This window comes from Selenomonas sp. oral taxon 920 (assembly GCF_001717585.1).
Lineage (GTDB): Bacteria > Bacillota > Negativicutes > Selenomonadales > Selenomonadaceae > Centipeda.
The window spans coordinates 749,963-865,305 of sequence record NZ_CP017042.1 but is presented as its reverse complement, the minus strand read 5'-3'; the positions used below and the strand labels follow the sequence as shown (position 1 = coordinate 865,305).

Annotated in this window: 104 protein-coding genes, 5 tRNA genes, 1 pseudogene and 2 riboswitches (2 of these 112 running past the window's edge); of the genes and pseudogenes, 17 read left to right on the top strand and 93 right to left on the bottom strand. The window is 56.7% G+C overall.

What is annotated here, in order from left to right:
- The 7 genes from BCS37_RS03995 to BCS37_RS03965 form a co-directional block, all read right to left on the bottom strand.
- Nucleotides 1–436, bottom strand: partial view of an HD domain-containing protein gene (locus BCS37_RS03995; protein WP_069180263.1) — the 5' portion only. 353 nt of this gene lie to the left of the window's left edge; only the first 436 of its 789 coding nucleotides appear in the window; it begins with the start codon at nt 434–436; its stop codon lies off the left edge, out of view.
- A gap of 106 nt (nt 437–542) precedes the next feature.
- Nucleotides 543–1,556, bottom strand: a complete 1,014-nt coding sequence (gene ftsZ / locus BCS37_RS03990; protein ID WP_069180262.1) for a cell division protein FtsZ — start codon at nt 1,554–1,556, stop codon at nt 543–545.
- Nucleotides 1,557–1,586: 30 nt separating this feature from the next.
- On the bottom strand, nt 1,587–2,471 hold the full coding sequence (locus BCS37_RS03985) for a DMT family transporter (RefSeq protein WP_069181540.1): 885 nt from the start codon (nt 2,469–2,471) through the stop codon (nt 1,587–1,589).
- Nucleotides 2,472–2,474: 3 nt separating this feature from the next.
- Nucleotides 2,475–3,194 (bottom strand): amino acid ABC transporter ATP-binding protein, encoded by a 720-nt coding sequence (locus BCS37_RS03980; RefSeq protein WP_069180261.1) that lies wholly within the window; start codon nt 3,192–3,194, stop codon nt 2,475–2,477.
- Nucleotides 3,187–3,846, bottom strand: coding sequence for an amino acid ABC transporter permease (locus tag BCS37_RS03975; protein WP_069180260.1), 660 nt, complete (start codon nt 3,844–3,846; stop codon nt 3,187–3,189). The genes BCS37_RS03980 and BCS37_RS03975 overlap by 8 nt, the downstream gene beginning before the upstream one ends.
- 351 nt (nt 3,847–4,197) lie before the next feature.
- Entirely contained in the window at nt 4,198–6,183 is a 1,986-nt protein-coding gene (locus BCS37_RS03970; protein ID WP_069180259.1) for a TonB-dependent receptor plug domain-containing protein, read from the bottom strand.
- A 120-nt stretch (nt 6,184–6,303) separates the two neighbouring features.
- The gene (locus BCS37_RS03965) at nt 6,304–7,248 is read right to left on the bottom strand and encodes an ABC transporter substrate-binding protein (protein WP_069181539.1); all 945 of its coding nucleotides are present in this window, start codon (nt 7,246–7,248) and stop codon (nt 6,304–6,306) included.
- Nucleotides 7,249–7,562: 314 nt separating this feature from the next.
- Between BCS37_RS03965 and BCS37_RS03960 the strand changes: the two genes are divergently transcribed.
- Together BCS37_RS03960 and BCS37_RS03955 are read left to right on the top strand one after the other, a co-directional pair.
- Nucleotides 7,563–7,931: a hypothetical protein gene (locus BCS37_RS03960; protein WP_006696607.1), complete on the top strand. Its 369-nt coding sequence runs from the start codon at nt 7,563–7,565 to the stop codon at nt 7,929–7,931.
- Nucleotides 7,895–8,803, top strand: a pseudogene (locus BCS37_RS03955) (IS3 family transposase); the annotation flags it as partial. The gene BCS37_RS03960 and the pseudogene BCS37_RS03955, both read left to right, overlap by 37 nt.
- Nucleotides 8,804–8,986: 183 nt before the next feature.
- A riboswitch (cobalamin riboswitch) is annotated at nt 8,987–9,165 on the bottom strand.
- 523 nt (nt 9,166–9,688) lie between these two features.
- Here the strand turns inward: BCS37_RS03955 and BCS37_RS03950 are convergent.
- The 61 genes from BCS37_RS03950 to map form a co-directional block, all read right to left on the bottom strand.
- On the bottom strand, nt 9,689–10,177 hold the full coding sequence (locus tag BCS37_RS03950; RefSeq protein WP_069180258.1) for a GNAT family N-acetyltransferase: 489 nt from the start codon (nt 10,175–10,177) through the stop codon (nt 9,689–9,691).
- A 113-nt stretch (nt 10,178–10,290) separates the two neighbouring features.
- On the bottom strand, nt 10,291–11,382 hold the full coding sequence (locus BCS37_RS03945; protein WP_069180257.1) for a methyl-accepting chemotaxis protein: 1,092 nt from the start codon (nt 11,380–11,382) through the stop codon (nt 10,291–10,293).
- Nucleotides 11,383–11,541: 159 nt separating this feature from the next.
- Complete coding sequence (locus BCS37_RS03940) at nt 11,542–12,510, bottom strand: TIM barrel protein (RefSeq protein ID WP_069180256.1); 969 nt, start codon at nt 12,508–12,510, stop codon at nt 11,542–11,544.
- Between the two features lie 8 nt (nt 12,511–12,518).
- Nucleotides 12,519–14,540 carry a TonB-dependent receptor plug domain-containing protein gene (locus BCS37_RS03935; RefSeq protein WP_107528585.1) on the bottom strand — a complete coding sequence of 674 codons (2,022 nt, stop codon included), beginning with the start codon at nt 14,538–14,540 and terminating at the stop codon, nt 12,519–12,521.
- Between the two features lie 19 nt (nt 14,541–14,559).
- Nucleotides 14,560–15,279 carry an energy transducer TonB gene (locus BCS37_RS03930; protein ID WP_083205766.1) on the bottom strand — a complete coding sequence of 240 codons (720 nt, stop codon included), beginning with the start codon at nt 15,277–15,279 and terminating at the stop codon, nt 14,560–14,562.
- Between the two features lies 1 nt (nt 15,280).
- The gene (locus BCS37_RS03925) at nt 15,281–16,315 is read right to left on the bottom strand and encodes a FecCD family ABC transporter permease (RefSeq protein ID WP_069180254.1); all 1,035 of its coding nucleotides are present in this window, start codon (nt 16,313–16,315) and stop codon (nt 15,281–15,283) included.
- Nucleotides 16,312–17,154, bottom strand: coding sequence for an ABC transporter ATP-binding protein (locus tag BCS37_RS03920; protein WP_173862608.1), 843 nt, complete (start codon nt 17,152–17,154; stop codon nt 16,312–16,314). Before BCS37_RS03920 ends, BCS37_RS03925 begins: the two co-directional genes overlap by 4 nt.
- Before the next feature lie 28 nt (nt 17,155–17,182).
- Entirely contained in the window at nt 17,183–18,172 is a 990-nt protein-coding gene (locus BCS37_RS03915; RefSeq protein WP_173862586.1) for an ABC transporter substrate-binding protein, read from the bottom strand.
- Between the two features lie 60 nt (nt 18,173–18,232).
- Nucleotides 18,233–19,510, bottom strand: a complete 1,278-nt coding sequence (locus BCS37_RS03910) for a nitrogenase component 1 (RefSeq protein WP_069180251.1) — start codon at nt 19,508–19,510, stop codon at nt 18,233–18,235.
- Nucleotides 19,503–20,807, bottom strand: coding sequence for a nitrogenase component 1 (locus tag BCS37_RS03905; protein ID WP_069180250.1), 1,305 nt, complete (start codon nt 20,805–20,807; stop codon nt 19,503–19,505). The genes BCS37_RS03910 and BCS37_RS03905 overlap by 8 nt, the downstream gene beginning before the upstream one ends.
- Nucleotides 20,797–21,609: a nucleotide-binding protein gene (locus BCS37_RS03900; protein WP_069180249.1), complete on the bottom strand. Its 813-nt coding sequence runs from the start codon at nt 21,607–21,609 to the stop codon at nt 20,797–20,799. The genes BCS37_RS03905 and BCS37_RS03900 overlap by 11 nt, the downstream gene beginning before the upstream one ends.
- A 9-nt stretch (nt 21,610–21,618) precedes the next feature.
- Nucleotides 21,619–22,605 carry an ABC transporter substrate-binding protein gene (locus BCS37_RS03895; protein ID WP_069180248.1) on the bottom strand — a complete coding sequence of 329 codons (987 nt, stop codon included), beginning with the start codon at nt 22,603–22,605 and terminating at the stop codon, nt 21,619–21,621.
- The gene (gene cobN, locus BCS37_RS03890) at nt 22,602–26,285 is read right to left on the bottom strand and encodes a cobaltochelatase subunit CobN (protein ID WP_069180247.1); all 3,684 of its coding nucleotides are present in this window, start codon (nt 26,283–26,285) and stop codon (nt 22,602–22,604) included. The genes BCS37_RS03895 and cobN overlap by 4 nt, the downstream gene beginning before the upstream one ends.
- A 28-nt stretch (nt 26,286–26,313) precedes the next feature.
- Complete coding sequence (locus BCS37_RS03885; RefSeq protein WP_069180246.1) at nt 26,314–28,221, bottom strand: VWA domain-containing protein; 1,908 nt, start codon at nt 28,219–28,221, stop codon at nt 26,314–26,316.
- 22 nt (nt 28,222–28,243) lie between these two features.
- Nucleotides 28,244–29,275 carry an ATP-binding protein gene (locus BCS37_RS03880; protein ID WP_069180245.1) on the bottom strand — a complete coding sequence of 344 codons (1,032 nt, stop codon included), beginning with the start codon at nt 29,273–29,275 and terminating at the stop codon, nt 28,244–28,246.
- 119 nt (nt 29,276–29,394) lie between these two features.
- Nucleotides 29,395–31,317 carry a TonB-dependent receptor plug domain-containing protein gene (locus BCS37_RS03875; protein WP_237142735.1) on the bottom strand — a complete coding sequence of 641 codons (1,923 nt, stop codon included), beginning with the start codon at nt 31,315–31,317 and terminating at the stop codon, nt 29,395–29,397.
- A 119-nt stretch (nt 31,318–31,436) separates the two neighbouring features.
- Entirely contained in the window at nt 31,437–32,462 is a 1,026-nt protein-coding gene (locus BCS37_RS03870; RefSeq protein ID WP_069180244.1) for a radical SAM/SPASM domain-containing protein, read from the bottom strand.
- A gap of 11 nt (nt 32,463–32,473) precedes the next feature.
- On the bottom strand, nt 32,474–33,439 hold the full coding sequence (locus tag BCS37_RS03865) for an ABC transporter substrate-binding protein (protein ID WP_069180243.1): 966 nt from the start codon (nt 33,437–33,439) through the stop codon (nt 32,474–32,476).
- Nucleotides 33,429–33,890: a TonB-dependent receptor gene (locus BCS37_RS12360; protein ID WP_069180242.1), complete on the bottom strand. Its 462-nt coding sequence runs from the start codon at nt 33,888–33,890 to the stop codon at nt 33,429–33,431. Before BCS37_RS12360 ends, BCS37_RS03865 begins: the two co-directional genes overlap by 11 nt.
- Before the next feature lie 168 nt (nt 33,891–34,058).
- Nucleotides 34,059–34,251, bottom strand: a riboswitch (cobalamin riboswitch).
- A gap of 91 nt (nt 34,252–34,342) precedes the next feature.
- Entirely contained in the window at nt 34,343–35,473 is a 1,131-nt protein-coding gene (msrB, locus tag BCS37_RS03855) for a peptide-methionine (R)-S-oxide reductase MsrB (RefSeq protein ID WP_069180241.1), read from the bottom strand.
- Nucleotides 35,474–35,502: 29 nt separating this feature from the next.
- Nucleotides 35,503–36,198, bottom strand: coding sequence for a uracil-DNA glycosylase (locus tag BCS37_RS03850; RefSeq protein ID WP_069180240.1), 696 nt, complete (start codon nt 36,196–36,198; stop codon nt 35,503–35,505).
- A 1-nt stretch (nt 36,199) separates the two neighbouring features.
- On the bottom strand, nt 36,200–37,165 hold the full coding sequence (folK, locus tag BCS37_RS03845) for a 2-amino-4-hydroxy-6-hydroxymethyldihydropteridine diphosphokinase (protein WP_069180239.1): 966 nt from the start codon (nt 37,163–37,165) through the stop codon (nt 36,200–36,202).
- Complete coding sequence (folB, locus tag BCS37_RS03840; protein ID WP_069180238.1) at nt 37,159–37,533, bottom strand: dihydroneopterin aldolase; 375 nt, start codon at nt 37,531–37,533, stop codon at nt 37,159–37,161. Before folB ends, folK begins: the two co-directional genes overlap by 7 nt.
- A 1-nt stretch (nt 37,534) precedes the next feature.
- Entirely contained in the window at nt 37,535–38,377 is an 843-nt protein-coding gene (gene folP, locus BCS37_RS03835; RefSeq protein ID WP_069180237.1) for a dihydropteroate synthase, read from the bottom strand.
- Nucleotides 38,352–38,960 carry a GTP cyclohydrolase I gene (folE, locus tag BCS37_RS03830; RefSeq protein WP_069180236.1) on the bottom strand — a complete coding sequence of 203 codons (609 nt, stop codon included), beginning with the start codon at nt 38,958–38,960 and terminating at the stop codon, nt 38,352–38,354. The genes folP and folE overlap by 26 nt, the downstream gene beginning before the upstream one ends.
- 10 nt (nt 38,961–38,970) lie before the next feature.
- Nucleotides 38,971–39,903 (bottom strand): homocysteine S-methyltransferase, encoded by a 933-nt coding sequence (mmuM, locus tag BCS37_RS03825; protein ID WP_069180235.1) that lies wholly within the window; start codon nt 39,901–39,903, stop codon nt 38,971–38,973.
- 86 nt (nt 39,904–39,989) lie between these two features.
- The gene (dapA, locus tag BCS37_RS03820; protein ID WP_069180234.1) at nt 39,990–40,877 is read right to left on the bottom strand and encodes a 4-hydroxy-tetrahydrodipicolinate synthase; all 888 of its coding nucleotides are present in this window, start codon (nt 40,875–40,877) and stop codon (nt 39,990–39,992) included.
- Nucleotides 40,878–40,953: 76 nt separating this feature from the next.
- A complete protein-coding gene (locus BCS37_RS03815) occupies nt 40,954–43,875 on the bottom strand; it encodes an insulinase family protein (RefSeq protein ID WP_069180233.1) in 2,922 nt (973 codons plus the stop codon).
- A 287-nt stretch (nt 43,876–44,162) separates the two neighbouring features.
- Nucleotides 44,163–45,038, bottom strand: a complete 876-nt coding sequence (gene truB / locus BCS37_RS03810) for a tRNA pseudouridine(55) synthase TruB (protein WP_069180232.1) — start codon at nt 45,036–45,038, stop codon at nt 44,163–44,165.
- 3 nt (nt 45,039–45,041) lie between these two features.
- A complete protein-coding gene (locus BCS37_RS03805) occupies nt 45,042–45,989 on the bottom strand; it encodes a DHH family phosphoesterase (protein ID WP_069180231.1) in 948 nt (315 codons plus the stop codon).
- Nucleotides 45,986–46,360 (bottom strand): 30S ribosome-binding factor RbfA, encoded by a 375-nt coding sequence (rbfA, locus tag BCS37_RS03800; RefSeq protein WP_069180230.1) that lies wholly within the window; start codon nt 46,358–46,360, stop codon nt 45,986–45,988. Before rbfA ends, BCS37_RS03805 begins: the two co-directional genes overlap by 4 nt.
- A gap of 78 nt (nt 46,361–46,438) precedes the next feature.
- Entirely contained in the window at nt 46,439–49,030 is a 2,592-nt protein-coding gene (infB, locus tag BCS37_RS03795; protein ID WP_069180229.1) for a translation initiation factor IF-2, read from the bottom strand.
- Nucleotides 49,030–49,362 (bottom strand): L7Ae/L30e/S12e/Gadd45 family ribosomal protein, encoded by a 333-nt coding sequence (locus tag BCS37_RS03790; RefSeq protein WP_069180228.1) that lies wholly within the window; start codon nt 49,360–49,362, stop codon nt 49,030–49,032. The genes infB and BCS37_RS03790 overlap by 1 nt, the downstream gene beginning before the upstream one ends.
- Nucleotides 49,359–49,640, bottom strand: coding sequence for an RNase P modulator RnpM (gene rnpM / locus BCS37_RS03785; RefSeq protein ID WP_069180227.1), 282 nt, complete (start codon nt 49,638–49,640; stop codon nt 49,359–49,361). The genes BCS37_RS03790 and rnpM overlap by 4 nt, the downstream gene beginning before the upstream one ends.
- Entirely contained in the window at nt 49,640–50,767 is a 1,128-nt protein-coding gene (nusA, locus tag BCS37_RS03780; protein WP_069180226.1) for a transcription termination factor NusA, read from the bottom strand. Before nusA ends, rnpM begins: the two co-directional genes overlap by 1 nt.
- Nucleotides 50,768–50,781: 14 nt before the next feature.
- Nucleotides 50,782–51,231 (bottom strand): ribosome maturation factor RimP, encoded by a 450-nt coding sequence (gene rimP, locus BCS37_RS03775; protein WP_069180225.1) that lies wholly within the window; start codon nt 51,229–51,231, stop codon nt 50,782–50,784.
- Nucleotides 51,232–51,354: 123 nt separating this feature from the next.
- A complete protein-coding gene (locus BCS37_RS03770) occupies nt 51,355–52,119 on the bottom strand; it encodes a zinc ribbon domain-containing protein (RefSeq protein ID WP_069180224.1) in 765 nt (254 codons plus the stop codon).
- A 15-nt stretch (nt 52,120–52,134) separates the two neighbouring features.
- On the bottom strand, nt 52,135–52,512 hold the full coding sequence (locus tag BCS37_RS03765; protein ID WP_069180223.1) for a peptidase M48: 378 nt from the start codon (nt 52,510–52,512) through the stop codon (nt 52,135–52,137).
- Between the two features lie 18 nt (nt 52,513–52,530).
- Nucleotides 52,531–54,081, bottom strand: coding sequence for a hypothetical protein (locus BCS37_RS03760; RefSeq protein ID WP_069181536.1), 1,551 nt, complete (start codon nt 54,079–54,081; stop codon nt 52,531–52,533).
- A gap of 128 nt (nt 54,082–54,209) precedes the next feature.
- Nucleotides 54,210–55,358, bottom strand: a complete 1,149-nt coding sequence (gene dnaJ / locus BCS37_RS03755; protein ID WP_069180222.1) for a molecular chaperone DnaJ — start codon at nt 55,356–55,358, stop codon at nt 54,210–54,212.
- Nucleotides 55,359–55,367: 9 nt separating this feature from the next.
- Nucleotides 55,368–57,227 (bottom strand): molecular chaperone DnaK, encoded by a 1,860-nt coding sequence (gene dnaK, locus BCS37_RS03750; RefSeq protein WP_069180221.1) that lies wholly within the window; start codon nt 57,225–57,227, stop codon nt 55,368–55,370.
- A 40-nt stretch (nt 57,228–57,267) separates the two neighbouring features.
- Nucleotides 57,268–57,840: a nucleotide exchange factor GrpE gene (gene grpE, locus BCS37_RS03745; RefSeq protein WP_069180220.1), complete on the bottom strand. Its 573-nt coding sequence runs from the start codon at nt 57,838–57,840 to the stop codon at nt 57,268–57,270.
- A complete protein-coding gene (hrcA, locus tag BCS37_RS03740) occupies nt 57,834–58,868 on the bottom strand; it encodes a heat-inducible transcriptional repressor HrcA (protein ID WP_069180219.1) in 1,035 nt (344 codons plus the stop codon). The genes grpE and hrcA overlap by 7 nt, the downstream gene beginning before the upstream one ends.
- Before the next feature lie 210 nt (nt 58,869–59,078).
- Nucleotides 59,079–68,534, bottom strand: a complete 9,456-nt coding sequence (locus BCS37_RS03735; RefSeq protein WP_069180218.1) for a two-partner secretion domain-containing protein — start codon at nt 68,532–68,534, stop codon at nt 59,079–59,081.
- A 41-nt stretch (nt 68,535–68,575) separates the two neighbouring features.
- Nucleotides 68,576–70,129, bottom strand: coding sequence for a ShlB/FhaC/HecB family hemolysin secretion/activation protein (locus BCS37_RS03730; protein WP_442984039.1), 1,554 nt, complete (start codon nt 70,127–70,129; stop codon nt 68,576–68,578).
- 302 nt (nt 70,130–70,431) lie between these two features.
- The gene (rplL, locus tag BCS37_RS03725; RefSeq protein WP_069180217.1) at nt 70,432–70,806 is read right to left on the bottom strand and encodes a 50S ribosomal protein L7/L12; all 375 of its coding nucleotides are present in this window, start codon (nt 70,804–70,806) and stop codon (nt 70,432–70,434) included.
- A gap of 45 nt (nt 70,807–70,851) precedes the next feature.
- Nucleotides 70,852–71,388 carry a 50S ribosomal protein L10 gene (gene rplJ, locus BCS37_RS03720; protein WP_069180216.1) on the bottom strand — a complete coding sequence of 179 codons (537 nt, stop codon included), beginning with the start codon at nt 71,386–71,388 and terminating at the stop codon, nt 70,852–70,854.
- A 188-nt stretch (nt 71,389–71,576) separates the two neighbouring features.
- The gene (gene rplA, locus BCS37_RS03715) at nt 71,577–72,260 is read right to left on the bottom strand and encodes a 50S ribosomal protein L1 (RefSeq protein WP_069180215.1); all 684 of its coding nucleotides are present in this window, start codon (nt 72,258–72,260) and stop codon (nt 71,577–71,579) included.
- A 54-nt stretch (nt 72,261–72,314) separates the two neighbouring features.
- Nucleotides 72,315–72,740 carry a 50S ribosomal protein L11 gene (gene rplK / locus BCS37_RS03710; protein WP_006693411.1) on the bottom strand — a complete coding sequence of 142 codons (426 nt, stop codon included), beginning with the start codon at nt 72,738–72,740 and terminating at the stop codon, nt 72,315–72,317.
- Nucleotides 72,741–72,780: 40 nt separating this feature from the next.
- Nucleotides 72,781–73,332, bottom strand: a complete 552-nt coding sequence (gene nusG, locus BCS37_RS03705) for a transcription termination/antitermination protein NusG (RefSeq protein WP_069180214.1) — start codon at nt 73,330–73,332, stop codon at nt 72,781–72,783.
- Nucleotides 73,333–73,346: 14 nt separating this feature from the next.
- A complete protein-coding gene (secE, locus tag BCS37_RS03700) occupies nt 73,347–73,532 on the bottom strand; it encodes a preprotein translocase subunit SecE (protein ID WP_069180213.1) in 186 nt (61 codons plus the stop codon).
- A 13-nt stretch (nt 73,533–73,545) separates the two neighbouring features.
- Nucleotides 73,546–73,695, bottom strand: a complete 150-nt coding sequence (rpmG, locus tag BCS37_RS03695) for a 50S ribosomal protein L33 (protein ID WP_006307107.1) — start codon at nt 73,693–73,695, stop codon at nt 73,546–73,548.
- Nucleotides 73,696–73,852: 157 nt separating this feature from the next.
- A tRNA-Met gene (locus BCS37_RS03690) sits at nt 73,853–73,929 on the bottom strand.
- 6 nt (nt 73,930–73,935) lie between these two features.
- Nucleotides 73,936–74,011, bottom strand: a tRNA-Thr gene (locus BCS37_RS03685).
- Nucleotides 74,012–74,020: 9 nt separating this feature from the next.
- A tRNA-Met gene (locus BCS37_RS03680) sits at nt 74,021–74,096 on the bottom strand.
- A gap of 4 nt (nt 74,097–74,100) precedes the next feature.
- Nucleotides 74,101–74,186: transfer RNA gene (locus BCS37_RS03675), tRNA-Tyr, on the bottom strand.
- A 15-nt stretch (nt 74,187–74,201) separates the two neighbouring features.
- Nucleotides 74,202–74,277: transfer RNA gene (locus BCS37_RS03670), tRNA-Met, on the bottom strand.
- Nucleotides 74,278–74,398: 121 nt separating this feature from the next.
- Nucleotides 74,399–75,661: a diphosphate--fructose-6-phosphate 1-phosphotransferase gene (gene pfp / locus BCS37_RS03665; RefSeq protein WP_069180212.1), complete on the bottom strand. Its 1,263-nt coding sequence runs from the start codon at nt 75,659–75,661 to the stop codon at nt 74,399–74,401.
- Between the two features lie 105 nt (nt 75,662–75,766).
- Entirely contained in the window at nt 75,767–76,534 is a 768-nt protein-coding gene (locus BCS37_RS03660; protein WP_237142734.1) for a nuclease-related domain-containing protein, read from the bottom strand.
- Nucleotides 76,535–77,800 carry a DEAD/DEAH box helicase gene (locus BCS37_RS03655; protein WP_069180211.1) on the bottom strand — a complete coding sequence of 422 codons (1,266 nt, stop codon included), beginning with the start codon at nt 77,798–77,800 and terminating at the stop codon, nt 76,535–76,537. It lies immediately after the preceding gene.
- Nucleotides 77,797–78,669, bottom strand: a complete 873-nt coding sequence (map, locus tag BCS37_RS03650) for a type I methionyl aminopeptidase (RefSeq protein WP_069180210.1) — start codon at nt 78,667–78,669, stop codon at nt 77,797–77,799. Before map ends, BCS37_RS03655 begins: the two co-directional genes overlap by 4 nt.
- Before the next feature lie 164 nt (nt 78,670–78,833).
- Between map and BCS37_RS03645 the strand changes: the two genes are divergently transcribed.
- Both BCS37_RS03645 and BCS37_RS03640 read left to right on the top strand, forming a co-directional pair.
- Entirely contained in the window at nt 78,834–79,679 is an 846-nt protein-coding gene (locus BCS37_RS03645; RefSeq protein ID WP_069180209.1) for a polysaccharide deacetylase family protein, read from the top strand.
- Between the two features lie 190 nt (nt 79,680–79,869).
- On the top strand, nt 79,870–80,070 hold the full coding sequence (locus BCS37_RS03640) for a hypothetical protein (protein WP_009441033.1): 201 nt from the start codon (nt 79,870–79,872) through the stop codon (nt 80,068–80,070).
- A gap of 105 nt (nt 80,071–80,175) precedes the next feature.
- On the opposite strand, the gene BCS37_RS03635 is transcribed toward BCS37_RS03640, so the two are convergent.
- Nucleotides 80,176–81,630, bottom strand: coding sequence for a sucrose-6-phosphate hydrolase (locus BCS37_RS03635; protein WP_069180208.1), 1,455 nt, complete (start codon nt 81,628–81,630; stop codon nt 80,176–80,178).
- A 5-nt stretch (nt 81,631–81,635) separates the two neighbouring features.
- A complete protein-coding gene (locus BCS37_RS03630; protein ID WP_069180207.1) occupies nt 81,636–83,495 on the bottom strand; it encodes a glucose PTS transporter subunit IIA in 1,860 nt (619 codons plus the stop codon).
- A 198-nt stretch (nt 83,496–83,693) separates the two neighbouring features.
- On the opposite strand from BCS37_RS03630, the gene BCS37_RS03625 reads away from it, so the two are divergent.
- From BCS37_RS03625 to BCS37_RS03615, 3 genes are all read left to right on the top strand, one after another.
- Nucleotides 83,694–84,056 (top strand): PTS glucitol/sorbitol transporter subunit IIA, encoded by a 363-nt coding sequence (locus tag BCS37_RS03625; protein ID WP_069180206.1) that lies wholly within the window; start codon nt 83,694–83,696, stop codon nt 84,054–84,056.
- Between the two features lie 114 nt (nt 84,057–84,170).
- Nucleotides 84,171–84,851: a flavodoxin gene (locus tag BCS37_RS03620; protein ID WP_069180205.1), complete on the top strand. Its 681-nt coding sequence runs from the start codon at nt 84,171–84,173 to the stop codon at nt 84,849–84,851.
- On the top strand, nt 84,821–85,087 hold the full coding sequence (locus tag BCS37_RS03615; protein WP_237142733.1) for a hypothetical protein: 267 nt from the start codon (nt 84,821–84,823) through the stop codon (nt 85,085–85,087). The genes BCS37_RS03620 and BCS37_RS03615 overlap by 31 nt, the downstream gene beginning before the upstream one ends.
- Before the next feature lie 75 nt (nt 85,088–85,162).
- Here BCS37_RS03615 and BCS37_RS03610 read toward each other — a convergent pair whose 3' ends face one another.
- The 5 genes from BCS37_RS03610 to BCS37_RS03590 are packed head-to-tail and all read right to left on the bottom strand — an operon-like array spanning nt 85,163 to nt 90,257.
- A complete protein-coding gene (locus BCS37_RS03610) occupies nt 85,163–86,374 on the bottom strand; it encodes a type II secretion system F family protein (protein WP_069180203.1) in 1,212 nt (403 codons plus the stop codon).
- The gene (locus BCS37_RS03605) at nt 86,371–87,366 is read right to left on the bottom strand and encodes a type IV pilus twitching motility protein PilT (RefSeq protein ID WP_069180202.1); all 996 of its coding nucleotides are present in this window, start codon (nt 87,364–87,366) and stop codon (nt 86,371–86,373) included. The genes BCS37_RS03610 and BCS37_RS03605 overlap by 4 nt, the downstream gene beginning before the upstream one ends.
- Nucleotides 87,359–88,603, bottom strand: a complete 1,245-nt coding sequence (locus tag BCS37_RS03600; RefSeq protein WP_069180201.1) for a GspE/PulE family protein — start codon at nt 88,601–88,603, stop codon at nt 87,359–87,361. Before BCS37_RS03600 ends, BCS37_RS03605 begins: the two co-directional genes overlap by 8 nt.
- Nucleotides 88,604–88,639: 36 nt before the next feature.
- Nucleotides 88,640–89,428 (bottom strand): tRNA pseudouridine(38-40) synthase TruA, encoded by a 789-nt coding sequence (gene truA / locus BCS37_RS03595; RefSeq protein WP_069181533.1) that lies wholly within the window; start codon nt 89,426–89,428, stop codon nt 88,640–88,642.
- Between the two features lie 13 nt (nt 89,429–89,441).
- Nucleotides 89,442–90,257, bottom strand: a complete 816-nt coding sequence (locus tag BCS37_RS03590) for an energy-coupling factor transporter transmembrane component T family protein (RefSeq protein ID WP_069180200.1) — start codon at nt 90,255–90,257, stop codon at nt 89,442–89,444.
- A 180-nt stretch (nt 90,258–90,437) separates the two neighbouring features.
- Here BCS37_RS03590 and BCS37_RS03585 point away from each other — a divergent pair, with 180 nt between their 5' ends.
- Nucleotides 90,438–91,661 carry an EAL and HDOD domain-containing protein gene (locus BCS37_RS03585; protein ID WP_069180199.1) on the top strand — a complete coding sequence of 408 codons (1,224 nt, stop codon included), beginning with the start codon at nt 90,438–90,440 and terminating at the stop codon, nt 91,659–91,661.
- A 51-nt stretch (nt 91,662–91,712) separates the two neighbouring features.
- Here the strand turns inward: BCS37_RS03585 and BCS37_RS03580 are convergent, their stop codons facing one another.
- Nucleotides 91,713–92,732: an HD-GYP domain-containing protein gene (locus BCS37_RS03580; RefSeq protein WP_069181532.1), complete on the bottom strand. Its 1,020-nt coding sequence runs from the start codon at nt 92,730–92,732 to the stop codon at nt 91,713–91,715.
- A 221-nt stretch (nt 92,733–92,953) separates the two neighbouring features.
- On the opposite strand from BCS37_RS03580, the gene BCS37_RS03575 reads away from it, so the two are divergent.
- The 3 genes from BCS37_RS03575 to BCS37_RS03565 all read left to right on the top strand — a co-directional run bounded on the left by BCS37_RS03575 (nt 92,954) and on the right by BCS37_RS03565 (nt 95,235).
- Nucleotides 92,954–93,763, top strand: coding sequence for an amino acid ABC transporter substrate-binding protein (locus BCS37_RS03575; protein WP_069180198.1), 810 nt, complete (start codon nt 92,954–92,956; stop codon nt 93,761–93,763).
- Nucleotides 93,764–93,827: 64 nt separating this feature from the next.
- Nucleotides 93,828–94,472 (top strand): amino acid ABC transporter permease, encoded by a 645-nt coding sequence (locus BCS37_RS03570; RefSeq protein ID WP_069180197.1) that lies wholly within the window; start codon nt 93,828–93,830, stop codon nt 94,470–94,472.
- On the top strand, nt 94,453–95,235 hold the full coding sequence (locus BCS37_RS03565; RefSeq protein WP_069180196.1) for an amino acid ABC transporter ATP-binding protein: 783 nt from the start codon (nt 94,453–94,455) through the stop codon (nt 95,233–95,235). The genes BCS37_RS03570 and BCS37_RS03565 overlap by 20 nt, the downstream gene beginning before the upstream one ends.
- A gap of 107 nt (nt 95,236–95,342) precedes the next feature.
- On the opposite strand, the gene BCS37_RS03560 is transcribed toward BCS37_RS03565, so the two are convergent.
- Nucleotides 95,343–96,689 carry an MATE family efflux transporter gene (locus BCS37_RS03560; RefSeq protein ID WP_069180195.1) on the bottom strand — a complete coding sequence of 449 codons (1,347 nt, stop codon included), beginning with the start codon at nt 96,687–96,689 and terminating at the stop codon, nt 95,343–95,345.
- A complete protein-coding gene (locus BCS37_RS03555; protein ID WP_069180194.1) occupies nt 96,686–97,444 on the bottom strand; it encodes a YdcF family protein in 759 nt (252 codons plus the stop codon). Before BCS37_RS03555 ends, BCS37_RS03560 begins: the two co-directional genes overlap by 4 nt.
- Before the next feature lie 122 nt (nt 97,445–97,566).
- Here BCS37_RS03555 and BCS37_RS03550 point away from each other — a divergent pair, with 122 nt between their 5' ends.
- Nucleotides 97,567–97,911, top strand: a complete 345-nt coding sequence (locus BCS37_RS03550) for a cupin domain-containing protein (protein WP_069180193.1) — start codon at nt 97,567–97,569, stop codon at nt 97,909–97,911.
- Nucleotides 97,912–97,974: 63 nt separating this feature from the next.
- Here the strand turns inward: BCS37_RS03550 and BCS37_RS03545 are convergent, their stop codons facing one another.
- The 8 genes from BCS37_RS03545 to ftsE all read right to left on the bottom strand — a co-directional run bounded on the left by BCS37_RS03545 (nt 97,975) and on the right by ftsE (nt 106,356).
- Nucleotides 97,975–99,189 (bottom strand): ABC transporter permease, encoded by a 1,215-nt coding sequence (locus BCS37_RS03545; protein WP_069180192.1) that lies wholly within the window; start codon nt 99,187–99,189, stop codon nt 97,975–97,977.
- Complete coding sequence (locus BCS37_RS03540; protein ID WP_069180191.1) at nt 99,179–99,898, bottom strand: ABC transporter ATP-binding protein; 720 nt, start codon at nt 99,896–99,898, stop codon at nt 99,179–99,181. Before BCS37_RS03540 ends, BCS37_RS03545 begins: the two co-directional genes overlap by 11 nt.
- Nucleotides 99,899–99,913: 15 nt before the next feature.
- Nucleotides 99,914–101,020, bottom strand: a complete 1,107-nt coding sequence (locus tag BCS37_RS03535; RefSeq protein ID WP_069180190.1) for an efflux RND transporter periplasmic adaptor subunit — start codon at nt 101,018–101,020, stop codon at nt 99,914–99,916.
- On the bottom strand, nt 101,021–102,412 hold the full coding sequence (locus tag BCS37_RS03530; RefSeq protein ID WP_069180189.1) for a TolC family protein: 1,392 nt from the start codon (nt 102,410–102,412) through the stop codon (nt 101,021–101,023).
- 95 nt (nt 102,413–102,507) lie between these two features.
- Nucleotides 102,508–103,653, bottom strand: a complete 1,146-nt coding sequence (locus BCS37_RS03525; RefSeq protein WP_069180188.1) for a S41 family peptidase — start codon at nt 103,651–103,653, stop codon at nt 102,508–102,510.
- Between the two features lie 16 nt (nt 103,654–103,669).
- Nucleotides 103,670–104,785 (bottom strand): murein hydrolase activator EnvC family protein, encoded by a 1,116-nt coding sequence (locus BCS37_RS03520; protein WP_069180187.1) that lies wholly within the window; start codon nt 104,783–104,785, stop codon nt 103,670–103,672.
- 7 nt (nt 104,786–104,792) lie between these two features.
- Nucleotides 104,793–105,680 carry a permease-like cell division protein FtsX gene (gene ftsX, locus BCS37_RS03515; RefSeq protein WP_069180186.1) on the bottom strand — a complete coding sequence of 296 codons (888 nt, stop codon included), beginning with the start codon at nt 105,678–105,680 and terminating at the stop codon, nt 104,793–104,795.
- Nucleotides 105,670–106,356, bottom strand: coding sequence for a cell division ATP-binding protein FtsE (ftsE, locus tag BCS37_RS03510; protein ID WP_069180185.1), 687 nt, complete (start codon nt 106,354–106,356; stop codon nt 105,670–105,672). Before ftsE ends, ftsX begins: the two co-directional genes overlap by 11 nt.
- Before the next feature lie 172 nt (nt 106,357–106,528).
- Here ftsE and BCS37_RS03505 point away from each other — a divergent pair, with 172 nt between their 5' ends.
- The 3 genes from BCS37_RS03505 (at nt 106,529) to BCS37_RS03495 (ending at nt 108,949) form a co-directional block, all read left to right on the top strand.
- On the top strand, nt 106,529–106,909 hold the full coding sequence (locus tag BCS37_RS03505) for a YbaN family protein (protein ID WP_069180184.1): 381 nt from the start codon (nt 106,529–106,531) through the stop codon (nt 106,907–106,909).
- 77 nt (nt 106,910–106,986) lie between these two features.
- Nucleotides 106,987–107,742: an esterase family protein gene (locus BCS37_RS03500; protein ID WP_069180183.1), complete on the top strand. Its 756-nt coding sequence runs from the start codon at nt 106,987–106,989 to the stop codon at nt 107,740–107,742.
- Nucleotides 107,743–107,755: 13 nt separating this feature from the next.
- Nucleotides 107,756–108,949 (top strand): ATP-grasp domain-containing protein, encoded by a 1,194-nt coding sequence (locus tag BCS37_RS03495; protein ID WP_069180182.1) that lies wholly within the window; start codon nt 107,756–107,758, stop codon nt 108,947–108,949.
- Nucleotides 108,950–109,006: 57 nt separating this feature from the next.
- Here BCS37_RS03495 and BCS37_RS03490 read toward each other — a convergent pair whose 3' ends face one another.
- Together BCS37_RS03490 and BCS37_RS03485 are read right to left on the bottom strand one after the other, a co-directional pair.
- Nucleotides 109,007–109,657: a class I SAM-dependent methyltransferase gene (locus BCS37_RS03490; RefSeq protein WP_069180181.1), complete on the bottom strand. Its 651-nt coding sequence runs from the start codon at nt 109,655–109,657 to the stop codon at nt 109,007–109,009.
- The gene (locus tag BCS37_RS03485) at nt 109,658–110,290 is read right to left on the bottom strand and encodes a hypothetical protein (RefSeq protein ID WP_069180180.1); all 633 of its coding nucleotides are present in this window, start codon (nt 110,288–110,290) and stop codon (nt 109,658–109,660) included.
- 239 nt (nt 110,291–110,529) lie between these two features.
- On the opposite strand from BCS37_RS03485, the gene BCS37_RS03480 reads away from it, so the two are divergent.
- Complete coding sequence (locus tag BCS37_RS03480) at nt 110,530–111,240, top strand: FadR/GntR family transcriptional regulator (protein WP_069180179.1); 711 nt, start codon at nt 110,530–110,532, stop codon at nt 111,238–111,240.
- A 103-nt stretch (nt 111,241–111,343) separates the two neighbouring features.
- On the opposite strand, the gene BCS37_RS03475 is transcribed toward BCS37_RS03480, so the two are convergent.
- From BCS37_RS03475 to BCS37_RS12140, 5 genes are read right to left on the bottom strand one after another with little or no spacing between them, the layout of a single operon-like run.
- Nucleotides 111,344–112,126, bottom strand: a complete 783-nt coding sequence (locus BCS37_RS03475) for a 5-deoxy-glucuronate isomerase (RefSeq protein ID WP_069180178.1) — start codon at nt 112,124–112,126, stop codon at nt 111,344–111,346.
- Nucleotides 112,127–112,153: 27 nt separating this feature from the next.
- Nucleotides 112,154–113,428 (bottom strand): TRAP transporter large permease, encoded by a 1,275-nt coding sequence (locus BCS37_RS03470; RefSeq protein ID WP_069180177.1) that lies wholly within the window; start codon nt 113,426–113,428, stop codon nt 112,154–112,156.
- A gap of 1 nt (nt 113,429) precedes the next feature.
- Nucleotides 113,430–113,927 (bottom strand): TRAP transporter small permease, encoded by a 498-nt coding sequence (locus BCS37_RS03465; protein WP_069180176.1) that lies wholly within the window; start codon nt 113,925–113,927, stop codon nt 113,430–113,432.
- Between the two features lie 12 nt (nt 113,928–113,939).
- Nucleotides 113,940–114,695 carry a TRAP transporter substrate-binding protein gene (locus BCS37_RS03460; RefSeq protein ID WP_216818861.1) on the bottom strand — a complete coding sequence of 252 codons (756 nt, stop codon included), beginning with the start codon at nt 114,693–114,695 and terminating at the stop codon, nt 113,940–113,942.
- A complete protein-coding gene (locus tag BCS37_RS12140; protein ID WP_216818859.1) occupies nt 114,653–114,958 on the bottom strand; it encodes a hypothetical protein in 306 nt (101 codons plus the stop codon). Before BCS37_RS12140 ends, BCS37_RS03460 begins: the two co-directional genes overlap by 43 nt.
- A 233-nt stretch (nt 114,959–115,191) precedes the next feature.
- Between BCS37_RS12140 and BCS37_RS03455 the strand changes: the two genes are divergently transcribed.
- Nucleotides 115,192–115,343, top strand: partial view of an SDR family NAD(P)-dependent oxidoreductase gene (locus BCS37_RS03455; RefSeq protein WP_069180175.1) — the start only. The gene runs 616 nt beyond the window's last position; 152 of the gene's 768 nt are visible here — the first part of the coding sequence; it begins with the start codon at nt 115,192–115,194; its stop codon lies off the right edge, out of view.

Here is a 115,343-nt window from a genome sequence, read left to right as displayed (position 1 = left end):
CGTCGCGAATGAGCTTCGCGAAAAACAGCTTTCGCTCATCGTCCGTCTCTGCGATTGCCTTTTTGTTATGGTATTTTATCGCAAAGCGCACAATGTCCGCATCCGCAGTCACGAGCCGCTCCAAAAAGTCGACTTCCTCCGCGAGCACCTTTAGCCCGAGCTCCGCATGATCCTCCGACGCCGCATCGTTGAACGTCTGATAGACAGCATATTGTCGGAACCGCCCCACATCGTGAAAGAGCCCGATGATCTCGGCGAGTGCCGTGTCGTGTTCGCTGCATCCGAGATGCTTTGCAAGTGCACGTGCATTCGCTGTAACATAACCTGTATGGATCTCTTTGAGACGAATCCCACGCATCACATCGGGATCGTCCGTGCGGAAGGAACGCATATAGTCGTTCATCCATGCGTGCATCTCATGCAGGAGCTCTTTCATCTGCGTTCCTCCTTTCACATACTGACATCTTTTCACTCTGCCTGTGTCGGCAAATCCCGCAGAGCTTCACTCTGCAATCGGTTTATTGCTCTGTCAGCGCAAAAATCTACACCAATCCGACAGGCTTCACTTGATCCGCTCCCCCCTCTGTTATCGGGGTGTAGCCGTCATCAAAATCCGTTGCAATCAGTGTTGCCTGCACCCTGCCCTCCATCTCCTGCTGCACGACCACACCAACAATGACATTGACCTCGGGATGTGCGCTCCTATGAATGTAGTGCACCGCCTCATCAATATCGCGCAGACTCATCCGAGGGTCGCCCGTAAAGTTGACCACAACGCCGCGCGCCCCTACGACATCGCGGTCGAGGAGCGGGCTTTCGATTGCCTTTCGCACTGCCTTCTGCGGACTCTCGTCCACGCCGATGGCGAGCAGCGCATCACTCGACGGGCTCTGACGAAAGATCGTTGTGACATCCGCAAAGTCAACATTGATGACTCCCGTCGTCAGGATTAGCTCTGCCACGCAGCCAACCGTCTGTCGCAGCACTTCATCCGCGAGAGCAAAGGCATCGACGAAGGACATCGTCCGATCCGGCGCAATTTTAAGGAGATTATCGTTGTGAATCGTAATAAATGCGTCCGTATGGTCCTGCATCTGCACAACACCTGCCTGTGCAGTCTGCATTTTGCGCGCCATCTCAAAGTGAAACGGCGTGGTGACGACACCGATGGAGAGAACCCCCATATCGCGAGCGATCTCCGCCACAACAGGCGCTGCCCCCGTCCCGAATCCACCGCCCATCGTGGCTGTGATGATAACGAGATCAGAGCCCTCGAGCATCGCACGGATCGCCTTCTCCTCCTCGCGTGCCGCCTGCTCCCCAATCTCGACGCGCCCGCCCGTGCCGCGTCCGTTCGTCAGCTTCTCTCCGATGGGCAGAACCACGATTCCCTGCTTGTGCAGGGTATTCAGCTGCCGCAGGTCGGAGTTGATGCCGACAAGCGTGATGTCGAGATCGTATTTCTCGCGTACGCAGCGCACGATATTATTGCCGCCGCCGCCCACGCCGACCACCTTGATCGTGATTTTCGGTTTGATAATTTCAGCTGCCGGCATATGTATACTCCCATCGAAGTAACGATTCCATCAGTTTTTCTGTGATTTTCCTGTCCCGCGCACCTGTGCCATAAGCGCACCGCCAAGGAGGAGCGCACAGCCCAGCAGCTGAACGCCGCTCATCGTCTCCCCGAGGATGAGCCGCCCCGCTGCTGCGGCAAAGATCGCCTCCGTCGACATGAGGATCGCCGCCTGTGTTGGCTCTACATACGCCTGTCCGAGAATCTGACAGGTATAGGCAACCCCGCAGGAGAACAGACCGGCGTAGAGGATCGGAATTGCCGCGCCCCAGATATCGATCCATGCGAAACTCTCATAGATCACAGCAAGGACAGCACTGCCAATTGTACAGACAATCATCTGCATAAAACAGAGCTCAATCGCATCGACAGCGCGCGCATAACGGTCAATGAGCAGAATCTGCGCCATCCAAAAGAAGGAGCAGATGAGAACGAGCAGATCGCCCGTGTTGATCGTGATCTCCCCATGCGCGGAGAGGAAGTAAACTCCCGCAAACGCAAGGATTGCACCACCCCACTGCACCGCGCGGACACGCTGTCCAAGCAGGACAGCGGCGAACGGAACGAGGACAATATAGACCGTGGTAATGAACGCCGTCTTACCCGCCGTTGTGTAGAGGAGTGCGACCTGTTGGAGCGTCACGCCGATAAACATCGCGAGACCAACGGGAATGCCTGCCCGAAAGCCCGAGCGAAACGTCCCCGCGCGCCTCTGCTCTGCACGCTTGTCGCGATAGAGAAGCCACAGAGCTCCGATGAAGAGAACGCCAAGTGCAAAGCGTGCGGCTGCATAGGTATATGGGCCAAGCCCATCCATCCCGAGAATCTGAGCGACAAAGGTCGTGCCCCAAAAAAACGATGCTGCCAGCAGCATCAAAGTCCCGCGCAGGCGCATCAATCAGAGCACCTTCGACAGGAAGCTGCGCGTGCGCTCCTCCTTTGGATGCTCAAACACCTCGCGCGGCACACCCGACTCGATGATACGCCCCTCATCCACGAAGAGCAGACGGTCGCCCACTTCGCGGGCAAAGCCCATCTCATGCGTGACAACGACCATGGTCATTCCCTCGTTTGCAAGTGCGCGCATGACATCCAACACCTCTCCGACCATCTCCGGATCAAGCGCCGAGGTTGGCTCATCAAAGAGCATGACCTTCGGGCGCATGGCGAGCGCACGCGCAATCGCAACGCGCTGCTGCTGCCCTCCTGAGAGATTGTCCGGATAGGCATCCGCCTTTTCCGCCAGCCCCACGCGTGCGAGCAGCTCTCGTGCCGTCTTCTCCGCCTCGTCACGGGCGACGTGCTTGACCTTTGTCGGTGCCAGCATGATGTTCTGGAGCACCGTCATATGGGGAAAGAGGTTGAAGCGCTGGAATACCATGCCGACCTCTTCACGTACCTTGTTGATATTTGCCTCACTCGAGAGCGTAATCCCGTCGACGATGACTTCACCCGCCGTTGGTTCTTCGAGGTGGTTCATGCAGCGCAGAAGAGTGCTCTTGCCCGACCCTGAGGGGCCGATGATAACGACAACTTCCTTTTCATCAATGGAGAGATCGATGCCCTTCAGCACCTCATCCGCGCCGAATGACTTGCGAAGTCCCTTAATCTCAATCATGGACGCGATACCTCCGTTCCAGATATGCGACAAAGCGCGAAATTGTCAGCGTCATCACGAGATAGATGACGGCGACACTCATCCAGATTTCAAATGAGCCATAGGTCTTGGCAATGATGAGCTGCCCGCGCCGCGTCAGCTCCTCGAAGCCAATGACCGACACGAGAGATGAGTCCTTCAGCATGGCGATAAACTCATTGCCAAGCGGCGGAATGACGCGCTTAAACGCCTGCGGCACGATAATGTAGCGCATGGTCTGCAGCCACGTCATGCCGAGAGAGCGCCCTGCCTCCATCTGTCCGTCGTCGACCGACTGAATGCCCGCGCGGAAGATCTCCGCCACATACGCGCCCGAGTTGATGCCGCACGCTGAGATTGCCGCAATGAATGGGTCAATCCGCTGTCCAGTGATGACGGGCAGGGCAAAGTAAAAAAGGAAGATCTGCACGAGCAGCGGCGTCCCGCGGAAGAACTCCACATAGACCTCCGCGAGCATACGCAGGAGGCGCAGATTCGAGATGCGCGCCACCCCCACGATCAGACCGATCACAAAGCCGATCGCCGTCGACAGCACCGTGATCTGTATCGTAACCCCTGCGCCGATGAGCAGCAGTGGGAATGAGTTGAACACAAGATTCATATCAAAAGTCATAAGCCCATCCATTCTCCCCTATAGTCCTGCATAAATAGCCGTTCTTCATATTATATTTCAATCACAGAGCGCTGTCAATAAATTCAGGCTCTTAAGGAATCACGGATAAAATGAAATCCGTCGGATTGGCGTAGATTTTTCTGAAGGAGGAGGAAAACTGGACGCATAGCAAGGGTTAGGTGGAGGATTTGCTGGTATTGTGCGGACGAAAAAGATGTGTCAAGACGATGGTGCTGAATTTATCAGCGTATACTAAAATAAAAAGCAGAACAGCCTCTCGTGGCAGATTTTAAAATCTGCCACGAGAGGCTGTTCACTTACATATCGATCATGCGAAAGAAATATATGTCTTTAGAATGCATATCGATAACTCAGCATATAACTGATAGGGGCCACATAATAGTTAGCATCTGTATGCGTGGTCACATCGTCGCGGTTGAGGACATTTTCAATTGTAAAGCTGATCTCACTCGATGAATCCGGCGCATAGACTGTATTCCAAGTAGTGAGCAGATACGGCTTTGTCCGGTATGCAGGTGCACTCGACGGAGACTTAACACGCGATGCCAGATAGGATCCGTTGAGTGCGGACATCCACTTCCCCTTTTTGTAGACGACACCTCCTGTGAGCTGAACTTTTCCAAATACGCGGTTCCATCCAAATGTATTATTAGAACTTCTTGTCTCAGGATTTTGCCACGTCAGTCCCCATTGGTAGGAGAACCCACGCTCCCTCCGAATCTCATTCGAGATCTCAACACCCGTATTGCGAAAATCCTCATTGGTATACTGGTACGCACTCCCTGCCCACTTCGCTGTAATCTTATCCTTGACGCGCATATGAAAGAGTGCTGCTTTCCATACATGTCCGTCATGCTCTCGTTTCCAGCCCAACTCATAGTTGATCCCGGTCTGAGGCTTAAGGTTCGGTGCGGGAATCTGACTCGCATTTTCTGCATACATCTGCGCAAATGTGGGCATAACGAACGACTGACTGACGTTCAGATAGACACTGCTGTCGTGGTTAAGTTTGTGGAGCCACTGTGCAGATGCACTCAGATTATGGTAGTTCTGATCCTTCGCTGCCCCCGTTGTCCATGTCTCACGCAGCCCAAAGATCCCGGTATTACGTTTATCGAAACGTTGCTCCCACTGTCCAAATACGCCCCAGTTGCTGCGCGCGTAATGCTTTCCCTGACTTGTCGAATATGCTGGCAGCTCATGATAGTCCTCACGCTCAAAATTCAAACCAACGATCGCATCAGACCGGTTCATTCTCCATGACCGCTGCAAATCGATGCCATACGTCATATTCTTCTCATACTTTTGATATTGTCCTTGCGGTGAGCGTCTGCCAACTGCCGAAATATAGACAGGGCCGAATGTCTCTGCTGTCCCTGTGTTGAAATAGAACCTGCTCTGCCAATCGCGGTCGCTGTAGTTGAGCTGCGTCGTATAGCGCTTTACCGCATATTTGCGCACGTAATACGGCTCCCCGACACGCAGCCCCTGCAGACTGCTCCGCACACTCGAAATAGTGCGATGATACGTATCCTCTGTCTCATAGTAGTTCAACAGGAAATTGAACCGCGGATTAATCTGATAGCTGAGCCCTGCGCTCTGCTTTTCAATGTTGTGAATATCCGTGCGTGTTTCACCTTTGAAATTCCTCGCATTTACATTTGTATACGAAGCGCCGTCCCTGCGGCCCCACTTGCTGTAGTTGTAGTAGATGCCGAGACGACCATCTCCTGCGCTTACGCCATATTCCCTCTGCCCGTAATTTCCAAAGCCAGCATACACCTCGTTTTCAGGGATCTTCTTGGTGATGATATTGACGACGCCGCTCACTGCCTCACTGCCATAGAGAACAGAACCACTTCCCTTGACGATTTCAATACGCTCAATATAGGACGAGGGAATTGCATCCAGATTGTATTTTCCTCGCCAAGAAATCGGATTTCCGTTCATTAGTACGAGCATTCCACCTCGAAAGCCGCGCACATTAAGCTCATTCGTCGAGCCGATGGACGAACCATTCGGTCCAAAGGACTTATAGGCAAAACCGTTGACCTTCTGCAAGACAGCGGCCGCACTTGCAGCTCCGCTATCTTTAATCTCCTGCGCTGTGATAACCGTCGTCGATGCAGGCACATCAACAGCCTTTTTCTGCGAACGCGTCGCCGTTACGATGGCCTCCTCTAAAAAATGCGTCGACATCTCCTCTTTCGCACCATCTTCGTCATGCATTGCCTCAGCTGCAAATACATCCGTCGAAGCTGCAGAAAGCATGACAAGAATTGCCGTCAACAGTGATTTTCTATTCCAAAAGATCATATGTATATCCGCCTTTCTGCGAAGCTATGATTATGAACATACCAAAACTTTTGTACAAACATCAACATTCTCATGCAGGGTGTCCCTTGCCTACCTCTCAAATTCATCCAAAGGGACCTCCTACTCCACAGCAGTCAAAAACTCCTGCCGCGACTGTTGAAATTCATCGCCATAAAGAATCCATGCAGTCTCCTGTATGCCGAACACAATATCCTGAGAGATATTGTAAGTATACCTCGCCCATGGATGCCCAATCCTTCGTTCCTGTATAGCAGTCATCTGTGCAAGAGAGGGATCCTCCAAATACTGCTTGCCAAAATTTTCTTCCCGCGAACTTTCGTTCTCATGGCTGGGGAAGAAGAGATAGTCAGGGTTCGCAGCAACGAGCTGTTCTTTTGTCATCTCCTGCCCCATATGGTTCCCCGCCGCAGCCTTTGCATTAACGGAATCTGTATAACGGCAGAGTTCATCAAAGGTAGAACCTGCACCGCCATAGTTTGGCATAATAGAAATAAGTGCAATGCTCTTATACTTCTTCTCCTCAGGCACTAAGGCAATTTTTTTATGGATCTGAGCGAGTTTTTCTTCCATTTTCTCGATGAGTATCTCCCCACGCTCTGGTTCACCAACTGCCGCTGCAAAGAGACGAATATTTTCATGAATATCGCCTATTGTCGCCGCCGATTTAAATACAACAACAGGTATATTCAATTCTCGTATGGCATCGACATTCTCCTTCGGCAGCCATTCCGGAACAGCTACGAGATCCGGCTGTAAGGCTGCAATCTCCTCCACAGAGGGATTGCGAGAAATAATATTCGAAATTCTCTCACGTACCCATGGAATATTTGAATCCTCCGTATTGGCAAGAGACACATTAATTGCAGCCATACGTTCTGGCTCCACAAGACCAAGCATCATCTCATCGCTACTCGCACCAATCGTCAGAATCCGCTGCGGCTTATGCAAAATAGGAACATCGGTCCCTTCTGCATCGGTGACACTATAAGAGGTCTTATCCTGTCTTTCTGGAGTGGCACAGCCTGCCACAGCAAATAGAAGCATAAATATGCAAAACAGGCCTACCGCACGCAGACAGTCAAGATCCAGACGCAACCATCTGCTCATAGTTCAACAACTCCTTTTACATATCGTATAACACTCGCGCAAAAATATATCATGTTATTTTATAAACGCCCCTCTCTGCTGTGCAGAAAGGGGCGTTTTAGTTATAAGAACACAAAAATCCGGCTTCGCTGAAGTGGTAAACTAAAACTGGACACAGAGGGGGTAGAAAATGGACACTGTTTGCAGTATCCTGTACACAGGATGACAGGCAGCGGACAGCCTATCTCCCGATGCAGACAGGAGGTTGCCACGTGAAGTACACCAAGGAGCAACGTTTGGACATAGGCCGTCGGATCTACGACGGCGAGCTTACGAGATATGAAGCAGCAGAAGAATATGGGATCAGCGAGCAGACCGCACGGGATTACATGCGCCACTACCGGGATGCCAACCAGCTCCCGCCGAAAAGGGGTGTGCGCAGCTGCTTGGGTCTTGCCAAGACCAAATCCATACCAGTTCCCACCGGCCTGGAAGATCTCCAGTCCATGACGAAAGAAGAACTCATCGACGCCCTCGTTATGGCAAGGATCACAGAGGCACGCTTAAAAAAAGGTTATCTGGTGGAAGGAGTTGGTGCGGAAAAGACGTTCATTCCTATCGGCAGGAAGAATACCAAGTAGTCATGGAGCTTTCCGGACAGTTCCCCATCCGGCTGCTCTGTACAAAGACCGGAATCCCACGCAGCAGCTTCTACAACTGGAAGAAGAGCGTGGAACATCCACCCGAACAGAAGAAACGGCTTGTGCAGAGCATCGGATTGTTTCAGGAATACCATGGGCGCTTTCCCTCCCATGGCTACCGCTGGCTGAATGCCAAGATCCGATTGGACAAAGGAATCGTATTTTCCGATCCCTATGCCCATAAATGCTGTAAGATCGCAGGGATCAAGAGCCTTTGCAAACATTACAGCTACAAGAAGGAGGGCGATCCGTCCAGAACCTATCCGAACTTGTTGCTTGCAGGAATCAACATCACCGGCCCCATGGAATGTGTGGTGAGTGATATGACCGCTTTTTATGTGGAGCGCACATACTACGAGCTCACACTATATATGGATTTGTGGAATGACGAGCTCATTGCCCACGCGCTCTCATCCAAGCGCGGCGATCGCATGACCTACCTCGACGGCTTGCAGGACGTGCTTGCGTTCAAGAAGCAGTATCCGAATCAGAAGCTCATCCTGCACAGCGATCAAGGCTCTGTTTACGCATCCAAGAGCTACAACGAACTCCTGCCCATGTACAACATTGTCAGGTCAATGTCCAGAGCCGGCACACCGACAGACAATGCCGCGATGGAGGCGATTAATGGTTGGATCAAGGCCGAACTCTTTACAGATTTCCATATTACTTCGCCGGAGAATGTCCCCGCTCAGGTATCCGACTACATTCGCTTCTTCAACGCGGAGCGCCCTGCATATGCCCTTGGATACCTTACGCCGAAGCAGTATCGGGAGCAGTTCGCGCCAAAGCACGAAGGTGCGGCTCCTTGATACGTGTCCTTTGAATGGAGGTCATGGATATTCTGTGTATCACATCTTCGATGAATATGTACAGTATCTCAATTCTAATGACTAATTTTTAGGTTTTTGTGTCCAGTTTTTGTTGACTAGTGCATCGCCGGAAGACAGATGTCAACAACAACTGAATCCCCTTCCCCATCACTCGCAGGTCAAACGGTGATTGTCAATCAGGCAGTTCTCCTGGCTCCAGTTCATCGCATACCTGCGCCTTCCCAAGAAAGTACTCTCCCAGTGACATATTGCAGGTTGCTCACTGTTACAGTGGCGGGACCGCTCCGGCATATACCGGATTCTCTATTAAATCCTTCGATACCTAATCCAATCTCTATGAAATTTTTATCTAAAATAGAATATCACTAGATGACAGTCTTGTCAATATTGTTACTAGTATTTAAGGAAGGTTCATTGGTGATTCATTGTAAAATGAAATCAGACATCAAAAGACAGAATACACAGAATCAAGCCGTAAAATACCTCTGCCCAAACATCCCAGGAGGTTCTGTATGTCCCAAGCACATTCTACCACAAAAGGTACACCGTCGGAATCACAAAGAGAACTACGGCAGGTCGCTCGGTGAGAGTATTGCCTGCCATGCCCCGATCGTTCCGAGTACAGGACCTTTGGAAACTGGGAACTTGACACCACCGTCTGGAAAAAGGGGACGGATATGACAAACTTATGCGGTGGAAGAATTACAGCATGTGGAGGATTGGATCAATACGCTCCCACGCAAGATTCTGGACTATAAGACTCCGCAAGAATGCTTCGATGCTGCCTTGAAAGCTCTCTTCTCTCATAAATTTTGATTCTGTTACACTCTACTGTCCGATTTGATGTTGCGACTTAGAGTTATATTATGTTAATTCACATTCCCAAATCTCACGGCACATCTCTCTGTTTTTATCCCATTCGTTGTATGATTCGCTCTTCGTCCGATGAAATCCAAACTTAGCATAAAGATGACGTGCAGGTTTCAATAGATCAAGCGTACCCAAAAAAAGGTGGCGATAACCTTTCTCGCGGCAAAAAGCGATTGCCTCCGCAAGCAGTTTATTTCCAAGCCCGTGTCCCTGCACATCCATATCTACGCCGAGCCAACGCAGCTGTGCCCTGTCCGCACCCTTTTTGATGACTGCAATATCGCCGATCAGCTTCCCGTCAAGCTCGGCAATCCACATCCGACTCCCCTCCAAATCATCGTAGAGCTCCGCCATTCCGCGCAGCATCTCCTGCTCATAAAATCCGTTGAAGCCATACTGACGCCTGTAGAGTTCGTATTGAAAATAACAAACCTTGCTCGGATCACCTGGCTGATAGGTACGAAGTGTAATCCCACTTGCCATCTTCTCATTCCCATCTTAATTTCAATAAATAAGAAATTTCCCCCATAAGCACACCGAAAGATGCTGCTTATGGGGGACGCTGTCGTTTTCAGGTCAATGCTGATACGGGCAAATCACAGCTTCTTGGACAGTGCCTCGATACTGTCCGACATTGCCTTTGCCTCCTCGACCGAGGCGCTGATCTCCTTCATGTTCGCTGCCTGATTCTCAATCAGTCCGTTGATGGACTTAATGCGCTCGGTGATATGACTTGCCGCCTTCTCCATGGATTCGAGCGCCTCGAAGATCTTACTTGCGGCATCGCGGCTGCTGTCGGCAAGTTTTCTGACCTCCTCCGCCACAACGGAGAAGCCGCGCCCTGCCTCGCCCGCGCGTGCAGCCTCGATGGAGGCATTCAGTGAGAGAAGGTTCGTCTGCTTCGAGATCGTCATGACAAGCTCGGACATTTTGAGCGTGTTCTCCGTCTGGCTGCGCGTATCCTCCGCAGCCTTCGTGATCTCCTCCTGTACGTTTGAGATCTCCATTGTGCGCTCCATCGTCTGACTCACGCTCGTAGTAATCGCATCAATGGCCCCATACAGGCTGCTGAGCATCGTCTCAAGCTCACCGTAGAACTTTTCCTTACGCTGCGTGTTCTGTTCAATTTCCTCCTGCTTTTTCTTCTCCGCGTCAATGTCAACAAATACCCCGATGATCTCCTCGGGATGCCCGTTCTTGTCGCGTACGACATTGCCGGAGGCATGATACCAACGGTAGCTGCCATCGTGAATCTTGAGACGGTAGTCCACATTATACATCGTGCGTCCGCTGAGATCGCGGATACAGGCGTTAAAGGAAGAAAACGTCCCCTCCACATCATCGGGGTGCAGACGCGAGCTCCACGACTCGATCGTGTTCGGGAAGTCCGACTCGCCACGGAAGCCGATCATACGGCGAAACTCATCCGACCAGATCGCGTAGGCAATACTGAAATCCGGATTGATCTTCATATACCACATACCGGACTTGACCGCCTCATTGACCGTGCGCAGACGGAACCTCTGGTATTCCAGCTCCTCGTTCACACAGTCGATCAGCGCGTTCAGCTCAGCGGCATACGGCTCACCGCCGTGCAGCTTCGTGAAGAGCTCGTTCTTCTTATGCTCCGCGACAATCTCCTGAATCGTCCCTGCAAAATCCTGTGCTCCCGTATTCTTGTCAACCATTGCATTCCCTCCAAAAAACTAACGCTCAATTATGTAGGCTTATTGTACCATATTCGCTCATATATGCAAGCGGTAGTTGAGGATTCATTGCATTGATAACAAAAAGAAAGGACAGCCGCATACCTTTCGCACGCAGCTGTCCTTTTATCAGAGACACTTTTATAAAATACCGAGCGCACACTGCTGTATACGAATTTTCTGCTCCCAATCCGTACGCGAACGCTGCAAAAACTCGTGCACGAGATAGTCCGGCTGCACAGCATCAAGGATACGGCGTGCCGCCTCTGTCCGAAACGGCTCATGTCGATCCACACGCACGACATAGTCCATCGCCGTCTGCCAGCCCAGAGGATCGCACGAGCCTGCATGGCGGTGCATCATCTCCCGTACATACGAACCGGAAAGCGATCGGTGCAGATGTAAGCCATAGACGTGCTTCCCAACCTCGCCGAGATTCTGATAGATCTTCGTCACATACGCCGCGCCGTCTGCTTCGCTCCGCAGATCAAGATTCGTATTCATCAGATGCCCCGTATCGAGCATAAAGCCAACAGCGGGATAATTGACCTTCTCCAAGAGCATGGCAGCCAGATGCGGCTGACAAAAAGTCAACCCCGGCCACCAGAGGTTTTCAAAGAGGAGTCTGCATCCCTCAGGGATTTCGCACGCGATTTCATTCACAAGTTCGATCGTCGCACGAATGACATCCTCATTCGTCGCGGCAAATGCACGCCTATACATCTCGGATGTGCGATTGTGCGCGACGTGCAGGACGAGATACTGCGGCTGACATTCTGCCGCCTGCCGCAGGTTCTCCTTCCACGCAGCGATCCAATCGCCGACGTGCAAAGAGCCGTAGTAGGCACGGATATTCTCCTCGCTTCCGAACTCCTCCATGAGTGCCGCGCGGTTGCCGCGCCAGAAATCCAGCCAGCACGGCCAAAACAGGAGGTGCACCCCCTTAATGTATTGCGGAGGATGCATGACACGGTCCCACGGTCCGCAGATCATGAACTCAATGCCGTCAAGTTCGTGCTCCCGCATGATGGCAGGAATGGCATCCGTATCGTTTTCGAGAACGTTCTCCACATCGCAGTCAGCATTGGAGAGATTCGTCAGTGTAAGCATAAATGCCCCTAGAACTTGCAGCTGTAACTGAGGAGATAGTTGATCGGCGCAACGTAATACGCCGATCCACTGTGCATCGTGGTGTCATTACGATTGAGCACGTTGTCGATACGGAGGCTGAGTTCACTGTTCTCATTCGGCGCATAGGTCGTATTCCACGTTGTGAGCAGATACGGCTTCGAGCGATATGCCGGCGCATCGGACGGCGACTGCACACGATCGGCGAGATAGGAGGCCGAGAGCGACGATGTCCATTTATCCTTTTTGTAGGTGACACCGCCCGTAAGCTGAATCCTGCCGAAGGTGCGCTCCCATCCGAGCATCTTCTTATTGCTCTTCGTCTGCGGGTTCTGCCATGTCAGCCCCCAGTTGTAGGAGAATCCGTGCGTGCCCTGGATCTCGTTGGAGAGCTCCAGTCCGATGTTGCGGAAGTCCTCGTTCGTATACTGATATTCCGCACGTCCGCCCCTGCGATCTACTTTTGCTGTGATATTGTCCGCAACGCGCATATGGAAAAGCGCGGCCTTCCATGAATGTCCCCCATGCTTCTGCTTCCACCCGATCTCATAGCTAATGCCCTTCTGCGGGCGCAGGTTCGGCGCAGCCATCTGCCGATCATTGTTGGGGTACATCTGGGAAAACGTCGGCATGACAAAGGATTGACTGATGTTCAAATAAAGGCTGTTCTCGGCGTTGAGCTTGTGCAGCCACTGTCCCGAGGCACTGAGATTGTGATAGTTCTGACTGCGCGCGGCACCCGTCGTCCATGTTTCACGCAGCCCGAAAATACCCGTGTTTTTCTCATTAAAGCGCTGCTCCCATTGACCGAATACCCCCCAGTTATTGCGTGTATAGCGTGCATGATCAGCACTCACCGGCGTGGCGAGTTCCGCATAGACCTCATGTACGAGATCAAATCCAAGGATCGCAGTTGCCTTCGGATTCACCTGCCACGTCCGCTGCAGGTCGATGCCGTACGTCGTATTCTTTTCACGTGTGTGATACCGGCCATTCGGTGTCTTTGCCCCTGTTCTGCTGTGAAAGTAGCTCGGTCCCATAAATTCCAGCGTTCCGGTATTGAAGAAAAGGCTCCCCTTCCAATCCGTATCACGATAGTTGAGCTGCGTAATATACTGCTTCGTTTCATATTTACGCTGATTGTACGGCGCTCCGATGTGGATATGCTGGGCACGCGTGGGGGCATGCGTATTGTCCACGGCGGTAACGGTTCGCTTATATTTCCCCTCCGTCTCATAGTAGCCAATCTGGAAATCAAGGCGCGGATTCACATGATAAGTCACACCCATATTCTGCTTGAGAATATCGTAAACATCTGTACGCGTCTGCCCGTGGAATCTAGCCTGTGCATACTCCGTGTAGCTTACGCCGTCCCTGCGCCCAAACTTATCGTAGTTGTAGTAGAACCCAAAGCGTTCATCCCCGACACTTACACCGTAGCTGCGCTGTCCGTAGTTGCCGAAGCCCGCGTGCACCTCATTGGCATGCTTTTTCTTCGTGATGATGTTGACAACGCCGCTCATCGCCTCGCTTCCGTAGAGCACAGAGGCGCCGCCCTTGACAATCTCGACGCGCTCGATCTGACTCGCCGGAATCTGATCGAGATTGTATTTGCCGCGCCATGCGATCGGATTGCCGTTCATGAGTACAAGTGCACCGCCCTTGAGGCCGCGCACATTGACTTCGTTCGTCATTGCTCCCATCGCCGCACCGTTGGGGCCGAAGGATTTATAGACGAATCCGTCGACCTTCGATAGCACATCTGACGCATTCGCTGCCCCGCTGTCCTTGATTTCCTTCGCCGTGATGACCGTCGTCGCTGCGGGCACATCAATATCCTTTTTCTTCGTTCGTGTCGCCGTCACAACAACCTCGCCAAGAGAGTATGTGGGCATCAGCTCATCTGCTTCTCCTCCCGTATGCGCAGTCTCCGCCGCATAAACCTGCCCCGTAAGTGCCGAAAATGCGACTGCCACGGCAAGAAACTTCTTATTCCACATCTTCATTAACATTCTCCTCTAAAAAACAACATCAATTCAACTGAAAGCGAAATGTCTTTTTCCACACACCCCTCCGTCCATTATCCCCCGGATTGAACTGAAACCGCCAGCCTGCAGCAACTGCCGCCTTGTCCATCGCACGATAGCCTGATGAGGACTCAACGCTGACATCCTCCACGGAACCATCGGATGCTACTAGAATTTTGATTGTAACCACCCCCTCTATATCATCATCGATCAGTTCCTGTGGATAGTCGGGGGCAGCCTCTGAACGAAGGCTCGCCTCCACACGTTCCTTTGGCGGAGCAGTCAGCGTTCCGCTTCCGGTTCCTCCGCTGCTGTCTCCCGTTCCTGTTCCGCTTCCGGTGCCGACAGATGGATTGCCGCCGCCCCCATTCGCTGCTTGTCCGCTGCCTGTTTCTGCATCTGCAGGAGCTGTGCGCGCAGTATTCTGCGCCTTACGCTGCGGCTGCTGCGGCCTTTCCTCAGGCTGCGGCAATGTCTTATCCTCCACGACGATGTCATCTATTGTAACCGCCGGAGCAGGCGCGGGTGCAGCATCTCCCGCCTCACTGCCCGTTTCTCCGCCCGAATCGTAAAGCACAACATCAATCGGTGCCCTCTGCCCGGACTGCTCCGCGATCGAGAAGAGGCCCAACGCCGATGCGGCCAGAAAGAGGATGAAATGTACCAGTAGGGAAAGGCCGAAAGCCTTACGCTCTCCGTTGTTCTTAATCATTTCACTCTCCATATCATCCTCCCGTCTTCATGTGCCTGCGCAGGAGATACAGGAAATACGGCGTACCGATAAATGCGGTCATGATGCCGACACGAATCTCCATGCCATGGAGCAGGATGCGCCCTACAGAATCGCAGAGTACAAGAAACACTGCCCCCGCGAGAAGACTCGCCGGAAGGAGCCGCCGATGATCGGGCCCGACAATGAGACGCATCATATGCGGCACGACCAGCCCGACGAATCCGATATTTCCGCTGATGCAGACGCCGGCTGCCGTTGTGAGCGAGGCAAGCACGAGAAAGAACAGCCGAAACGCCGTCACGGGCATCCCCGCCGCGCGTGCCTCCACCTCGCCGAATGCGAGCAGGTTCAGATGCCGTGCGAGAAGCACCATAACAGACGCGCCGAACCCGATCGGCCCGATGCCGAGCAAAACGTGATCCCAGCGGCGATAATCCAGTCCGCCGATTGTCCAGAACAGATACTGCTGCATCTTTTGCTCATTCATCACGGTAAGGATCGCTGCGGTGCACGCCGCGAGGAACATCCCCACGACAACACCCGAGAGGAGAAGCGTCATGACGGGAATGCGGCCGTGCCGCATCGACAGGGACACAGTGAGGCTCACCGCAAGCATCGACCCTGCAAACGCAAAGGCAGGAAGAGAGAGTACACTTCCCGCCGCTACCCCCATGCCAATGGCGAGCACGGCGCCGACCGAGGCGCCGCTCGATACGCCAATGATGCCGGGGTCCGCGAGCGGGTTGCTGAATATCCCCTGAAGGACAGCGCCGGAGATGCCAAGCCCCGCACCGACCATCAGCCCGACAAGCGTACGCGGGAGGCGGATGTGCCAGAGCACGGCCTCCTGCTCCGGCGTAACGACGACATCGGTGAGGATCGGCAGTCCTGCCGCATGGGCAAAGGAAGCTATGACGGCCTCCATAGAGATGTCATACTGCCCCGAACTCATCGAGAGAACAACGGCAAAGAGAAGTGCTCCGCCGAGCGCACACAGAAAAAATCGTGTGCTCCATACGTGCTTCATGTCTCCGTCCCCCTCTCACCCGATGCACCGAGAATCACCTCGAGCAGATGATGTTTCCGCGCGCCGCTCTCCTGCGGCTCTGTATAAACCTCCGCGTGATGCGTGAGCGGATTCTCAACCACGCGCACAGGTGCGCCGTATGCCTGCGACAAGAGTTCATCGGTCAACACCTCCTGCGGACGGCCGTCAGCAAGGAGTGTGCCGCGCCCGATGAGCAGGAGCCGCGAGCAGAAACGTGCAGCGAGGCTCAATTCGTGGGCAACGAGCAGGACTGTCTTGCCCGCCGTACAGAGTTCGCGGCAAAAGCGGAAAATCTCCTCCTGATAGATGATGTCCAGTCCTGTCGCCGGTTCATCGAGGAAAAGCACCGGCGTCTGCTGGGCAAGCACCTTTGCGAGCAGAACGCGCTGGCGCTGTCCGCCCGACATGGCGTGCAGAGGACTGTCCGCAAGATCGGATACGCCCGTATATGCCATGCATGCCTCGGCAATCGCAAGATCATGCGCCTTTTCCTGACTCCACCATGAGAGATAAGGATAACGCCCCGCGAGTACAATATCGCACGCCGTATAGTCGAACGTCATTTCCACATGCTGCTGAAGGTATGCTGCGCGCCGTGCAAAATCCTTTGCAGCGAGCGCGTTGATGTCGTCCCCCATCAGCATCGCCGTGCCGGAGAGCATGGGCAGGATGCCGCGCAGTGTCTTGAGCAGTGTACTCTTGCCCGCGCCGTTCGGACCGATCAGCCCGACGATCTCGCCCTCTCCCACGGAGAATGACACATTCTCCAAAATGACCTTGCCGTTATATCCCGCGTAAACCTCATCCGCGCGAATCATCTCGCTCAACGGGCTTCCTCCTTTCTCATTATTCCACAGCAGAGAGGTGCTCATCCTCGCCCTGCTTGAACGCATCTCCATAGACGCGGTATGCAATCTCCTGCACGCCAAATACGAAGTCCTGCGAACAGTTGTATATATACCCCTCAAACGGCTCCGCAAATGCCTGATTTCGAATCGCCTTCATCGTCTGGAGCGACGGATCGCCCAAATATTCCCGACGGAATTTGCCCACATCATAGTTCCCCCGATCATTGTACGTCGGCAGAAAAAGGATGTCCGGGTCGATCTGAACGAGCTGTTCCTTCGTCATCACTTGAAAGTCGCGAATGCCGAGCTCGGCACGCCCGTTGACAACGCCCGCATACCGGCACGCCTCGTCAAAGCTGCTGCCAAGTCCGCCATAGCCGCCCATGAGAGAGATGAGGACAACTCTCTTGCGCTCGTCCTGCGGAATCTTTGCGACCTTTTCCTGAATCTCGGCAAGTTTGCCGTCCATCATTGAGAGAAGCTTCTCCCCGCGCTCCGGGACCCCTGCCGCCGCAGCGAGCAGTGTAATTGTCTCACGAATCTCTGCGAGATTCCGCGCACCCTTGCACACGACAACTTTGAGCCCCGCCTCGCGCAGAGAGGGGACCATCGTGAGATCGCCCCAGTCCGGAACGACAACGAGATCAGGGTGCAGTGCCATAATCTCCTCCACCGTCGGATTGCCGATGCGCTGCGGGATCTCCTTGACAAGACCCGTGACGTTGGAACTCACGGGATCATCGAGCAAGCTGTTGACTGCAGCAATGCGCGCAGGCTCAACAAGCCCGAGCATGACCTCGTCCGTGCTCATCGAGAGCGTAATGATGCGCTCCGGTGCCGCGGGAAAGTCTACTGCGGTTCCTTCGATGTCCGTGACCGTGTAGGCAGCAAGTTTTTGCTGTGCATTGTCTGAAACGCCGCATGCCGTAAGCAGTACATTCAACACACAGAGGAGGAAAAATAAAGTTCCTTTTTTCAACATCGACATTTCTCCTTTTCCATTGAATATCACTGCATTATACCATAAAATGATTACCTGAGAATCATTCTAAGAAATTAAAACCTTACGCTGCAGGATGTTGTCGTTCCACAGCCGTTCCTCGATGTGGCGCGCTCCGCGCAGTCCCATAAATGGAGCATCCGAAAGGTGCAGGGCATCCTGCACGGGATAGGCTGCGGGAAAATACGCAGCCGTGCGCGGGTTGATGTGTGCGGACTCGTTGCTGCTGCCGATCAGCAGCCCCCCATCCAACCCGTTGAGGAGCTCCCGGATGCGCACGGCATCCGTCTCACCGAGGATCTCATCCGCAATCGGAGTTGCTGTCGGCACGCCCTCAGCGTCCGCCGCAACGGCGAGATGACAGACATCTGCCCACTCCGTACGCAGCGCCTGCGCGATCCCCCAAGCCGTGGAGCGGGGCGCACGGATGAGTGCCGTCTCATAGCGGAGTTCTCCCCAGAGGCTTTTGCACTCGTTGATGCGCAGGAAGTCCTCGCGCGTAACGCGCGTGATCTCCTCTTCCGCAGCATCGGCACGGGGAGCGGGCAGCACACGTCCGATCTCTGCGAGCCACTTCCGCGTTCCCGCGCGGCCGTAGGGAGGCAGAGGTGCAATGCAGGGCATGCCGCAGGTCTCCGCAAGCAGGCGGGCGGCACCGCCCCCGAGTTCGTCATGCACTACAATATTCAGCGCTGCCTGCGTCAGACCGCTCAGATCCGCCGCAGACATATCGCAGCCCAGAGCAGCATTGACACGGTATCCCGCCAGCGCAAGAAGCCGCATAAGCTCGTCCGCATCGTTCTCCCCGTTGTAGTAGGCACTCGTCACGCCGATGAGATTGACCGCATTCGCCTGTCCCGCGTGCTGTTCAGGCAGAAATGCTGAAAGCACGGCGCATGCAGCCTTATCCCAGCCATCGGCAAAACTCCCTGCGAGACCGCTGCTGTCCAGCACGGCGATCGGACAGGAGAGTCCTGCCCCGCGCGCAATCGCCTCAATGTCGTCGCCGATGAGCCCCGCTGCACAGCTGCTGATGATCGCGAGCAGCGGGGGCGGCTCCGCTGCATAGGGTGCGAGGGCCTCCCGCAGATACTCCTCTGCGCCGAATACAATGGCGTCATTATCCAGCTGCGTGCAGATCATACGGTGTGAGATCGTGCTTTGGCTGTGCTCGATATGCCGCATCGCAAAGAAATAGCACCAGAGAGGCCCGTTGACGACAATGACAGCATCCCGCAGCCCTGCAAAAAAGGCCGATGCGCCTGCAAGCGCACAGGTATCCGTGCACATACAGACATCGTCGAAGGATTTCTCCCGCTCACCCATAAATCAGCCCTCCTCTGCTCTCATGCCGGTGCAGTATCTGCCGCATATCGTCCAGCAGACGACGCTCCATCGACCATCCGACCGACGGCAGCAGTGCGAGGAAAAGCTGGCGCAGCTTCGCATCAACGAGTTCATGTGTCGTTAAAACAAAGTCTGCCGCATGCAGCATCTCATCCGCTGCCGCATCCCCCTCGTAATAGATGGGGACATCGGTCAGACACCGCAGTGCCTCCTCCATCACTTCACGCCGTGCGGGCATAAAACAGTCCAGCAGCACGATTCCGGACAGCACAACGCCGGCCTTGTTCAGCAGGCGCAGGATGATTTCCGGCTGAAACCATGTAAGGTCGCGGCCAATCGCAAGCCCGCATCTTCGCCCCGCGAGATCAGCACGCGCCTTCTCGACAACTGCGGAAAAAGCCGCCTCCTCCGATGCGATGGCACGCTCTGCCGCCTCCTCTCGGTGACAGAGTGCGCCGACACGGCGCAGCCAGGTCTTTGTCTCCTCCGCGCCGACGGCATAAACATCGGCGAGATACGGCGTGCCGAAGCGCTCATGCATATGCTCCGCGAGTGCTGCCAGCTGTGCCTGCTTCTCATCGTCCATCCGACGTCCGAGGAGAATGATGAGCTCCGCCTCCGGCACCGCCTGCATCTCATCGAGTGCCAGATACGACGGGAACTGCGCCGTCACCTTGAGATCGAGCAGGGCAAGCAGTCGCCGCAGCTCCTTCACGTATTCTCCGTGCATTCCTCCGCAGTCACCGAGGAGGGCAACGGTTCCCGCCTTTCGCTCTGCGGGCTGCATGAAGCGGTCTACGAGCGCACGTGCAGCATCGAGGTAGCCCGCATAGTACTCTCCATCGAGGAATCCGTGCGCAGACACCGCCATGACAGGAATCCCGAGCTCCGCCTCCATCTCCTCCGCGATCGCCTTCGTATCATCACCGATCACGCCGCTGACGCAGGAGTTTGCGATGAATACGGCCTGCGGGTGATACTTCTCTGCGCCAAAACGAATGCACTCCCGCAGTCGGTCCTCGCCGCCGAAAATCGCCTCGTTCTCCCCAAGGCCACTTGTCAGGAGCGGCACAGAAGAGAGACGTACGGAGGTCCCCGCTGCCGTCAGCCGGTGAAAGCTGCTCACATCCATGCCGTGCGCAATATGCGCACACGGACGCGGGCTGTGAAAGACAACGAGTGCACCCCGCACGAAGGACAGCGCGCGCCAGACACCCGGCATGCTGCAGCTGCAGTTCGTCCGACGGACGCCGACGCGCTTGACCTCAATCCCCATAGCGCTCCACCAGATCCTCGAGCTCCTCGAACTCCATCGGTGTCGGAACGGTCAGCATCTCATTCGTATCGATCGCCTGCGCGAGTGCCGTATAGTGCTGCGCCTGCTCCGAGTCGGGCGCATAGGCGATGAGCGTCTGCCGATGAATCTCCGCCTCGTGCACAGCGCGCGACCGCGGGATGTAGGTGATGAGCTGCGTACCGATACGTGCAGCAAACGCCTCGAGCAGCTCTCGCTCACGCAGAACATCTCTGCCGTTGCCGATGATGCCGCCGAGCTTCACCGCACCGCGCTCGGCGAAACGGCGCACGCCCTTTGCTATATTGTTCGCCGCATAGAGCGACATGAGCTCGCCCGAGGAAACAATGTATATCTCCGAGGCATAGCCCTCACGGATGGGCACGGCAAAGCCGCCGCAGACCACATCGCCGAGGACATCGTAGAGAACGACATCGAGGTCATCAAACGCATGCAGTGCCTTGAGGCGCTCGAGCGCAACGATAATCCCGCGCCCTGCACAGCCAACGCCGGGATCCGGCCCGCCGGCCTCAATGCAGCGAATGCCGCTGAACCCTTCATGCACGAGGTCTGCGAGCGTCAGCGCAGCTCCCTTTTTCTCCCGCTCCAGATCGAGGATCGTGGAGGGCGCAATACGGCCGAGCAGAAGGCGCGTCGAGTCATTCTTCGGATCACAGCCGATCTGGCAGACGCGCCGTCCCATGCGAGAGAACGCGGCAGATACATTTGCGGCTGTCGTGGACTTTCCGATGCCGCCCTTGCCGTAGAAGGCAATTTTTTTCATAGGATCACCTTATTCCACGGCCGTAAGAAACTCATGCCGCGACTGTTTGAACTCGTCGCCGTAGAGAATCCACGCCGTCTCCTGAATACCATACACAATGTCCTGCGAGAGATTGTAAACATAGCGCGCCCACGGATGACCGATCTGTCGCTCCCGCACGGCAGTCATCTGTGCAAGCGAGGGGTCCTCCAGATACTGACGTCCGTAGTTCTCCTCGTTGGTCGCACCATCTTCATAGCTTGGGAAAAAGAGGTAGTCTGGATTCGCTGCGACGAGTTGCTCCTTCGTCATCTCCTGCCCCATGCGATTGCCTGCCGCCGCCTTGGCGTTGATCGAATCCGTACAGCGGCAGAGCTCGTCAAAGGTACAGCCTGCGCCGCCGTAGTTCACCATGATGGAGATGAGTGCAATGCTCTTATGCTTCTTCTCCTCCGGAACCTCTGCCACCTTCGCACGGATCTCCGCGAGCTTTTCCTCCATCATGCCGACGAGTTTCTCCCCGCGCTCCACTTCGCCGACAGCCGCTGCATAGAGTCGGATATTATCGTGAATATCCTCTATTGTCGCAGCGGACTTGCAGACGAGAACCGGCACGTTCAGCTCGCGGATGGCATCGATGTTCTCGCGCGGCATCCACGGCGTCACGATGACAAGATCCGGATGCAGCGCCGCAATCTGCTCGACCGACGGGCTGCGGGGGATGACCGTCGGAATCCGGTCACACACCCACGGAATATTCGTATGTTCCCGATCGGCGAGAGATTCATTGATCGCCGCCATGCGCTCCGGCTCCACAAGGCCAAGCATCAGCTCATCCGTACCAGCACTGACGGTCAGGATCCGCTGCGGCTTATGCGCGATCGTGATGACCGTGCCCTCCACATCCGTAACCTGATAACCCCCTCCCTGGTTATTGGAAAGGTCAGCGCAGCCCGTGAGAAAGCATACGGTGAGAACCGCTATGAAAAAGGACATGAGTTGATTTTTGCAGCTCATACGGTCCCCTCCGAACGTTCCTCGAGATCACCCTCAATGGAGAGATAGAGGCTGCGCACCTCCGCAAGCGTTTCCTTCGAGGCGCTCCATAGGCCGCGCTGCTCTGCCTCGAGCAGTGTTTCCGCCATGCGGTGAAGCGCCCACGGGTTGACATCCTGCATCCACTCCTGCATGCCCGCGTCCAGCACATATTTGCGCGCGTAGCCCTCGTACATCCAATCCTTCATCACGCCGCTTGTCGCATCCCATTGATAGCTGTGCGCAAGATAGTTCGCGAGATCAGAGGCACCCTTATAGCCGTGCTCCTTCATCCCCTCGATGAACTTCGGATTCATCGCTTCCCCGCGGAAGAGGCGGGCCGCCTCCTCGGCGACGCTGCGCAGGACAATGCGCTGCCGGTCGCTCGAGTCGCCCGTATAGGAGCGCGGAGCCTTGCCCGTCAGTGCCCGCACGGTCGCAATCATGCCGCCGTGGTAGGCGTTGTAGTCGTCCGAGCTGAACATATGCGTCTCACGTGTGTCCTCGTTCTTGACCGTGACATCGAGCCCCGCCATACGGCGCTGAAACACCTCGGGATCATAACCGCGTGCAAACCCATCACCGCCGTATGCGGTTCCCGAGAACCGCGTATAGACCGCCGCCAGATCGTCGAGCGTCTCCCATGCCTTCGACTCGAGGAGACTCGCAATGCCCGCACCATACGCTCCTGGAGGATCGCCAAAAATGCGCACAGAGGCGCGTTCCCATGCACTCTCCTGCGCCTCCCCCTGCTCCTCGAGCCAGGCGGTATCTGCGAGGACGTGCTTGCGCACATAGTTCTCCTCGTCGCTCTCATCGAGGTCGCGCACCATGCGCACCGCCTCATCGACCCAGCGTATCGCATTCGGAACGGCATCGCGGAACAGTCCGCTGATGCGTGCCGTCACATCGATACGAGGCCGCTGGAGCTCGGCGACGGGGATGATCTCGAGACCGCAGACACGCTGCGAGGATCGCAGCCATATGGGACGCACCCCCATGAGATAGAAGAGCTCTGCGATGCACTGCCCGTGGCTGCGCATATTCGAGCCCGCCCAGAAGACAATCCCGACCGCCTCCGGATAGCGCCCCTCGTCGCTGATATACTGCTCTATGAGGGCATCACCGAGCTGTTTTCCGTACTCCCAAGCAGCAGGCGTCGGCATACAGCGCGGGTCGAGGCCGTAGAAATTCCGCCCCGTCGGAAGCACATCCACGCCGTTTGTCGTCGGTGCGCCTGCAGGGCTTGGCTCAATGTATCTGCCTGTGAGCGCGCGCAGCGTCTCCGTAATCTCCCCCTCTGTACGGCGCAGACGCGGCACCATATTCTCCACAATCTCGTGCAGCGCATGGGAAAATGATGCACGCGCCTCCGCAGAGGCAGCGGCAATCCCGGGAAGTGTCATTGCCTGCTCGACCGCCTCCGGTGCATAGTCATATGCGGCAAGGAAGGAGATGAGCGCGCGCATCTCTGCCTCGACCGCGTCCAGCTTCCTGCCATAGGTCATCTCATCTGCTGTCATGCGCTCGCTGTGCGTGAGAAGCTCCTCATAGTCATAGCCTGCCTGCGCGGCGAGCAGGCGAACGAGGGATTTCTCCCCGCCGTGCTCCATGCGCACGAGCGCGCACAGGAAGTCGATCAGTCCCTCTCCCTCGGGGGCGCGCCCGAGAATATGCAGGCCTGTGCGGATCTGCATATTCTTGATGTCTGTCACATAGTTGTGGAGGCGCGCCGTATAATCGTCGAAGTCATCGCCCTCATCAATCTCATCCTCAAAATGACAGGCAGCCGCCTTTTCACGGACGATATCCTGCACAGCCTCGATATTGTCCGGCTGCGTCGCACGGAAGTGAACGTATTCATCAAGGGCCTGCTCGAGCTCTTCGAGTTCCTCGAATCCTCCTGCCAGCTGCATCGGCGGGGAGAGATGGCTGATGAGGCACGCCGCACCGCGGCGTTTCGCCTGAATCCCCTCCCCAACGATCGTGATCCAGTAGGGATAGATGTCCGGCAGATCGCCCAGCGACACATCCGGGTAGCAGATATCGGACAGGCCGGTGCTCTTCCCCGGCAGCCACTCCAGCGATCCGTGTGTTCCGACGTGGATCACGGCATCCGCCTTCCAGATATCGCGCAGCCAGTGATAGCATCCGATGTAGTGATGCGTCGGTGCAGCATCGGGCGAATGCAGGAGCTTTCCCGGATCCTCACCAAACCCGCGCGGCGGCTGCACCGTGATGAACAGATTCCCGTTCAGCGTGCCCGGGATGAGCAGGGTCCCGTCATAGTTGAACACGTCGCCGGGCGCATCGCCCCAGTCCTTTGTCAGCTGTGATCGCACCTGCTCCGGCAGCTCTGTGAAAAATGTGCGGTACTGCTCTGCCGTCAGCTGTCCGTCCGCAGACTTTGCCTGTGCCGCGCTCATAAAGCGGCGGTCATTTGTCGCGTGATCCGTCAGCAGCTTCATAAACGCCTTGCTGCTCTCCGGAATCTCATCCATGAGGTAGCCCGCCGTGCACATTGCCGTGAGCAGACGAAGCACGCTCTCCGGCGAATCCAACCCCGCAGCGCTTCCGATGTTCGCATTCGTCGGCGGATAGTTATGGAAAACAATGGCAATCTTCTTCTCCGCGTTTGGCTTATGCCGCAGCGCTGCCCACTTGCGTGCCTTGCACGCGATCCGCTCCATGCGCTCATTGAGGGCTGCATAGCTGACCTCACCGCTTTCGTCGCGCACCTTCGCTGCAATCGGTACGCCATGGATCACGCCGTCAAACTCCGGCATGGCGACGCTCATCGAGACCTCCATGGGGTCAAGTCCCGCCGGAGAGCGCTCCCACTCCTCCTTTTCTGCAAGCACCGTATACGCCTCAAGAATGGGCACGCCGAGTTCATAGAGGTCCTCAATACGCGTGCCGCCTGCCTTGATGGAAAACTTCATCGTACTGATGATCACGTCGACAAAGGGCTTTCCATCCCTGCAGAAGTACTTGCGGATCGCATCCATCAGCGTCGGCGACTCTACGCGTTCGTCACGATAGGAATTGGAAAACACAGCGACCGCGTTCATCCCCTCCGCCTCGATTGCACGAACGAGCGCAGTATGGTAGGTGAAGTCCCCCGTAATCCATTCCGAACGATAAAATATCATCCCGACCGTCGGACGCCCTTCCTGGTAATGCGAGGCGAGATATCCCGCGATGTCCTCGGGATCCCCCGTCCAGTCCGGATGATAGACGCCGTTCCACGTGAGCGGACGCGGCGGCTCTGCTGTGCAGGCAAGCCCTCCGAACTCTCTGCCGAGCCAGTAAAAAAGATTGCGCATATTCTCCTCGCCGTCATAGCGAAAATATGCCCATGCCGTCTGAATTTGCTCCTCCGAGAACCCATATGTCACCTTATCATGATCGGCATTGTCCACGACGATCAGATGGGGAACTCTCTTTCTCTGCAGGTCACGCGATGCTTTCTTTAGAAAGTCATTATCGAGTCCTGTGCCCATCCAGAGGAAGAGGTGGAGATCCGCATCTGCGCGCATCGCATTCCAATCGTCCATGCCCTTGACAGGGCAGACGCACACCTCGGGTTCCTCCATATAGGAAGCGCAGCGGCGTGCGAGCACAGTAACACGCAGAATGTTGGTATAGAGTACAATCCTCATCGTGTCTGCTCCTTTGTATGTGCCAGATTTATCCCTGCATCCTGCGGGATGCGCGAACGATCTCGAGCACCCCCTCAGCTGAGAGCTGTTCCAACGTATAATAACGAGCCTCCATGCGGCGGGCAATCTCCGGTGCAGCCCCAACCCGCGGCACACCGCGCTCCGTATCAAGAACAAGCGTGAGCGCCTGCGTGCCTGCGATCTCTTCTGCTGCACGCAGGGCACGCTGTACGCCGTCATCTCCGTCCCGCGCCGTATTCGTTCGCCCGTCCGTAATCAGGATGAGTACCGTTTTCTCGCTGCCTCTGCGTTCCAGTTCACGCAGCGTTTGCAGAGCGCAGGCGAGGCCCTCGGCAAGCGGCGTCCGTCCGCCCATCGGCAGGTCTCGCAGCTGCTTTTCCGCCAGCTCCACACTGCGCGTCATCGGCAGGAGCGTCTCCGCACGATCCCGCCGAAAGGCAATCAGCCCCACACGGTCGCGCTTTTGATATGCCTCCTGCAGGAGGGCAAGGATTGCTCCCTTCACCATCCTCATGCGCTCGCGTGCTCCCATCGAACCGCTCGCATCGACGAGAAAAAGGATATTTGCCGCCGAGCGTTTCGCACGCACCCAAACGCGCACATCCTCAGGACGAATCACAACCGTCTGCGTCCCCTGACGCGCGCGCTGATACGGGGCTGCCGCACGCAGCGTAGCAGAGAGTGCGAGATCGAGGCGGCCGCCCGAGCGCGGCAGTTCTGTACGCAGACAGCGGCCGTCCGCCGTATGCGTTTGAACAATGTCGCGCTTTCCGCTCTTTCCGACCTGCGCACGCATCGTCATGGAGAGGAGCGAGAGTCGCGCCATGACGTTTTCAAGCGGCGCTGCAACGCGATCGTCTTCCCCTGCATCTGCGTCCTCAGGACGGGACGGATCGTCCGCCCCATCCTGAGGGGAATCCTGGGGTTCGTTCTCCGACGGGGATTCATGAGAAGCCTCCGCTCCTCCGTCATCCTGCGGAGGAGGTGATTCCTGCGGCTCATCCGGCATCTCATTCCGGCCCTGCTCCGGTGCATTCCCATCATCGGGCGGCTGCTGTTCCTCCTGCGGACGGCTCATCCGATGCACGAGCACAAATTCCGCAGCCTCCTCCACATCCGCCGGCATGACGAACGGTCTTCCTGCGAGCGCTGCAATCGCACGCGCCGCCTCGGTGAGATAAATCTCCGCATGGTTGCCGACACAACATGCGCGCGCAGCACAGGCTGCCGCAAAATGGAGAATGGCAGACGGGACCCCCACGCGCGGCAGCAATGCGCGGGCACGGCTGATCATCGCCCCGAATGCTTCCTCCTGCGCAGCATAGGAGGCACGAAAGGATGCCGGATCACGCTCGTATGCGAGTACACGTGCGGCGATCTCGCTCCGCTGCGCCGCGTCCCCCTCCTCCTCCATCGTCACAAACATACCGAAAGAATCCAACAGAGCGGGGCGAAGCGTCCCCTCTGCAGGATCCATCGTGCCGACAGGCGTATAGGAAACCTCCTCGATGAACGACAGCCCGTCCCGTTCGAGGCGAAAAGAACCATCTCCCGCACATTTCAGGACCGTGGACAGAATATCCTCACGCAGGAGGTTGGCCTCGTCCATATAGAGAAATGTATTGCGTGCACGGTGCAGCAGGCCGTGCCGCAGGCGCCGCTCGCCTTTTTGCAGGGCCGTCTCCATGTCGATTGTGCCGAAGATCATATCCTCCGACGCTCCGAGCGGCAGTTCCGTAATTTTTCCGGCTGGTGTAAACGGTGCTGCCGCACGAACGAGAACGGATTTTGCCGTGCCCCGCGTGCCGGAGATCAGGAGGCCTCCCGCTCGCGGGTTGATGAGCGCAATCGAAAGTGCGCACCGTGCGTGCTCCTGCCCGACAACGGCAGTCAGCGGATAACGCGGAGTATCCAAGTTTTTTCCTCCGAAAAGCTATTTATGCACGTTCTCCCAAGATCGCATCCACCGCACTCCAGTCAACCGCCCCCTCCTCGAAAGGACGGCGGCGCATACGGTGTGCGAGGACGAGGCGGCTGACACGCTGCAGATCCTCTGCCGTCACCGCCATGCGTCCTGCAAGCGCTGCATGAGCAATGCCTGCCTTGATCAGCGTAATATCCGCACGGTGTCCGTCGACGCCGAGCGCCAACGAGATCTGCGCTGCATAGCCGAGGATTTCATCCGGCGCCGCCACGTGGGCGACACGCGCACGCGCCGCAGTGATCTGTTCACGCAGCTCCTGCTGGGCGCCTGCATAGGCCTCAGCAAAGGCATCGGGATCGCGCTCATAGGCAATCCTGCGGCGAATCACCTCAACGCGCGTCTCAGCTTCACATTCGCCTGCAACGGTCACGGAGAGTGCAAAACGATCGAGGAGCTGCGGGCGGATGTCCCCCTCCTCCGGATTCATCGTCCCAACGAGAACGAAGCGCGCCGGATGGGCATAGGAGATGCCCTCACGCTCCACGGTATTAACGCCCATCGCCGCAGAGTCGAGCAGAATGTCGACGATATGATCCTCGAGCAGATTGATCTCATCTACATAGAGGATGTTGCGGTTCGCCGCCGCCAGAATGCCCGGCTCGAACTCCTTGCGCCCGTGCTGAATCGCCGCCTCCATGTCGAGCGTTCCGACCACGCGGTCCTCCGTTGCGCTGACGGGCAGTTCCACGACACGCATCGGAATTTCCTCTGCCGTGAGCTCTTCTCCGAATCCCCGCCTTGCACGGCAGGCATCACAGTACAGATCCGGCAGCGACGGATCACAGTGACAGGCACAGCCGGTTACCGCCCGCAGATTCGGCAGGAGTGCTGCAGCAGCACGGACAGCAGTGGATTTCGCCGTCCCTTTCTCGCCCTTAATCAGCACACCGCCAAGCGACGGCATGACAACGCTGAGAAGGAGCGCCTTCTTCATCTCCTCCTGTCCAACAATAGCAGCAAAGGGGTATGTTACCCTCTTCTTCATTCCTATTTCCTTTCATGAGGAAGGAAGGTGCTATGGCAATCAGCTTGCCACAGCCCCTCCCTTGCTTCCTCTGCACAGTATTATAGGTGGCACTGATAAATTCAGCGATTCCTATATCGTTAGAAACTCTGCTCGACACCAATCATGAAGTTGCGTCCGGGTGCCGTCCACCACTCTCCGGGACTACCAAATTTTACATTCGAGTGCTCGGCATAGAACTGGTTGAAGATATTATTCGCCTTCAGATAGATCTTCGTTGCATCGGCAATCTGGTAGTTCATAGCAAGATCGACGACCCAGTAGTTATCGGTTGGGAATGCACCTCTCACGGGTCCCGACCGACCGATGATCCCGCGTGCAAGGAGAGACGAATCAAAATCGCGGTTGCGGTAGTCCACGCCGATATTCCACTGATCCTCGGGCAGGTAGCCATCTGCGTTAACGCCTCTCTGCTCCGTCTTGCCGACATGTGTCTGCGTGTATCCAATGCGGGCACGCCAATGGGAATCAACACGCTTGGTCAGCTGCAGCGACCAGCCGTGTGCGTCCTCATCGCCGACATTGATATTTTGATATGTCATAGGATGGTAGCCGATCCGATTCTTTGAATGACGCTTGAAATAACTTGCCGTGAGGCTCAGGCCCTTGCCAAAATCCCGGGCTATGCCAATCTCCCTCGTATTGCCGGACTCCGGTTTGAGATTTGTATTCCCATAGATCGGTGCATAGAGCTGATTTGGTGTCGGTGTGATAAAATACTCGCTATAGGAAACATAAGCATGCGTCACCGGATCAATGTCGTAGCCAAGGCTGACGCTCGGGCTGTTGTGGCTCCCAAATGCAGAATTACTGTCATGGCGGATGCCTGCCGTGAGTTTCAGCGTCGGAAGAATACTCCACTGATCCTGCAAATAGAAGGATCGGTTGATAAGCGTACGATCATCAATACTCACAATGCTGCCGTTCTTGATCGTCGTATCATCCTTTGTGAATTCAAAGCCCGCTGTCAACAGATGATCGCCGAGCTTCTTGTCAAATTGGTCGCTGAATTTCCATGTCCAAACACTGAAATCATAAAGGGAGCCTGCAGGGTTAAATATACTATGAGTAAATATGTCATAATCATATTTACTGCGAGAAATACTCATCTGATTCTTGGTTGTATCATCGATCTGCACGTTCCAGATCAAATCGCCATCCAAATAATCATAGTTTCCGCGATTGACATTGAGCCCCTGCTGCTTTTCATAGAGTGCCTGATAGTGATCCGAGTCTTTGTAGGAGCGGAAGTTAAGAGCAAGATAGGACGCTTTGCTCAAGTCCTTGCCGAGATGAAGATTAAACGAATCGGCATCCAGACGGGACGGTACCGTATTGCCGTGTCCGTCCTTGAAATCGCCGCTCTTATCCTTCTGGTATTTCACGCGCCAATCCCAGCCGTTTTCACCGCCGGCGTTCGCGATGCTGTACTGCTGACGTCCGTAGCTGCCGTAGCCGATGCCGAGCGTCGTCTTCATCCCCTGTGCTTTCTTCGTTATGATATTGATGACACCGCCCTTTGCATCCGAGCCGTAGAGGGTCGATGCCGAGCCGTGCAATACCTCGATGCGCTCGATGCCGCCGAGATCCTTCATCGCAGATGCCAAGGAGGCAGAAAAGCCCCCCGCATAGTTCTGCCTCACACCGTCAATCAGAAGAACCACATCCTCTGACCCGTTGATATAAAATTTACTGCTGTTATTATATCCCGCCGGCGCATACTGATTGACGGTAACGCCCGGTACATCGCGCAGTGCCTGTGTGAGATCCGTATAATGACGTCGCTCGATGTCCTTGCCCGTAATCACCGTTACATTCGCGTCCGTCTTCAGTTCCTTATTGGGTGTACGCGTTGCTGTAACGACGGTTTCGTTCAGCATATGTTCACTTGTAGACGAATCCGCATCTGCGGCAAAGGTGTGCCCTCCTCCCGTAGATACAAGTCCAAAAGCAAGTGCTGCTGTCACATTCATGACAATCTTTTTTGAAATGTAGTTTGTCATTTTATTTTTCCTCCTAAAATTCGGATACAACAACATCTATTCATCAACTGCCAAGATGGGGGCATCATCCGACAGAAAAAATCCCCGTAAGCAAATGTGCTCCATTGATCGGTACTTCCTCAAACGCCTGCCGCCATCATCGCAGATCGCTTCAGTGCACATTCGGCATTGGACAGGGCAGAATGTTCCTGCCCCGCCCAACGTGCATAGCACGCGCCGCCGCATCCTGCAAAGTCCGCACACACCCTGCAAAACGCCATGGCATCCTGCATCTCATGTGCTACCTCCACCTGCCGCCGAACGTCGATCCCGTGCTCCACATCGCCGAGCAGAAAGCGCGCATCACCGACATAGGAGGAGCACGCAAAGATGCGCCCCGCAGCGTCAATGTGCACCCCTGCCCCGCTCATCGCATGACAATGTGAGAATCCGTCGCCCGTGCGCTGCGAAAGACACGTCGCCTGCTCCTCCTGCGCAATCGCGATACGATATCCGTGCAGCCGTCCAAGGTGTTCGTTTCGCGCAAAGACCTCTGCGATCGCCTGTGTCATCTCCTCCTCGCGTGCGGGGCGGACAGCAGTGCCGCTCCCCTGTCCGCGCAGGAGGTCAAAGCCCACGCGGCGCACATTGCCGAGATAGTATGCCATCTCTATGATGCCTGAGAGTTCCCCAACATTTTCCGCTGTAACAACACAGGTCAGACCGATCTCAATGCCGCGCTGTGCGAGGCACTGAATCCCGGCGACAACATCCGACGACGTTCCCCTGCCGTCAGGATAACAGCGGAGCATATCGTGAACAGTAGGTCTGCCGTCGAGGCTGACGCCAATGCCGATGTCCGCACCGTGCAGGAAATCTGCTGTCTCCTCGGTCATCAGAGTCCCGTTGGTCTGCAGATCCATGCGTACCCGTATGTGATTGGTGCGAACGTAGTCCGCGATCTGCCGCAGGAGTGGCAGGGCGAGCAGAGGCTCTCCACCCGAGAACTGAAGGATAAAGGGAGCTCCCCCCGTCGCTGCGAGATCGATCGCACGCCGCGCTGTCTCCCATGTCATCATGCTCCGGTCTTGACCGGATGCATAGCAGTAGCGGCACGCAAGATTGCAGTCTCCCGTGAGACTCAGCACCAACATCCGCAGCGGCATCACAGTCTCCTTTACTTCACATCTGCAAAGCGCTCGGGGTAGACCGCACGTGCGAGTTCATAGACGCACTCAATCGCGTTCTGCCCCGCGCTGTAACGATAGGTATCGGGCACGGTGTAGAAATGATTCTCCCGCACCGCCTTGACATGCATGAACAGAGGATCATTGCGGAGCTTTTGGCGAAAGTCCTCCGTCTTTTCCCCCTCCGCACTCCATGTCGGCAGGAGGAATACATCCGGATCGAGCGCAACAATCTGCTCCATCGAGACGGGCGTATCCGCCGTCAGTCCGACGAGCGCGGCGCCGTTGCGCAGAGACGCATGGCGGCACATATCGTCAAAGAGGCCGTCCTTCTGCCCGAATACGCCGCTGAACGCAAAAGCCACAATGATCGGCCGCTCCGCCTCAGGGATGTCCCCGACGCGGCGCTCGACATCGGCGAGACGGGCACGCTTTTCAGCAATTAGTGCAGCGGCGTTCTCCTCCTGCCCAGTCAGCCTGCCGATCTCCTCGATGCGGGTAAAAACTCCCTCGATGCGCTTCGGTGTCCGTGAAGCATAGACCGTCAGCCCGAGGTCGCGCAGACTCTCCACCTCCTCCTTTGATACGCCGTCCGTTGTGAGGACGAGGTCGGGATGCAGTGCGAGCACGCGCTCGGGGCTCTTGTCCTTGAGTTTGACCGAGACCGCCTTTGCCTCCTCGGTCATGGCGGATAGTCCGGGGTCATCCGAATACGAGGTAAGTGCAGCAATCTGCTCGGGCGGCGCAATGGCAAGAAGAATCTCATCCGTCGCAAGACCAAGCGAGACGACGCGCTGCGGCTTCTCGTGCAGGACAACCTCCATGCCCATATCATCCGTCCCTCGATAAAACACAGATTGCTCTGACGCATTCTTCCGCTCCCCCGCACAGCCGGCAATCATGCCGGCGAGAGAGAGAAGCAGAAGAAATGCACAGAGCTGCACATTAGAACGCATGCGTATAGGTCAGGCGGAAATTGCGCCCGAGGTCGAGATTGCCGTAGCGGTTGGAGTAGTTTTCACGGTTCAGCAGGTTGTAAATGCCGAGTGACACTACGTCATCTTTACCCGCCGTATAGATCACATTCATATTGAGCTGGAGCTTGTCCGGAATGTCCTGCTCCGCTTCGCCGTACGATGTACTCGTTGAGCCGATCTGCTGGTCGATTGCCTCGAATACGTTGCGATAGCCTGCCTTCTCGATTTCCTTCGCTGTGATGATCGTCGTCGTTGCAGGCGTATCGAGATCGCGCTTCTCACGTCGCTGTGCCGTTACAACGGTATCACTCAACGCGTGCGTCTCCGTTTGTTCCGTAGACGCCTGCTCCGCAGCGTACGCCGTCCCGACAAAGCTCGCTCCGGCAAATGCCGCAAGTACCGCCAGTGTCCACTTCTTCTCTTTTGTCATAATCCTGTATCACCTTTCTCTTTCGTGCTCTCCATGCACCATGTTCATATTTTGGAATACCTTAAGGCATAAGGGCAAGTAAAAAGCCCCTCCTGCTAAAGCAGAAAAGGGCTTAATTTACACACAATAGAACGGTCTGAATCTCCATCCCCATCACTCGCAGGTCAAACGGTGATTGTCGATTGGGCAGTTCTCCTGGCTCCAGTTCATCGCTCTTCTGCGTCTTCCCAGAAACATATCATCTCCAGTGACTGCTGAATGTTCAGCGTGCAGAATCACTCCCTGTTACAGTGGCGTGACCGCTCCGGCATATACCGGATTCTCTATTAAATCTTACGATACCCAATCCAATCTCTATGAATTTTTCACGTATCGTAAAGATAACATTGATTCAAAGCCATGTCAAGAAAAGAGTGAATAATTCTTTAATTATCCATTCTTTTCCTATGACACTATTTCTCCAACAGATAGAGATAGTCCCCATAGCCCTCGCGTTCCATATCCTCTTTCGGGATAAAGCGGAGGGAGGCACTGTTGATGCAGTAACGCAGTCCCCCTGCTGCAGCAGGACCATCGTTAAAGACGTGCCCAAGATGCGCGCCGCTGTTCGCCGCCGTAACCTCGGTACGCACCATGCCGTGCGAGCGATCCTCATGCTCGGCAATCAGAGCGCTGTCGATCGGGCGCGAGAACGCCGGCCAGCCGCATCCTGAATCATACTTATCTGCGGAGATGAAAAGCGGTTCACCCGTCGTGATATCACAGTAGATGCCTTCGCGGAATTCGTGATCGTACTCGTTGCGGAAGGGCGGCTCCGTCGCCTTCTCCTGCGTGACAGCGTACTGCATCCCCGTCAGGCGCGCCTTGAGTTCGGCATCCGATGGTTTTTCGTAAGTGCGTGTCACGTTTGACACCTCTGCACGTTCTGCCGCCTCGTACTTTTCACGCATTCTTGCAATGAGCGCAGGCGAGATATGGCAGTATCCATTCGGATTCTTCTCAAGGTATTTCTGATGATCCTCCTCCGCGCGATAGAAGTTCACAATCGGCCCCATCTCAACGGCGACCGTCTTGCCGATCCTCTTCTGCAGTGCATCGAGCGAGGCACGGATCACAGCCGCATCGGCACTCTCACTGCCGTCCGCATTCGGCACATAGTAGATTCCGGAGCGATACTGCCGTCCGATGTCATTGCCCTGCCGGTCCATCGCTGTCGGGTCGATAGAATCGTAAAAAGCCGTCAGTATCTCGTCGAGAGAAACAATCTGCGGATCGTAGACAATGTGCACCGTCTCTGCATGACCGCTCCCGCTGCATACCTCACGGTATGAGGGGTGCGATGTGCGGCCGTTCGCATAGCCGCTCTCTGCGGAAATAACTCCGTGGATCAGACTGACATAGAGTTCCGTCCCCCAGAAGCAGCCACCTGCAAGATAGATTTCCTTCTGTCCATGCACAGGGACATTCTGCTGTACGATTTCATGCGGCATCTCTGCCGAGGTCTCGGCAGGTGCGCCGCAGCCGCCGAGACAAGCAAGCAGTCCGAGTACACAGATATTGCGCAGTGATATCATTATTTTCATATAGTTCTCCTTAGAATGCGTTTTAAAAGCTACGCCTCAATCTCACTTGCCGGCGGCAGCTGCCACTCGATTGGTTTCTCGCCTGCCGCCGTGAGAAAATCGTTGACGCGTGAGAACGGGCGGCTGCCGAAGAAGCCGCGATGTGCCGAGAGCGGGCTCGGATGCGGCGACTCGATGATGAGATGGCGCGGATTCGTGATAAGGCTGCGCTTGCGCCGTGCGGGGCTTCCCCAAAGGATAAAGGCGAGCGGACGCTCGCGTGCGCCGAGCAGCCGAATGATATGATCTGTGAACCGCTCCCAGCCGTGTCCCTGATGAGACGCTGCCGCATGAGCACGAACGGTCAGCACTGTGTTGAGGAGCAGCACGCCCTGCTTCGCCCAAGGAATAAGACAGCCGTGCGCAGGCGGTATGATCCCGAGATCATCCTGCATCTCCTTGTAGATATTGAGCAGTGACGGCGGCGGGTCGATGCCGACCTGCACGGAGAACGAGAGCCCATGGGCCTGTCCGTCGCCGTGGTACGGATCCTGTCCGAGGATGACAACCTTCGTATCCGCAAAGCTCGTATAGTGCATCGCGTTGAAGATTGCGAACATATCGGGGTAGATGCGCTTCGTTCGATACTCTTCGATGAGAAAGGCGCGCAGTTCCCGATAATACGGCTGTGCCATCTCATCCGCAAGCAGTTCCTGCCAATCGTTCTTGAAAATTTCCTTTGCCATACTAAACTCTCTCGTAGATTTCAAAGATACAGTCTTCTCCGCGCCGACGCTCTGTCAAAGTAAAGCCATCGAGCGCCGGCAGAAATACATCCGCCGCATAGGTGCCCGTGAGACGCGTTATGTAGGCTCGTCGGACATATGGCAGAAACAGACGATAGCATGCCGCGCCGCCGATGGTGAAGATCGTACGCAGCGCATCCTGCGTCAGCACGCCGAGCAGCGCCCACATCTGCGTAAGATCACGCACGATATGAAATCCTTCGGCATGCGCCAATGTCCGCGAGAGTACAATATTCTCCCGCCCTGCAAGCGGTTGCTGTGCGGACAGGCTCTCCATTGTGCGCCGCCCCATAATGACAATCCCGCCCATCGTCGTCCGACGAAAATGTGCCATATCCTCGGCACAGTATGTGAGCAAACCGCCGTTTCGCCCAATGCCGCCTCCTTCATCACAGGCAGCGATGAGTTCGAGCGGATACGGCGCGGAGAGTTCGGGCGCACGTGCAATGCCGTCCCGATCTGCTTCAGCGAGCCACTGCACAATACGCTTCCCTTGTACGAGTAAATCAGGCGCAATCTCCGCAAGCGGCACGAGCACAAAGGCACGCGCTGTGAGATAAGGATGCGGCAGTGTCAGCGCCTTATCCGAAAGCACCACATCCTCAACATACAGAATATCGAGGTCAATCGTCCGTGCCCCCCAGTGTTCATGGCGCACGCGGCCGAGATCGTGCTCGATCCGCTGCAGCACCCTGAGCAGTTCATGCGGCGTTCCGTCAAACGAAATGCACGCCGCCGCATTGAGAAACGACGGCTGATCGGTCTTTCCCCACGGCGGTGTTTCATAAAAACATGACACCTGCTCCACGCACAGATTGGGACATGCCGCCATCCGCCGCAGTGCCGCACGCATCGTCTCTCCACGATCGCCGAGATTCGCCCCGAGCCCGATGTATGCCGTCAACATTCGGTATTTTTCCTGCGGCGCAGGATCGTCACGCCGACATCCGAGAATATGCCGTTAATCGGTGCAGCGGGCTTATGCACCGTAACACATACCCAAAGCAGCAGATCGAAGCCTCGCAGGAGATCATCCGCAATCTTCTCGGCGAGTGCTTCAATCAGTCGCTTTGGCGCACCTTCGATGATATCCCGTACGCTCTCGCAGACTGCGGCATAGTTCACCGTTGCCGCAAGATCGTCACTCTCCCCTGCTGCGTGCAGATCAAGTCCAAGCTCCACATCCACCTCAAACGGCTGCGGCACTTTCTGCTCATGGGGGAGCACACCGTGGGCAGCCATAAACCGCATCCCGCGCAAAAAGATTCGATCCATACTATGCCCCCAGTATTGCGTCCGTCATGCGGCACATGCGCGCAATCGGCTTCACATCATGCACGCGCACAATGGCGGCGCCACGCTCGATACCGAGAACGCACGCCGCCCCCGTCGCCTCCATGCGCTCTTCCACGGGAAGCCCCAGTGCTGCTCCGATAAAGCTCTTGCGGCTCGCCCCGAGAAGAACAGGATACTCCACGCCGTCATACGAGACGAGTTCATCCATGCGCCGCAGGACATGCATATTCTGCTCCGCCGTCTTGCCGAAACCAATGCCGGGGTCGAGGATAATTTTCTCACGCGAAAGCCCTGCCGCATCGGCAAGCGCAAAGGAGCGTTCAAAGAACACACGCATCTTCCCGAGGATATCCTCTTGATATTCCGTTCCATTTTGGTTATGCATAACGACAACAGGTACATTCGCCTCCGCAGCGACGCGTGCCATTGCGCCCGTCTCCTCTGCGTATTGGAGCCCCCAGATATCATTCAGCATATGCGCGCCTGCAGAGAGCGCTGCGCGTGCCGTCTCCGCCTTGAACGTATCCACGGAAACAGGTACGGGACACTCCGCCAGCACGGTTTCGAGGAACGGCATAAGACGCTCCATCTCCTCCGCCGCGCCCATCGGCACAAAGCCGGGGCGGCTCGACTCCGCACCGAGGTCGATGATATCCGCTCCGTCTTGTACCATCTCCTCCATATGGCGGAGTGCCGTGTCGCGCGTATTCCATTTCCCGCCGTCCGAGAACGAGTCCGGCGTCACGTTCAGAATCCCCATGACAAGCGTCCGTCCGCCAAGCGTCAGCTCCTTCCCGTCACGGAAGCGGTATATTCTCTCCACTGCCCCATTCTCCTAACATCTGCCATGCCTGTAATTCCATCGTTTTATCTGCGCAGAAAATGCCCCGGCACGCGGAGGTGGTCGTCCGCGTGCCGTGTGCACGTGCACCGCGCATTGTCATGCAGAGCTGCCGCGCATCGACAATGACGAGTACCCCTTCCGCTCCGAGCCCATGCTCGATCTCACGCGCGATGTCCGCCGTCAGCCGCTCCTGCAGTTGAGGGCGGCGCGCCACGCGTTCGACGAGCCGCGTGAATACGCCAAAGCCCGCCACGCGTCCTGCGTGTGGGCGATAGACAATATGTGCCGTTCCAAAGAATGGGAGCAGATGGTGTTCACAAATAGAGTGAAATGAAATGGCGCGCACGGCAATGAGCCCATCTGTCTCCTCCGTCAGCACATCCGACCAGAGATCCCGCGTATCCGTGTGCAGCCCCGCAAAGAGTTCCGCATAGAGAGCTGCTGCGCGCGCAGGGGTTTCCTCCATCCCCTGTGCCGCGAGATCAACACCGACCGCTGTGAGAAAATCACGCATGGCACGCTCCGCACGCGGCAAATCGACCGCCGTGCGTTCTTCTCCCATTTCCATCACCTCATTCCATTTTCTTTGTCCACGCGGCAATCTCCGCAATCATGCGCGGCGATGTCCTGCAGCAGCCGCCGATGAGGCGTGCCCCTGCCGCATACCAGCGCTGCGCCGTCGTGCCGAAATCCTCCGCCGTACCATGCCACGATTGATCCGACGTATCGTAGTGCTCGCCGGAGTTCGGATAGACGAGGATGGGCTTCGCCGTCTCATGCCGAATCGCGCAGATCAGTTCCTCGACATACTGAGGCGCCGTACAGTTCAGCCCGATTGCTGCTGCCTCCGGCACGCCGTCTAGAAACCGCGCACATTCAGCAATCTCTGTACCTTCGCTGATGTACGCTCCATCACGGCACGAGAACGAAAACCATGCGGGAATGTCAACTCTCTTTTCCCGCAGAGCACGCACGATTGCACGTGCCTCCACCAAACATGGCAGGGTCTCACAGGCAAGGATATCCGGCTGCACCGCCGCGAGCAGCGCCAGTCGCTCCGCATGAAATGTCGTAAGTGCATCCTCATCGATATCATAGTCGCCGCGATACTCCGAGCCGTCCGCAAGATATGCCCCGTAAGGACCAACCGATGCCGCGACCAGAGGAACAGCGCCATCTGCGCCACGTTCCGCCAAATAAAGATCCCGTGCCTCCTGCGCCAGATGCACGGACTTCGTTATCAGCGCAGCCGCCTCCTCTTCGGAGAAGCCCCGCTTCATGAAACCTGCAACCGTCGCCTGATAGCTTGCGCTCGTCACGACATCCGCACCCGCGCGCAGATAGTCGAGATGTACCGAACGTACAAGGTCGGGACGCTCAAAGATCGCCTTTGCCGACCAGAGCGCATCGTTCACAGAAAATCCGCGCGCCTCGAGCTCCGTCGCAAGTGCACCGTCGAGCACGATCACATTCTGCCGCGCAAGGCGCTCCTCAATCCGATTCATTCCTCTTCACCGACACCGTACCGCAATGGAAAACGCTCCCCCATCGTGAAGGGCAGTCCCACACAAGAGGAGAGCGTCCTATGAACTCATTTCAATAGGCCGTGTGCGCGCAGAGCCGCGTCGAGCTGTGCCGCGTGCGCGGGTTCCATCTCCGAGAGCGGCATGCGCAGCGGTCCCGCATCGTAGCCAAGGCGGCGCATTGCCGTCTTGACAGGGATGGGGTTGACCTCGCAGAAGAGCGCGTCGATGAGATCGGCATATGCAATCTGGAGGCGTGCCGCCTCCGCAACGTTCCCGTCGAAATAGTTCTGACAGATGTCGTGCGTCACCTTTGGAGCAACATTCGAAAGCACGGAGATGACGCCTGCACCGCCGAGCGAGAGGATGGGCACAATCTGATCGTCGTTGCCGGAGTAGACCGCGAGCTCATCACCGACCGCCGCGCGCAGACGCAGGATCGCCGATAGATCGCCGCTCGCTTCCTTCACCGCGACAATGCGTGGGTGCTTGGAAAGCGCGGCATAAGTCTCTGTCTTGATGCTCACGCCCGTGCGTGAGGGCACCGTATAGAGGATCGCGGGGATATTCACGCTGTCTGCGATCTTTGTATAGTGGGCAATGAGTCCGTTCTGCGTACACTTATTGTAGTACGGGGTCACAAGCAGAAGCGCATCCGCACCAACCTGCTCCGCGTACTTCGAAAGCTCGATCGCATAGGAGGTCTCATTCGAGCCCGTGCCTGCCACAACAGGAATGCGCCCCGCCACCTTCTCCACCGCAAACCGAATCGCCTCGCGATGCTCCGCGTCCGTCATCGTCGCAGACTCACCTGTCGTACCCGTGATGATGATCGCATCCGTGCCGCCTGCGATCTGATCCTCGATAATGCGCCCGAGTTCGGGATAGTTCACGCCCGTCTCCGTAAACGGCGTAATGATGGCAACGCCGGCACCACGGAAAATTGTCTTTTTCATGGCAGGTTCCCCCTTCAATTTATCTTCTGCTATTATCCCACGCACGACATGAAAAGTCAAAAATTTTATAGAATATTCACGTCCGCAGCGCAGGACGAATATCATCGAAGAGCGCAGCATTCGCGCGGATCTTCTCCTCACCGCCGAGCACGCAGCGGACATTTTCACGCATCGCCGCCTCAACGAGCGGCGCAAGTGCACGCACATCCTCCTGCCGTGCCGTGAGAATCTCCTCACGTGCACGCTGGCGATCCTCCCATGTGATGCCGCGCAGATGGAACGTCGCCGCAATATCGCCCTTCATCTGCGGCGTAAGCGGCGCATCCACGCTGCTCATCGTCCCGATGATGAACTTGTCCATCTCGCGGTCGGACACATTGAACGAACGTACATAGTCCGCCGTCTCATCGAGCACGTCGAACGTCTCTGCGAGGTTCGGGTCGCGATAAGAGGAAAAGATCATGAAGCCGTTGCGGTTGAACTGCGTCATCGCACCGTACGCTCCCCCCTGCACACGAATCCGCGTCCAGAAGTAATCATAGCGCAGCAGCGTCTCAAGCACGCGCAGAACCCCCGTATATTCGTACCCCAGCTTGATAAAGTTTGCGCCCTTCGCCACATACTGCACACGGCTCTGTGTCATCAGCCCCTCGTTTTTCGGCGCAATCTCCCACGTATACGGCGCTGCGGGGAATACCTCGGACGACAGTTTCTCTTGGAACGACACCAGCCCTGCCGCAATCTCCGCGTAGTCCGCCGCAGGTGCGGTAACGCTCACCATCAGATCGTTTGCATTGAAAATCTGCGGCAGAATCCGTGCGAATGCCGCCTGCATCTCTGTATGACGCGCCGTGAAATCATCCTTGAACGTGCGGAGGAAGTCGTGGAACGGCAGCCCGCCCACTTCGGCATAGCAACCCGAGGGCATGAGATCGGCGGCGATGCGCGACGCAACAACCTGATTTGCCGCACGCTGCAGTGACAGCTCCATGCCCGTCTTTTCCTCGTCGATCAGTTCCCGCACACGCTTTCCGCCCGAAAAATCACTCTCCGTCATGATCTCCGCGAGGAGCTCAAAGAGACGCGGCAGATTCTCACGCAGCACCTTCGCACGCAGCTTGAAGCGCGGCGCGAGCGAGTCCGGTTCACCCGCACGCGTATAGGCAACGATGTCCGCGCCGAAGCCGCCCGTGTAGAGACTGCGCAGCATCGCGAGCTCCGCATAGCTGTGCCGCGCGGTATCGACCGCACCGAACATCTCGGCGAGAAGATACGCATAGGGCAGATCCTCCTGCGCGACCGCCGCCATCGGAAAGTAGAAATTCAGATAGACAATGCCGTTCGTCTCAATGTCAGAATAAAGGATCTGCGAACCTTCGAGATCGCGAATTTCGAGCGGCAGATGCTCCGCCTCGGCGCGGATGTCGGAGCGTGTGAGGATTGGAATCGACGCGAGTGCCTCCTCCGAATCCGCCTCCTCCTGCGCCGCCTTGAGTGCCGCGCAGGAATCCATCACCTTCGCAATCTCATCGGTGCTCATCGCCGCCTTTTTCTCAGCGAGGATCGCCGCCTGTGCCGCCTCACGCTCCTGCCCGAGTGTACGGCTTGGCACGAGCGTCACGAAAGCCTCATGCGGATTCTCGATGAAGGATTCCCGAATCACCTGCTCGAAGTAGCCCTTTTCCAGACCATCCTTCAGCTCCGCAAGCACATCCTCATAGCGCAGATAATCGGCAGGTGCGCCATCGTAGAGCCACGTCTTCATCATGCGGATACCGTAGATCAGCCCCTTCGGCGAGGAGCCAAAGTCCGACTCGCGCAGGCGGAACTCAAGCGTATTGAGCGATGCCTGCACGAGCGTGTGATCGAGCTGACCATCTGCAAGTTTCCGCAGGGTCTCATTGACGATGCGGACGAACTCATCCGCACGTGACGTCTCCGACTTGCTTACAATGATGCTGAAGAGCGGCTGCAGGATATCACTCTCGTAGTTCGAGTCCACGTCACGCCCAAGTCCCGCATCGATGAGGGCCTGCCGCAGCGGTGCTCCCTGCATCCTCAGCAGCGCATGATCGAGGATCTGAAGTGCCATCACACGTTTGCGGTCAGACGTATCGCCGATCACCCAGTTCAGAGAGAGGAAGCTGTTCTCCTCGAGCGGCTCCTCCGCCCCAATGGGATAGAAATGCGTCTTTTCGATGCGTCCTGCGAACGCCTGTTGACGGTCGATGCGCGAGGGCACTGGAATCCGCTCGAAATGCGAGAGGTAAGCACGGTCAAGGTAGGCGAGCTTCTCCTCGATGTCCATATCCCCGTAGAGATAAATATAGCTGTTCGAGGGATGATAATAACGTGCATGGAAATCGAGAAACATCTCCTGCGTGAGCGTGGGGATCGCCTCGGGATCGCCGCCCGACTCACAGCCGTACGTCGTATCGGGATAGAGTGCTGCCATGATGCGGCTGCCGAGCAGATCGTCGGGCGCGGAGAGTGCCCCCTTCATCTCATTGTAGACCACGCCGCTGTAACGCAGAGGAGCATCGACATCCTCGAGTTCGTAGTGCCAGCCCTCCTGCATGAGCACCTGCGGATTCGTGCGCATCGCGGGGTAGAACACCGCATCGAGATAGACATCCATGAGGTTCTGGAAGTCTCGTGCGTTGCGGCTCGCGACGGGATACATCGTCTTGTCGGGGAACGTCATCGCGTTGAGAAACGTATTGAGCGAGCCCTTCACGAGCTCGACGAACGGCTCCTTCAGCGGATATTTGCGCGAGCCGCAGAGTACGGAATGCTCTACGATGTGCGCTACACCCGTATCATCGACGGGCGGCGTGCGGAAGCTGATCGAAAAAACCTTGTTGTCATCCTCGGTTTCGAGAAAAAAAAGCCGTGCGCCCGTCTTCTCGTGGACAAACGTATGCCCCCGCCCATCCGCTTCCGCAATCTCCTCCGAGCAAATCAGGCGAAAGCCGTGGATGATGTCATCTATCTTCATGTAAATTATCCTCCTTTGTCATTCCTGCCATTATAGCACAGAGAAGCATTTTCGCAAAATAAAAGGACTGCCGACAAAACAGCAGTCCGAACATATTTGCTCTTGTAAGTGGGGCGATGTCCCTAAGCGAACCCTAGTGAAGCAAGTGAGTAAAGCGGGCGACTCGCCCCCTGCGGATTTCTTTCGTTCAAGCGAAGCGCGTTTAAGAAGTCCGCAGGTATTTAGGCGAACGAGCACGCGATCACTTGCGTAACTAAGCGTTCGCGAGGGACACGGCCCCGAACTATTCACACCGGCGGAAATGCTTTTGCGGGGTACATTTCGCGCGATGCCGCATCATAGCGTCCGATGCCAAGAAAAACGCCCTCGGCATACACACGGTAGCAGCCCTCGGCAAGCTCCATGCGCCGCTCCGATGTCGAGAGTCCGCTGTAGAATGCCTTTACGCGCTGCGGATCGAGTTCATACACAGGAAGATTGAGGGCAGTGTCAGGGGCGCACAGAGCCGCCTCTCCCGCCTCTGCAAGTTCCTCGAGCGTATACGAATCCGCGAGATGAAAACCGCCGACGCGCGTGCGCAGGAGGAAGCGCATGGTCGCGGGCAGTCTGAGTGAGGCACCGATATCTGTGCAGAGCGAGCGGATATAGGTCCCCTTCGCACAGTCCACATCGACGAGGATACGCCGACGCGCAGAATCAACGTGCACGAGCTCCAGCCGATAAATCGTGACCGTGCGTATCGGAATCTCCACATTTTCCCCCTGCCGCGCGAGATCGTAGGCACGCTGACCGCCAACCTTGACCGCAGAGTAGGCGGGCGGTATCTGCTTGATCTCTCCGACAAACCGCCCGAGCTCACTCCGGATCTCCTCCTCTGAGGGAAGCACGGGATACGGAACGCTCTCGATCACATCGCCGTACACATCCCCTGTATCGGTTGTATAACCGAACGCGATCTCCGTACGGTAGGACTTGTCCGCATCCTCCATATACTCCACGAGACGCGCGGCGCGTCCGAGCGCAACGGGCAGGATGCCCGCCGCAGCAGGGTCGAGTGTCCCCGCATGCCCCACGCGTTTCCGCTTAAAAATACGCCGCACAATGTCAACGACATCGTGCGACGAAAGCCCCGTGGGCTTCAGTACATTGATAAAGCCGTCCACGTCTTAACGGTTCAGCTCCTCCCCAATCGCCGCGAGAATAGTTTTCTTCGCCTCGTCAAAGGAGCCGTGCAGAGTACAGCCCGCCGCACGGATATGCCCGCCGCCGCCGAAGCCCTGCGCAATGCGCGAGACGTTCGTGCCCTTCGAGCGCATGCTGACGCGGTAAGCATCCTTTTCAAGCCACTTCATGAAGAAGACGACCTGCGTCCCCTCGATTACGCGAAGGGCATCGAGCAGCCCCTCTGTCGTCGTGACTTCCTTCGCCTTTTCCTCGTCGATAAAGACCGCCGCCACCCTGCCGTCATAGAACATCTCGAGGTTCTTGATGGCGCGTACCTGCGCCATGACTTCATCGTAGGATTTCAGCTCCATCGCCACCGCGATGATATTCGGTTTTACCCCGATTTCAATGAGGTCTGCCGCCGCACGCATCGTATGCGGCGTGGTGTTTGAGAAGCGGAAGAAGCCCGTGTCCGTTGCCATCCCCGTGTAGAGGCAGGTCGCGGCATCGAGCGAGAAGCTGCCGCCCATCAGGTGTACGAGGTCGTGCATGATCTCACAGGTTGCGGCGTAGTCCGGATTCAGATAGAGATACTCCGCCGCCTCATCGTTCGTCACATGATGATCGATGTTGAGCACGCGCACGGCATCGACGGCATCGAGCACCGCACCTGTACGCTTCAGCTCCACATCGCAGACGATCAGGAGATCGGCAGTATAGAGCATCCCCTCAGCAGGACGCTCAATCTGCTCCACCCCCGGCAGAATGCGAAAGGTGCGGGGAATCTCATCATCAATCAGGACACGCGCATCCTTGCCCTGCTCTCTCAGATAGTGCATCAGCCCGAGCGTCGATCCGATGCTGTCCCCATCGGGACGGATGTGCGAGGTGAGGATAACGGTCTGCGCGTCGGCGACCATCTGCGCCGCCTGTTCGAGTGCGATCTTCATACCGTCTCCTCCTTTTCCCCCGCAGGTTTATCCTCGTGAATCTCATTCAGCAGACGCTGGATGTGATCGCTGTAGTTCAGCGAGGTATCAAGTGCAAAGCTGATCTCGGGCGTAAAGCGCAGACGAATGCGCCTGCCGACCTCGCGGCGCACAAAGCCGAGCGAACTGTTGAGCCCGTACAGCGTATCGCGGGCCTTCTTCTCATCCCCCATAACGCTGACATAGATCTTCGCCTCACGCAGATCCTCCGTACATGCGACAGAGGTCACGGTCACAAATCCAATGCGGGGATCTTTGAGTTCATTGAAGATGATGTCACTGACTTCCTGCTTCATTAGTTCCTGTAGTTTTTCAACGCGAACCTTTGCCAAGGTGCGCCTCCTCTCTCTATACAAATTGGCACAGTCCTCTGCCCCAACGGGCAAAGGACTGCACCGATTCAAAATTTCTTATTCGGCATTTTCTTCCGCTGCTGCGGCAGCAGCAGCCTGTGCCTCGCGCTTCTCCTCTGCCGCCTTGTTCGCCTCTGCGATGGAGGTCTCGATCTCCTCCATCGTATACGCCTCGATGATGTCACCCTCCGCAAAATCACGGAAGTCGACAATGGAGATGCCGCATTCGTAGCCGGCAGCGACTTCCTTCACCTCATCCTTGAAGCGGCGCAGGGAGTCAATCTCCCCGTCGAAGAGTTCGATGTTGTCGCGCAGGATGCGGATCTTCGAGTTGTTGTGGATCTTTCCTTCGAGCACATACGAGCCTGCAACGAGTGCCTTAGAGAAGCGCATGACCTGCCGGATCTCGACGCGTCCCTGAACGACCTCCTTGTACTTTGGCTTCAGCATGCCGCTCATCGCGTCCTTCACATCGTTCAGCGCATCGTAGATGACACGGTAGGTACGGATGTCCACATCCTCCGTGTCAGCGAGACGCCGCGCATTTGCATCCGGGCGAACGTTGAAGGCAATGACGATTGCCTTCGATGCCGTTGCGAGCATGATATCCGACTCGCTGACCGCACCGACGCCTGAGTGTACAATGTTCACGCGCACTTCGTCGTTCTTGTTGAGTCCGAGAAGTGCAGAATTCAGTGCCTCAACAGAACCCTGCACATCCGCCTTGACGACAATGTTGAGATCCTTAATATCGCCCTGCTGGATCTGCTGGAAGAGCGCATCCAGCGAAACGCTCTTCGACTTGATGAGGTCACGCCGCTGGTTGCCGAGACGCGCCTCAGCAATCGAGCGTGCCTGCTTCTCGTCGACGGCGGCGAGGATGTCACCCGCCGACGGTACATCGTTGAGACCGAGGATCTCAACCGGCATGGAGGGACCTGCCTTCTTCACGTTGTCTCCGCGGTCATTGATCATCGCGCGCACATGACCGTATGCCGTACCGACGACGATGGAGTCACCGATGCGCAGCGTACCGCTCTGGACGAGCACGGTAGCGACGGAGCCGCGTCCCTTGTCGAGCTTTGCCTCGATGATGACACCGCGTGCCTCGCGGTTCGGGTTTGCCTTCAGCTCCTCGACCTCGGCGACGAGCAGGATGTTCTCAAGCAGGTCGTCGATACCGATGCGCTGTTTTGCCGAGACGGGTACCATAATCGTATCTCCGCCGTATTCCTCGGAGACGAGTCCGTACTCCATAAGCTCCTGCTTAACGCGGTCGGGGTTTGCACCCGGCTTGTCAATCTTGTTGATTGCAATAATGATGGGCACTCCTGCCGACTTAGCGTGGTCGATTGCCTCGACCGTCTGCGGCATAACGCCGTCGTCCGCCGCAACAACGAGGATTGCAACGTCCGTGATCTGCGCACCGCGCGCACGCATCGCCGTGAACGCCTCATGGCCCGGCGTGTCGAGGAAGACGATTTTCTTGCCCTGACACACGACCTGATATGCACCGATGTGCTGCGTAATGCCGCCTGCCTCATGCGTGCTGACGGAAGTGTTGCGGATGGCATCGAGCAGCGAGGTCTTGCCGTGATCGACGTGTCCCATGACGGTGACGACCGGCGGGCGATCCTTGAGTGTCTTCGGGTCGTCCTCGATCTCCGGAATCAGCGTCGGATCGACATCCGGCGGCAGTTCCTCCGTCGTCACGCCGAACTCTGCCGCGACGAGAGAGGCTGTATCGTAGTCGATCTCCTGATTGATGCTCGCCATGACGCCCATCAGCATGAGCTTCTTGATGATGTCCGACGCCGTGTAGCTCATCTTGGACGCGAGATCCTTGACGGCGATCGTCTCCGGCAGCTTGATGTGCTTCGGACGTGCGATCTCTGCCTTCGCAACCGGAGCGGGTGCAGCTGCGCGCCCCTTGCGCCCCTTGCGCGCGCCGCCGCGGCTGCGCTCCGTCTGCCGCAAATCCGTACGCTCCTCGCGGTCACGGCGTGCTCCGCCGCGCGCATTGCGGCTGCGGTCGCTGCCTGCGGCATTATTGTCGCTCCCGCGTCCACCGCCGCGTCTGCGGCTGTCACTGCGAACCTCGGTCTGGGGCGGCGGCGGGATGGATGCTGCAGGTGCGCTTGGGCGAGCACCGCCGCGTCCTCCCGCAGGACGTGCGGATCTCCCGCCTGCACTGCCGGAGGCACTGCCCGCGGAGCGGGGGCGATCCTGAGGCTCCGTCCGCGTCTTAGCGGGTGCCTGACGGACAATTACGATGCCGGGCGCCTTCGTGCGGGCACGCAGCACGGGCTTTTCCTCCGCTGCAGGGACGGCCTTCTCTGCAGCGGTCTGGGAAGGTGCCGACGCTGCTGCAGCTGCCTGTACAGGGCTGTCCTGTGCGGAGCGCTTTTCCTTCTTTGCCGGACGCTCGGCAGCCTTTGGAGCGGGGGCTTTGCTCTGCAGGGATTCCTTGCGTACGGGTTTTGCCGTACGGCCAAGTTCCGCCTTGACCGCAGCGCGCTCTTCTTCACCGACTGCGCTGAACATATTTTTCACTTTGTAGTTCTTGCTCTTTAGGATATCAATAATGGTATCTTTGTCCGTCTTGAATTCCTTTGCCAAATCGGTGATTCTGTATTTCGATTCTGACATCAATCCACCCCCGTCGGTATATCCTGCAAATAGGCGCTGAGCCTATCCGCAAATCCTCTATCTATGAGCACAGCAATCGCACGGTACTCCTTGCCGAGGCAGTGTCCGAGCTGCTGCATGGTCAGTAGTTCCGCCGCCGGCACGTTCAGATGTGCCGCCATGCGGACAAATTTCGTCTTGGTCTCCTCTGAGGCATCCCGCGCAAGCAGGAGGAATGTCCCCTGCCCCCGCTTCAGAGCCTCCTCTGCCGCAAATGCGCCTGAGACAATCCGTCTCCCGCGTGCCGCCATGCTGAGGAGGTTCATGGCGCGCTGCTCGATTGTACCGTTCATCGGCTGCCCTCCTCTTGCTCTCGGAGGACCTCCGTGAGGACGTCGTAAACGGCAGGAGCGACACGCCCCTTGAACGACCATGAAAGGCCGCCCTGCTTGCGCGCCAGCCGGAGGCACTCAGCAGAGGGGCAGAGATACGCACCGCGTCCGGGACTCTTGCCTGTCGGATCGTATATGACTGTCCCGTCGGAGCTGCGTACGATACGCAGAAGCGCGTCCTTTGGATGCAGTTGCCGGCAGCCGACACACAGCCGCTCGGGCTGTTTCGTCTCTGCCATTATGCCTCCCCTGCAAGAGGCTCATCCAGAGTGCTGTCCTCTGCCGCATCCTCTGCCATGAGCTCCTGTGCCTGCGACTCACTCTTGATATCGATCTTCCATCCTGTCAGCTTTGCCGCGAGGCGGGCGTTCTGCCCCTCCTTGCCGATGGCGAGCGAGAGCTGGTAGTCCGGAACGATGACGCGTGATACCTTCTCCGCCTCGTTGACCGCAACGGAGATGACCTTCGCGGGGTTCAGCGAGTTTGCGATGTAGGTCGCGGGATCGTCACTCCATTTCACAATGTCGATCTTCTCTCCCGCTAGCTCATCAACCACCGCCTGTACGCGCATATAATGCGGACCGACACAGGCACCGATGGGATCGACACGCTCCTCCGAGGACGCGACGGCAACCTTTGAGCGGCTGCCCGCCTCACGCGCAATCGACTTGATCTCAACCACGCCCTCCTGGATCTCCGGCACCTGCAGCTCAAAAAGCTTTTTAAGCAGGCCCGGATGGGTGCGCGAGAGGATGATCTGCGGCCCGCGCATCATGTTCTTTACTTCAATGATGTAGGCGCGCAGCGTGTCACCATAGTTGTACTCCTCCGTCGGCATCTGCTCCGTCGCCATGAGCACCGCCTCGGCGCGTCCGATGTCGACGAACACATTGCGCCCCTCGACGCGCTGGACAATCCCCGTCACGATATCCGACGAACGATTCTCGTACTCCTTGTAGACGATTCCGCGCTCCGCCTCACGCAGACGCTGCATAACGACCTGCTTCGCCGTCTGCGCCGCGATGCGCCCAAAGTTCGCGGGCGTCATCTCAATCTCAACCACATCACCGACCGCGTAGTCAGGGCTGATGGCACGTGCCTGTGCGAGGGAGATCTCCTTAATGTCGCTCTTGACCTCCTCGACGACTTCTTTAATGGCAAAGACATGGAACTCTCCGGTCTCACGCGACAGAGAGATACGAACGTTCTGCTCCGAGCTGAAATTGCGCTTGTATGCCGAGATCAGCGCCGCCTCGATCGTCTCAAAGAGCAGTTCCTCATCAATGCCCTTCTCGTACGCAAGCTCCTTCAGTGTCTGAAGGAACTCCTTTCCGCCGTTCTTCTCCTTTGTGATTTTTCTTGCCAAAGCCCAAATCCTCCCTAAAAGTCGATATGCAGCCGTATCTGTGAGACCTGCCCCATAGGGATCTCGATCCCCTCGTCAAGGCGCAGGGTCTTGCCGTCACAGCCTGCAAGTGTGCCCGTCCACTGTTTCTTTCCGTCAAAGGGCGCATAGAGCGCCACATCAATCTGCTTGCCATGCTCACGCTCGAAATCACGCGGCTTTCGCAGCACACGATCAAGTCCCGGCGACGAAACCTCCAAGATATACGCATCGGGAATGAAGTCCTCACGGTCGAGGATCTCCTCCAGGCGTTCGCTGAGGTTCCGACAGTCCTCAATATCAATGCCGCCCTGCTTGTCGATGTAAACGCGCAGATAGTTCTCACGCTCGCGCACGTACTCGACATCAACCAGTTCAAGTTCCGGCTGCTCCGTCAACAGACCGCGTACAATCTCCTCCACGCGCTCCTCGATCTTCGCGCTCATGCTCTCCCTCTTCTCATACGCAATGAAAGAGTGGGCTTCCACCCACTCTTTCCAGATCTTAAATGAATTTATTGAAGTATATCATAGGATGGGACTTTTGTAAAGCCCTTGTATGGATTTTGCTCAGTGCATCATACGGTTCATCCCAGACTGTGAGAAAAGCAGCACGAGCAGAATGCCGATGACCAGGGAGTAGACCCACGCAGGCACCTCGATCGACGTGAGCTTCACCTTTGCACATGCTAGTTCCTTCCATGTCCGGAAGAGCACATCGCCTGTGAACGCACCGCCCTGCGGCAGCAACTGTTCGATCATATACAGAAAAACACTCACCACACACAAATTAAGCGCCCCGGCGAGGAAGAGCAGCCCTCCCCAGTCCAGTGAGATTGCCGAACTTGCCATCGCGCCAAAGATCGTCTTTTTGACCTCCGACAGCAGGCTTTGATACCGAATAAAAGCGATAACGGCAAAGATCAGCAGCGCATGCCCCATTGCAGCTGAAAGAACATAGTTCTTCTTTTTGAGGATGGCATATGCCGAGGCGGCGCCGATAAAAATGATTGCGAGCATCAGCCCCTTGCTGATGTCCATAATGGTCACGTCGAACATACGCCCCAACGAGATCCACGGCATGAATACGGAAAAAATCACCATCGCCGCACCGATATAGGGCGTAGAGGAGAGTTGTTCGCGCAGGCTCTCAAGTTTCTTCCTATTCTCCTGCGCATCCGGAGGCGTCCCAGGCTGCTGCAGTTCTGCAGCAGGATGCATCTCCTGCGCAGGATCTGCTTCAGCAGCCATCCGATCCTCCTGCGGTGCTCCGCAGAGAGAACAGAACTTGGCTCCATCCTCAATGGAGGCGCCGCACTTTTCACATGACTTCATTTCCATATCCCCTTTCTATCTCCCGTACATCTTTCGCATGAGCCACGACATAATACGCCCGCGCCCGATGAGGCTGACAATTGTACCGAGTACGAGCACGGCGATGATGACCATGACGATGGCAGGCAGCGCGACGAAGATAAAGAGAGCAAGAAGTGTTCCCAAAGCAGCTGCCCAGAGGAGACTCGTTAGGAAGGAACGCTGCGTCCCTGTTCCGCCAAGTCGGATGTAGCGTATGGATCCACGCGGCGCGTCTCCGGTATTTCCATGCGAACGCCCACCCCATGTCTGCCCATCGTCCTGCGGCTCAGCACCGTTCTCATCCACCGTCACGCCCTGATAGGCAGCATTTTCTTCACGGCTCATCGTCCGTACACGCGGATCCCGTTCCATAGATCATCAGCCTCCTTCCTAAAAGTTCGCTTTCCCATGAACGACGCTGTAGAGCATCGTCACAAAGCCCTCCTCCCCAAGATAGCGTGGGTCATAGGGCACACAGTGCAGTGCCTTGCGCATACGATCATGTGCGGCGCGTACCGTTTTTTTATCCGAGCCGACCACATGATAGAGCTCCGTGATCGGTGTGAGGTCAATGTTGTTGATCTCTGCATAGAGGAAGATCGTCGCAGTCAGTATCTCAGCTGTCTGCGCCCGTGCGAGATCCACCTGCGCATAGTCGAGAAAGAGATCACACATGAGCACCTGCGCGTGACGGCTGAAACCGATCTTATCCGCAATCATCTGCAGTACGCCAAGCTCCTGGGCGCATACCTGCGGATCAATCGTGCGCGGGATGGGACGCGGCAGGACGCGGCGCGGCAGAACATCGATCTGCGCGAGCGTCGAGAGCACGTGTATCGTATGACGCACGAGCGCCGCCGCACGCGCAAGGAAGTCATCCATCGTCGCCTCGGGCGCCTGCCTGCGAAAGAGTTCGTACTCACGCCGAATCGTGTCGCCGATCCGCTGCTGCAGGCGCTTGCTCGCGGGGATTGCCGTGATGTAGTTGAGCATCATCATGCCCTCGTCACAGATGTGCCCGAAGAGAATGCTCTTCGAGAGCGCCCCCGGGATATCGGGATGCGGCAGGATGACCTCCTCGTTGCGCAGGATGTCGCAGCAGACAACGTGGTCATCATACTCCTCCGTCACGGCGAGCACGGCAAAGCGTGCCGCTAGGAGATCGCGGATGATCTCGCGCTCATCGAAGTCAAGACGCTCCCACTCTTTCTCACTGTAGTGGGCAATCGGCGTCTCATCTGTTGCGATGAGGTGATAATCGAAGAAGAAATAGTCCCAAAACCTGAGCCAGAAGGTTTCCTTCTCCTCCTCAGATGCGTCCTCATATGCGTTCATGTCATAGAGATCGCCCGTATAGATCATCGCAGCACGCCCAATGTCGAGCTGATACTCAGGACAGCGAAAGTATTCGCCGATGCGGTGCAGGAGTTCGTTGAGCTGGATGTTCAGCTCCTCCATCTCAACCCGCTCGTCTTCCTCAATATCGTCGATCGTCAGCCCATCGATCTCCTCCCATGTGACACGTTCCGGCAAGCGAAACCGTCCCGTGATGTAGAACATCTCGAGATCTGCATCTAGCTCGCCAAGATCGATGTCATACTCGCCCGTCTCATCGAGATAGGTTAGGAAGGCGCGCATACGCGCAAAATAGTCCTCTGTATGACGTTTCAGCGGACGGCGGTCAATATGCTCGTCGGCATAGCGGAAGAAAAGTGCCAGATAGTCGATGCGGATGAAAAGCCGCGCGAGGGAATCGTCCCTGCGCTGAATGACTGTGAGGAAGTCCTCGATGCAGTACCAATCTGTGCAGAGATCCTCACTGCTCCGCCCACGCCACGCCGCTGCACGCAGATAACGCTCGATGAGCGTGCGCGCGACAAAGATGTTTGCGCGCCCATGTTCCAAATAGAAACGCTTGACTAACGCGTAGACATTTTCCATGAGCCCTCCCGCCATCAAGCATCTCCCCAAATACCGATTTCAATACGGTCTATCCTAACAAATGCGTGAACCAATGTCAATGCGCAAAGAAGCGGCTGCGGCATTATCTTGCCGCAGCCGCCCATATTTTATGTGAAGAGATTCTTGAACTTCTCCGTAAAGCTCTTCTGCTCTGGATTCACCGCATCGCCGCTGAGCGCCGCAAACTCCTTGAGGAGTTCCTTCTGCTTCGCCGAGAGCTTCTGTGGTGTCGTGACCTTGACACGGACGTGTTCGTCGCCGCGCCCCGCTCCGCGCAGGTTCGGAATCCCCTTGCCCTTGACACGCAGAACGGTGCCCGTCTGGATGCCCGCAGGGACTTTGAGATCAACCGCACCGTCGAGCGTTGGTACCTGAACAGTGTCGCCGAGCGAAGCCTGTACAAACGTGATTGGGATCTCGATGAGTACATCGTTGCCGCGCCGCTGAAAGAGTTCATGCGGACGGATGAAGATGTAGACGTAGAGATCGCCGCTCGCACCGCCGCGCACACCTGCCTCGCCGCCGCCCGAGACGCGGACGCGCTGTCCGTCGTCCACACCGCGCGGGATGTTGACCTTGATGGTCTTTGTAATGCGCTTGCGTCCCGAGCCATGGCAGTCAGAGCAAGGATTCTTGATGATCTTGCCCGTGCCATGACAGTGGCTGCACGTACGCGAGGTCATCATGCTGCCGAACATCGTCCGCTGCATGACCTGCTCCTGCCCGCTGCCGTTACAGGTCGAGCAGGTCTCCGCACTCGATCCCTTTGCCGCCCCTGAGCCGCCGCACGTCGGGCAGTTCTCCTCGCGTGGGATGGAGAGCTCGACCTCCTTGCCGAACGCCGCCTCCTCGAACGAGATCTCAAGATCATAGCGCAGATCGGCACCGCGCTCAGGTCCCTGCCGGCGTGCGCGGCGACCGCCGCCGCCCATGCCGAACATATCGAAGATGTCGTTCATATCGAATCCGCCGAAGCCGCCCGCCCCGCCGAAGGGGTTTCCTCCGGCAGAGCCGCCGCGCCGCGGGTCGAAGGCATCGTGACCGAACTGGTCATACGCCGCCTTCTTCTGCGGATCCTTCAGCACATCGTACGCCTCGTTGACCTCCTTGAATTTCTCCTCGGCGGTCTTCGGGTCGTCACGGTTGAGGTCAGGGTGATACTTGCGTGCGAGTTTCTTGTATGCTTTTTTGATTTCGTCGTCCGAGGCTCCCTTGGGGACACCGAGGACTTCGTAGTAATCGCGTTTCTCGCTCACGATACCACCTTACTTCTTATCGTCCTTGACTTCGGTGAACTCCGCATCGACGACGTTGTCATCCTGCGGTGCGCTCTGTGCACCCGCATTCGCATCCGCGCCCGGCGCTGCACCTGCCGCGCCCGCTGCCTGCTGTGCCTGCTGGTACGCTGCAGTGGAGAGCTCGTAGAGGGGCTGGCGTGCTTCCTCGGTCGCCGCCTTGATCGCCTCGATGTCCGAACCCTTGAGGGCTTCCTTCAGCTTGTCAACGGCAGTCTGCGTCTTGGAGACGAGCGTCTGATCGGCATTCTCGCCGAGATCCTTGATTGCCTTCTCCGCCTGATAGACGAGGCTGTCGCCCGCATTGCGCGCGTCAACGGCTTCCCGCTGCTTCTTGTCCTCGGCGGCGTGGCTCTCCGCCTCCTTGACCATGCGCTCGATATCCTCTTTGCTCATGCCGCTGTCGGACTGGATTGTGATCTTCTGCTCCTTGCCCGTACCGAGATCCTTCGCCGACACATTGACAATGCCGTTCGCGTCGATGTCGAACTTGACCTCGATCTGGGGTACGCCGCGCGGTGCGGGCGGGATGTCCGTGAGCTGGAAGCGTCCGAGCGTCTTGTTGCCCGCCGCCATCTCGCGCTCGCCCTGCAGGACGTGAATCTCAACGCCCGGCTGATTGTCCGCCGCGGTGGAGAACACCTGGCTCTTCGATGTCGGGATGGTGGTGTTGCGGTCGATGATCTTCGTGCAGACACCGCCGAGCGTCTCGATGCCGAGAGAGAGCGGCGTAACATCGAGGAGCAGCACGTCCTTGACCTCGCCGACAAGCACGCCGCCCTGAATCGCTGCGCCGATGGAGACGCACTCATCGGGGTTTACGCCCTTCGAGGGCTCCTTGCCGAGGATCTTGCGGATCGCATCCTGCACGGCGGGAATACGGGACGAACCGCCGACGAGGATGATCTTGTCGATGTCTCCGCCCGAAAGTCCTGCATCCTCCATTGCCTTGCGCGTCGGAACCATCGTGCGCTCCACGAGATCCGCCGTCAGCTCATCGAACTTCGCGCGCGAGAGCGTGAGATCAAGGTGCTTCGGTCCCGTGGCATCTGCCGTAATGAACGGCAGGTTGATGTTCGTCTGGCTCATGCTCGAGAGCTCGATCTTCGCCTTCTCCGCCGCCTCGATAAGACGCTGTGCGCTCATCTTGTCCTGCGAGAGATCGATGCCGTTCTCCTTCTTGAATTCCTCGACCATCCAGTCCATGACCTTCTTGTCGAAGTCATCGCCGCCGAGCACCGTGTCGCCGTTCGTCGCCTTGACCTCGAACACGCCCTCGCTGAGCTCAAGGATGGACACGTCGAACGTGCCGCCGCCGAGGTCAAAGACAAGCACGGTCTCATCCTGATCCTTGTCGAGACCGTAGGCGAGCGCCGCCGCCGTCGGCTCGTTGATGATGCGCAGAACTTCGAGACCCGCGATCTTGCCCGCGTCCTTTGTCGCCTGACGCTGACTGTCGTTGAAGTACGCAGGGACCGTGATAACCGCCTGCGAAACCGTTTCGCCGAGATATGCCTCTGCGTCGCTCTTCAGCTTCTGCAGAATCATCGCGGAGATCTCGGGCGGTGTGTAGTTCTTTCCGTCGATCGTCACGTGATAGTTGCCCTCGCCCATGTGGCGCTTGATGGACGAAATCGTGCGGTCAGGATTCGAGACCGCCTGGTTCTTCGCAAGACGCCCGACGAGGCGCTGCCCGTCCTTCGTAAAGCCCACGACGGACGGCGTGATGCGGCTGCCCTCAGGGTTTGTGATGACAGTCGGTTCGCCGCCCTCCATGACGGAGACAACAGAGTTTGTCGTACCAAGGTCGATACCAATTACTTTAGCCATTTTATATTCCTCCAAAATCTTATAGATGTTATTTACGTCGTTAGTTACCGGCTACCTGCACCATCGCAGGGCGGATGACCCTGCCCTTTGCCTGATAGCCCTTCTGCAATACCTGTGTGATCGTACCGTCCTCCACATCGGGATTCTCGACACGCATGACCGCCTGATGTACATTTGGGTCGAAGGGCTGCCCCTCTGCCTCAATGTGTTCAAGCCCGTGCTTTTCCATGACCTCGCGGAGCTGTGTGAAGATCATCTCCACACCCTTTTGAAATGCCTCCACATCCGTCTGTTCCACCGCCATTGCCCGCTCGAAATTATCGAGCAGCGGCAGGAGATCCGTGAGCAGGTTCTGCGTGATGACGGCAGCGAGCTCCTCCTTCTCCTTCGCCGTGCGGCGGCGAAAGTTCTCAAAGTCCGCCTGAAGGCGCAGAATGCGGTCGTTCTTTTCCTGCAGTTCCGCTGTAAGCACATCGTTCTGAGTCTCTGCAGCATCCTCCACAGTCTGTGCACCAGTCTCCTCCGCGTCGCTCACATCCTCTGCGGGCTGCTCTTCGCACGCCTCTGCGGTCAGCTCTTCCTTTTCCTGCAAGCCGTTCACCTCTCCTACCATTTCAACTGATAGATCATCTCTGTCAGATTTGTGTTCACATAGTCCAGTATGCGCATCGCCTTCGCGTACTCCATGCGCGTCGGACCGAGCACGGCAATCGTTCCGAGCAGTCTGCCGTCGACATGGTATGTCGCCGTGATGAAACTGCTGTCCCAGAACGTGCTGCTCTTGTTCTCGCGCCCGATTGTCACCTCAAGTCCCTCGCCCGCATGCGTGTGCAGAATGTCCTTGACGAGATCCTCACGCTCAAGGACGAGCAGCATCGCGCGGACGCGCTCAAGATCTTGAAACTCGGGGTTGCCGAGAAGCTGCGCTGTCCCGCCGAGGTAGAGCCGATCGTCAGATCGTCCCTCAAGGGCTCTGTGCATGACCTCGACCGCGGCGACGAAAATGGATTCGTCGCCGATGGCGTCGCGCACACGGCGCATATCTGCCTTCGTCACATCGCTGAGTGCCTTGCCCGAGAGCGTCGTATTGACCGCCCCCGCCATGCGCTGAAAGTCCGCGAATGTCGCACCGTCAGGGATCTCAACGATGCGGTTCTCCACGAAGCCCGCGTCCGTCATGAGTACGGCAATCGCGTGCGTCATGTCGAGAGGAAGGAACTGCAGCATACGAAATGTCGACTGTGCTGCCTGCGGCGCAAGTACGAGTGATACATTGTGCGTCACATCCGCAATCAGCCGTGCCGTCTCCTGAAAGACCTCGTCAAGGCGCCGCACGCGACGGCTGTACCAATCGTGAATCTTCTTCTTCTCGGCATCCGTCACCGGTGCAACAGGCTGCAAGCCGTCGACGTAGAACCGATAGCCCTTCGACGATGGAATGCGTCCAGCGGATGTATGCGGATGTTCGAGGTAGCCGAGCATCTCGAGATCCGCCATCTCGTTCCGAATGGTGGCAGGGCTGATGCCGAGATTGTATTTTCGCGCGAGTGTCCGCGATCCGACCGGCTCCGCCGATGCAATATAGTCATCGACGACCGCCCACAGGATCTGACTCTTGCGCGCGTCCAGATCGTCCGACATTCACCCTCTCTCCTCTCCTTTCAAGACGTCTCACTCGTTGTTAGCACTCTCTAAAACTGAGTGCTAATCAAAAGCTATACTGAATATACACGGTAAAAAGCAAAAAGTCAAGAGCAAAATGACAAAAAGTCAAAAGGATTTTAGAAAGGCTGCTGCACGAAACTAAAATCTTCGTGCAGCAGCCCTAAGCAGCATATGCTTTATGGAATTTTACTCCTCTTCCACCTGCCCCTTCAACACATTGAAGATGTAGACGGCGCGGATCTCCACGGGAGTCACACCAAGGTCTTCAATCGCCGTGAGAAGTCCCGAGGCGAGTATGGCACGCTCCGCCTTGCGATCCTCATTCGTAACAACCGCGAGTGCCGCCTCATCCTGCGGGTAGAGTGTCACAATACCGTTGCCAAACGTCACCTTGAAAGAACCGCTTTTCGTCTGGTAGAGGAAGCTGAGCGCCTGTTCCGACGTATTGTGGATATCCTTCGGATCCGGAATGTCCACTTTCTTTGACGACGGCTTGATCGACAACTTTTCAGGACTGTAGTTGACGGAGTAGATGCCGTCAAGATCGCGCGAGCCGCCGTCCGTAAAGAGCACAGGAATTGCCTCGGCAGTATTGCCCGGAATCTCCTCATGATAGATGCCGCGGCTGCCGCGCGTCTTCCCGAGATCGAAGCCGAACGAGCCGTCCTTCTGCTCGACGAAATCATGTGCCTCGGATGAGCCGCTCCCCGTCAGTACGACGCGATTTGCCCAGTTTGTCTGTGCCACATCCTGCGGCGGGCTGACCGTCACATGATCCGGCTGCAGACTGCGCTGCGGATCATTATACTGCGGCATGCCCTTTTGCATGAAAGCATTTCCACTGCCGGTGCCGCTCTGCGCGGCCACCGTGCTGCTCGTCGTTACGGCAGTTCCTGCAGGCGTACTCATATCGAAGCCGCGCATACCGATGCGCAGCGTTCCCGGCGCATAGCGGAAGCGATAGTTGCTGAGATTCGTCGCACCTGTATAGATAACACTGGTCGGATCAACGTGAATCGCCGATCCGTAGATGCCGCCGGGAGTCGATGCATTGATGTTCGGCGCGTAGTACAGTTGTACACCGCTGATATCATCGCCCGCGAGCAGCCCACGCCCCGTCGTGTGGTCGCCGCGCTCTGCAGCATATGCGGTTACCACAGGATTCGGCGCACCGTAGTCACGGGAAGCACTGCCCGCCGTGATAAGCACCTCACGCGGCACGATGCTGAAATGCCCATCGACGTAAGTGATGGTATAGTTCGCATCCGTCCCCGAGGAGAAGTGCGCCCCGCTCGCCTTTGTCCAAAGGCCGCTCGTTCCTGCATTCGTCGTGACGGTCGCCGTCGGGTCGATCGTCTCCGTCACATCGTCGATGGCGTCGCCGTTGACAAGCCCCGTCGTTGCAGTTGCCGCAGCGACGTTGACCTTCGCCGTGCCGCCCACATAGCCTGCTGTGCTGTTGTCCGCACCGTAGGCGCGCTGCTTATCGCCCGCCGTGATGGTCAAGGCACGCGGCGTAATGGTCAGCGTACCGCTTGCCGATGTGATGTTATAGTCCGAGGCGTAGCCGCGGCTGCCCGGCGCAAGCGCTGCATTCTCGACCTGCATCGTATAGCTTCCGACACCCGTACGCTCCGTAACGGCATTACCGCCGCCATCGACCGCTCTGACCGTATAATTTGCAAAGCTGTCGCCTGTTGCAAGCGTCCCCGTATAAGTCGGAGACGGAATTGCCACCGTATTGTTTGCAGCGCCATAGATGCGCGTACCATTCGGCGCGGTAAAGTGGATGTCGCGCGGCTTGATCGTCAGCTTGCCCGGCACATACTTGAAGTTGTAGTTGTTTGCCGCAAGCGTGCTGCCTGCCAGGCCAACCGTGTACTCGCCCGCATGAATCGCGCCCTGCGCAAAGCCCGTCGTCTTCGTCGCATCCGCAATCGGGGTATAGGAAACAGCCCCCGAAATGCCCGCTGTTGCCGCGGTCTGGCTGTTCGCGAAGTTTGTGAACGTAACGCCGTTCATTCCGGTGTAATTGTGCGGATTGCCGTTATAGTCGACTGTCTCCGTCTTGCCCGTAACTGTTACTTCACGCGGCACAATGCGGTAGTCGACCGTGATCTTGTAGTTGAGATCGTTGTGTCCCTGATAGGTGATCTTCTCATTGGCAACGGTCGAATCCGACCCGTAGGTACGCGCACCTGCGCGCACGGCCGAATCGGTCGCCGCGTTCGTGACCGTGCCGTCCGCCGTATTGATGTCGGCATTGACGTTCGTCAGCTTCGTCGTCCCGAAGTTATGCGTGCCCGAGTCAATCACATGGGCGCGAATATAGTCAACCTCATCCTTGTCGAGCGCACGGCGCTTGAGGTTGCCGTCGTCTTGGATATGGAAGCCCGCCGTCGAGTTGAAGAAGGCCGAATTATCGTCACCGTAGGTGCGCGTCGAGTAGAACTTCAGCTCCGGCTGATACTTGTAGAACATGGCGTTCTTGCCGGGCGGAACAGGGAAGGCGCTGCGGTTGTTGTAGTCCACGCCGTATTTGCGGAACTCGAAGACGAGACCGTCGATCTCGTTCTCAACCGAATCCTCCGTATGCACGACATAACGCTGGCCGGGGTCGGTCTTGATGGCATTGGCGCCGCCCTTGTTCTTGAACGCACCTCCCTGTGCCTCGATGACGACATCGGACGTGCCCGTGCCGACGATCTGTCCGCCGGGCGCAATCGTAACGTTGCCGCCGTTCTTGTTTGTAATGTTGATCGGAGCGTTGTTGCCCGTGATCTTGCCCGTAACGTTCGTGCCGCCCTTTGTCTCGACATTCACACCTGTTGCAGACGTGATATTGCCAAGGTTCTTGATCTCGTTCGCACCCGTGAGGTTCACGGAGTTTGCTTCCACCTCAAGTGTCGGAACGGATTTGAGGACACCCGTCGAGACCACATTGCCGCCCGTCTTGATGGAGACGGCATCGGCAAGTCCCTCGGGCAGATCGACATTGCCGACCTTGATATCCCCCGCATTCTGACCGCCGATGCGGATCTTCTTAAATCCCTTGCCGTCGGGGTTCTTCTGCAAGAGGCCCGTGCCGCTGAAGATGTCGGATGGCAGGACAAGTCCCGAGGGTGTGCCGCCTCCCCCGGGGGTGCCGAAGTTGAGCGTCTTGCCGGGCGTATAGGTATCAAAGGATACATCTCCGTGCCCCGTGATCGTACTGCCGTTCGCCGTATTGAGTTGGTCCGTATTGATGGCGACATTGCCGTCATGATTGCGGTCAGCACCGTCTGCATTGATATGTGCATCGTCGAGGTTGACTTCGCGGCTGGCGACGGTATAGTCCCTGCCGTGTGTATTGATCGTGCCCGAAATGTTGACGCCGCCCGAGCCGCTCGTGATTGCCTGCTGGATGTTGACACGGAACGGCATATCAATCGTGCCGCTCTGATAGAGCCGCCCGCCGCCCGCACGGTCGCCGATGTTGATAATCTCGTATTCCCAGAACTGGCGGTTGTTGCCATTGAAATACTTGTCAAGCAGGGAGAGCTTCGTCGGGTCGTTCACATTGCCGCCGAGCTTGACATCCCGATTGGGCGACATTGGCAGGATGTTGAGCGCCTTGTTGCCCTTCATCTTTCCATTGAGGTCGATCGTGTCGGTCTTGAGCGTGAGTGCACCCGTGCCCGTATCGACGGAACTTCCCGCCGCCGTACTCAGATCCTTCGATTCGAGTGCGAGATCGTTTCCGTTCGTCCCTATCTTTGCCGAACCGTCGACCGTCATTGTGCCTGCAGTTTTCCCTGAGCGGATCGTCGTTGGATCGACGAAGTTCAGTGTTCCGCCGACCTTCGTCGCGCCCGTCGCATCTTCGCGTCCGAGATAGACATGCTTGAAGCCGTCCTTGATCTTATTCCCGCCAAAGAGATTTTCGGAGAGCGTCAGTCCCGTACCCGCCGCGCCAACGTTCAGATTCGTCGCGGCAGTTGCCTGCTGTATGGTCAGATTGCCCTTGCCCTCAATTGCTTCGTTAAAGGTCATCGCGTCGGCGGAGAGAGCAATGTCGCCCGCCGTGCCGCCCGACTCACCTGCCTTGACCCCCTTGATCGTACGTGAAGGAACGGGTGCGCCCTCAGGCGTTGTAATCTGCCCGATGGTCAGCGCATCCGACTTCACCTTGACGGAGAGTGCATCTGCCGCAAGTGTGCCGATTTCATTATCCTTTTCAAGTGCGATATTGCCGCCGAGTGCGGCGAGATTCGTCGCCGTGATCTTGCCCGCCGTCTGATTCGCCGATGTCTTGGCGTTGACGGTCAGCGTCTTGCCCGCCGCGAGCGTCATATCTCCTGCGAAGTTGATCGTATCCGCCTGCAGCGTCACGTCCTTCCCGAGGGAAGAATTTTTCACATTGATTGTGCCCTGCGTGCCATTGCCGATGGCGTAATGTGAAAAGTCCGGACCAAATACCTGTGTGAACTTATTGTTCGTCAGCTGAAGGTCGCCCGTCGCACTGTCGCCAAGCCCGATGGTCTTCGAGCCATTGTACGTGCCGATGCCGAGCGTGCCCGTGCCCGTAACGGACGGACTGCCGCTGCTCGGAGTGAGGTTCGTGATGCTGTTTGTATAGAGGTTCAGCGCACTGCCCGCACCAATATTCATTTTGCCGCCGGTCGGGTTCTCGATAGATCCCGTCGTCAGCGTCACATTGTAGGGCTTGCCCGATCCGTCCGTGCCGACCTTCAGACCGCCTCCACCGATTGTGACCTTGCCCGTCTCCGCCGTCTTGACGACGACGCGATTATTTGCCTTAAGGCCGTCGATCGTAACCGTCTGGCTGCGGTTGTCGCCGAGAACAAGCTCGCTGAACTGATTGCCGAAGAGCTTGCCGTTGAGCTGGTCACTCGTGATGTGGAGTCCCGCACCCGCCGCAGAACTATTGAGCGTCAGATCACCCGCTGTCTTGCGCGTGATGACGAGCCCGCTCTTGCCGGTGATGTTCGTCGTGTTGTCGTCCGCTGCGGGCGTGATGATCTCATCCGTATGCACGCGCAGCGCCCCCTGCGTATCCGTCCCCGAGTCGAGCTGTGCGCCCGCATCGAGCTGCAGCTTGTTGCCCGTCACGTCGACCCAGACGGGCGTGGAGCCGGGGGCGACCTGCACTTTGGCGTTGTCCTTCAGAACGACATCGTCGTTTCGTGCGTTGAGTGTTGCCTGTGCATAGTTTCCCTCGACCATCAGCTTGGCACCCTGTTCCAGCTCGATTTTTCCGTCCGTCTGGATATTGATTTCCGCGCCTTCGCCCTTCTGGGTTGCGCCCAAGCCTTTCACATGGACGGTCTTGCCCTGCTTGACGGTAAAACCACCGGTGATGACCGATGCGGGATCATGCCCCGCCTGCGACGTATCTGCGCCAATCGTGAGTTTCGTTCCCTTACCCTCGATGGTGAGATTATCGCGCACCTCGACACCGAGCTTGCCTGACGCATTGATGGACTTGTTGACCGTTCCGCCGTAGAAATAGAGATGCTGATCGCCCGCGACATCGAACCCGCCAAATCCATCCAGCACGTCATTGATCGTACGGTAGGAAATGCGGTAGCCATTGGACGGCACACCGGCGGCATCGTCCTTGATATAGATATCCTTCCCCGAGGGAACACCGCTGGTCTTGACCTTGCCGTCCTTCTGCCCGAGGATCTTGCCTGCACCGAGGTCAAGCCCGCCCGAGAGGTCGAGCTCCAGATTCTTGACGGCGAGCGTATCGCCTGTGTTCGGCAGAGTGGCGGTACTCGCCTTGATCTTCATATCGGACTTGCCGTCCGCGCCCGCCTTGTTCGTGCCTTCAAGCTTGACATTGCCCGTTGTCTCGATGTCCGACGGATTCTTGAACGTCGCCCCCTTGATGTTGATATCGCCCGTCTGCGTTGCGCCGCCGATCTTGATCTTGCCGTAGTTCGTATTGTCAATATTCCAGTCACCCGCACCTGTACCGATGCTGATGGTCTGGGCCTTATTTGCCTTTTCGAGCGTGAGCTGCTTACCGACATTGACCTTATTGCTGCCAAGGTCGAGGTCATCTGCCTCAATCTTCGTGTCGTCCGTCGAGGTCAGCTTGCCCTCGACTGTGAGCTTCTGCCCCGCCGCCATCTTGATATCCGTCGATTTCGTCTTGAGGCCATCGACATTCTTCGCGGGATTTACCGTGCGGTCTTCGACGACGGCGACCTTCATGTGGACACTGTTCTTGAGCTTCAAACTGCCGTCCGACATATCGGCAGCAATGTTTTCGATCTTGTTCGACTGCGTGCCGAGATCCATCGAGCCTTTGCCGAGAAGCAGCAGATTGCCAACCTCAATCGGTGCGCTCTGGGTCAGACCATCGCCATGCAGGGCAAGCGTGTCGTCGGCTGCGCCGTGTACCGTGCCCGTGATGGAGAGTGCACCGTTCGTCAGAATGCTCGTATACGTCGGCAGATTGCCGCTCGAAATGCCCGCAATGGTCGCCGTTCCTGCGTTCGTCTTGTCGCCAATGCTGACATTGTGGAAATTACCCGCCTTGAGCTTTGCGAATCCATCGTCCGATACCAGTCCACCTGTACCTCCGACGGTAAAGTTCCCCGCCGTCTTCGGCTTCACGGAAAACGTACCCGCGCCCGCCGTGTCGGCAAACGTAACATTGTTCCAGTTCGTGATACCATCCGTCACCATGGTCATTGTGCCCGCACCCGCCGCGAGGTTTGCACCTGCGCCAAAGTCAACGGCATTCGCCTTGAATGTCGTATCCTTGCCGCTAGCATTCGTGAGCACACCCGTGAACTTAATCGTCGATGCAGATTCCGCCGTCAGCGGTGCCTTGACATTCGCCGTACCGACTTCGACGGCTCCCGTCTGATCATTGCCAAGGTGGATTTCACCCGTGCCCGAATCGATAAAGTCAAGATTCGGCAAATCAAGATCGGCGGCACTCGAAGAACCGACAGACATCGTCTTGCCCGCCGTCTTCGTCTCAACCGTGACTTTTCCGTTTGCACTCGAAAGAGTGCCCTGCGCTCCCGTGGGGAGCGTCAGCGCATCCGTCTTGAGATGGATCGTGCCGCCAGCCGTCGACACCTTGCTCGCCGTGTCAAAATTGACCGCCGCCGCTTCGAGCGATGTCGCCGCCGCGCCCGTCGACTTGACCTCAGCATTCGCATCGAGCTTGAGCGTGCCGCTCGCCTTGAGCTTCATCGCGCCCGCGCCGTTCGTGATGCCATGCGCACCGACCGTGAGGTCGCCCGTGACGTCGATGTCCGCACCGTCCGCTGCCGTCGTCAATCCCGTATCTTCACCGATCTTGAGATTCGTGCCGTTCTTGAAGGCCAGTCCCTTCGCCGCGCCGTCGAGCTTTCCGACGGCATGCGTTCCTGTGAGGTTCACCGTCGCAGCCGCCGCATCGAGCACGAGCGCATCCGAAGTGATGACGCCCGCACCTGTGATGGCATTCTTCGAACCAAGCGTCAGCGCATGACCTGTGGCGACATTTACCGCGCCGCCGACGGTCAGCGTACCTGCACCCGAATCGATGGCGAGATCGCTGCCCGCCGTCACGCCGCCGGCGTTGATGTTTGCCGCCTTGCTCGCGTCGCCGACTGTATTCTTATAGAAGTTCCGAATCTTTCCCGTGCTCGTGAACGTATCGCCTGCGAGATCAAGCCCGCCCGAACCCGTGCCGAAATTGATGGTCTTGCCGTCCGAGAGCGTCCAGACCTTTGCCGAGCCTGCCGGGTCGTTGTCGCCCGTGATCGTCCCTGCGAGGTCGATGGAATCCGTGCGCAGCTCGACCGTGCGCGTCGTAATGCCTGAGCCGCTGTCGATGGAGATTCCCTTGGCAAGCGCCGCATTGGTTCCCGTGGACTTGCCGATCAGCGTGACCTTGCCCGTGCCCGCCGTAATCGTCGTACCCGCGAGCGATACGCCCGCCGCATCCGCCGTCGTGCTGCCCGCGAGTTCGACATTGCCGCCCGCCGTACCGCCTGCGTCCGTGGTATTGATCACGGCATGGTCGAGCGTGATGCCCGCCTCGCCCGCACTCTGCGAGTTGGCAAAGCCGACGCCGCTGTCCATGAGACCGCCGCCGATCTTGACATTGCCGCCGAGCGTCGTGATATTCTTGCCGCTTGCAACAGTGACACTGCCGCCCGCACGGTGGTTCGTGTCGGAGGTGATGTCCACATTCAGCTTGCCCGCCGTCGAGCTGATATCGGCGTTGATATTGACACTGCCCGTTGCCTTGAGCGAAAGGGTCGCATCGCCGCCCGCCGTCTTGGTGATGGCATCCGATACGGTAATGGAGTTGTCGTTCGGCCCCGTAAGGTTCGCCGTCTGGATGCTGACGGATGTGCCGCCGTTCAGCGAATTGGTGACCGTCTGTACGTCTGCCATTGACCCTTTTTCCGGATCGCCTGCGATACGGGTCTTGACCTCGATATCACCTGGGTCGATCAGCCATTCACCCGCCTTTCCCGTCTCGGACGAAGCGTTGACTGCACCCGTGATCTGCACCTGTGCACCCGAGGTCTCGACCGCACCGCCCACGCCCGTTCCCTTGCCGCGTGCCGTGATCTCGCCCGCGAACTGGGTCATGCCGTCCGACCAGACGGCGACCGTGCCGCCTGCGTTCCCCGCTTGTGTGGCGTCCGCACGTACCGCCGCACCGCGCTCGATCGTGACGTTCTGCGCATGTGCGAGGTCGCCCGTGCCCTGCCAGCCGCCGCCGATCTCCACCGTACCGCCCTGCGCACCGCTCACATCCGTCACACTGCCGGAGGAAAGACGCACATCGTTTGCCGTCATACGAACTGTGCCCGCACGTCCGTCAAGGCTCGCGGCACGTACGATCCCCTCCTGATTGACCGCCGAGCGCGTCAGTGCATCACCCGTCGCTGCAGACATGAAAACGAGACCTCCGTCCGCTTCGACGAGACCTTTATTCGTAACCGCCTGCTCCATCGCCGCTCTCGTCGGGACGACCGAAACCTTGCCGTCGCCGTTGAAGTCAAGCGACACAGCTTCACCCGATGCAAGGACTGCCGCGCCCTTCTTCGCAACAATAACGCCCTCGTTCACAACATCCTTGCCGAGAAGGGCTACCGTTCCCTCATTTTTTGCAATGAGCGAGGCGCGGTTGATTACCTTGCCGTCATTCGGTGTACCGACAAAGGCGTACTTCCCCGCCATAAAGTCAGCATTGGTAATGTTCATCGTGGAGGCAACAATTGAGCCTGCATCCACCTGTGCACCGGGCGCAAAGAGCACGCCCGCAGGGTTGACGAGGAAAACGCGGCCGTTCGCCGAGAGCGTGCCGAATATCTCAGAGGGATTCCCTCCGAGCACACGGTTCAGCAGCGCTGCCTGTGCATTCGGCTGATGGATATTGACGCGCTCGCCCGCACCGATATTGAACGAATTCCAGTTGATAACGGCGTTCTGCGTTGCCTGATGAATCGCCATCTCTGTCTGCGATGCGGCAATCTCTGCAGCACCTGCCGCGACCTGTCCGCCCTGCGGCAGCGCCATCGCGTGATTCATGCCGCTTACCATCATGGCGCCCGCCGCTAATATACCGACGCTGCGGCGCATACGCCCGCGACGCTGTTTTCTCATCATGCTCATATTGATACCCCTTCAATCAAAACACAGTGGTTATAACGCCATCAGAAAAACTTGTAAATCTGAAGCCAGAATCGTCCGCTGCGATCCGTATCTGAGACTGCCTCCTCAGAGCCGATCTTCCACGCATAGTATGCGCGTGCCACCCAGTTTGCCTGATTGCTCCAATTCACGCCTACACCTGCACCGTAAAGGCTGCGCCCTGCAGCGCCTGTATATCCCGGCAGCTTGTTGTGATAGAGATTCACATGACCGCCGTCGGCGAATGCAATCAATTGCCATACATTGTCATCACCCTCGCGCGTCGGCAGATTCCAGCGCAGCTCCGATGTCCAGCGCCAGCCGTCGTCGCCTGACGCTTCGCCGACAGGGTAGGCACGTACGCCGTTCGGACCCCCGAGCGAGAATTTCTCCGAGGAATCCAGATTCTTCGTCGCCCACTGCCGCTGATAGCTCAGATAGAGCGAAACGCGCTCACTGATGTGTTGGAGACGTGTCAGTTCGAGATTCCACTTCCCAAATTGCCCCGCCGTCCGCGCCGTTGCCGTATCGTACACACGCTGCATCTCGTCGTCAATGGAGAGATCGCCGTGCGTATAATTCAGTGCAAACGTGTTTTTTCCACCCGTCCAGAAACGGTCCAAACTGTCGCCGTTCACACCAAACACCCAGTTGTGCGCACTCTTTGGGTTGCTGTACGCCATCCCCTTCGCCTCATCTTCGAGACTTTTGAAATCAAAACGAACTGTTCCGTAGATGTTTACATCACGGCTGCGTTTGAAATTGTGCTGCCAGTGAACGCTCACCGTCTCCGCCGTTCCCGTGTAGTCAAGTGCAGAGAATGCGCCGCCGAGTGTGTAATGCGAACGCGCATAGCTGACGCCGATCCGCTCCCCCTGCTTTGCAATCGGTGTTGAGTAGGAGGCCGAGCCCGACCACATGCCGCCGTTTGACAGAACGCCGCCGACAGAGATCAGATCCCCCTCGCGCGCGGGACTGGCATAGTTGACAAAGGCACTGTACTGATAGCGTCCCGTATAGCGGTAGCCCCCGTTATCGATGCCGACATAGCCCCATGTACGATGTCCCTTGTTCTTCACGTTGACGATGAGATCCGTCGTCCCCTGCCGTCTGCCCGCCTTCAGCTGTGTATTTGCCTCCACTCGCGAAAGGTCATTTGTCAGCCAGACACCTCGGTTAAGTGTACTTTTTTTCACAATCTCACCGGAAGAAATACCGATCTCACGTCGGATCGCTTCCTCCTTGAGATAGGACTCGTTGTTCACGATAATCTGATCGTAATGCCCCGGAACGATCGTAAAGTCCACAACGCCGTCCTTGAAGTCCTGCGGCGCAAGATAGGCAAAGGCAACAAAATATCCCTTCGAGCGCAGATACTTCGTGAGCTTGTCCGCCTGTGCCTCAAGTTCCGTAAGCGTTGCATCCTTATGCCTGTGCTCTGCAAGTACGTCCGCCAGCTCCGCCTCCGTCACGGGATTCTCTCCCGAGAACGTATAGCGTGCAACCCAGATGCGCTGCTCAGCGGTCATGTTCGTCTCTGCAGCAAAGGCAGGAGATGCACAGACGGACATTGCCATACAGGAGACAAGAAAGAAGCGCGCGGTATGTCCTCCGACACGCTGCACGCCCATCCTCTTTCCTCTCTTATGTCGTTTCATCCGCATCCGAGCCTCCACACATCTTTTTACTATTACCTTAATGTTATTATCGTTTATCTTTGTCCCCATCTTAACATATATGTGACTTTATTCCTAGACTCATCTGTTCCTTTTGTATGGATTTTATATTTCTAATGTTTCTTTGTATTTCCTCATTCACAGCAAATAAAAACCGCCTCCCCAAACGGGAAAGCGGTTTCTCAAAATCAGTTTCGTCTGAATTACTTCAGCTCGACCGTTGCGCCGGCCTCTTCGAGCTTCTTCTTGAGCTCCTCAGCCTCAGCCTTGCCGACGTTCTCCTTGACCGGCTTCGGTGCGCCGTCAACGAGCTCCTTCGCTTCCTTCAGGCCGAGACCCGTTGCCTCACGGACAGCCTTGATGACATTGATCTTCTTATCGCCTGCGGATGCGAGAACGACCGTGAACTCCGACTTCTCCTCGCCGCCCGCAGCAGCCGGAGCAGCTCCGCCAACCGCAGCAACAGCAACCGGTGCAGCTGCGCTGACACCGAACTTCTCTTCCATAGCCTTGACGAGCTCGGAGAGTTCGAGAACAGTCATGTTCTCAATGGCTTCCAGAATCTGATCCTTGTTCATTATGATATACCTCCAAAATAATGTAATTTCTCTTTGAATATTCCTTTATGCGGATGCCTTCTGCGCACGCACGGCATCAAGCACATAAACGGCATTGCGGATAACGCCCTGAAGCACGTTGACCGTGTTCGAGATCGGCGCATTCATGCTGCCCATGAGCTTTGCGATAAGCTCTTCGCGCGACGGGAGCGACGCAAGCGCCTGCACCTCGTTCGCCTCGATCACCTTGCCCTCAACGGTACCTACCTTGACGGACAGGATCCCCTTCTCATCGAGCTTGTTCTTCTTGATGTAGCCGCAGATGACCTTCGCGGGAGCAACTGCATCCTCTGCCGAGAATGCAAATGCCGTCGTGCCCTCGAGGTGCGGGTCAAGCCCCTCAAGGCCGAGCGCATCAGCTGCGCGGCGTACCATCGTGTTCTTCACAACGTGGTAGGTAACACCTGCAGCACGCAGTTCACGGCGCAGCTCCGTGTCCTGTGCGACCGTAAGACCGCTGTACGTCGTAAAGACTGCACCCTTCGCCGAGGAGAGCTGCTCTTTCAGGTTCTCGACTATGACTTCTTTCTTATGATCTGCCATGTAATCATTTCCCTCCTTTCTTGCCGCCGTTCATCCTGGACGGCTCTTATTCTTTTGAATGAAAAATCTCCGGCTGCTCTACTGCCGGAGATGAATGTTCAAATTCACGTCCGGCCTCGGCAGGCGACATTGTCGTTAGATGCTTGCGCAAACCTGCTGTCTACAGCCCGGGGAAATTCCGCGCACTCTTAGCTGAGTGCAACGGGGACGGCAGGACCCATCGTCGCCACAACGGTGATGGAGCGGATATACTGCCCCTTTGCTGCCGCCGGCTTCACGCGGATAAGCGTGTCGATGACTGCCTGATAGTTCTCGCGGAGCTTGTCCGCGTCAAAGGAGGCCTTCCCGATGGGAACGTGGACGTTGCCCGCCTTGTCCGTGCGGTACTCCACCTGACCTGCCTTGATCTCGGTGATCGCCTTCTTGAGATCCATCGTGACCGTGCCGAGCTTCGGGTTCGGCATGAGTCCGCGGGGACCGAGCACCTTGCCGAGGCGGCCGACCGTGCCCATCATATCGGGCGTTGCGACGGCGACATCGAAATCGAGCCAGCCGCCCTGGATCTTCTGCACGATCTCATCCGAGCCGACAAAGTCCGCCCCTGCGGCCTCTGCCTCTGCAACCTTTTCGCCTTTGGCGAAGACGAGAACGCGCTGGGTCTTGCCCGTGCCGTTCGGCAGGACAAGCGCGCCGCGCACCTGCTGATCCGCATACTTCGGATCGACGCCGAGGCGCACATGCAGTTCGATGGTCTCGTCGAATTTGGCAGTTGCCGTCTTCTTTACGAGCTCCATCGCCTCCTGCGAAGCATAGAGCTTGCCGCTCTCGATGAGCTTCGCAGCGTCTTGGTATTTCTTACCAAACTTTGCCATGAATAACTCCCTTCGTGGTCATAGCGGGCATACGCCCTTCCACTGTATCACAGATTAGTCTGTGATCTCGATTCCCATGCTGCGGGCGGTGCCCTCGATCATGGATGTCGCCGCCTCGATCGATGCGGCATTCAGATCCGGCATCTTGGACTCGGCGATCTCGCGCGCCTTCGAGCGCGGGAGCTTCGCGACCTTCGTCTTGTTCGGCTCGCCCGACGCCTTCTCAATGCCCGCCGCCTTCTTCAGCAGAACTGCTGCAGGAGGGGTCTTCGTGATAAAGGTAAAGGAACGATCCTCAAAGACCGTGATCTCAACCGGAATAATGAGCCCCGCCTGCTTCGCCGTGCGCTCATTGAAGTCCTTGACGAACGCCATGATGTTCACGCCCGCCTGACCAAGCGCAGGTCCTACCGGAGGAGCCGGTGTCGCCTTGCCCGCAGGAACCTGCAGCTTTACGACACGCGCAACCTTCTTTGCCATCGACACATCACCTCCTTTCGGTGCGTATTGTTTTAGGAAATCAAATCAGTTCAACCTGGTCGATCTCCATATCGAAGGGGGTTCCCTCCACGTCGACCTGCACGCGCAGCCCCGACGAATCGATCGATGTGATCTTGCCCGCGTAGTCCTCAAACGCACCCGAGACAATGCGTACAGTATCCCCGACGCTCACTTTCGTACGACGCTTCGGCACACCGCCGGCCGCCCCCGAGAGGATGCGCTCCGCCTCCTCCGCCGTCAGCGGGATCGGGTGCTTCTCCGAGCCGACAAACCCCGTAACGCCGGTCGTATTGCGAACGACGTACCACGAGTGCTCATCGACGATCATGTCAACGAGAACATAGCCGGGAAACACCTTGCGCGGAACAACCTTTTCCTTGCCGTCCTTTATCTCGATCTCATTCTCGACGGGAACGACGACATTGAAGATCATCTCGCTCATGCTCGCTGAGTGCATGAGCCGCTCGAGGTTCGCCTTGACCTTGTTCTCATAGCCTGAATAGGTGTGGATGACATACCAAGCCCGATGCGGGTTTGCCTGTCTGAGATAGAGTTCTTCCTTATCTGCCATGTCCCTCACCCAGTCTAGTAGTGCAGTATGACCTGAAACACACGCGCAAAAATCGTGTCACAGATCCAGATCAGCGCGCAGACAACAACAATGGCGATGCCGACAACGCCCGTATAGGTTGCCAGCTCGCGCTGCGTCGACCACGAGACCTTCTTCATCTCTGCGACAACTTCCCGCAGGAATTTGACTATTTTTTCCATGACTAAAGAGCGCTTACTTCGTCTCTTTGTGCGGCGTGTGCTTGCGGCAGAACTTGCAGTACTTGCTGAACTCCAGACGATCCGGATTGTTCTTCTTGTTCTTGTTCGTGCGATAGTTGCGGCTATGGCACTCCGTGCACTCAAGCGTAATGTTGTTGCGCATGAATATCAACTCTCCTCGTTAGTTGTTGTGAAATCACTCTTACCAATTTATCATACTTGGAAAATGCTGTCAACGTACGCGGCAGATTTTCTCAAGAAAGCACCCCAAAACGCCTTAAAGCATAAAAGAACCCCCGATGCGGGGGTAAAAGCCAAAATGGTGGCGGCACAGAGATTTGAACTCCGGACACTGCGGGTATGAACCGCATGCTCTAGCCAACTGAGCTATGCCGCCGTTATATGGAGCTGATGACCAGGATTGAACTGGTGACCTTATCCTTACCAAGGATACGCTCTGCCGACTGAGCTACACCAGCGCACAGACTTGGTTGCGGGGACAGGACTTGAACCTGTGACCTTCGGGTTATGAGCCCGACGAGCTACCGACTGCTCCACCCCGCGATGGTGGTGGGCAGGGATGGATTCGAACCATCGTAATCCGAAGATGACAGATTTACAGTCTGTTGCCTTTAACCACTCGGCCACCTACCCATAAAGCTATGCAATTGGTTGCGGGGACAGGACTTGAACCTGTGACCTTCGGGTTATGAGCCCGACGAGCTACCGACTGCTCCACCCCGCGACAATATGGCTCGCGCATTTGCGCTAACAATAGGGTATTATACGGCAAAGGAAGTGGCTCGTCAATACCCAAAACACAAAAATGGAGCAGAAAATTTCTGCTCCACCATTTCCTGTCTGTATCACTCCGCCGCGTCACCGTCGAAGAGGTAGGAGTAACGCTCCTTGAACTCCTCGTGCGTCATGCGGTAGGCATTCGCGAGCCCCGGATCGTCGAGATCGCCCTTTTCGAGACGCATCATGAAGCCGCGTGCGATACGGTAGTGCACAGAGTTGATGTTGACCTTGCGCACCTTCGTCTTTCCTGTCTCCGGATCGCGGATCTCATCGAAGCGCATGGGCACCGCCTGGTTGTCCTGGATCGTGATGATCGCACCCGAGTCGCCGCTCATGAGGAATTTCACTGCCGAGTAGCCAAGCGAACGGCAGTAGTCGATGTCGTATGCAATCGGCGCCGTGCAGCGCAGCTCGTAGCCGATTTCCTTGTCAATGACAGAGATGCCGATGCCGAGTTTCTTTGTCTCTGCGAGCACCGCCTGCTTCAGAATTTCGCCGAAGTCGAGCTCGCTGTAGCGGATGTGTCCGTGTTCGTCCGTGACGACATTGCCAAGCTTTGCGAAGTCCTCTTCGGCAATCTTTTCAATGACCCCCTCGGCGATGACGGCAACGCCGTAGTTGCGCCCCGTGAGGTAACGCTTCACGATCGAACCGGTGATGACGTCGACGACCTGCTGCAGCGGAATCTTATCCTGCGCAAACTCCTCGGGGATGATCGTGATCGCCGCGCCTGCGCTGCGGCCCATGCCGAGGGCGAGATGGCCCGCCGTGCGCCCCATCGCAATGGTAAAGTACCAGCGGTTGTTCGTCGTGCTCGCGTCCTCCATGAGGTTCTCGATCTCCATTGTACCGAATGCGCGCGCCGTTTCGAAGCCAAACGTCGGCACTCCCTCGGGCAGCGGCAAATCGTTGTCGATGGTCTTCGGGACGTGAACGACGTTGATCGTGCGCCCCATCTTGCGGGCATATTCAGAAACTGCCATCGAGCTAAACGCCGTATCATCGCCGCCGATGGTGACGACATGGGTTACACCGAGCTCGGTCAGTGTCTCGACGACAGTGCGCAGGTCGGATTCTTTCTTCGTCGGGTTGAAGCGCGACATTTTGAGGATGCAGCCGCCTGTCAGGTGGATACGGCTGATGTTTGCGGGCTCGAGACGCACGTAGTTCTTCTCGCCGCGCGCAAGCCGCGAGAAGCCGTCATAGATGCCGAGCACGTCCCAACCGTGACGCGTCGCCTCGCTGACCACCGCCGAGATGACACTGTTGATGCCGGGCGCAGGGCCGCCCCCGCAGATGATCGCAATGACATTCTTGATCCCAATCATGAATATGCCTCCTCTTTGAAATTGTCTGTACCTTATATAGATTCGACGAAATAAATTATTTTCCTGCTCTCTTCATCACCGATTCAAATCAGCTCGCTCAAAGCATCAAGAATCTCTCGTATGCTCCAGCCACTGCACAAGCCGCAGCACATCGGCATCACTGAGCAGGAAACGTGCCCTATAGTTCAGAATGTAGGAACGCACAGCGTCGCCGCGGTCCGTAAAGTGATCCGAACAACCGTTCAGAATTACATCCGGATTGGTGAAGAATACGATGCCGTCCACCCAAACACGCGTCCCCACGGACTTTAGATAATCTGCCAAGACATGGATCTGCCGCTTCATATGCTTGACGGGATTCCGCATGGAAGAGGAGTAGTCTGTACCGCGCCGCCCCGTCTTTTCCTGCACCCAATCTCCATTGCTCGGTGTGATGGTTCCGTTGTGGTGCTTGGTATTGATGATAAAGACTCCGTTCCGCCCAACCACAACAAGTCCACAATAGGCGCCGGGAACCTGAACGTTGCTCAGGACATGGTAGCTGTCCGGCATCTGCCGCAGGACATCAATTGCCCGTTCCACCCCCTTGTCACCTGAGGCAGACTTCCTGTAGGCGTGCCAAAAGCGCTTGCCGACAAAGCCTGCCGCACCGAAGGCGAGGAGCACAGGAACAGCAGCATCCGTCTGGAGCAGGTGACCGGAGAGGATGTTATTCACCCACCACAGCCATATCAATAAGCACAAGCCGCAAAAGACACCTGCAAGGAGGAGATTCCTCCTCCGCGCCTGTGCAAAGGAGGACTCTCGCGTATGCAGTACTGCCATAACATCATCTACTCTCGCAATCCAAAAGGAAATAATTTCTCTCGCCATTCACCGCTTCCTGCGGCTGCGATGTCCAAGATTTGTAACGGTCTTGCCGGACTTTTTGCTGCGCGGCCTGGGCTTTATTTTTTTCGGCCTTGTCCGCTTCCGCTCATCGCGCTGCACCCGCTGCTGCATCTCAGTCGTCTCCGCCGGACGCGGTTTCTTTTTCACTGCGTCACGGCGCAGCCGCTCTTTGAGTGCAGCTTCCATCTTGCGCAGCTTCTCATGCTGGTGCGCCGCGACAAGTGTGATCGCCTTGCCACGCGCTCCCGCACGTCCGGTACGTCCGATCCGATGAATGTAGTCCGTTACGGTCGGCGGCAGATCGTAGTTATAGACATGGGTCACGCCCTCAATGTCAAGTCCGCGTGCGGCAATGTCTGTGGCACAGAGAATCTGCAGCTTCGCCGCGCGGAACTGACGCAGGACAAAGGCACGCTGTGTCTGCGTGAGATCACCGCTGAGCGCATCGACGAGGTAGCCGCGGTGCGCAAGTTCCATCATAAGGCTGCGCGTGCGCTCCTTCGTTGCACAGAACACCATGGCGAGATACGGTGCCTCCTCGTTGATGGAGGCACAGAGGCGGTCAATCTTCTCCCCTTCGCTCGCGGAAATAACAATCTGTTCAATATTTTCGAGTGTTGTCCGCTCGCCCTCAATATGAATACGTGCGGGGGTTGTCATAAAGTTCTTCGTGAGCTGCACGATGCGTGCGGGCATGGTTGCGGAGAAGAGTGCGAGCTGGTAGTCCTGCGCCGTCCGCCCAAGCAGGGTCTCCACATCCTCGATGAACCCCATCTTAAGCATTTCGTCTGCCTCATCGAGGACGATCTTGTTCACGCTGCCAAGCACGAGTGTCCCGCGCCGCACATGGTCGAGCAGCCGCCCCGGCGTGCCGATAATGAGCTGGGGATGCCGGCGCAGCTTCTCCTTTTGCCGCTCGATGTCTGCACCGCCGTAAATCACGATAGTTCCGATGCCAAGCTCCGTGCCGAGCGGCTCGGCCACGCGCGCAATCTGGATCGCAAGCTCGCGCGTGGGCGCAATGACAAGTGCCTGCGCGACCTCGCCCTGCGGCTTGATCTTCTCGATCAGAGGCAGGAGAAAGGCCAGCGTCTTACCCGTTCCTGTCTGTGCCTGTGCAATGACGTCCCGTCCCGCGCGCATGGGCGGAATTGCCTGCTCCTGCACTGGGGTCGGCGCGGTAATCCCCTGTTTTTTCAGCAGTGCAACAAGAGTCTCCGAGACACCGAGCTGATCGAACCGGGTCATGATGAAAGAACCTCTGCGCCCGTCTCCGTGATGAGGATGGTCTTTTCCCACTGCGCCGAGAGCGTACGGTCCTTCGTGCGCACCGTCCATCCATCGTCTGCGTCCACGGTGACATCGTAGTCGCCCGCGTTAATCATCGGCTCGACCGTGAACACCATACCGGGCACCATGAGCATGCCCGTGCCCGCCTCGCCCTCATGCGGAACAAACGGCTCCATGTGGAAATCCTTGCCGACACCGTGCCCGCCGAGTGCCGTGACGACAGAGTAGCCGTTCGCGTGCGCCCAGTCGCCGCACGCTGCACTCACATCGCCGAGGAAATGCCACGGACGCGCCGCTGCAATGCCGCGCTCCATGCACTCCTTCGTCACACGCACGAGCCGCTCTGCCGCAGCGGGCACCTTGCCAACGAGGTACATGCGCGAGGCATCTGCATAGTAGCCTCCGAGGATGACCGTTGAGTCAACGTTGACGATGTCACCCTCCTTCAGCACATCCGTCTTCGACGGAATGCCGTGACAGACTACGTTATTGATCGAGGTGCAGATGCTCTTCGGGAATCCCTCAAACCCGAGACAGGCGGGAATCCCGCCGCGCTCCACGATGTAGTCATGTGCCGCGCGGTCGAGCGTCTCCGTATCCACACCGGGACGCACGAGCGTATCCATGAGATCGAGCACCCCATCGTTGATGACCGCAGCTCTCCGGATACCTTCGATATCCGCCGCATTGTTGATGATCTTGCGCGGCGGGCGCACCTGTCCCTTGATGACATCATATCGAATGGATGCAATGCGCTCGTCAAAGTCCGCATGACATTTCTTGTATTTCTTGCCGCTGCCGCACCAGCATAAATCGTTTCGATTCATTCCTTCGCCCCTTTATCTATTGTTGTCACCTCTGCATTATAGCCCGAAAATCCTTTTAAATCAAAATTTTTTCATCATGCACAGCCGAAATGGAATGCTTGACATCCCGCAATCTATGGGCTACACTTGTCGCGGTATTGATTTTAATAAAGAAGGTAATTGACGTGAAATTCTCGCGCAAGCGGCTGCTGCTTTCCCTGCTCACAATCGTCGGGCTCCTCTTCCTCGCCGGGGTCATGCTCATGCGCACCGCACCGGGCGTCCCTGTCCTAAACTATCATCAGGTCGAGGAGAAGGACGGCAACCCGCTCACACTCTGGCCAGACCAGTTTGAGGCGCAGATGGAATATCTCGCTGCCGAGGGCTATACGACGATCACGATCGACGAGATGATGGATGCCCTCGAAAATGGAACACCCCTGCCCGAAAAGCCTGTCATCATCACATTCGACGACGGTTATGCGGACAACTACGAATACGCCTACCCCATTTTAAAAAAATATGGGTTCAAGGCAACCATCTTCCTTATCTATGATTTTACAAACACCTACCCAAATTATCTGACTTGGGAACAAATCAACGAGATGAAAGCGTCGGGACTCATCCACTTCGAGAGCCACACGATGACGCACGCGAATCTCGCTGAGCTCACATCGACAGACGAATTGCGCCACGAGATTGCGGACTCACATGACCTCCTCTCGGAAAAGCTCGGCTATGATATGCACTACATCGCCTACCCCGGCGGGCGCGTCAATGAGGAGATCGAGGAGATTACGCGCGCTGCCGGATATCGCGGGGGCTTTACCGTGCATTACGGACTCTCAACGCCAGAGGAAGGACGCTATCAAATGGATCGCATCCCTATCTTCGGAGCAAATATGCACACGCTCACGCGCTTCAAGCTTCGCCTCGCCTTTGCCCCGCTCATCGCTCCACTCGAGGATCTGCGTCTCACACTGCGTTCCTGCGGATTTACTGCACTTGCTAACTATATGCTTATTCCTTGATGTTTTGCGAATATGGTGCGCCGCCAGAAGTTGTAAACAAACTCATCGTCTTGTTGCTTTTCTCTTTGAATTTCAAGGCGTTTGCAGCGAATACGGTATTTTTGCGAAAAATCTGTAAAAGAAGCGGGACAGCATCCAAAAAATATGCTATAATACATCCATTGGTTATTGTGTTTAAGGAGGGCTTTTCATGGATTTTGAAGCACTGGTCAAGGCGAAATTTGATGAAGCATATGCGGCGTCGGAACATCCGAAGAAATTCTTCCTCACGGAGAACGGCCGCGGTGTCGTCGATGGCGGTGAGATGTACAACGCTCTGCTCCACGATGTGCTCGACGTTGTGCAGAAAGCAATGGTCGGCATTCTGAAGGACAGCCATCATACACACTGACACACATACGGAACGAACCGCTGTGCAATTGCCGCGCAGCGGTTTTTTTGCGGAAAGGCAGACAAAAGGAGCGACCGCGAAAATGCGATCGCTCCTCTATCGTATTCAGATTGTCTCGTAGTGAAACGGCTCAAGCTCCCAGAGCACACCCGAGAGGAGCCGCATGTCAACATCGGAGAAGACGCGCAGCATGGGGCGGATGTTCTTCTCCGGGAAGATGGCAATCGTCGCCGTCTCCTCCCCGTGCTGGAAGAACGCCTCCACCGCGCCGTGATCGACGTACATCCGCAGAGAGAGCGTCTCCTCGGCATAGAGTTTGAATACGCGCTTGCCGCGCCCGCCGAGCTTCATGCCCGTACGGTCGATGGTCATAACCTGCTCCAGACGATTGTAGCGAAACACGAGCTTTTCGAGGCCAAAGACCAGTTCCACAGAGACGCTGTATGCCTCCCCCATTGTCAGATCGAGGATGAACTCTGTGAGGTCGTAGAGTGTGGCGGAGAACTCGCTCTCCCCCTCCGCCTCGAGCGCACGCTCGGTCTCGCGGTGGCGCAGTGCCTTCAGTTCGCGTACGGGCTCGGAGAAGATATGCCCCTGCCGGAGTGTCAGAACGCGCGGCAGCGTCAGGCTGTGCATCCAGCCCTCCTCGCGCGTCGGGTACTCGTCCTCGCGGTCGGGCATCCCCATCCAGCCGATGAGGATGTGCCGCCCCTCGTGCGTCAGGATCTGCGGCGCATAGAAGTCGAAGCCATGATCGAGCTCCTTGAACCGCCCGTGCATGAGCATCTCCATTGCATCCATCGAGGCGTGTCCCGCGATGTAGCCCGCCTGATAGACGTTCTGACGGTCGTAGGCACGCGCCTCCACCCCCTGCGGACAGAACACGAGAACATCGCAGTCGCCGAACGAGAGGAGATTCGGGCACTCCCACATATAGCCGAAGTCCTTCAGCTGCGTGCAGAGTTCCCCGAGACACTCCCAACGGATGGGCGCCTCGCGGTAGACGAGCACGCAGCCGCGCTCGTCTGCCGTCTGCGCACCGATGACGAGGTGACGCACGCCGCGCCAGTCAAAGAGATAGGGATCGCGGAAATGCGCTGTAAATCCCGCAGGCGGGCCGTCGATAATGATCTCCTCTTTTTTGACCGCGCCCGCAGCTTTGGTAAACGTGCCGAACCGCTGCACAGAGCTGCGGTTGCCCTGCTCGTCCTTTGCATTGCAGGTGTAGAGAACGCGCAGACGCCCGTCCTCCTCCGTACCGCAGCCCGAGTAGCAGCCGTCCTTATCGTGCTCGTCCGTCGGCCAGAGCGCAAGCTGCGGAACCGCATACGTGCAGAAGTCGCGCGTTTTTGTATGCGCCCACGACTTGTTTTTATGTGCGCAGCCGAACGGATTCCACTGGCAGAAGATATGGTATGCGCCGTTATGGTAGGTCATCCCGTTCGGATCGTTGATGAGGCCGAACGGCATTTCGAGATGAAAGCGGTTGTGCCAGCGGTGCGTAAAGGGGAATCCCTCCGCAAGCCGCGCATCGATTGCCCGCTTGTCAAAATTCTCCACAGTACTCACTCCTCTGGACGGAAGAAGGTGAAGGTCAGACCGAATGCAACGCCGAAGCCGACCGCGTTGACGAGAACGTACTCAGCGAGGTGGTCAAGGTAGAGCAGCGTGCCCGGCAGAACCGTGATGCCCATGCCCGTGCCCGCGAGATGCAGGAATCCCGCAATCGCGCCCGCACACGCACCGCCGACGAGGCCGTAGATGAACGGCTTCATAAAGCGCAGATTGATACCGAAGATCGCCGGCTCCGTTATGCCGAGGAACGCGGGAACCGCCGAGGAGATGTAGAGGGCACGTTTCTTCGCATCGTGCGTACGCGCCGCGACAGCAACCGCAGCGCCGCCCTGCGCGACAATGGCGCCCGTGATGATCGCGTTGAACGGGTCGAGCCCCGTCGATGCGAGCAGCTGTACCTCGAGCGCGTTGAATACGTGGTGCACGCCGAACACGACGATGACCTGATGTACGCCGCCAACGATGAAGCCGCCGATGCCGTACGGGAGTTCAAGGAAGGCACGCACCGCACCAAAGATGCCGATCTCAAGCGTGTGCATGATGGGTCCGATGATGAGCAGACCGAGCAGCATCGAGACGAACAGCGTCAGGAACGGTGTCACGATGAGGTCTATAATGTCAGGCACAAAGGTCTTGAACCACTTTTGCAGCCGCGCGGCAAAGATACCAAGCACAAGTGCGGGCAGAACGGAGCCCTGATAGCCGACAACGGGGATTGGAATGCCGAAAATATCCATGGAGAGAGGAACGGCATCACCCGCCGCAATCGCATACGCATTCGGCAGCTGCGGTGCAACGAGCATGAGTCCGAGAACAATACCGATGACAGGTGTGCCGCCGAATCTGTTCATCGTCGACCAGCACACGAGCGCGGGCAGGAAGGCAAACGCCGTATCCGTGAGGATCTGACTCATGCGGAGCAGGTTGTCGCTCATCTCAACGCCGAGACTCTGCGCCGCACCGCGCAGTCCCATGAAAAGACCGGTGGCAACGAGCACGGGGATAATCGGAACAAAGACATCGCCGAGCGTGCGCGAGACTTTCTGCAGCGGCGTCATCTGATCGTACGCCTCCTGCTTGCTGTTCACAGCCCCCACGAGGTTCGTACCCGCAACAAAGGCATCGAACACCTTGTCAACAAAGCCTGTGCCAAGGATGATCTGATACTGTGCGGCAGCAAAGAACTGCCCCTTCACCCCGTCGATGTTCTCGATCGCCTTCTCGTCGATGATCGACTTGTCGTTTACGATGAGGCGCAGACGCGTCGCACAGTGCTCAGCACTGCGCACATTCCCAGTGCCGCCGACGTACTTCCAGATGAGCTTTGCGACGCGCTCCTCCTTCGGCAGGTTTGGATCGATATCATCCTCCGCCGAAAGTGCTGCTGCAGGTCCTTCCTCGACAGGCTCATCGCCGCCCGAGGAAATCTCCGCATCGCCCAGTGCGAACGTGATCTTCCCGTAATCTGCCGCATTTGTCACGAGCACGGGGGTTGTCGTTTCATACCCCTCCGCGCGGATCGCCTCGGGATCGAACTCGAGCAGCAGCTGTCCGCGCTTCACTGTATCGCCCTGTGCGACATGTGCCGTGAAATGCTTGCCCTCGAGCTTGACCGTATCCACGCCGACGTGGATGAGGAGATCCACCCCATCCGCCGAATGAATGCCGATCGCGTGCTTGGAGCCAAAGAGCACCGTGACCTCACCGTCCACCGGCGAGACAACACGCCCCTCAGGCTCTGCAATCGCCGCACCGCGCCCCATCGCACCGCTCGCAAACGCCGGATCTGTCACCTCCGAGAGCGGAATCAACCGCCCCTTCAGCGGGCTGTCCAAACGAATGTCCTGCATATGAAGTCCCCCTATAAAATGATGACACTAGAGTCTTCCCATATATTTACGGATTCCCTTGCGTCAAAGTGTACTAATTTCCTTTTCACTTGTCAATGCAGGAAGATACGAAAAGATTTTACAATAGATGGCGCTTGTGGTAGAATAATTTTAAGAAATCATTGGGAAATTCGGATTGCGATCCGGGGAGGCATTACAATGAGTGTAAAATACGAAGTTACGGTCACGGCCATCGGCAAGCTGGCGCGCAAATTCCTCGAGACGAACAGCAGCGTCATCCTGCTCGACGAGGGCGCACATCCGAATCTCGCCGAGATGGTTATTGAGCATACGCCGTACGAGCTGACAGCAGACATTGCCGCCGGTGACACCCTCACGGTCGGCAAGCAGAAATACAAGGTCGTGCGCGTTGGCGAGAACGCGAACGACACGATTCGTGAGAGCGGACACTGCACCCTCCTCTTCAACGCGAAGGGCTCTATGCCCGGGCAGATCGAGGTTGAGGGCGGCATTGCCCCTTCCCTCTCACAGGGTCTGAAATTCTCCTTTGCAGCGAAATAAAAACAACCGCCACGAAACTGAGCCAGCCACAGGATGTTATGCGGCTGGCTTTTTTGTATCCTTGTTTTTAGAATTTTTTCCTATATAATGGCAAAAACCGAAAGGAGCACCGTCATGAAAAAGATACTTGTACTGCTCTGTGCTCTCCTCACACTGCTCTCCATCGGCTGCAGAAGTACGGGCAGCAAAGAGACGGAGAGCACACATACGGATTCTGCTGCACTCGACCTCGCACACTCCATTCAGTCGCCTGCAGATTTCGCAGATAAGCACATCCTCGTCGCATTCTTCTCACGCACGGGCGAGAACTTTGAGGTGGGCTTTATTGAAAAGGGCAATACGCATATCATCGCGGAGCAGATCGCAGAGCTCACGCGCGCAGATCAAATCTTCGAGATCAAAACAGTTGCCCCCTACCCTGTCGACTATCAGGAGATGACGAAGCTGGCGAAGGAGGAACAGGCGGCAAATGCGCGCCCTGCACTTGCAACGCGCGTGGAGGATATGGATTCCTACGACATCGTCTACCTCGGCTATCCGATCTGGTACCAAGATCTGCCCATGCCCGTCTACACTTTCCTCGAGAGCTATGACTTTGCGGGCAAGACCATCATCCCATTCTGCACAGGGTCCGGCAATGCGATGACCGGCAAGGAGGCAGACATCCCCCTCTTTGCGAAGGGAGCAGCAATGCGTACGGGATTCGGCATTCAGGGAAAACTCGTACACAGCAATCCCGTGCAGGCAAAACAAGAGGTTGCCGATTGGCTCGTCTCACTTGGGTATACGAACTGATGCGCGTCCTGCTCTACATTCTCATCTGGGCATCGTTTCTCTTTCTGCCGAATCGGCTGCTCACGATTGAATACTATCATGCGCACCTCGGCATCCTCTTCATCATCGCGGGACTGCACGCCTTTGTTGCAACACATATCTGCGAGAAAATTCTCTTCGAGCATCTGTCCTTCGGCGGTCTTATCGGCACATGGGAATATCAGCGCGACCTCCTTCTCATCTTTTCGGCTGTATGAGCACATCTCTTCTATTCGAGCGTCTGCGCCGTGCAAAACAGCACAAAAAGCCCCCGTACGGGGGCTTTTTCATGTCTACACAAGGGCATCCATCGTATCGAAGATCGGCAGGAGCACGGAGAGAACGACAAAGAAAATGACAAACGCGACCAAGACGATCGCTGTCGGCTCGGCAAGTGCCTCGATCCGCGCAGCATATACATCAGCCCTGCGTCTGCAGTAGTCTGCCGCATGCTGCAGGAGCCGTTCCAGATCGCCTGCTGCCTCACCTGCGGCAAGCATGCCGCGCAGCAGCGCGGGCAGGTAGGGCTCGTGTGCAATCACCTGCGCGAATGTACGTCCCTCCACAAGACTCTGCTCCATCCGTGCAAGGCGATGTGCAAGCGCACGGTTCCCCGTCACGGAGCGCACCAGATCCACGCCACGGTCCAAACGAATCCCGCTGTGCAGCAGAATTGCAAGTGTACGCAGAATCATCTGCCACGCAGCAAACCGCAGAAATGTTCCTAGGACGGGAAGGCGCAGAAAACATCCATCCGCAAGGAGGCGCAGAGACGGCACACGCAGTGCAAGCACCGCAGCAAGAAAAATCCCCGCCGCCGTCACAGGCAGCAGATACGGATGCGCTGCAGCTCCATCAGACAGCGTAAGCAGCAGCTGCGTCGGCACGGGCAGTTCGGTCCCCAGATCGCGCAGGAGCGCAGCAAAGACGGGCAGAATGAATGTGGTCACGAGGAGAAGCGAAAAGATCGTCGCCGCAAGCAGGAAGAGCGGATAGGCGAGCGCGCCGCGCAGCGATTCACGCAGGACATGGGCCTCGGTGAGAACAGCAGCCGCCTCATGCAATATGACATCGAGCCGCCCGCTCTCCTCCCCTGCCCGCACCATCCCAACCAGACTCGGAGGGAATGCCTCCGCGTGCATCTCCATCGCTTGTGAGAGCGGCAGACCGCGCAGAACCTCTGCGTGAATCACCACGATCAGCTGCCCGTAAGCGGAGCTTTCATCTGTACCCGCACGCAGATGCGCCAGCGCCTCATGAATGGGCAGTCCTGCTCCGAGGAGTGCCGCGAGTTCGTGCAGGAACGCAATTCGCTCCTCCGCCGCGATCCTGCCGCGCAGCCACAGTGGAAGCGCCAGGGAAAACGTTCGCTGCTCGCGTATGTGAAGAACGGTCTTCCCCTCCGCCGCAAGTGTGCGCACAGCAACAGGTGCCGACTCCGCGGCAATCGTCCCGCACAGCTTTGCTCCGTCTGTCGTGCGCGCACGATACGAAAACATCTTCATACGATCGTACCATTCGTCCGCAGCACCGTCTCTGCCATATCTGCCGTCTGCATTCCCTGTGCTGCCCCGCTCATCATCACAGAGGCAAGCTGGCTGTAGCTGCCCTGCCGCAGAATGTTGCGCACAGCAGGCGTTGTCACAAGCACTTCGAATGCTGCGACGCGTCCGCCGCCCTTCTTGGGCAGGAGCCGCTGGGCAAAGATTCCCGTCAAGACATCGGCGAACTGCATACGCACGGCATCGCGCACATCCGGCGAAAACATCCCCTCCACACGCAGCGGTGTCTCTGCTGCACTCCGCGTGTGGAGCGTACCGAGTACGAGTATGCCCGTCGCTGCCGCCATCAGCGCCGCCTCCATCGTCGCGCGGTCGCGGATCTCCCCGATGAGCAGGATGTCTGGATCCTCACGCAGCGCACTCCGCACGGCGCCTGGAAACGCAGAAAAATCGCGCCCCGCCTCACGCTGACTGAGAAAGGAACGCGCGGGTGAAAATAGATATTCGACAGGATCCTCAAGCGTAATGATATGCACGCTTCGTGTTTGATTGATAACCTCGATCAGCGCGGCAAGCGTCGTCGTCTTTCCTGCACCCGTTGCACCGCAGACGAGTGCGAGTCCGCTCTGCACCTCGGCGAGTGCACGCAGACCAGCAGGCAGTCCGATCTCCTCCGGCGTTGGAATCCGTGCAGGCAGAAGCCGCAGTGCAAGGCCGAAGCCATCCTTCATGCGGTAGGCATTTCCGCGAAAACGCCGCCCCGCACAGCCCCACGCGAAATCAATATCCTGCGCAGCAAGCGCCGCAGGCTGTTCTGCATTCAGCATCATTTCCAACAGGTGCTCGACAAACGCCGCACACGGCACAAAATTCTCCGGTACGAGTACACCGTCCACACGCATCTGGATGCGCTGAGCGGGTGCGATGTGCAGATCAGATGCCTCCGCAGCAATCATACGGCGGAGGACATCCTCCCATGCCGCTCTCTCATCCATAGAATGCCCTCCCCACCTCCGCGAGTGTCGTCTTTCCTGCAAGCACCTTTGCCACACCGTCCTGCCACAGTGTCTCCACCCCATCCGCCTCTGCCGCACATCGAAGCGCCGCCTTATCATGGGTTTCGAGAATCTCCGCTCGAATCCGCTCCGTTACGGGCAGTACCTCATGGATTGCCATGCGCCCGCGATAGCCGCTTCCATGACAGTGCGGGCAGCCGCGCCCGCGCACAAGCCGCAGTTCCTCGTGATACATCGCCCCCAGCTGCATTGCCTCGTGCGAGTCGGCAGAAACCGCATACGACTCGCAGCAGTGATCGCACACGCGCCGCACAAGACGCTGTGCGATCACACCTGAGAGTGTCGCCGCGAGCAGATAGGGAGGCACCCCCATCTCGATCATGCGAAAGATCGCCGAGACCGTATCTTCCGTATGGAGTGTAGAAAAGAGGGCGTGCCCTGTGAGTGCAATCCGCACTGCCATCTCCGCGGTCTCCCGATCGCGGATCTCACCGAGCAATATCTTCTGTGCATCCTGACGCAGTGCTGCGCGCAGTCCCGTGACAAAGGTCAGCCCCGCCTCCGGATTCACCTGAAACTGGCTAATCCCCTCGATGCGTCGTTCCACGGGATCCTCAAGTGTCATGATGTGACAGCTCGGCTCGTTCAGTGCCGAGAGTGCGGCGTAGAGCGTCGTCGTCTTCCCCGAGTTCATCGGTCCGCACAGGAGGAGCAGCCCCGTCGGGCGGTGAATCAGACGCTCGAAAAGCTCCTGATTGCGCGCAGTGAAGCCAAGCTCCGTACAGCTGAGGAAGCGCTCGCGCGCGTCCATGATGCGCACAACCATGCGCTCCCCATCCACCACAGGCAGAACCGCAACGCGCATATCAATCGTGCGGCCGCCGTAAACATACCGAATCTGACCGTCCTGCGGGCGGTTGCGTTTCGACGTGTCGATTCCTGCCATCACCTTCAGCCGCGCAATGATGACGGGCGCGAGTTCCGACGGGAACTGGATCGGACGCTCCTGTAAAAGACCGTCCACACGCAGACGAATGCGAAGTCTGCCGTCCATCGGCTCAAGGTGGATATCCGTCGCCTCCTCCGCAAGCGCCGTATCCAAGACGGCATTGACAAGGGTCAGTACGCGGCTGCCGCGCGTACCCTCCTCCGGTGCAGCTCGCCGCATCTCACGAACAGCCTCGGCAATCAGGCGCTGCGCCTCCTCCAGCTCCATACCAACCGCTCCTTTCGCCATACCGCACACAGGCCATTATGAAGGCGCTGCAGATCCGTCGCCGGACTCCTTTGCATAGTCCACAGAGAGAAGATATAGTCCGCCTGCCGGAGCTGTCGGACTTGCAAGCCGCCGGTCACGCGCTGCAAAGATGGCGCCAAAGCGCTCCACCGAGATGCGGCCAAGCCCAACGTTTACCACCGTACTCATGATGTTGCGCACCATATGGTAGAGAAATCCATTCCCATGCAGATAGCACGAAAGACGCCCCGCCCCCTCCTCATCCAATCGGATCTCATCGAGCGTACGCACGGGTGACATCGGCGCGCCGCCCGCCGCACGAAAGGACGAATAGTCGTGCGTCCCGACAAGCATGGCAAGTGCTGTGCGCATTGCCCCCAGATCGAGCAGATGAAAAATCTGCCACACATAATTGCGCGTAAAGGGATTCGGTACTGTGCACTGCTCCAGCCGGTAGACATACGCCTTGCCCGTCGCTGCGTGACGCGCGCTGAAGTCCCGTCCCGCCTCCCACGCCTCTGTAACGACAATATCGGACGGCAAGAGACCATTCACCGCACGCGGCAGACGTTCGGTCGGAATGCGCCCGTCCGTAAAGAAGTTGACTACTTGCCCATAGGCGTGCACACCCGCGTCCGTACGTCCTGCGGCAGCAAGCTCCACCATCTCTCCGCAGACCTTCGCGAGTGCACGCTCGAGCACATTCTGTACGGCAGCGACGGGCGGTGTCTGCCGCTGAAAGCCGTGATAATGCGTCCCATCGTAGGAAACTTTCAGCACGATATTGCGCGCACGCGCCTTCATCATCTCCACGCTCTCAGGGCGCAATGCTCAGCCCTCCGAAACTCACAGCGCAGATCCCCGCCGCGCCGACGAGAAAGACCGCAATCGCCGCATAGTCAAGCCGCCCTGTGCGCAGCTCCTTCATCTGTGTCCGCCCCTCGCCGCCGCGATAGCAGCGTGCCTCCATCGCCAACGCAAGCTCATCTGCACGGCGGAATGCCGAGAGGAAGAGCGGTACAAGCACGGGCACAATCGCACGCAGACGCTGCACGATGTTCCCGCGCTCAAAGTCCGCGCCGCGTGCCTTCTGCGCCTTCATAATGCGGTCGAGCTCCTCAAGCAGCGTCGGCACAAAGCGCAGGGCAATCGTCATCATCATCGAGAGTTCATGCACCGGCACATGGAAGCGCCGCAGCGGAGAGAGCAGTGCCTCCAGTCCGTCCGTCAGGCGCAGGGGGCTCGTTGTAAGCGTCAGCAGCGTACTGAGGAGAATGAGCAGCACGAGGCGCAGCCCGATGTACGCACCGCGCGCAATCCCCTCCCATGTTGCCGCAAAAGGGCCCGCACGGAACACCTCCTCCCCCGGTGTCATAAAGAGATGCACGCCAAACGTAAAGAGGACAATCCATAGGATCGGGCGGATCGAACGCAGCTGCATCCCGAGCGGCACGTTGGAAAAGATCATCAAAAGTGCGACGCTCACCGCGAGCACTGCAAAACCTGCTGCATTCTCGACAAAGAAGATCAGAAGCAGAAAGAAAAAGAGCAGAACCATCTTCACGCGCGGATCCATGCGATGCAGAAACGAATCTCCGGGCAAATAACGCCCGATTTGAATATCATTCAGCAAGAACAATCACTTCCATTTTTATTTCTCTTATTATAACATCATCCACTGTCTTTTTCATTTCTTTTTCGCAGGATTTATGCTATAATAGTACGCATATAAGATGCCAAAATTATATTCTTCAGACAATTTACCGCGAAGAATATCCTGACAATAGATTGACAGATAAAGAAAGGTTCCCCTATGGAAGAAGTATTCATCGGACGACAAGCCATCTTGGATCAGCAGAAGAAGGTATACGCATATGAAATTCTCTTCCGCAGCGGCTTCCAGAACGCATTTGATCCAAACCTCGACGGCAATGTCGCGACGCAGAGCGTCATGGTCGGTGCCATGCTCGACTTTGGCATGAAAAAACTCGTCTCAGACCGTAAGGCATTCATCAACTTCACCGAGCAAAACCTGCTGAACCGTGCCCCGAAACTCCTCCCGAACGAAAGTGTCGTTGTGGAGATTCTGGAGACCGTACAGGCAACGCCGGAGATCTTGGAAGTGGTGCGGGAACTCAAGGAGGCAGGCTACAAGATCGCGCTCGACGATTTCGTCCTCAGCCCCGGCTACGAGCCGCTCATCGAGATGGCTGACATCATCAAGGTGGATTTCCGCATCACGGACTCTCCCAAAGAGCGCAAAAAGATGCGTGAGATACTGCCGAGTCACGTCCGTCTGCTTGCGGAAAAGATCGAAACCGAGGAGGAATTCCAACAGGCAGTAGACTTTGGATACGTCTTCTTTCAGGGCTATTTCTTCTGCAAGCCAACCGTTCTGCACCAGAGAAAACTCTCGGGCAACGCGCTCTCGCGCATGCGGCTCCTGAAGGAGGTCAATCGACCGGATGTTGACTTCACCGCTGTCACCAAAGTCATCTCGTCGGATACGAACCTCGTCCATAAGCTGCTCACCTTCATCAACTCCGCAGGCATTGGACTCAGCAATCACGTATCCAATCTGAAACAGGCAACGCTCCTGCTTGGGGCAACCGGCGTGCGGCGCTGGGTCACCCTCATCAGCCTCCAGACCATCTCCGAGGACAAACCGTCCGAACTCTTCACGCTCTCACTCCTGCGTGCAAAATTCTGTGAGCTCATTGTCTGTGAGCTCAAATCTAAGAAACTTACACCGGACACAGGCTTCCTTGTCGGAATATTCTCCTTGCTCGATGTTCTCCTGAGTCTGCCCATGGATGAAGTTCTCAAAGAGGTGGCACTCGCAGACGATCTCAACGCGGCACTCCTTGGCGATGACAATGAACTGCGCCGTGTGCTCGATCTTGTCATCGCCTATGAACAGGGCGACTGGGACGCGGTTCTTACCCGCGCAAAGCACCTGAACATTGCACCCGATCACCTGAAGGCCAACTACGATACAGCGCTTGAATGGTACAATATGCTCCAAAGAGTCAGCTGACCATGCAAAAAGCCCGTCGGAACAATTCCGACGGGCTTTTTGCATACCATGTTATTTCGGGTTGTACTCCACGATCGAGACCTTCTTGTTCTCGTTGAGATCGATCACCTCGTCGTCACCGAGCGAAACAATCGGAAGCGGCACAACGCCGTGCGGATACGCCGAGATCGTACCCTCGCGGTGGTTGCTGAGGAGCACACGCGAGCCGAGGAATGCATTCTTGATGTTCGTCAGCACGGGAATACAGACCTCTGGGTCAAGCGCCGTATACATCTGGCGTGCGATCTCTGCCACCGCGTCGAACGGCGTACGGCGCGGATAGCCCTCACGCTCGACCGTGATATTATCATAGAGATCAGCGACAGCAACGATGCGCGCATAGAGATGAATATCGTCCCCTTTGATATTAAACGGAAAGCCGCTCCCATCCATCCGCTCGTGATGCTGGAGTGCAGCAAGGCGTACGCCCTCCGTCAGACCTGCAATGTTGTTGAGAATCTGTGCGCCGTCCACCGTATGCTGAATATACTGCTCATAGTCCTCACCCTTCAGCGTCTCGACATTCTTTTCGAGCAGACGCTGATCGAATTTCGACTTGCCGATATCGTGCAGAAACCCCGCGAGCACAACATCCTTCGCGATCTCACGATCCAGCTGCATCCACTTGGCAAAGACCCCTGCGAGAATCGAAACGCGCAGCGAGTGATTGTAGATGTCACTCGCCAGATGATTGATCTCATTCAGATAGTCGATCGTTCCGCTGCGGCGCGAGAGCGGCAGCAGATCCGCCTGCACCATCTCGTTCGTCTCGGCAACGGGCACAGCCCCCGTTTTCTTCGTCTCCTCGAAGATGGATTTCGCAGTACCAACCACATTCTCATACTGCTTGATAAAGAGATTGCTGCGCGAGAAAATCGGAGATCGTTCCTCCTTCAGCTCCGTCTCGTCCTTGATATAGACAACGGGAACCTTCAGAAACTTGAGGCGCGTGATATGTGCTGCCGTCAGCTCCGTATTCTCCGACACAACAACCACACGCTTGGCATTGACGATCGTTCGCGCAAGTATCATTCCATTTTCAAGATCATCCACGGATATTGCACGCAAGATAAGCCCTCCCTCGATTATGTTCTATATAATGCACGAAACTATTGTACCTATAGATAATTCGACCTTTATGAAAAAAACCCTGCTTCCATAAAATAAAACTTGACTTTATTTTAATCTATACCGTATAATAACTTACGTTAGTACTTTATCTTATTAAAGCGACAGCAAGGAGAGTTGTGAAGATGAACTGGAAAAATATCCTTAAGGGCGCAGCGGCATTTGCGTTGTCGGCAGCACTGCTCACGGGCTGCGGCGGCGGTGAGAAGAAGGTCGCCTCGACGGACAATGCGGCAGAGATGGGAAAAATCATCGTCGGTCTTGACGACAACTTCCCGCCGATGGGCTTCAAGAACGAGAAAAACGAGATTGTCGGCTTTGACGTGGATCTCGCGAAGGAGGCGGCAAAGCGCCTCGGACGCGAGGTGGAGTTCAAGGCGATCGACTGGTCGAGCAAAGAGGCGGAGCTTAAAAGCGGCCGTGTCCAGATCCTCTGGAACGGGCTCGACATCACCGACAAGCGCAAAGAGAATATGCTCTTCTCCAATCCCTATATGGACAATCGCCAGATCATCTTTGTGAAGAAGGGCAATGCCTCCATCACGGATGAAAAGAGTCTTGCGGGCAAGACCGTCGGCACGCAGAGTGCAGGTACGGCGGAGGAGTACATCGACGCGACCCCATTCTACAAAAACGATGTCAAGGAGGTCAAGAAGTACCCCGACTATGTTGCGGCGTTCATGGATCTCGAGAACGGTCGTCTCGATGCGGTCATCGGCGATGAAATCGTCGGCCGCTACTACATGAGCAAGCACCCCGAGGAGCTCGCAGCGCTCGACGTGGTGGTCGGTCCCACGAGCGAATTCGGCATTGCATTCGCCAAAGACAACACGGCACTGCGCGATGAGGTGCAGAAGGTGCTCGACGAGATGAAGAAGGACGGTACGATGGCGAAGATCTCAACCGAGTGGTTTACAAAAGATATCACGAAATAAAGATATGACAGAGGAGGCTGCTGCGGAGTGCGGCAGCTTCTTTTTGCCTGCTAGGATGAATTGAATGGATAAAACACTGGATACGATACTGCTCATGCTCGAGGGCTCGACCGTCACCCTCGAGATTTTCTGTGTCACGCTCGCACTCTCCCTCCCGCTCGGTCTCTTTGCTGCACTCGGACGGCTCTCGCGGTTTCGTCTGCTCAGCCGACTGCTCGAAATCTATATCTGGATCATGCGCGGCACACCGCTGATGCTGCAGCTGCTCTTCGTTTATTTTGCCCTGCCCATGGTCGGTATCATGCTGCCCGACATTGCGGCGGCACTGCTCGCCTTCGTCCTCAACTATGCCGCCTACTTCGCGGAGATCTTCCGCTCCGGCATACAAGCTGTGCCGCGCGGACAATTCGAGGCGGCACGTGTACTCGGCATGAGTGCGCCGCTCACCATGCGGCGCATCGTCCTGCCGCAGGTGCTGCGCATCACCCTGCCCCCCGTCAGCAATGAAACCATCAACCTCGTCAAGGACACCTCGCTCGTCTACATCCTCGCCATGAACGACCTCCTGCGCGTTGCACGCACCATCGTTCAGCGCGAGTTCGACATGACCCCCTTCCTCATCGCAGGGATTTTCTACCTCGCAATGACCGCTGTGCTCACATGGGGATTCAAGAAATTGGAGGCACACTATGGCAGATACGACAGCTAACGAAATCATGCTCTCCATGCGCGGCATTCATAAAGCCTTTGGTACGCTCGGTGTCCTGCGCGGCATCGACCTCAGCCTTGCGCGCGGCAATGTGCTCGCCATCATCGGCTCGTCCGGCTCGGGCAAATCCACCCTCCTGCGCTGCATCAACAAGCTTGAGACGATTGACCGCGGGGACATCACAATTCATGGAGAAAAACTCTGCTGGACGAAGGACGGCGAAACCACAGCGACCTACGCAAGCACTGCCGACGTGCGGCGCATCCTCATGTCCACGGGCATGGTTTTTCAACAGTTCAACCTCTTCCCCCACATGACTGTCATTGAAAACCTCATCGAAGCGCCCTGTCATGTCAAGGGTATGAAGAAGGACGAGATTCTGCCCTACGCGCGCGAACTCCTCGCCAAGGTTGGACTCTCCGACCGTGAGAACTACTACCCGAGCCAGCTCTCCGGCGGGCAGCAGCAGCGCGTCGCCATCGCGCGGGCACTTGCTATGAAGCCCGACATCATGCTGTTTGATGAGCCGACCTCCGCGCTCGACCCCGAGCTCACGGGCGAGGTGCTCCGCACCATGCGGGCGCTTGCCGCCGAGCGCATGACCATGATCGTCGTCACACACGAAATGGCATTTGCCCGCGAAGCGGCAACCAATGTCATCTTTATGGAGAACGGCGTAATCGTCGAGCAGGGAGAGCCGCAGACATTTTTTAGTGCACCGAAAGAAGAACGGACACGGGAGTTCCTCAGGAACATGCTTTGAGATTTTTCGCAAGAAAAGAGCATCTATGGAAATGTAGTGTCCCCAAAAAGTTGGACCTGAAAGCACAGGAAAGTAATTTTCTGTGCTTTTTCGATTTGTGACTTACTTCATTGTGCCGCACGCCGCAGCGTCTTCTCCGTCCAAAAATAGGCAAGTACGACGGGAATTGCTGCACCGATCCATGCGAGGGGATATGCCATGCACGCGCCGAGAAAACCGAGTGAACTGCAGAGAAAGATGGCTGCAACCGCACGCATGATGAGCTCCATCACGCCCGCAATGGTTGGAATGACACTCTGTCCAAGCCCCTGCAATACGTTGCGGTAGACAAGCAGGAGCGCGAGGATGGTATAGGTCGAGCCAGTGACAACGAGATAGGTGTGCCCATAGGCGATGACCTCCTCCGCACCCGCTGCATCGGCACCGACGAAGAGCTCCAGGAAGAATGTGCCGAACGCGATCAGGAGGACGCCGATGCCGACGGCGAACGCCATCGACATTTTGAGGCACGCATGCACCCCCATGCGGATGCGCTCATACTTCTGTGCGCCGTAGTTCTGCGCCGTGTACGCCGCCATTGCATAGCCGAACGAGAGCATTGGCATGACCGCGACGGCGTCGATCTTCTGCGTCGCTGCATATGCCGCAACGGGCAGTGCACCGAGGTTGTTCAGCGCGACTTGCACGATGATCGCACCAATGGCGATGACGGAAGACTGAAATGCCATCGGCAGCCCCATGCGCAGATGCGCCATAAGAACGGAGGTATTCGGCTGCCAGTCCGACCAGCGCGTATGCAGAACAGGTACACGCCGCCGTATATAGATCCAGAAGAGAAACGCGCCGATCCCCTGCGAGAAAACTGTCGCAAGTGCCGCGCCCGGGATGCCCCAGCCGAACACGAGGATCGCAACCGGCTCGAGTACGACATTGATCGCAAGCGTAACGGCAAGAAGGACGGTTGGCGTCTTGCTGTCACCGAGCGCGCGAATCAGGCAGTTTTGCAGATAGAGCAGGAGGAAGATCACAAGCCCTGCAAAGACAATCGAAATGAAGTCATACGCTCCGTCCAAAATCTCGAGCGGTGTCTCCATCAAGACGAGCAGCGTCCGTGTCAGCGGCAGGACAATCGCCGTCAGTGTGAGTGCCACCGCCACGCCGAGCAGGATACACGTCGCTGCACTCTGGCGCACCCCCGCATGGTCACCCGCGCCGAAGCGCTGCCCCGTGTAGATCGTGACCCCCGTACAGAACCCCATGATGAAGCCCAGCGTCAAAAACATGAGGCTGCCTGTGCAGCCGACCGCCGCGAGCGCATTGACCCCAAGGAAACGTCCGACAATGAGCGTATCAATAAAGGCATAGAGCTGCTGCATCATATTGCCCGCAACAAGCGGCAATGCGAAAAAGAAGATGAGCCGTGCGGGCTCACCCTCCGTCATATTCTTTGTCATTCCAGATACCTCGTCACGAAAATGCGCAGTTTTTCTTGAAGATAAACCGTATTTGTGAGAAGTGCACTTGCATTCGGCGCAAATTTGACGAGGTAGAGTTGGGGATCACCGCTCACCCAAAAATCTGCGGGATATGGCGTAACTTCGCAGCCCGCCTTCTCGAAGTTGAGCACAGCACGCGGCAGATGGAACGCCGAGGTCACGAGAATCGGATGCGTGAACCTCTCACGGCGCAGAATTTCCGCCGAGTAGCGCGCATTTTGCCCCGTCGTTAGACTGCGCCCCTCCACATAGATCATTTCGCTCGGTACACCAAGAGAGAGTAGTACGCGCCGCGCGATCTCCGCCTCCGAGCCCGTATCGCTGAACACCTGCCCGCCCGAGAGGAGGATCGGCAGGTTGTAGAGCCGGTGAAGCCGCAGCGTTGTGAGAAGCCGCGAGGATGGGCTCTGCGCGAGCATCCCCACGCCGTCCACATCCTGCACATCCGCGATCGCCCCACCGCCAAGCATGACGATCACATCCCCCTCGGGATGCGCCGGCACTTCATACGTCTGCTCAAGGCTTCCCATCAGCCGATCGGAGACGGCACCGATGGAGAGCAGATAGAGCGCAAGCGAAAGTACGGCGAGCAGCCCCGCCGCACGATGTTGGTGTCGTTTTTTCCAAAGATAGACAGCAATCCCGATCATCGCGAGAATAAAGATCCCCGGCGGCAGAATCCACGCCGCACCGAATTTCAAAATATAGATCATAAAAAAGGAAAATACGCCTCCACCGCGAATATTTAGAATATATAGCGAGACACGTCTTGCCGTGTTCTTCGCTTCTCCATTCTATCAGAATCTGTGTCGAATTACAAAGGAGAGATCATTTCATGGCAATCATCGAATCCGAGCACATTGATGCCGAGAAGCGTTTTGGCGGAAACGGTACGATCCACATTCAGAAGCTGCTCAGTCCGACCGAGCTCGACGGCAAATGTGCGATGTACGCGCGCGTGACGATCCCGCCCCACGCATCGATGGGCGTGCACAAGCACGAGGGCAATACGGAGACCTATCACATTCTCTCAGGCCGTGCGCACTATAACGACAACGGCTCGGAGATCGAGATCGGCCCCGGCACGACGACGTTCTGCGGCGACGGCGAGGTACACGCCATTGCCAACGCCTCCGAGACCGAGGATCTCGTCTTTATGGCGCTGATTATCAATAAATAAATACAAGAGAAAGCCCGCAACGGAAATTCTCCGCTGCGGGCTTTTTGCGTTCGTTGAGGATTCTCACTCATACCTGAGCGCGTCGATGGGATCCAGCCGCGCAGCCTTGCGTGCGGGGTAGATGCCGAAGAAAAGACCGATCCCGACGGCAAAGGAAAACGAGACAAGGACCGGCAGGAGCTCGATGGTGGTGGTAAGCCCGCCAAACGAACCGATTGCTTTGGAGAGGGAAACGCCGAGCGTGATGCCGATCACGCCGCCGACGATGCCGATAACCATGGACTCGATCATGAACTGCATGAGCACGTTGGAGGAGGTCGCGCCGAGCGCCTTTCGGATGCCGATCTCGCGCGTGCGCTCGGTGACGGAGACCATCATGATGTTCATGATGCCGATGCCGCCGACGAGCAGCGAGATGCCCGCGATCGATCCGAGAAGCAGCGTAATCATATTCGTGTTCTCCGTAAAGCTCTCCATGAGACTGGTCATGTTGCGAACGGTGAAATCGTCCTCTGCCCCGTGACGAATGTGGTGCCGCTGACGCAGCAGATTCTCAACGTCTGCCTGCACCTGATTCATCCGATCGGGACTCGATACCTGTATGTTGATGGCTTGGACGTATGTAATGGCAAGCATACGCTCCTGTGCTGTCGTGATTGGGATGTAGATCACGTCGTCCTGATCCTGCCCGATGGACTGCCCCTTCTCCGCCGTCAGTCCGATGACCTTAAACGGCTGATTGTGGATGCGGATGTTCTTGCCGATGGGGTTCTCCGTACCAAAGAGATTCGAGGCGACAGTCGGACCGATCACGGCGACACGGCTGCGCTTTGCCATATCGTTTGCAGTGATAAACGACCCGTTTTCGACCTTGAGTGAGCGGATCTGCATCAGCTCCGGCGTAACGCCCTCCACCGTCGTATTCCAGTTGAGATTCCCGTTCACGACCTGATAGGCGCCGGAGACCGAAGGGGATACGTAGTCAATCCCTTTGATCTTGCTCTCAATCGCCTTGGCATCATCGTATTTCAGAGACTTGCGTGAGCCCGCCTTGCCTCGTACACCGCCCGTGTTCGCAGAGCCGGGCATGACGATGAGCATATTCGAGCCGAGGCTCGCAAAGGAGTCGGCGACGCTCGTACGCACGCCCATTCCGATGGAGACCATGGCAATGACTGCGCCCACGCCAATGATGATGCCGAGCATAGTGAGTAGGGAGCGGAGCTTGTTCGCGAGCAGGGCGTTCACCGCCATGCCGAAGCATTCCTTAAACAACATCCATCGCCACTCCCTTCCCCTCATCACGCGTGATCCTGCCGTCGCGCACGAGGAGCTGACGGCTCGCACGCACGGCAATCTCCGGCTCATGCGTGACAAGGATGATCGTGTGCCCCTTCTCATGCATCCGCTCAAAGATCTCCATGATCTCCTTCGTGGACTTCGTGTCAAGATTGCCCGTCGGCTCGTCCGCCATGATGATGTGCGGATCGTTCACAAGGGCGCGGGCAATCGCGACGCGCTGCCGCTGTCCGCCCGAAAGCTCGTTCGGCAGATGCGCCCCACGGTCAGAGAGCCCCACAGCAGCGAGCATTTCCTGCGCCCGCTCCGTACGTTCGTGCCGCCCAACGCCCGCATAGACGAGCGGCAGAGCGACGTTGTCGAGCGCTGAGATGCGCGGAAGCAGATTGAAGTTCTGAAAGACAAATCCGATCTTCTTGTTGCGCGTCGCGGCAAGAGCATCATCACTGAGTCCCGCGACCTCCGCGCCGTCGAGCAGATACGAGCCCGCGCTCGGACGGTCGAGACAGCCGAGGATGTTCATAAGCGTCGATTTGCCGGAACCTGACGGCCCCATGAGAGCGGCAAACTCACCGCGCCGAATCTCGAGGTCGATGCCGTCGAGTGCGGCAAGGGTCTCTCCGCCGATGCGGTAGAGCTTGCGGATACCGTGCAGACGGATGGTCGAGGGCACTTCTTTTTGTTCCATCGAAATCCCCCCGTATCAGAACGGCGGCGGGCCGCCCGCCTGCATACTCATCGGGACGATCTTTGCCGTATAGGTGCTGACGACGCGCTCACCCTCAGAAAGACCGCTGAGGATCTCGACATACTCGTCACTGTAGATGCCCGTCTCAACATAGCGCGTCTCCTGCGTGCCATCCTCCTGCAGGACGAGAACATACGATCCTGCTGCGTCCGTCTTGAGCGTGGAGAGCGGTACGACGAGCGCATCGTTTCGATCTGCCGTGTTGATGACGACGCGTGCCGTCATCGCCGGCAGGAGCAGATTCTCGGGATCGTCCACATCGAGGGTCACATAGTAGTAGATGACGCTCGTCCCCGATGAGGAGGACGAGGCGGACGAACTGGTATCCCAGCTGTTTGTCACGTCGGTCTGCGAGATCTTAGAGACGCGTGCCGTAAATTTCTTGTCCGTAAAGGCATCGACGGTAAACGTCGCCTCCTGCCCGATGCGGATGTTGCCGATGTCCGTCTCATCCACCTTCGCCTTGATCTGCTTCTTCGATAGGTCGGCGATGCGCATGATGACGGTTGGATTGTCTGAGCCCTGGACCGCCATCGTCCCTGCCGTCTTCGGTTCGCCCACAACAACGCCCGAGATCGGTGCGGTGATGATTGTCTCGTTCGCATCTGAGTTTGCTTCCTCGAGCGTCGACTGCGCCGTATCGTAGTTGTACTCTGCATCTTCGAGGTCGGATTTGGACTTCGCGCCAATGCTTTCGAGATAGCTCATGCGGTTGTACTTCGCACGCGTATTCGTCACGCGGTACTGCGCCTGGTCACGTTTCGCCTCGTAGTCCTTGCCGTCGAGCGTCGCAACCACCTGCCCTGCCGTAACGACATCATTCTCCTTGACGAGGACGGAATTGATGCGTGCTGTGATCTTGGAGCTGACCTCCACGGAGTCCACAGGGCGGATCGTCCCTGTCGCCTCGACGGTCGACTTGATGTCCATGCGCTGCACGGCAACCGTCTCGACGGCCTGTGCCGTCTTTTCCGCCGCACTCGACTCCATATACCAATACACGCCGCCCGCGACCAGCACCGCCGCCAGTGCACCGATGCCGATAATTTTGCCACGTTTCATTTACTTCACCTTCTTCGCTGCAGCATCCGTACCGCCCTCAGTGTATGCCGCCTTTGCTGACGCGCGCTCCTCAGCGGTCACGGCGGGAAGCCCCTCCGCCGCCGCGCGTTCACTGTCCGTCAGCTCTGTCCCCATGATATTCTCAACCTGTGCGCGGCAGCGTGCATAGTCATAGCGTGCACTGATCGCGTTCGTCTCCGCCGCACTGAGCGCCGTCTGCGCGTCGATGATGTCGAGCAGGATGCCCTCGCCCGCGCGATAGCGTTCATTCGCAATGTGATAGTCCTCGCGTGCCTGACGCACCGCATCTCCCGTCGAGGTAAACCGCTGCTCCGCCTCGCGCATGTTGAGATATGCCTTGCGGAGGTTCAGGTCAATGGTCTCCTCCGTCTTTTTCAGCGTCAGCAGGGCAATGTCACGCTCTGCCTCTGCCGCCTCAATCGCCGCGCGCGTAACGCCGCTGTCAAAGATGTTCCAGCTGACGCCGACGGAGGCAGATACGTCCGCGTTCGTATCATGACGCGGCCGAAACTGGCTCGTAAGGCCTGTGCCGAGGGTGAGACTGACGGTGGGCTTCTTCCCTGCCCGTGCACTTTCGACAGCAAGCTCCTTCTGCTGCACCTTCATCCGCTCCTCTGCAAGATCGATGCGGCTGCGGTTCGCGTATGAAATACAGTTCTCCACCGATGTTTCAAATGGCTGATACGCAACCTCGCTCGTGAGTGTCAGCGGCTCCGTACGGCTGATATTCAGCAGATTTCGCAGCGCTGCAAGGCTCACCGCGTAGGTGTTCTCCGCACGGGTGAGTTCCTGCCGCGCATTCGACAACTCCACGGAGGAGCGCAGCACATCGATCTTTGCCTGTGCCCCCGCCTCGTAGAGAGCAGTGACATTCTTTAGGTGCGCGTCGTATTTGTTCACAGTGTCCCGCTGCACCTCGATCTTTTTGCCTGCCTCCACGGCATCCCAGTAGGCGGCAGTCACCTCGTACTTCAGATCTTCACGCGCACGCTCGGTCGTGAGACGTGCCGCACGTGCACCGAGTTCGCTCGCTGCGATATTTGCCTCGTTCGCACCTCCGCTGTAGAGCGGCAGACGCGCCGAAAGCGCGAGCGTATTGCTCGCCTGTGCATCCTCGTCCCGCGTCTTGCTCGTACGCAGTGTGTCAGACGCCTCCGCTGCGATGCTGTTCCTGCCGCGTGCCTGTTTCAGTGCGGCATCGGCAGACTGCTCGCCCGCCCGCGTGACGCGCAGCCCCGTATTCGCGGCAAGTGCCGTCTGGATTGCCTCCGCAAGCGTAAGGCTCATCGCATCCGCTTGCAGCGGAAGGAAAAGAGCCGTACTCAGAGCGAGTGCCGCAAACGCACGCCGCTTGCGTCCCTTATGATACATAAAGTCCACCTCGATTAGGAAATTAGTCCATATAACATAGCGCCCATGCTAACGCAGGGGCGCTATGTCCTTATTAGAGTGCTGTTATTTTTCAATTAGAGGCTCGGATGCTCTATGAGATACTGCTTCGCCGCCTCGAACTGCACATCGCTTGTGTCCTGCGGGCTGCGCTCAACGATGATATCAGGCGTGATGCCCGTACCGTCGATGGAGCGTCCGCTCGGTGTCACGTACTTTGCAATCGTGAGCTTCAGCCCGTCCTCGTGAAAGAGCGGCAGAACCGCCTGAACCGATCCTTTGCCGTACGAGGTTGTGCCGATGACCGTTCCCGCACCCGTATCCTGCAGTGCCCCCGCGAGAATCTCCGAGGCGCTCGCGCTGTTCTCGTCGATGAGCACAGCGATCGGGTATTTCCGCTCGTCGAGGGAGGAGCGATAGACCTCCTCGCTGCCATCGCGGTCGATCACAGAGACAATCACGCCGGCGGGAACAACCTGCTCGGCAACGGCGACGCAGCTTGTGATGAGCCCCCCCGGATTCTCACGCAGGTCGATGATGAGGGAGGTCATCCCCTCGTCCGCAAGGCGGTTCATCTCCGCAGAGAACTCCTCGCCCGTATGCTCAGCAAACGAGCCAATGCGGATGTAGCCGATGGTCGTACCCTCGACGAGCACACCGCGCACGGACGCAACCTGTATGATGTCGCGCGTGATCGTGTACTCCTTCTCCTCACCGCCCCGCAGGATGCGCAGAACGACCTGCGTACCCGCCTCGCCGCGAATCCGCAGAGCAACCTCCTCATTCTGCAGCTCGCTCGTCGGCGTACCGTCCACGGCGAGGATCTCATCGCCCGCACGCAGCCCTGCCGCCTCGCCGGGTGTACCCTCGAGGACGGAGATGATCTTGACGATATTGTCCTTAAACCCCATCGTCACACCGATTCCGCCGAACGAGCCCTCTGTGTGCTGGCGCAGTTCCTTGAACATCGACGGCGGCATATAGACGGAGTGCGGATCATCGAGTGCGGAGACCATGCCGTCAATCGCACCGTCAATGAGTGCCGTCGTATTCGGCGCGTTCACATAGCGCGCCTGAATGAATTTCATCACGCCGAAGAAGCGCAGGACATCATCTGCATACAGTCCCGCCGAACGCAGGAGTGCCCCCGCTGCAAAGACGGTCATCATGCTCCCCAGCAGCGCGGACAGAATGACAATGGAAATGAGTTTTTTTCTGTTCATATCCTCTTTCGCTTAATTATAGATAGGCAAGCGGGTTGACCGGCTCGCCGTTGACGCGCACCTCAAAATGGCAGTGCGGACCTGTGGAGTTGCCCGTGGAACCGCACTCGGCGATCAGCTCGCCCTGCGCAACACTCTGCCCCGTGCTCACATCGAGCGACTGACAGTGTCCGTACAGAGTCGAGATGCCGCCGCCGTGGTTGATGATAACGGCGTTGCCATAGCCCGAAATCCACCCCGCGTATTCGACCGTTCCCGCCTGTGCGGCGTAGATCGGATCACCGTAGTCGCCGCCGATGTCAATGCCGCTGTGGAAGCGCTGGGCCCCCGTGATGGGGTGTGTGCGCCAGCCGAAATCCGAGGTGATCGAGCCTGCAAGCGGCCAGATCATTGCTCCCGATCCCTGCACGGGCAGGTTGCGCATGCTGCTGCGCTGCAGCATCCTCGTAATGCGCTCCGATGCCGCGCGAGACTCATCCTGCTTGCGGTCGATCGTCGCCTTGTCGTACTTCATCTGCTCGATGAGTGCCTGCTGCGCCTCAACCTTCTCCTCCATCGCGAGACGTGCCTCACGCGCCTTCTTTTCGAGAGGTTCCTGCGCCGCCCTGTCCTTCTCAAGCTCTTCCTTCAGCGCGAGCATCGCATTGCGCTGGGTCAGCACTGCATGGACGAGATCATAGTCCTGCTTGATGACGCGTTTGAGGAGATCCATACGCGTCAGGAAATCCGAGAAATCCTTCGCACCAAAGAGCACATCCACATAGGAGATCTGCCCGTTGATGTAGATATCACGCACACGCTTCCCGAGGGCATCGCTCTTGCGATCGTAGTCGCGCTCGGCGACCTCGAGCTTCTCCTCGTTCTCCTCCAGACGTTCTAGTGTCGCGTTGAGTTCGGCACGCCGTGCTTTATGCTCGGCAATCGCCTCATCCGCAGCCTCGTCGAGGATGCGTTTCTGCTCGGAGAGCGAGTCGATCTTGCCCGCGAGCTCATCACTCTGCCGCCCGAGTTCCTCGACCTGTGCGTCGTAGCTGTCGCGCTCCTCTTCGAGGGTCGCCGCCATGCCCTGCCCTGTTGTAAGGAAGGCAGCAGCAAGCGCCGCCGCGAGCGTCTTTTTCATCACTTGTTTCATAGGACTGTTACACCTTCAGGAAGCGCTTCAGCGATATCCATGCACCTGCGGCACCGATCGCCATGCCGAGCAGGACGATGACAATGCCCACATAGGTCATGAACGGAGACTGCGGGATCAGCGGGAAAAAGGCAAGGGTATCGTACACCTTGTTCACCACGCCCGCATAGAAGCTGCGCAGAACAAACGCGGAGATCATACCGCCGATGCAGCCGAGCACAATGCCCTCGAGCACAAACGGCCAGCGAATGAACTCATCTGTCGCACCAACGTATTTCATGATCGCAATCTCACGCCGCCGCGCGAACACCGTCAGACGAATCGTATTCGCGATGATGAAAACCGTTGCACCTCCGAGCAGGAGGATGAGCAGCACGCCAAAGATGCGTATGAGCCGCGTGATGTCAAAGAGATGTTCCACGACATCCTGCCCGTATTTCGCCGACTCCACACCGTCCATGCGCTCGATCTGCTTCGCCGCCGTCTCCACCATGTCCGGCTGACGCACCGTCACCTCATAAGCGTTCGGCAGCGGGTTCTTGTCACCGAGCGCATCGAGCAGATATTTCTGCTCGCCCAGGCGCTCCGACAGGCGTTTGCGCGCCTCCTCACGTCCGACGTATTTGACCGACTCAATGCCCTGCAGGCCGCGGATCTTTGCCCCGATTTCCTCCTCCGCATCCTCCTCGAGGTTGTCCTGCAGGTAGACACTGATCTGTACCTGCGACTCGAGAAGCGATGCCGCGCGGTTCATATTCAGTGCGAGGATGAGGAATACGCCGAGGATAAAGAGCGAAACCGCAACCGTACCAACCGCCGCAAACGTCATCCAGTTGTTGCGGCGCAAGGAGCGAAAGACCTCCTGCACATAGTATTCGGCGGTTCTAATCTTCATATCCATATCCTCCGCGCAGTTCATCACGCACAATGTGCCCGCCCTCGATGGCGATCACACGGCGCTGCATGGTATCGACGATGTTCTTGTCATGCGTTGCCATGACAATCGTCGTCCCCGCTGCATTGATTCGTTTAAAGATGTCCATAATGTCCCAGCTTGTCTCGGGGTCAAGATTACCCGTCGGCTCATCCGCGATCAGGATCGCAGGGTCGTTCACAATCGCGCGCGCGATCGCCACGCGCTGCTGCTCGCCGCCCGAGAGCTGCGAGGGGAAATTGCGGTATTTGTCGCGCAGTCCGACCACATCGAGCACGGCGTTCACACGCCTCTGAATCATTTGACGCGGTGCCTCAATGACGCGCATGGCGAACGCCACATTCTCATAGACCGTCTTGTCCGAGAGCAGACGATAGTCCTGGAAAATCACGCCGAGCCCACGTCGAAGATATGGAACATCCATGACATCCATATTAACGACATCATGCCCGTTGACGAAGAGCTCCCCCTCCGTCGGCAGCTCCTCACGAAAGAGCATCTTGATAAATGTGGACTTGCCTGCACCGCTCACACCGACGACAAAGACAAAGTCCCCCTTGCCGATCTCGATACTGACATGGTCGAGTGCGACCACGCCGTTATCATATATCTTTGAGACATTCTTCATCCGAATCATATTTTCGTCTCATTCCTCTCCAAGCTGAACCGCCTGCATGAAGCAGACGTCCCTAAAAAACGCTTCCTATTATAGCACAAATCAAAAAAACTACAAAATGTTACGTTGCCATTTTCTGCATCGCATGGTATTCTCTTTTCGGTAAATGATTCTTATTTTAGAGGAAACAGCGATGCTCCTTAAAAAAATTTTCTTTGTGACGCTGGGACTCGTCAGTCTCGGGCTCGGCATTCTCGGCATATTTCTCCCCGTGCTGCCGACCGTCCCGTTCGTCCTGCTCGCCGCGTTCTGCTTCACGCGCAGCTCGCACCGCCTCGATCGCTGGCTGCGGACGACGCGGCTCTACCGTGAGACCGTGCGCCTCATGGAAAACAGCAGGCACGGAATGACACTTGCGAAAAAAATACGCATCCTGCTGCCCGTAACAGCGATCATGGGGCTGTCCTTCTTCTTTACCGATTTCCTTCCGGCACGCATCCTCCTCGCCGCCGTATGGACAATCCACCTCATCTTCCTCTTTGTTCGCGTTCCCACCATCCAAAAGGGAGCATAACGCCCCATCGTCATTCCGTTTGACAAAGCACCTCGGATTCGTTAGAGTGTAACCATACAGAGACTAGGGAGGTTTTTATGACAAACTGCAAAGAGATCAACTGGCACAGCACACGTCTCGACCGCGTCATGAATATACGCATCTATGGAAAATCGGCGGGCGTTCCCATCCTCGTCTTCCCGACACAGGACGCGATGAGCGACAACTTCGAGAACTTCGGCATGATTGACGCCGTCGCTGATGATCTTGCACGCGGCCGTATCCAGCTCTTCTGCGTGGACACCGTTGACACGGAGACGTGGTCGAACATCTGGGGAGATAAGGAATGGCGCGCGCGGCGGCAGGAGGCATACTACGGCTACATTATCGACGAGGTGCTCCCCTTCCTGCACAAGGAGAATCGGAGCGGTCGTCTGCCGATCGCCGCAGGGTGCAGCCTCGGCGGGCTGCATGCCGCGATTGTCTTCTTCCGCCGTCCCGACCTCTTTGACGGTGTACTCTCCCTCTCCGGCGTCTACGATGCAAAATTCTTCACCGACGGCTGGATGAACGAGACGCTCTACGACAACTCGCCGCTCGACTTTCTCGCGCATATGCCAACGGATCATCCCTATATCGACCTGTACAATCAGCGGCGCATTGTCCTGTGCGTCGGGCAGGGACGCTGGGAGGAAGAGGGCCGCCGTACAACGGCGCTCATGGGCGACCTCCTCTACAGCAAGGACATCCGCGCATGGGTCGATTTCTGGGGCTACGACGTCGATCATGACTGGGACTGGTGGAAGAAACAGTTCGTCTATTTCCTCCCTTTTATCCTGCGTGAACAAGCATAAATGAGGTGATCGTATGAACTTTATCTTTGTATCCCCGCAGTTCCCGCGTGTCTACTGGAACTTCTGCGACCGCCTCAAGAAAAAGGGCGTCAACGTCCTCGGCATCGGCGACACCCCGTACGACCAACTCGCACATGAGGTGCGTGAGTCGCTGACCGAATACTACTTCGTCCCCTCACTTGCCGACTACGATCAGATGCTGCGCGCCGTCGCATTTTTTACCTTCAAATACGGACGCATCGACTGGATTGAATCCAACAACGAGTACTGGCTCGCGAGCGACGCACGTCTTCGCACGGACTTCAACATCCGCACAGGCTGGCAGAGCGGCGACATGGATCACATCAAGAACAAGTCCGCTATGAAACCCTTTTACAAGAAGGCGGGCATTCCCACCGCACGCCTGACGAAGGTCACGACACTCGCCGCCGGCGAGGAGTTCCTCGCCGAGGTTGGCTACCCCGTCATCGTAAAGCCAGACACCGGTGTCGGCGCGACAGATACCTACCGCATTGACACATACGACGAGCTGCGGCATTTCTACGCCTCAAAACCAACCGTTCCGTACGTCATGGAGGAGTTCGTAACGGGCGACATCTGCTCCTACGATGCCATCGTGGATGCAGACTCCAACCCCATCTTCGAATCCATGACCGTCTGGCCGCCGTCCGTCATGGACATCGTCCTCTATCAGCTCGACCTCTCCTACTACACAACGGACATCGTGCCCGACGCGCTGAAAAAGGCGGGACGTGCCACACTGCGGGCGTTCCATGTGCGCAGCCGCTTCGTCCACCTCGAGTTCTTCCGCCTCACAAAGGCAAAGCCGGGGCTCGGAAACGTAGGTGACTTCATCGGACTCGAGGTCAACATGCGGCCTGCCGGCGGCTACACAACCGACATGATGAACTTCGCACACTCCACTGATGTCTATGAGATCTGGGCGGACATGATCACGGCGAACCGCCGCCTCCTCCCCGACCGCAGCGAACACTGTTACTGTGCATACGCAAGCCGCCGCGACTTCCACCGCTACGTCCACACACACGAAGACATTCTCGCCCGATATGCCGGCAAAATCGTCATGTGCGAGCGCATGCCCGAGATGATGTGGCCGCAGATGGGCAACCATATGTATACAGCAAAGCTGGACGGACAGGCGGAGACCGACGAGTTCATCCGCTTCGTACAGGAACAGCAGGGATAACGGCACTAAAAAAGTTGTTGTATGAGATCAAACGGCCTCGTACAACAACTTTTTTTGTCAGCGCACGCCGCGCACGGCGATCCAGTACTCTCCAGCCTTAAAGTCCATCGTGACATCGGAGAAGCCCGCTGCGCGGAAGAGGCGCTCGAACTCCTCCGGGGTCGGATTCGTCAGATCATAGCCTGCGATCTTCGCGCGGATGCCCTCGGGCAAATCGTCTCGTCCATAGATTTCGGCGAGCAGAAGGAACGTGCCGCCCCGCCGTATGACGCGTGCGGCTTCCTTTAGACTTTCCTCCGGCGATGGCCAGAAATAGAAGCTCTCCACCGTCACCACCGCATCAAACTGTCCATCCGCAAACGGGAGATGCTCCACCGAGCCGTACAGGATCTCCATGCGGCCCGCCTCGATGAGCCCTGCGTTGAACGCGCGCGATGCCTCCACCGAGGTCTCGGCGTAGTCAATGCCGACGAGATGTCCCTCGGTCACACGCTGTGCCATGCGCGCGAGCGTATTGCCGCCGCCGCAGCCGATATCGAGCACAGTATCCCCTGCACGCAGGTCGATCTGCGCGAGTCCCCACTCCACGAGCTGCGCATGACTCTCGTTCATACGCGCGAGCATCGCACGCCCTGCCTCTCCCTCGGGACGGCGCGGATTCCCCTCCACCGTCTCCCGATCGAGCTTCTGCCAGTCTGCCTCTGCCATTTACTCCACCCCCATCGTCTGCTTTGACAGGTCAAAACCGAACTGCATCGGATCGGCAGGATCCCATATGCGCGTCTCCTCATTGTAACGCACAGGCACGTAGAACGTCACTGTCCCCACAGGCTCCAATTCGCGATATGCCTCCGCCGTCGCCTCCACCGCCGTACGCCGCAACTCCTCGGGGCTGCCGCCCAAGTTCATCCGCTGACGCAGGAGGGAGGATGCCTTCTCGCGTGCCGCCGGCATATTGAACCGCGTCACCGTGACCTCAACGGTAGCCAGTCCATTGCCCTGCTCCGAGACGGCCGTCTCCACCGTCGCCGTACGCAGGGACTCAAGATATGCGTCACCGATCTCTGCCGCTTCCTCGGGCGTGAGCATCGCGCCGGCAGTCTGAATCGCATTCGAGAACGCCGCCCGCATATTGAACGAGTCGGTTGGTGCACCATAGGATTCCAGCTGCTTCTGTGCCTCCTCATCCTGCCGCACGAACGCATCGCAGTAAAGCTTGATACTCTCTGCCGCATCGGCACGTTCCATACGCCCGATCGTCCCGGCATAGAGCGCCACCAAGCTTGCGATGACAAAAATCCCGATGAAAATCACGGGGAATCGAATCTTTGATGAAATCACTGTTGTATCATATCTCCTTTATTTCTCTGTGTACCAACTGTTCGTAACGCTTCATGAGCCCCCTCCTGCCCATTTCAGTTTCCACTATATTTTATCGCATAAATATGTATACAAAATTAGTGCAGGCTGCACTTTCGAAAGAATATATGAATTCCCCTAAAAGAATGTGTCCAAGTATGTTATACTATAGAGCAAATGAATCTGATACGAGCCATGCTTAGACACGGAGAGGGGTTTCTATGACATACAACGACACTTCCCCCGTTTCCAGAACAGAGGAAGCCGCCAACCATATCATCGAATATATTATCTCCAACCGCATGCAGCCGGGAGACCGAATGCCGACAGAACCCGAACTGCTTGAGCAGCTTTCTGTCAGCCGAACGACCCTGCGTGAGGCGGTAAAAACGCTCAGTGCGCGAAACATCCTTGAGATTCGTCAAGGCTCCGGCACGTATATCTCCAAACGCTGCGGTGTTCCGGACGATCCGCTCGGACTCACTTTCATCTATGACGATGATCGGCTTGCTCTCAATTTACTTGATATCCGAATGATGATCGAGCCGCAGGCCGCACTGCTTGCCGCCGTTTATGCGACCGAGCATCAATGCAAAAGTCTGCGGATACAATGCCGGCTGGTCGAAGAGCTCATCAAAAAAGATGAGCCGTACAGCCATGAGGATATCAAGCTCCATGAAATGATCGCAGAGGCCTCCGGAAACCGGGTTCTCCACAACCTCTCGTATATACTGCAAACCTCTGTAGAGAAAAACATCATCTCAACGGACGATTCGCTGCGTCTTAACAATACACTCGTCTATCACCGCCACATCGTCGATGCCATTTCACAGCATGATCCTCAGAGGGCATACAGTTCTATGTCATGCCATATCTCCATGCTCCGCAACTTCATCGCTGCCAAGCTCTCGGAGGATGCAGTTCTGCCATAATGTCGAAACGACCCACCAAAAGGCAAACCTTTCGGTGGGTCGTCCTGCTATACCAACATTACAATGACGTATTTACAATTTTCCTTACCGCACATTCACCCCATCATGCACGCACCGGGTCAGAGACAGCCAGATCATAGCGCCGCACATTCGGATGGAATGCCGCAAGCACCCAGAGATATTTGTTTTGACTGCCGGGACTGCCTGCCGTCGGATGATATCCATACGGTGCCTGCACTACAGTTCCCGAGTACACCGGATGAATTACCATATTGTCAACATCGCCATTTTCCGCATAACTGATATGAAATCCAAAGCTTGGCTTCGGCATATCGAAGTAACAATAGATTTCCTCGAGATATTTCTCGTGTTGATGCGGAGGCCAACTCGTCCAGCCGCCTTCCTCTCCCCAAGTTAGTCCGCAAATAAGGCGGGAGGCGCTGTCCTGCGGCGCAAGTGTGAACATGACTTCGCGGCGTCCCCTTCCTTCTCCATGAATCTGGTGTATGTCACCGATCGGCAGATCCTTTTCGAATTTGCGGAAATGAGGTTCACCGATTCCCTCGAACGAGGCGGCACCGATGTAGAAAACACATTCTTCCTCCGCCTTGATAACAGCCTTTTCATGCGCAGGAATATAGAACGCATCGAACCTCTCCATCCCTTGCCTGCCGAGTATGCGTTGCTCCAAAGATGCTTTACCGCTGATCAGAACGGGATGCATTTCCAGTGTCTCAGAGAACAGCTCATACTGCGCCCCCTCGGGCAGATTCAGTCGATACATCTGCGCCACCTGACAGGCACATTTATCCGGCGTCACTACCGGATAAAAGCCCATGGCCTCAGGCGACTGCACGCGCCATTTTTTCATTGCTTCATCGCACATAATGCCCCGCCTTTCAACAATGCCCCATCAGAGGAATGCAAGCGTGAGTTTTGGAATCAGGACAACGGCCAAATACACGGCTACGTAACCGATGAAAAACGGAATTTCCCCCCGCACAATATTGCCCATATCAAGCTTTGTGACAGATGCCGCAGAGAAAATGTTGACCGCAACGGGCGGCGTCATCGTCCCGACAACATTGGCAATACATACGATCATCCCGAAATGAATCACATTGATGCCAAGTTCATGAGCAAGCGGCCAGAGAATGGGCACAAGCAGAACGCAGGTTGCGATCCCCTCCAAAAAGGTTCCAAATGCAAGAAGTAAGAGTGCAATGAGCAGGCAGAACAGTGTCGGATTAAGATCGAGTCCACGAATGAAGTGAACCAGATCGCCGGAGATGCCGGAGTATGCAAAAATCCACGAAAAGGCTGTCGACGTTGCGATAATGAACAGGATCATCGCGGAGCCCTTTGCCGAATCAAGAAAAATCTTCCAAAGATCCTTGACCTTCATCTCCTTGTAAATGAAGAGGCTGGCGACCAGCGACCAGACAACCGCGACAGCAGCCGACTCCGTCGGCGTCATAATGCCGGAGTAAATGCCGCCGAGGATGATGACCGGCAGGAGGAGCGCAGGGATGGCGTGGACGAATGAGGAAAAAATTGCTTTCACATCAATGCCCTTCTCATTCTTTGGCCAGTTTTCCTTGCGTGCATACAGAAAACAGACCGCAATGAGGATAAAGACAATCATCATGCCAATACCAAGACCCGCTTGGAACATCTTGCTGATAGACGCCCCCGTAATTGTGCCGTAAACAATCATGATGATGCTCGGGGGAATGATCGGACCGAGTCCGCCCGATACGACAAGCAGCCCCGCAACACGTTCCTTGGGATATCCGAGACGCACCATATCTGCATAGAGCATAACGCCGATCGCAACGACCGTTGCCGGTGCAGAACCGGAAAGCGCTGCAAAGAATCCGCAGGCAAGAACCAGCGCAATCGACATTCCGCCGCGGATATTTCCGATGAACGAGTTCGTAAACTCGACAATGCAGCGTGATATTCCGCCATTCGTCATGATATTACCGGCAAGGACGAAGAACGCAATCGCCATAATGGAGCTGGATTCGAGTCCTCCAAATATGCGCAGGGGAATGATCCCTGCCCCAACCGTAAAGTCCGGGGCAAAAAAGATTGTTGCCATGACCGCGGCGCCAAGTGTAAACGAGATTGGCACCCCCATCATGAGGAATAACGCCATTGTGCCAAACAAAAGCAGTACAACCATCTCATTCCCCTCCTTCCTGCGCAGCATCATTCAAATGCATAATCATATATACGATCGCAGCTCCCTGCACACAGGTTATGATAAAGAAACTGATGCAGAGTGCCATGTACGGAACCGCCATAGGAATATGCAGTGCGGGCGTGACCTGCCCTGTCGCCGCCTGCACATTAACCATGTGAATGCTGTAGTACAGCACAACGGCCGAAAACACTGTAACAATGAGCTTCGACAAGATCTGAATGTAGCGTTTTCCCTTTCCGCGAAATTTGTTGACAACCGCCGTAACAGCGATCTGAGAGCCGTCACGAAGCCCCGCCTCGGTTCCCAGAAGAGCCATATATACCATGCAGAACGTCGCGAGTTCATCAAACCACGGAATGCTGAGCTTGATAAAGTTTCTGTTGACAACAGAGCCAAAGACACATATGACCATCAGGGCAAACGAGACAACAATGATCAAATTCTCCACAAACTGAAGTTTCTTCAATACCGACTTCATCGCTCAACCCTCCTACATCGTTTCGGCTTCCTTAACTGCCTCATCCACAGCTTTCTGCCATTCCGGATCAAATTGGAACCCTTCAGCTTCTGCCTCTTTTCGATATCTAGTCTGAAGTTCTGTTATGTCAATATCATGAAACTGCACACCAAGCGCCTTCAACTTCTCTGTAGCATCCTCATTTGCCTCAACGAGATATTTTCGCTGCTCATTGCATCCCTCTCGCACGCCCTCGAGAAATGGTCTCTTTAAATCATCTGGTATCATATTGTAGGATTTATCCGACATGAGCAACAAAATATAGACAAATGCGTGCTTGCTGTTGGTGATGTTTTTTGTGACCTCGTAAAAGCCGTTGGTATAGCATCCACTCACACCATTTTCGCAAGCATCAATCGCCCCCTGCTGAAGTGCAGTGAACTGCTCACCAAAGGGCATGGCAACCGGCATCGCACCAAATCCCTTAAATGCAGCCATGTGATAGCGATTCTGCATGGTTCGTATCTTGACCCCGTCAAAATCCTCAGGCTTCTCAATCGGCTTGACGGAGAATACATCCCGGAACCCCGACTCCATGTAGCCGATGACATGGACGCCCATCTTCCGCTGTGCCTCCGCCTCAATGAGTTTTCCGAGGCGGCCATCGACGGCGGCATGCGCTTCATTTGCATTCTTCCAGAGGTATGCCTGATCGAGTATTGCCATCTGCGGAATCCAGTTTGTCATCACCGAGTTGGCTGATGTGGCAATGTCCAAGTTGTCATCCATCGCCAGCTCCACGGTCGCACGCTCGCCCCGAGCGCGCCTCCCGGCACAACCAAGATATGGATACGTCCATCTGTTTTTTCATAAACACGATCCGAGATCTCTTTGGCTCCTTTGTAGTAAACGGTTGCTTCTCCGTCTGACAGCGCCATACGAAAGACAAGAGGATGCTCCTTTGTATAGGTTCGTTCCCCCTGCTTCTCTCCGCATCCGCCCATTGCAAACAACGACACCAGCAACAAGACGACAAAGAAAATACGTTTCACATGAACCTCCTCCTTTTATTATCTCATAACAGAAATTTATTCTTGTGTCATTATAATACATCATATGTTTTTTCCTGTCAACGATCAATTATATTTCTTGTTTTTATATGATATTTCAATTTATAAGCAAAATCGCACGGTATATCATTGATTTTGCAACTTTTATCCATTATAATATCATAAATCAAATATTTTTACATCATATGTTTTGAGTCTTGAAAGGGGTAATATCTATGGCGATCTTAGATCAATTTCAATTAAAGGGAAAGAATGCAATCGTTACCGGCGGTGGCAGAGGACTGGGGCTCGGCATATCCGAAGGGCTTGCCGAAGCAGGAGCAAACGTACTGATGATCGGCTCAGGAACGAGTGTGGAAAAAGCTGC

Excerpts from the sequence above, each read along its gene's own strand:
- BCS37_RS03535 (WP_069180190.1), bottom strand. The coding sequence starts at position 101,020 with ATGAAACGTGGCAAAATTATCGGCATCGGTGCACTGGCGGCGGTGCTG.
- dapA (WP_069180234.1), bottom strand. The coding sequence starts at position 40,877 with ATGAAAAAGACAATTTTCCGTGGTGCCGGCGTTGCCATCATTACGCCG.
- BCS37_RS03585 (WP_069180199.1), top strand. The coding sequence starts at position 90,438 with ATGGAAGAAGTATTCATCGGACGACAAGCCATCTTGGATCAGCAGAAG.
- BCS37_RS03920 (WP_173862608.1), bottom strand. The coding sequence starts at position 17,154 with ATGATTCGCGCGGATGAGGTTTACGCGGGATATAACGGCAAGGTCATT.
- rplA (WP_069180215.1), bottom strand. The coding sequence starts at position 72,260 with ATGGCAAAGTTTGGTAAGAAATACCAAGACGCTGCGAAGCTCATCGAG.
- folK (WP_069180239.1), bottom strand. The coding sequence starts at position 37,165 with ATGTTGACGGCATACATCGGGCTCGGGGCGAATCTCGGCGATCGTGGA.
- pfp (WP_069180212.1), bottom strand. The coding sequence starts at position 75,661 with ATGATTGGGATCAAGAATGTCATTGCGATCATCTGCGGGGGCGGCCCT.
- BCS37_RS03895 (WP_069180248.1), bottom strand. The coding sequence starts at position 22,605 with ATGAGCTGCAAAAATCAACTCATGTCCTTTTTCATAGCGGTTCTCACC.
- rnpM (WP_069180227.1), bottom strand. The coding sequence starts at position 49,640 with ATGGCAGAGACGAAACAGCCCGAGCGGCTGTGTGTCGGCTGCCGGCAA.
- BCS37_RS03475 (WP_069180178.1), bottom strand. The coding sequence starts at position 112,126 with ATGTGCGATGAAGCAATGAAAAAATGGCGCGTGCAGTCGCCTGAGGCC.
- grpE (WP_069180220.1), bottom strand. The coding sequence starts at position 57,840 with ATGGTAGGAGAGGTGAACGGCTTGCAGGAAAAGGAAGAGCTGACCGCA.
- BCS37_RS03490 (WP_069180181.1), bottom strand. The coding sequence starts at position 109,657 with ATGGCAGAGGCAGACTGGCAGAAGCTCGATCGGGAGACGGTGGAGGGG.
- BCS37_RS03975 (WP_069180260.1), bottom strand. The coding sequence starts at position 3,846 with ATGACTTTTGATATGAATCTTGTGTTCAACTCATTCCCACTGCTGCTC.
- BCS37_RS03470 (WP_069180177.1), bottom strand. The coding sequence starts at position 113,428 with ATGGTTGTACTGCTTTTGTTTGGCACAATGGCGTTATTCCTCATGATG.
- nusG (WP_069180214.1), bottom strand. The coding sequence starts at position 73,332 with ATGGCAGATAAGGAAGAACTCTATCTCAGACAGGCAAACCCGCATCGG.
- rimP (WP_069180225.1), bottom strand. The coding sequence starts at position 51,231 with ATGAGCGCGAAGATCGAGGAGCGCGTGGAGGAGATTGTACGCGGTCTG.
- BCS37_RS03610 (WP_069180203.1), bottom strand. The coding sequence starts at position 86,374 with ATGAAGATGTTTTCGTATCGTGCGCGCACGACAGACGGAGCAAAGCTG.
- BCS37_RS03555 (WP_069180194.1), bottom strand. The coding sequence starts at position 97,444 with ATGATCTATATTTTGAAATTCGGTGCGGCGTGGATTCTGCCGCCGGGG.
- rpmG (WP_006307107.1), bottom strand. The coding sequence starts at position 73,695 with ATGCGCAACAACATTACGCTTGAGTGCACGGAGTGCCATAGCCGCAAC.
- mmuM (WP_069180235.1), bottom strand. The coding sequence starts at position 39,903 with ATGAATCGGATTGAGGAGCGCCTTGCGCGGCAGAATGTGATCGTGCTC.
- BCS37_RS03925 (WP_069180254.1), bottom strand. The coding sequence starts at position 16,315 with ATGAAGCACGTATGGAGCACACGATTTTTTCTGTGTGCGCTCGGCGGA.
- BCS37_RS03480 (WP_069180179.1), top strand. The coding sequence starts at position 110,530 with ATGACATACAACGACACTTCCCCCGTTTCCAGAACAGAGGAAGCCGCC.
- rplL (WP_069180217.1), bottom strand. The coding sequence starts at position 70,806 with ATGAACAAGGATCAGATTCTGGAAGCCATTGAGAACATGACTGTTCTC.
- BCS37_RS03730 (WP_442984039.1), bottom strand. The coding sequence starts at position 70,129 with ATGGCAATGTCCGTCTGTGCATCTCCTGCCTTTGCTGCAGAGACGAAC.
- BCS37_RS03495 (WP_069180182.1), top strand. The coding sequence starts at position 107,756 with ATGAACTTTATCTTTGTATCCCCGCAGTTCCCGCGTGTCTACTGGAAC.
- BCS37_RS03790 (WP_069180228.1), bottom strand. The coding sequence starts at position 49,362 with ATGAACGGTACAATCGAGCAGCGCGCCATGAACCTCCTCAGCATGGCG.
- BCS37_RS03500 (WP_069180183.1), top strand. The coding sequence starts at position 106,987 with ATGACAAACTGCAAAGAGATCAACTGGCACAGCACACGTCTCGACCGC.
- BCS37_RS03945 (WP_069180257.1), bottom strand. The coding sequence starts at position 11,382 with ATGGTTGACAAGAATACGGGAGCACAGGATTTTGCAGGGACGATTCAG.
- BCS37_RS03760 (WP_069181536.1), bottom strand. The coding sequence starts at position 54,081 with ATGGAAAATGTCTACGCGTTAGTCAAGCGTTTCTATTTGGAACATGGG.
- BCS37_RS03850 (WP_069180240.1), bottom strand. The coding sequence starts at position 36,198 with ATGGCAAAGGAAATTTTCAAGAACGATTGGCAGGAACTGCTTGCGGAT.
- BCS37_RS03940 (WP_069180256.1), bottom strand. The coding sequence starts at position 12,510 with ATGCTTACACTGACGAATCTCTCCAATGCTGACTGCGATGTGGAGAAC.
- BCS37_RS03655 (WP_069180211.1), bottom strand. The coding sequence starts at position 77,800 with ATGACCCGGTTCGATCAGCTCGGTGTCTCGGAGACTCTTGTTGCACTG.
- secE (WP_069180213.1), bottom strand. The coding sequence starts at position 73,532 with ATGGAAAAAATAGTCAAATTCCTGCGGGAAGTTGTCGCAGAGATGAAG.
- BCS37_RS03870 (WP_069180244.1), bottom strand. The coding sequence starts at position 32,462 with ATGCCGCTGCGGATGTTGGTGCTGAGTCTCACGGGAGACTGCAATCTT.
- BCS37_RS03805 (WP_069180231.1), bottom strand. The coding sequence starts at position 45,989 with ATGAAGATCGCACTCGAACAGGCGGCGCAGATGGTCGCCGACGCGCAG.
- map (WP_069180210.1), bottom strand. The coding sequence starts at position 78,669 with ATGAATCGAAACGATTTATGCTGGTGCGGCAGCGGCAAGAAATACAAG.
- BCS37_RS03905 (WP_069180250.1), bottom strand. The coding sequence starts at position 20,807 with ATGGGGATTGAGGTCAAGCGCGTCGGCGTCCGTCGGACGAACTGCAGC.
- BCS37_RS03935 (WP_107528585.1), bottom strand. The coding sequence starts at position 14,540 with ATGTTAATGAAGATGTGGAATAAGAAGTTTCTTGCCGTGGCAGTCGCA.
- BCS37_RS03660 (WP_237142734.1), bottom strand. The coding sequence starts at position 76,534 with ATGGCGAGAGAAATTATTTCCTTTTGGATTGCGAGAGTAGATGATGTT.
- rplK (WP_006693411.1), bottom strand. The coding sequence starts at position 72,740 with ATGGCAAAGAAGGTTGCGCGTGTCGTAAAGCTGCAGGTTCCTGCGGGC.
- BCS37_RS03910 (WP_069180251.1), bottom strand. The coding sequence starts at position 19,510 with ATGGGTGAGCGGGAGAAATCCTTCGACGATGTCTGTATGTGCACGGAT.
- BCS37_RS03565 (WP_069180196.1), top strand. The coding sequence starts at position 94,453 with ATGGCAGATACGACAGCTAACGAAATCATGCTCTCCATGCGCGGCATT.
- BCS37_RS03815 (WP_069180233.1), bottom strand. The coding sequence starts at position 43,875 with ATGAAGATAGATGACATCATCCACGGCTTTCGCCTGATTTGCTCGGAG.
- BCS37_RS03865 (WP_069180243.1), bottom strand. The coding sequence starts at position 33,439 with ATGCGTTCTAATGTGCAGCTCTGTGCATTTCTTCTGCTTCTCTCTCTC.
- BCS37_RS12360 (WP_069180242.1), bottom strand. The coding sequence starts at position 33,890 with ATGACAAAAGAGAAGAAGTGGACACTGGCGGTACTTGCGGCATTTGCC.
- BCS37_RS03950 (WP_069180258.1), bottom strand. The coding sequence starts at position 10,177 with ATGGCAAGTGGGATTACACTTCGTACCTATCAGCCAGGTGATCCGAGC.
- BCS37_RS03980 (WP_069180261.1), bottom strand. The coding sequence starts at position 3,194 with ATGATTGAGATTAAGGGACTTCGCAAGTCATTCGGCGCGGATGAGGTG.
- BCS37_RS03550 (WP_069180193.1), top strand. The coding sequence starts at position 97,567 with ATGGCAATCATCGAATCCGAGCACATTGATGCCGAGAAGCGTTTTGGC.
- ftsE (WP_069180185.1), bottom strand. The coding sequence starts at position 106,356 with ATGATTCGGATGAAGAATGTCTCAAAGATATATGATAACGGCGTGGTC.
- BCS37_RS03575 (WP_069180198.1), top strand. The coding sequence starts at position 92,954 with ATGAACTGGAAAAATATCCTTAAGGGCGCAGCGGCATTTGCGTTGTCG.
- BCS37_RS03505 (WP_069180184.1), top strand. The coding sequence starts at position 106,529 with ATGCTCCTTAAAAAAATTTTCTTTGTGACGCTGGGACTCGTCAGTCTC.
- BCS37_RS03930 (WP_083205766.1), bottom strand. The coding sequence starts at position 15,279 with ATGGAGAGTGAAATGATTAAGAACAACGGAGAGCGTAAGGCTTTCGGC.
- BCS37_RS03620 (WP_069180205.1), top strand. The coding sequence starts at position 84,171 with ATGAAAAAGATACTTGTACTGCTCTGTGCTCTCCTCACACTGCTCTCC.
- BCS37_RS03570 (WP_069180197.1), top strand. The coding sequence starts at position 93,828 with ATGGATAAAACACTGGATACGATACTGCTCATGCTCGAGGGCTCGACC.
- rplJ (WP_069180216.1), bottom strand. The coding sequence starts at position 71,388 with ATGGCAGATCATAAGAAAGAAGTCATAGTCGAGAACCTGAAAGAGCAG.
- BCS37_RS03625 (WP_069180206.1), top strand. The coding sequence starts at position 83,694 with ATGAGTGTAAAATACGAAGTTACGGTCACGGCCATCGGCAAGCTGGCG.
- dnaK (WP_069180221.1), bottom strand. The coding sequence starts at position 57,227 with ATGGCTAAAGTAATTGGTATCGACCTTGGTACGACAAACTCTGTTGTC.
- BCS37_RS03630 (WP_069180207.1), bottom strand. The coding sequence starts at position 83,495 with ATGCAGGACATTCGTTTGGACAGCCCGCTGAAGGGGCGGTTGATTCCG.
- BCS37_RS03985 (WP_069181540.1), bottom strand. The coding sequence starts at position 2,471 with ATGCGCCTGCGCGGGACTTTGATGCTGCTGGCAGCATCGTTTTTTTGG.
- BCS37_RS03530 (WP_069180189.1), bottom strand. The coding sequence starts at position 102,412 with ATGTATCATAAGGGACGCAAGCGGCGTGCGTTTGCGGCACTCGCTCTG.
- folB (WP_069180238.1), bottom strand. The coding sequence starts at position 37,533 with ATGGATCGAATCTTTTTGCGCGGGATGCGGTTTATGGCTGCCCACGGT.
- BCS37_RS03735 (WP_069180218.1), bottom strand. The coding sequence starts at position 68,534 with ATGAGCATGATGAGAAAACAGCGTCGCGGGCGTATGCGCCGCAGCGTC.
- BCS37_RS03640 (WP_009441033.1), top strand. The coding sequence starts at position 79,870 with ATGGATTTTGAAGCACTGGTCAAGGCGAAATTTGATGAAGCATATGCG.
- BCS37_RS03770 (WP_069180224.1), bottom strand. The coding sequence starts at position 52,119 with ATGAAGTCATGTGAAAAGTGCGGCGCCTCCATTGAGGATGGAGCCAAG.
- BCS37_RS03460 (WP_216818861.1), bottom strand. The coding sequence starts at position 114,695 with ATGGATGACAACTTGGACATTGCCACATCAGCCAACTCGGTGATGACA.
- hrcA (WP_069180219.1), bottom strand. The coding sequence starts at position 58,868 with ATGTCGGACGATCTGGACGCGCGCAAGAGTCAGATCCTGTGGGCGGTC.
- BCS37_RS03560 (WP_069180195.1), bottom strand. The coding sequence starts at position 96,689 with ATGACAAAGAATATGACGGAGGGTGAGCCCGCACGGCTCATCTTCTTT.
- cobN (WP_069180247.1), bottom strand. The coding sequence starts at position 26,285 with ATGAGGATTGTACTCTATACCAACATTCTGCGTGTTACTGTGCTCGCA.
- BCS37_RS03765 (WP_069180223.1), bottom strand. The coding sequence starts at position 52,512 with ATGGAACGGGATCCGCGTGTACGGACGATGAGCCGTGAAGAAAATGCT.
- ftsZ (WP_069180262.1), bottom strand. The coding sequence starts at position 1,556 with ATGCCGGCAGCTGAAATTATCAAACCGAAAATCACGATCAAGGTGGTC.
- BCS37_RS03965 (WP_069181539.1), bottom strand. The coding sequence starts at position 7,248 with ATGCTTCTATTTGCTGTGGCAGGCTGTGCCACTCCAGAAAGACAGGAT.
- folE (WP_069180236.1), bottom strand. The coding sequence starts at position 38,960 with ATGGGAGAAGAACGCACGGCGGTCGATTTGCCGCGTGCGGAGCGTGCC.
- BCS37_RS03970 (WP_069180259.1), bottom strand. The coding sequence starts at position 6,183 with ATGATCTTTTGGAATAGAAAATCACTGTTGACGGCAATTCTTGTCATG.
- BCS37_RS03525 (WP_069180188.1), bottom strand. The coding sequence starts at position 103,653 with ATGAACAGAAAAAAACTCATTTCCATTGTCATTCTGTCCGCGCTGCTG.
- BCS37_RS03580 (WP_069181532.1), bottom strand. The coding sequence starts at position 92,732 with ATGATACTTGCGCGAACGATCGTCAATGCCAAGCGTGTGGTTGTTGTG.
- BCS37_RS03880 (WP_069180245.1), bottom strand. The coding sequence starts at position 29,275 with ATGAAGAAGAGGGTAACATACCCCTTTGCTGCTATTGTTGGACAGGAG.
- BCS37_RS03520 (WP_069180187.1), bottom strand. The coding sequence starts at position 104,785 with ATGAAACAAGTGATGAAAAAGACGCTCGCGGCGGCGCTTGCTGCTGCC.
- BCS37_RS03600 (WP_069180201.1), bottom strand. The coding sequence starts at position 88,603 with ATGGAGCTGGAGGAGGCGCAGCGCCTGATTGCCGAGGCTGTTCGTGAG.
- BCS37_RS03465 (WP_069180176.1), bottom strand. The coding sequence starts at position 113,927 with ATGAAGTCGGTATTGAAGAAACTTCAGTTTGTGGAGAATTTGATCATT.
- BCS37_RS03875 (WP_237142735.1), bottom strand. The coding sequence starts at position 31,317 with ATGACAAACTACATTTCAAAAAAGATTGTCATGAATGTGACAGCAGCA.
- truA (WP_069181533.1), bottom strand. The coding sequence starts at position 89,428 with ATGAAGGCGCGTGCGCGCAATATCGTGCTGAAAGTTTCCTACGATGGG.
- infB (WP_069180229.1), bottom strand. The coding sequence starts at position 49,030 with ATGTCAGAATCGAAATACAGAATCACCGATTTGGCAAAGGAATTCAAG.
- BCS37_RS03605 (WP_069180202.1), bottom strand. The coding sequence starts at position 87,366 with ATGGATGAGAGAGCGGCATGGGAGGATGTCCTCCGCCGTATGATTGCT.
- BCS37_RS03545 (WP_069180192.1), bottom strand. The coding sequence starts at position 99,189 with ATGTTGTTTAAGGAATGCTTCGGCATGGCGGTGAACGCCCTGCTCGCG.
- msrB (WP_069180241.1), bottom strand. The coding sequence starts at position 35,473 with ATGAAAATAATGATATCACTGCGCAATATCTGTGTACTCGGACTGCTT.
- BCS37_RS03915 (WP_173862586.1), bottom strand. The coding sequence starts at position 18,172 with ATGTCGATGTTGAAAAAAGGAACTTTATTTTTCCTCCTCTGTGTGTTG.
- BCS37_RS03900 (WP_069180249.1), bottom strand. The coding sequence starts at position 21,609 with ATGAAAAAAATTGCCTTCTACGGCAAGGGCGGCATCGGAAAGTCCACG.
- BCS37_RS03540 (WP_069180191.1), bottom strand. The coding sequence starts at position 99,898 with ATGGAACAAAAAGAAGTGCCCTCGACCATCCGTCTGCACGGTATCCGC.
- ftsX (WP_069180186.1), bottom strand. The coding sequence starts at position 105,680 with ATGAAGATTAGAACCGCCGAATACTATGTGCAGGAGGTCTTTCGCTCC.